Annotated in this window: 101 protein-coding genes, 2 tRNA genes and 4 pseudogenes; 51 read left to right on the forward strand and 56 right to left on the reverse strand. The window is 71.7% G+C overall.

All coding sequences use genetic code 11. The features are described from left to right. The 4 genes from IPL61_12665 to IPL61_12680 form a co-directional block, all read right to left on the reverse strand. On the reverse strand, positions 1-480 hold a 480-nt coding region (locus IPL61_12665; GenBank protein MBK9032151.1), incomplete at its 3' end, for a TIGR02646 family protein. Then, a complete protein-coding gene (locus IPL61_12670; protein ID MBK9032152.1) occupies positions 477-1,787 on the reverse strand; it encodes an AAA family ATPase in 1,311 nt (436 codons plus the stop codon). The genes IPL61_12665 and IPL61_12670, both read right to left, overlap by 4 nt. A 45-nt stretch (positions 1,788-1,832) precedes the next feature. Continuing rightward, positions 1,833-2,402 carry a Uma2 family endonuclease gene (locus tag IPL61_12675; GenBank protein MBK9032153.1) on the reverse strand — a complete coding sequence of 190 codons (570 nt, stop codon included), beginning with the start codon at positions 2,400-2,402 and terminating at the stop codon, positions 1,833-1,835. Positions 2,403-2,424: 22 nt separating this feature from the next. Then, a complete protein-coding gene (locus IPL61_12680) occupies positions 2,425-3,618 on the reverse strand; it encodes a hypothetical protein (protein ID MBK9032154.1) in 1,194 nt (397 codons plus the stop codon). Between the two features lie 140 nt (positions 3,619-3,758). Between IPL61_12680 and IPL61_12685 the strand changes: the two genes are divergently transcribed. The 4 genes from IPL61_12685 (at position 3,759) to IPL61_12700 (ending at position 6,018) form a co-directional block, all read left to right on the forward strand. Next, complete coding sequence (locus IPL61_12685) at positions 3,759-5,297, forward strand: alkaline phosphatase D family protein (GenBank protein MBK9032155.1); 1,539 nt, start codon at positions 3,759-3,761, stop codon at positions 5,295-5,297. Positions 5,298-5,354: 57 nt separating this feature from the next. Next, positions 5,355-5,426 (forward strand) — tRNA-Met (locus IPL61_12690). Between the two features lie 78 nt (positions 5,427-5,504). Beyond that, positions 5,505-5,575: transfer RNA gene (locus IPL61_12695), tRNA-Gln, on the forward strand. Positions 5,576-5,643: 68 nt separating this feature from the next. Beyond that, positions 5,644-6,018, forward strand: coding sequence for a hypothetical protein (locus tag IPL61_12700; protein MBK9032156.1), 375 nt, complete (start codon positions 5,644-5,646; stop codon positions 6,016-6,018). 279 nt (positions 6,019-6,297) lie between these two features. Here IPL61_12700 and IPL61_12705 read toward each other — a convergent pair whose 3' ends face one another. Together IPL61_12705 and IPL61_12710 are read right to left on the reverse strand one after the other, a co-directional pair. After that, positions 6,298-7,209 carry a hypothetical protein gene (locus IPL61_12705; protein MBK9032157.1) on the reverse strand — a complete coding sequence of 304 codons (912 nt, stop codon included), beginning with the start codon at positions 7,207-7,209 and terminating at the stop codon, positions 6,298-6,300. Further along, positions 7,131-7,778, reverse strand: coding sequence for a hypothetical protein (locus IPL61_12710; GenBank protein ID MBK9032158.1), 648 nt, complete (start codon positions 7,776-7,778; stop codon positions 7,131-7,133). Before IPL61_12710 ends, IPL61_12705 begins: the two co-directional genes overlap by 79 nt. Positions 7,779-7,816: 38 nt before the next feature. Between IPL61_12710 and IPL61_12715 the strand changes: the two genes are divergently transcribed. The 3 genes from IPL61_12715 to IPL61_12725 are packed head-to-tail and all read left to right on the forward strand — an operon-like array spanning position 7,817 to position 9,782. Further along, complete coding sequence (locus tag IPL61_12715) at positions 7,817-8,227, forward strand: hypothetical protein (protein ID MBK9032159.1); 411 nt, start codon at positions 7,817-7,819, stop codon at positions 8,225-8,227. Then, on the forward strand, positions 8,227-8,748 hold the full coding sequence (locus IPL61_12720) for an FHA domain-containing protein (GenBank protein ID MBK9032160.1): 522 nt from the start codon (positions 8,227-8,229) through the stop codon (positions 8,746-8,748). The genes IPL61_12715 and IPL61_12720 overlap by 1 nt, the downstream gene beginning before the upstream one ends. Beyond that, complete coding sequence (locus IPL61_12725; protein MBK9032161.1) at positions 8,745-9,782, forward strand: hypothetical protein; 1,038 nt, start codon at positions 8,745-8,747, stop codon at positions 9,780-9,782. The genes IPL61_12720 and IPL61_12725 overlap by 4 nt, the downstream gene beginning before the upstream one ends. Before the next feature lie 70 nt (positions 9,783-9,852). Here IPL61_12725 and IPL61_12730 read toward each other — a convergent pair whose 3' ends face one another. From IPL61_12730 to IPL61_12745, 4 genes are all read right to left on the reverse strand, one after another. Next, a complete protein-coding gene (locus IPL61_12730) occupies positions 9,853-10,410 on the reverse strand; it encodes a radical SAM protein (protein ID MBK9032162.1) in 558 nt (185 codons plus the stop codon). Beyond that, positions 10,407-12,236: a hypothetical protein gene (locus IPL61_12735; protein ID MBK9032163.1), complete on the reverse strand. Its 1,830-nt coding sequence runs from the start codon at positions 12,234-12,236 to the stop codon at positions 10,407-10,409. Before IPL61_12735 ends, IPL61_12730 begins: the two co-directional genes overlap by 4 nt. Continuing rightward, entirely contained in the window at positions 12,233-14,041 is a 1,809-nt protein-coding gene (locus IPL61_12740) for a peptidase U62 (protein ID MBK9032164.1), read from the reverse strand. The genes IPL61_12735 and IPL61_12740 overlap by 4 nt, the downstream gene beginning before the upstream one ends. A 245-nt stretch (positions 14,042-14,286) precedes the next feature. Beyond that, entirely contained in the window at positions 14,287-15,465 is a 1,179-nt protein-coding gene (locus IPL61_12745) for an Hsp70 family protein (GenBank protein ID MBK9032165.1), read from the reverse strand. Between the two features lie 78 nt (positions 15,466-15,543). On the opposite strand from IPL61_12745, the gene IPL61_12750 reads away from it, so the two are divergent. Then, on the forward strand, positions 15,544-16,314 hold the full coding sequence (locus IPL61_12750; GenBank protein MBK9032166.1) for a response regulator: 771 nt from the start codon (positions 15,544-15,546) through the stop codon (positions 16,312-16,314). 119 nt (positions 16,315-16,433) lie between these two features. Further along, positions 16,434-18,029 carry a PQQ-binding-like beta-propeller repeat protein gene (locus IPL61_12755; protein MBK9032167.1) on the forward strand — a complete coding sequence of 532 codons (1,596 nt, stop codon included), beginning with the start codon at positions 16,434-16,436 and terminating at the stop codon, positions 18,027-18,029. 57 nt (positions 18,030-18,086) lie between these two features. Here IPL61_12755 and IPL61_12760 read toward each other — a convergent pair whose 3' ends face one another. From IPL61_12760 to IPL61_12770, 3 genes are read right to left on the reverse strand one after another with little or no spacing between them, the layout of a single operon-like run. After that, the gene (locus tag IPL61_12760; GenBank protein MBK9032168.1) at positions 18,087-18,875 is read right to left on the reverse strand and encodes a response regulator; all 789 of its coding nucleotides are present in this window, start codon (positions 18,873-18,875) and stop codon (positions 18,087-18,089) included. Beyond that, the gene (locus tag IPL61_12765) at positions 18,763-20,031 is read right to left on the reverse strand and encodes a response regulator (protein MBK9032169.1); all 1,269 of its coding nucleotides are present in this window, start codon (positions 20,029-20,031) and stop codon (positions 18,763-18,765) included. The genes IPL61_12760 and IPL61_12765 overlap by 113 nt, the downstream gene beginning before the upstream one ends. Further along, a complete protein-coding gene (locus IPL61_12770; GenBank protein ID MBK9032170.1) occupies positions 20,028-21,080 on the reverse strand; it encodes a PAS domain S-box protein in 1,053 nt (350 codons plus the stop codon). Before IPL61_12770 ends, IPL61_12765 begins: the two co-directional genes overlap by 4 nt. A gap of 341 nt (positions 21,081-21,421) precedes the next feature. Between IPL61_12770 and IPL61_12775 the strand changes: the two genes are divergently transcribed. Then, positions 21,422-21,646 (forward strand): PQQ-binding-like beta-propeller repeat protein, encoded by a 225-nt coding sequence (locus tag IPL61_12775; GenBank protein MBK9032171.1) that lies wholly within the window; start codon positions 21,422-21,424, stop codon positions 21,644-21,646. Positions 21,647-21,695: 49 nt separating this feature from the next. On the opposite strand, the gene IPL61_12780 is transcribed toward IPL61_12775, so the two are convergent. Then, entirely contained in the window at positions 21,696-24,503 is a 2,808-nt protein-coding gene (locus IPL61_12780; GenBank protein MBK9032172.1) for an XRE family transcriptional regulator, read from the reverse strand. Then, complete coding sequence (locus IPL61_12785) at positions 24,500-25,741, reverse strand: helix-turn-helix domain-containing protein (protein ID MBK9032173.1); 1,242 nt, start codon at positions 25,739-25,741, stop codon at positions 24,500-24,502. Before IPL61_12785 ends, IPL61_12780 begins: the two co-directional genes overlap by 4 nt. Before the next feature lie 123 nt (positions 25,742-25,864). Between IPL61_12785 and IPL61_12790 the strand changes: the two genes are divergently transcribed. Next, positions 25,865-26,497 carry a type IV toxin-antitoxin system AbiEi family antitoxin domain-containing protein gene (locus IPL61_12790; protein ID MBK9032174.1) on the forward strand — a complete coding sequence of 211 codons (633 nt, stop codon included), beginning with the start codon at positions 25,865-25,867 and terminating at the stop codon, positions 26,495-26,497. Positions 26,498-26,531: 34 nt separating this feature from the next. Continuing rightward, complete coding sequence (locus tag IPL61_12795) at positions 26,532-27,467, forward strand: nucleotidyl transferase AbiEii/AbiGii toxin family protein (protein ID MBK9032175.1); 936 nt, start codon at positions 26,532-26,534, stop codon at positions 27,465-27,467. A gap of 42 nt (positions 27,468-27,509) precedes the next feature. On the opposite strand, the pseudogene IPL61_12800 reads toward IPL61_12795, so the two are convergent. After that, positions 27,510-29,490, reverse strand: a pseudogene (locus tag IPL61_12800) (aconitate hydratase). 113 nt (positions 29,491-29,603) lie between these two features. Here IPL61_12800 and IPL61_12805 point away from each other — a divergent pair. Continuing rightward, positions 29,604-30,422, forward strand: coding sequence for a hypothetical protein (locus IPL61_12805; GenBank protein ID MBK9032176.1), 819 nt, complete (start codon positions 29,604-29,606; stop codon positions 30,420-30,422). Between the two features lie 4 nt (positions 30,423-30,426). Here the strand turns inward: IPL61_12805 and IPL61_12810 are convergent, their stop codons facing one another. The 4 genes from IPL61_12810 to IPL61_12825 are packed head-to-tail and all read right to left on the reverse strand — an operon-like array spanning position 30,427 to position 33,763. Continuing rightward, positions 30,427-31,479: a phosphotransferase family protein gene (locus tag IPL61_12810; protein MBK9032177.1), complete on the reverse strand. Its 1,053-nt coding sequence runs from the start codon at positions 31,477-31,479 to the stop codon at positions 30,427-30,429. Beyond that, on the reverse strand, positions 31,476-32,678 hold the full coding sequence (locus IPL61_12815) for an acyl-CoA dehydrogenase family protein (GenBank protein ID MBK9032178.1): 1,203 nt from the start codon (positions 32,676-32,678) through the stop codon (positions 31,476-31,478). The genes IPL61_12810 and IPL61_12815 overlap by 4 nt, the downstream gene beginning before the upstream one ends. A 33-nt stretch (positions 32,679-32,711) precedes the next feature. Beyond that, a complete protein-coding gene (locus IPL61_12820; protein ID MBK9032179.1) occupies positions 32,712-33,425 on the reverse strand; it encodes a histidine phosphatase family protein in 714 nt (237 codons plus the stop codon). A gap of 35 nt (positions 33,426-33,460) precedes the next feature. Further along, positions 33,461-33,763, reverse strand: coding sequence for a hypothetical protein (locus IPL61_12825; GenBank protein MBK9032180.1), 303 nt, complete (start codon positions 33,761-33,763; stop codon positions 33,461-33,463). A 150-nt stretch (positions 33,764-33,913) separates the two neighbouring features. Between IPL61_12825 and IPL61_12830 the strand changes: the two genes are divergently transcribed. Continuing rightward, a complete protein-coding gene (locus tag IPL61_12830) occupies positions 33,914-34,201 on the forward strand; it encodes a hypothetical protein (protein MBK9032181.1) in 288 nt (95 codons plus the stop codon). 73 nt (positions 34,202-34,274) lie between these two features. Here the strand turns inward: IPL61_12830 and IPL61_12835 are convergent, their stop codons facing one another. Further along, entirely contained in the window at positions 34,275-35,264 is a 990-nt protein-coding gene (locus tag IPL61_12835) for an LLM class flavin-dependent oxidoreductase (protein ID MBK9032182.1), read from the reverse strand. Between the two features lie 124 nt (positions 35,265-35,388). On the opposite strand from IPL61_12835, the gene IPL61_12840 reads away from it, so the two are divergent. Then, entirely contained in the window at positions 35,389-36,264 is an 876-nt protein-coding gene (locus IPL61_12840; GenBank protein MBK9032183.1) for an NAD(P)H-binding protein, read from the forward strand. A 59-nt stretch (positions 36,265-36,323) separates the two neighbouring features. Then, the gene (locus IPL61_12845; protein ID MBK9032184.1) at positions 36,324-36,878 is read left to right on the forward strand and encodes a hypothetical protein; all 555 of its coding nucleotides are present in this window, start codon (positions 36,324-36,326) and stop codon (positions 36,876-36,878) included. A gap of 40 nt (positions 36,879-36,918) precedes the next feature. On the opposite strand, the gene IPL61_12850 is transcribed toward IPL61_12845, so the two are convergent. Together IPL61_12850 and IPL61_12855 are read right to left on the reverse strand one after the other, a co-directional pair. Continuing rightward, positions 36,919-37,395 carry an SRPBCC family protein gene (locus tag IPL61_12850; GenBank protein ID MBK9032185.1) on the reverse strand — a complete coding sequence of 159 codons (477 nt, stop codon included), beginning with the start codon at positions 37,393-37,395 and terminating at the stop codon, positions 36,919-36,921. Between the two features lie 372 nt (positions 37,396-37,767). After that, positions 37,768-37,986, reverse strand: coding sequence for a hypothetical protein (locus IPL61_12855; protein MBK9032186.1), 219 nt, complete (start codon positions 37,984-37,986; stop codon positions 37,768-37,770). A gap of 130 nt (positions 37,987-38,116) precedes the next feature. Between IPL61_12855 and IPL61_12860 the strand changes: the two genes are divergently transcribed. The 4 genes from IPL61_12860 to IPL61_12875 all read left to right on the forward strand — a co-directional run bounded on the left by IPL61_12860 (position 38,117) and on the right by IPL61_12875 (position 40,449). Then, positions 38,117-38,356: a hypothetical protein gene (locus IPL61_12860; protein MBK9032187.1), complete on the forward strand. Its 240-nt coding sequence runs from the start codon at positions 38,117-38,119 to the stop codon at positions 38,354-38,356. A gap of 19 nt (positions 38,357-38,375) precedes the next feature. Then, positions 38,376-39,026 (forward strand): hypothetical protein, encoded by a 651-nt coding sequence (locus tag IPL61_12865; GenBank protein MBK9032188.1) that lies wholly within the window; start codon positions 38,376-38,378, stop codon positions 39,024-39,026. Between the two features lie 136 nt (positions 39,027-39,162). Then, entirely contained in the window at positions 39,163-39,393 is a 231-nt protein-coding gene (locus IPL61_12870) for a hypothetical protein (protein ID MBK9032189.1), read from the forward strand. A 147-nt stretch (positions 39,394-39,540) separates the two neighbouring features. Beyond that, complete coding sequence (locus IPL61_12875; protein MBK9032190.1) at positions 39,541-40,449, forward strand: hypothetical protein; 909 nt, start codon at positions 39,541-39,543, stop codon at positions 40,447-40,449. 24 nt (positions 40,450-40,473) lie between these two features. Here IPL61_12875 and IPL61_12880 read toward each other — a convergent pair whose 3' ends face one another. Next, positions 40,474-41,181, reverse strand: a complete 708-nt coding sequence (locus IPL61_12880) for an ATP-grasp domain-containing protein (protein MBK9032191.1) — start codon at positions 41,179-41,181, stop codon at positions 40,474-40,476. A 186-nt stretch (positions 41,182-41,367) separates the two neighbouring features. Between IPL61_12880 and IPL61_12885 the strand changes: the two genes are divergently transcribed. The 8 genes from IPL61_12885 (at position 41,368) to IPL61_12920 (ending at position 50,134) form a co-directional block, all read left to right on the forward strand. Beyond that, complete coding sequence (locus IPL61_12885) at positions 41,368-41,991, forward strand: nicotinamide mononucleotide transporter (GenBank protein ID MBK9032192.1); 624 nt, start codon at positions 41,368-41,370, stop codon at positions 41,989-41,991. Continuing rightward, positions 41,988-43,067, forward strand: coding sequence for an AAA family ATPase (locus tag IPL61_12890; GenBank protein ID MBK9032193.1), 1,080 nt, complete (start codon positions 41,988-41,990; stop codon positions 43,065-43,067). Before IPL61_12885 ends, IPL61_12890 begins: the two co-directional genes overlap by 4 nt. Before the next feature lie 34 nt (positions 43,068-43,101). Continuing rightward, positions 43,102-44,676 carry an AAA family ATPase gene (locus IPL61_12895; protein MBK9032194.1) on the forward strand — a complete coding sequence of 525 codons (1,575 nt, stop codon included), beginning with the start codon at positions 43,102-43,104 and terminating at the stop codon, positions 44,674-44,676. Further along, the gene (locus tag IPL61_12900) at positions 44,646-45,647 is read left to right on the forward strand and encodes a hypothetical protein (GenBank protein ID MBK9032195.1); all 1,002 of its coding nucleotides are present in this window, start codon (positions 44,646-44,648) and stop codon (positions 45,645-45,647) included. Before IPL61_12895 ends, IPL61_12900 begins: the two co-directional genes overlap by 31 nt. Further along, the gene (locus tag IPL61_12905) at positions 45,644-47,407 is read left to right on the forward strand and encodes a VWA domain-containing protein (protein ID MBK9032196.1); all 1,764 of its coding nucleotides are present in this window, start codon (positions 45,644-45,646) and stop codon (positions 47,405-47,407) included. The genes IPL61_12900 and IPL61_12905 overlap by 4 nt, the downstream gene beginning before the upstream one ends. Beyond that, entirely contained in the window at positions 47,404-47,997 is a 594-nt protein-coding gene (locus IPL61_12910; protein MBK9032197.1) for a hypothetical protein, read from the forward strand. The genes IPL61_12905 and IPL61_12910 overlap by 4 nt, the downstream gene beginning before the upstream one ends. A gap of 3 nt (positions 47,998-48,000) precedes the next feature. Next, on the forward strand, positions 48,001-49,389 hold the full coding sequence (locus IPL61_12915; GenBank protein MBK9032198.1) for a phenylacetate--CoA ligase family protein: 1,389 nt from the start codon (positions 48,001-48,003) through the stop codon (positions 49,387-49,389). A gap of 148 nt (positions 49,390-49,537) precedes the next feature. Beyond that, complete coding sequence (locus IPL61_12920) at positions 49,538-50,134, forward strand: malonic semialdehyde reductase (protein ID MBK9032199.1); 597 nt, start codon at positions 49,538-49,540, stop codon at positions 50,132-50,134. A gap of 16 nt (positions 50,135-50,150) precedes the next feature. On the opposite strand, the gene IPL61_12925 is transcribed toward IPL61_12920, so the two are convergent. Beyond that, entirely contained in the window at positions 50,151-50,672 is a 522-nt protein-coding gene (locus tag IPL61_12925) for a hypothetical protein (GenBank protein MBK9032200.1), read from the reverse strand. A gap of 304 nt (positions 50,673-50,976) precedes the next feature. Between IPL61_12925 and IPL61_12930 the strand changes: the two genes are divergently transcribed. Next, positions 50,977-51,273 (forward strand): hypothetical protein, encoded by a 297-nt coding sequence (locus IPL61_12930; protein ID MBK9032201.1) that lies wholly within the window; start codon positions 50,977-50,979, stop codon positions 51,271-51,273. Between the two features lie 308 nt (positions 51,274-51,581). Here IPL61_12930 and IPL61_12935 read toward each other — a convergent pair whose 3' ends face one another. From IPL61_12935 to IPL61_12950, 4 genes are all read right to left on the reverse strand, one after another. Further along, positions 51,582-52,628, reverse strand: a complete 1,047-nt coding sequence (locus tag IPL61_12935; protein ID MBK9032202.1) for a prolyl oligopeptidase family serine peptidase — start codon at positions 52,626-52,628, stop codon at positions 51,582-51,584. A 329-nt stretch (positions 52,629-52,957) separates the two neighbouring features. Next, on the reverse strand, positions 52,958-53,353 hold the full coding sequence (locus IPL61_12940; protein MBK9032203.1) for a hypothetical protein: 396 nt from the start codon (positions 53,351-53,353) through the stop codon (positions 52,958-52,960). Positions 53,354-53,570: 217 nt separating this feature from the next. Continuing rightward, positions 53,571-54,317: a suppressor of fused domain protein gene (locus IPL61_12945; protein ID MBK9032204.1), complete on the reverse strand. Its 747-nt coding sequence runs from the start codon at positions 54,315-54,317 to the stop codon at positions 53,571-53,573. Between the two features lie 237 nt (positions 54,318-54,554). Beyond that, positions 54,555-54,875 carry a hypothetical protein gene (locus tag IPL61_12950; protein MBK9032205.1) on the reverse strand — a complete coding sequence of 107 codons (321 nt, stop codon included), beginning with the start codon at positions 54,873-54,875 and terminating at the stop codon, positions 54,555-54,557. An 81-nt stretch (positions 54,876-54,956) separates the two neighbouring features. On the opposite strand from IPL61_12950, the gene IPL61_12955 reads away from it, so the two are divergent. Then, entirely contained in the window at positions 54,957-55,385 is a 429-nt protein-coding gene (locus tag IPL61_12955; GenBank protein ID MBK9032206.1) for a hypothetical protein, read from the forward strand. 9 nt (positions 55,386-55,394) lie between these two features. Then, positions 55,395-55,829, forward strand: a complete 435-nt coding sequence (locus IPL61_12960) for a GFA family protein (GenBank protein MBK9032207.1) — start codon at positions 55,395-55,397, stop codon at positions 55,827-55,829. A 162-nt stretch (positions 55,830-55,991) separates the two neighbouring features. On the opposite strand, the gene IPL61_12965 is transcribed toward IPL61_12960, so the two are convergent. Then, complete coding sequence (locus IPL61_12965) at positions 55,992-56,399, reverse strand: VOC family protein (GenBank protein ID MBK9032208.1); 408 nt, start codon at positions 56,397-56,399, stop codon at positions 55,992-55,994. A 512-nt stretch (positions 56,400-56,911) separates the two neighbouring features. Between IPL61_12965 and IPL61_12970 the strand changes: the two genes are divergently transcribed. Beyond that, positions 56,912-59,470, forward strand: a complete 2,559-nt coding sequence (locus tag IPL61_12970) for a hypothetical protein (GenBank protein ID MBK9032209.1) — start codon at positions 56,912-56,914, stop codon at positions 59,468-59,470. A 333-nt stretch (positions 59,471-59,803) separates the two neighbouring features. Here IPL61_12970 and IPL61_12975 read toward each other — a convergent pair whose 3' ends face one another. Both IPL61_12975 and IPL61_12980 read right to left on the reverse strand, forming a co-directional pair. Further along, entirely contained in the window at positions 59,804-60,376 is a 573-nt protein-coding gene (locus IPL61_12975; protein ID MBK9032210.1) for a hypothetical protein, read from the reverse strand. Between the two features lie 808 nt (positions 60,377-61,184). Next, entirely contained in the window at positions 61,185-62,123 is a 939-nt protein-coding gene (locus IPL61_12980) for a matrixin family metalloprotease (protein ID MBK9032211.1), read from the reverse strand. Between the two features lie 500 nt (positions 62,124-62,623). Here IPL61_12980 and IPL61_12985 point away from each other — a divergent pair, with 500 nt between their 5' ends. Continuing rightward, a complete protein-coding gene (locus tag IPL61_12985; GenBank protein ID MBK9032212.1) occupies positions 62,624-63,820 on the forward strand; it encodes a trypsin-like serine protease in 1,197 nt (398 codons plus the stop codon). A 152-nt stretch (positions 63,821-63,972) separates the two neighbouring features. On the opposite strand, the gene IPL61_12990 is transcribed toward IPL61_12985, so the two are convergent. After that, positions 63,973-65,337 (reverse strand): hypothetical protein, encoded by a 1,365-nt coding sequence (locus tag IPL61_12990; GenBank protein ID MBK9032213.1) that lies wholly within the window; start codon positions 65,335-65,337, stop codon positions 63,973-63,975. A gap of 456 nt (positions 65,338-65,793) precedes the next feature. Here IPL61_12990 and IPL61_12995 point away from each other — a divergent pair, with 456 nt between their 5' ends. Next, positions 65,794-66,324 carry a hypothetical protein gene (locus IPL61_12995; GenBank protein MBK9032214.1) on the forward strand — a complete coding sequence of 177 codons (531 nt, stop codon included), beginning with the start codon at positions 65,794-65,796 and terminating at the stop codon, positions 66,322-66,324. A gap of 523 nt (positions 66,325-66,847) precedes the next feature. Here the strand turns inward: IPL61_12995 and IPL61_13000 are convergent. Next, the gene (locus IPL61_13000) at positions 66,848-67,633 is read right to left on the reverse strand and encodes a DUF4240 domain-containing protein (protein ID MBK9032215.1); all 786 of its coding nucleotides are present in this window, start codon (positions 67,631-67,633) and stop codon (positions 66,848-66,850) included. Positions 67,634-67,935: 302 nt separating this feature from the next. Here IPL61_13000 and IPL61_13005 point away from each other — a divergent pair, with 302 nt between their 5' ends. Next, the gene (locus IPL61_13005; protein MBK9032216.1) at positions 67,936-68,436 is read left to right on the forward strand and encodes a hypothetical protein; all 501 of its coding nucleotides are present in this window, start codon (positions 67,936-67,938) and stop codon (positions 68,434-68,436) included. Positions 68,437-68,761: 325 nt separating this feature from the next. Continuing rightward, entirely contained in the window at positions 68,762-69,979 is a 1,218-nt protein-coding gene (locus IPL61_13010) for an NAD-binding protein (protein MBK9032217.1), read from the forward strand. Between the two features lie 181 nt (positions 69,980-70,160). Here the strand turns inward: IPL61_13010 and IPL61_13015 are convergent, their stop codons facing one another. Next, complete coding sequence (locus tag IPL61_13015; GenBank protein MBK9032218.1) at positions 70,161-70,700, reverse strand: hypothetical protein; 540 nt, start codon at positions 70,698-70,700, stop codon at positions 70,161-70,163. 264 nt (positions 70,701-70,964) lie between these two features. Between IPL61_13015 and IPL61_13020 the strand changes: the two genes are divergently transcribed. Then, the gene (locus tag IPL61_13020; GenBank protein MBK9032219.1) at positions 70,965-71,609 is read left to right on the forward strand and encodes a hypothetical protein; all 645 of its coding nucleotides are present in this window, start codon (positions 70,965-70,967) and stop codon (positions 71,607-71,609) included. Positions 71,610-71,611: 2 nt separating this feature from the next. Here the strand turns inward: IPL61_13020 and IPL61_13025 are convergent, their stop codons facing one another. Beyond that, the gene (locus tag IPL61_13025) at positions 71,612-72,061 is read right to left on the reverse strand and encodes a thioredoxin family protein (GenBank protein MBK9032220.1); all 450 of its coding nucleotides are present in this window, start codon (positions 72,059-72,061) and stop codon (positions 71,612-71,614) included. 283 nt (positions 72,062-72,344) lie between these two features. On the opposite strand from IPL61_13025, the gene IPL61_13030 reads away from it, so the two are divergent. Then, positions 72,345-72,533: a hypothetical protein gene (locus IPL61_13030; GenBank protein MBK9032221.1), complete on the forward strand. Its 189-nt coding sequence runs from the start codon at positions 72,345-72,347 to the stop codon at positions 72,531-72,533. 403 nt (positions 72,534-72,936) lie between these two features. Here IPL61_13030 and IPL61_13035 read toward each other — a convergent pair whose 3' ends face one another. The 8 genes from IPL61_13035 to IPL61_13070 all read right to left on the reverse strand — a co-directional run bounded on the left by IPL61_13035 (position 72,937) and on the right by IPL61_13070 (position 86,195). Further along, positions 72,937-74,430: a hypothetical protein gene (locus tag IPL61_13035; GenBank protein ID MBK9032222.1), complete on the reverse strand. Its 1,494-nt coding sequence runs from the start codon at positions 74,428-74,430 to the stop codon at positions 72,937-72,939. Positions 74,431-75,064: 634 nt separating this feature from the next. Continuing rightward, positions 75,065-75,982 carry a hypothetical protein gene (locus IPL61_13040; GenBank protein MBK9032223.1) on the reverse strand — a complete coding sequence of 306 codons (918 nt, stop codon included), beginning with the start codon at positions 75,980-75,982 and terminating at the stop codon, positions 75,065-75,067. Positions 75,983-77,176: 1,194 nt separating this feature from the next. Continuing rightward, positions 77,177-78,181, reverse strand: coding sequence for a hypothetical protein (locus IPL61_13045; GenBank protein ID MBK9032224.1), 1,005 nt, complete (start codon positions 78,179-78,181; stop codon positions 77,177-77,179). A gap of 268 nt (positions 78,182-78,449) precedes the next feature. Further along, positions 78,450-78,875: a hypothetical protein gene (locus IPL61_13050; protein ID MBK9032225.1), complete on the reverse strand. Its 426-nt coding sequence runs from the start codon at positions 78,873-78,875 to the stop codon at positions 78,450-78,452. 270 nt (positions 78,876-79,145) lie between these two features. Further along, a complete protein-coding gene (locus IPL61_13055; protein ID MBK9032226.1) occupies positions 79,146-80,108 on the reverse strand; it encodes a hypothetical protein in 963 nt (320 codons plus the stop codon). Next, positions 80,105-82,930: a magnesium-translocating P-type ATPase gene (mgtA, locus tag IPL61_13060; protein MBK9032227.1), complete on the reverse strand. Its 2,826-nt coding sequence runs from the start codon at positions 82,928-82,930 to the stop codon at positions 80,105-80,107. Before mgtA ends, IPL61_13055 begins: the two co-directional genes overlap by 4 nt. 425 nt (positions 82,931-83,355) lie before the next feature. Further along, complete coding sequence (locus tag IPL61_13065) at positions 83,356-84,771, reverse strand: hypothetical protein (GenBank protein MBK9032228.1); 1,416 nt, start codon at positions 84,769-84,771, stop codon at positions 83,356-83,358. Between the two features lie 53 nt (positions 84,772-84,824). Next, the gene (locus IPL61_13070) at positions 84,825-86,195 is read right to left on the reverse strand and encodes a hypothetical protein (GenBank protein MBK9032229.1); all 1,371 of its coding nucleotides are present in this window, start codon (positions 86,193-86,195) and stop codon (positions 84,825-84,827) included. Positions 86,196-86,830: 635 nt separating this feature from the next. On the opposite strand from IPL61_13070, the gene IPL61_13075 reads away from it, so the two are divergent. Beyond that, positions 86,831-88,003, forward strand: coding sequence for a hypothetical protein (locus IPL61_13075; GenBank protein ID MBK9032230.1), 1,173 nt, complete (start codon positions 86,831-86,833; stop codon positions 88,001-88,003). 493 nt (positions 88,004-88,496) lie between these two features. After that, the gene (locus IPL61_13080; protein MBK9032231.1) at positions 88,497-89,504 is read left to right on the forward strand and encodes a hypothetical protein; all 1,008 of its coding nucleotides are present in this window, start codon (positions 88,497-88,499) and stop codon (positions 89,502-89,504) included. Here IPL61_13080 and IPL61_13085 read toward each other — a convergent pair. Beyond that, positions 89,455-89,766, reverse strand: coding sequence for a transposase zinc-binding domain-containing protein (locus tag IPL61_13085; protein ID MBK9032232.1), 312 nt, complete (start codon positions 89,764-89,766; stop codon positions 89,455-89,457). The genes IPL61_13080 and IPL61_13085 overlap by 50 nt on opposite strands. Before the next feature lie 353 nt (positions 89,767-90,119). On the opposite strand from IPL61_13085, the gene IPL61_13090 reads away from it, so the two are divergent. Continuing rightward, positions 90,120-91,628, forward strand: coding sequence for a PcfJ domain-containing protein (locus IPL61_13090; GenBank protein MBK9032233.1), 1,509 nt, complete (start codon positions 90,120-90,122; stop codon positions 91,626-91,628). Positions 91,629-92,090: 462 nt separating this feature from the next. Here IPL61_13090 and IPL61_13095 read toward each other — a convergent pair whose 3' ends face one another. The 3 genes from IPL61_13095 to IPL61_13105 all read right to left on the reverse strand — a co-directional run bounded on the left by IPL61_13095 (position 92,091) and on the right by IPL61_13105 (position 95,335). Beyond that, on the reverse strand, positions 92,091-94,136 hold the full coding sequence (locus IPL61_13095; protein ID MBK9032234.1) for a hypothetical protein: 2,046 nt from the start codon (positions 94,134-94,136) through the stop codon (positions 92,091-92,093). Between the two features lie 531 nt (positions 94,137-94,667). Then, complete coding sequence (locus IPL61_13100) at positions 94,668-95,066, reverse strand: retropepsin-like domain-containing protein (protein MBK9032235.1); 399 nt, start codon at positions 95,064-95,066, stop codon at positions 94,668-94,670. Further along, positions 95,063-95,335, reverse strand: coding sequence for a hypothetical protein (locus IPL61_13105; protein ID MBK9032236.1), 273 nt, complete (start codon positions 95,333-95,335; stop codon positions 95,063-95,065). Before IPL61_13105 ends, IPL61_13100 begins: the two co-directional genes overlap by 4 nt. A gap of 1,073 nt (positions 95,336-96,408) precedes the next feature. Between IPL61_13105 and IPL61_13110 the strand changes: the two genes are divergently transcribed. From IPL61_13110 to IPL61_13155, 10 genes and pseudogenes are all read left to right on the forward strand, one after another. Next, entirely contained in the window at positions 96,409-98,784 is a 2,376-nt protein-coding gene (locus tag IPL61_13110; protein MBK9032237.1) for a DUF4157 domain-containing protein, read from the forward strand. Continuing rightward, the gene (locus tag IPL61_13115) at positions 98,759-99,295 is read left to right on the forward strand and encodes a M15 family metallopeptidase (protein ID MBK9032238.1); all 537 of its coding nucleotides are present in this window, start codon (positions 98,759-98,761) and stop codon (positions 99,293-99,295) included. The genes IPL61_13110 and IPL61_13115 overlap by 26 nt, the downstream gene beginning before the upstream one ends. A 509-nt stretch (positions 99,296-99,804) precedes the next feature. Then, positions 99,805-100,242: a hypothetical protein gene (locus tag IPL61_13120; GenBank protein MBK9032239.1), complete on the forward strand. Its 438-nt coding sequence runs from the start codon at positions 99,805-99,807 to the stop codon at positions 100,240-100,242. A gap of 331 nt (positions 100,243-100,573) precedes the next feature. Next, positions 100,574-101,731, forward strand: a complete 1,158-nt coding sequence (locus IPL61_13125) for a transposase (protein MBK9032240.1) — start codon at positions 100,574-100,576, stop codon at positions 101,729-101,731. A 94-nt stretch (positions 101,732-101,825) separates the two neighbouring features. After that, positions 101,826-102,572, forward strand: coding sequence for an NYN domain-containing protein (locus tag IPL61_13130; protein ID MBK9032241.1), 747 nt, complete (start codon positions 101,826-101,828; stop codon positions 102,570-102,572). Between the two features lie 19 nt (positions 102,573-102,591). Continuing rightward, a complete protein-coding gene (locus tag IPL61_13135; protein MBK9032242.1) occupies positions 102,592-102,996 on the forward strand; it encodes a hypothetical protein in 405 nt (134 codons plus the stop codon). Between the two features lie 753 nt (positions 102,997-103,749). Further along, on the forward strand, positions 103,750-104,184 hold the full coding sequence (locus IPL61_13140; GenBank protein MBK9032243.1) for a ThiF family adenylyltransferase: 435 nt from the start codon (positions 103,750-103,752) through the stop codon (positions 104,182-104,184). 62 nt (positions 104,185-104,246) lie between these two features. After that, positions 104,247-104,669, forward strand: coding sequence for a hypothetical protein (locus IPL61_13145; GenBank protein ID MBK9032244.1), 423 nt, complete (start codon positions 104,247-104,249; stop codon positions 104,667-104,669). 326 nt (positions 104,670-104,995) lie between these two features. After that, positions 104,996-106,490, forward strand: a pseudogene (locus tag IPL61_13150) (ISKra4 family transposase). Between the two features lie 713 nt (positions 106,491-107,203). Beyond that, positions 107,204-107,731, forward strand: a complete 528-nt coding sequence (locus IPL61_13155; GenBank protein MBK9032245.1) for a hypothetical protein — start codon at positions 107,204-107,206, stop codon at positions 107,729-107,731. Between the two features lie 72 nt (positions 107,732-107,803). Here IPL61_13155 and IPL61_13160 read toward each other — a convergent pair whose 3' ends face one another. The 8 genes and pseudogenes from IPL61_13160 to IPL61_13195 all read right to left on the reverse strand — a co-directional run bounded on the left by IPL61_13160 (position 107,804) and on the right by IPL61_13195 (position 114,422). After that, positions 107,804-108,685 (reverse strand): hypothetical protein, encoded by an 882-nt coding sequence (locus tag IPL61_13160; GenBank protein ID MBK9032246.1) that lies wholly within the window; start codon positions 108,683-108,685, stop codon positions 107,804-107,806. A 17-nt stretch (positions 108,686-108,702) separates the two neighbouring features. Beyond that, a complete protein-coding gene (locus tag IPL61_13165; GenBank protein ID MBK9032247.1) occupies positions 108,703-108,942 on the reverse strand; it encodes a P-loop NTPase in 240 nt (79 codons plus the stop codon). A 1,343-nt stretch (positions 108,943-110,285) separates the two neighbouring features. Continuing rightward, positions 110,286-110,880, reverse strand: a pseudogene (locus IPL61_13170) (hypothetical protein). A 189-nt stretch (positions 110,881-111,069) separates the two neighbouring features. After that, the gene (locus IPL61_13175; protein ID MBK9032248.1) at positions 111,070-111,405 is read right to left on the reverse strand and encodes a hypothetical protein; all 336 of its coding nucleotides are present in this window, start codon (positions 111,403-111,405) and stop codon (positions 111,070-111,072) included. After that, complete coding sequence (locus tag IPL61_13180; protein ID MBK9032249.1) at positions 111,402-111,917, reverse strand: SCP2 sterol-binding domain-containing protein; 516 nt, start codon at positions 111,915-111,917, stop codon at positions 111,402-111,404. Before IPL61_13180 ends, IPL61_13175 begins: the two co-directional genes overlap by 4 nt. After that, positions 111,871-112,245: an SCP2 sterol-binding domain-containing protein gene (locus tag IPL61_13185; GenBank protein MBK9032250.1), complete on the reverse strand. Its 375-nt coding sequence runs from the start codon at positions 112,243-112,245 to the stop codon at positions 111,871-111,873. The genes IPL61_13180 and IPL61_13185 overlap by 47 nt, the downstream gene beginning before the upstream one ends. Then, on the reverse strand, positions 112,230-113,051 hold the full coding sequence (locus tag IPL61_13190; GenBank protein ID MBK9032251.1) for a hypothetical protein: 822 nt from the start codon (positions 113,049-113,051) through the stop codon (positions 112,230-112,232). The genes IPL61_13185 and IPL61_13190 overlap by 16 nt, the downstream gene beginning before the upstream one ends. A gap of 576 nt (positions 113,052-113,627) precedes the next feature. Next, positions 113,628-114,422: pseudogene (locus IPL61_13195) on the reverse strand (SDR family oxidoreductase). Positions 114,423-114,646: the final 224 nt, after the last annotated feature.

The raw sequence follows: 114,646 nt of genomic DNA on the forward strand, positions 1-114,646 counted from the left end.
CTCACAGTTGAGGTTGAGGAGGTTCAGGTCGTTTTCGACGGCGTCGTTGACGGGAAACGCATAGGCGGTCCCGTTGGCTTGGTAGCGAACGTAGTTCCGTGGGTCGGGGCCTCGACCCTCGACGGGGTGAAGATACAGTCGTTGCCGGTCGACGGGCTGGTCGCCGCGGCTGGTGTCGCAATGGCGCGACAGGCCATGGGCGCCGCCGCGCGTCTCCCCGCTGCAGGCGCCAACCAGATTGTCCCACGCGAGCTCCCCGGCCTTCCCCGCTTCACCGTCGCTCCGCGCCAGCCAATGATCGATCTTCATGTCGGTCGTGGGCCGGATCTGCCGCTGGCAGTAGGCACAGAGGTCGTGTTGATCCCGGACGAGAGCCTCTCGAACCGGCTGCTTCCCTGTGAAGCCACGCCAGTCGGCGCCAGGCGTCGCCGCGTGGGCTGCGAGCGCCTCGGGGCAGCGACCTTTCCGGTACCGGATCACGACGCGACAGGTGCGACGTGCTTGACGCCGCCTTCGGTGTCGAGGATCCACCGCGCGCGCACCATCGCGGCGTCATCCGGACCGAGCTGGGGTTTGAGGTCGTCGAACTTCCTGCGCGCGCCTGCGTAGTCCTCGACGTCGAGCAGGTGGAAAAGTTCGTCGAGTTCGCGCGCGGTCGCTTCGGGGCGGGCCGGGACGCCGAACACGTCTTCCAGCAGCTCGTTTGAGGCCCGGCCCTCGACGAACAGGTTGACGTCGACCAGCTGGTTGTTGTCGAACAGCCGAACCTGGCCGCGTTCGACCGTCGACACCACCTGCGGCGAGTGAGTCGTGGCTATGAACTGCATCCGGGGGAACGCCCGCCGCAGGCTGGGGATGACCGAGCGCTGCCACTTCGGATGCAGGTGCAGCTCGATCTCGTCGATGAGCACGATGCCGGCGGTCTCGCGGGCCGCGTCGACGCCGAACTGAGGGTTCAGGGTCGCCGCGCGTTGTGCGATGTCTGCGGCCATCGCGATCATGTTGCGGTAGCCGTCGCTGAGCATCGAGAACGACTCGACAGCGCCGCTGCGTTCGATCCGGATCTCCTTTTGTTTCAGGTCGAGCCAGAACCGGGTGACCCCATGGATGCAGTCGCACACGGCCCGCGTCACGGCAGCCATGCGAGGCTCGGCGAAGGTCGGGTCACGCTCCCGGGCTTCGAGTTCGATCAGCCGCTTATCGTACATCCACAACGTGAGCAGCTGCTCGGACGTGGCCATCTCGAGGCAGTCCGTGTAGCCATCGAAGCGCGTATTGAGGCCGAGACGCTCCTCCGTGATCTTCCGCTGGCGCCAGAGGCGACCGGTCCCGTAGCAGGTCAACAACGGCAGTGGGACCTCTTTCCCGTTCTGCACCAGTCCTTGTAGGAAGGACCCGAACGAACGTACGGCGGCCTCGCTTCCCCACGCCGTCCGCTGGTCGCGCCCGGCACGTGACCGCTCCCATTGCAGCGGTGAATCGAAGATGTCCAGCTGGCGCGGGTAACGGCTCACGTCCGCGACAGCTCTGACCTTGACCGGCCATTGGGTTTGAAGGTCGGGTACTCCACCGACTTCATGGACGACTCGCCGGGCGTGCGCGATGTCTATGCTCTGGTCGGGGCTCTGATCGACCGCGGCGAAATACGATCCGAGCGCGACCTTGATGGCTTCCAGCACGCCAGATTTGCCCGCCCCGTTGCCGACGACCAGCAGCGTCACGTGCTCGTCGAACGTGACGTCGAGCTGCTCGAAGCCGCGGAAGTTCTCGACGTGCAGGGACTTCAACCACATGGCCGTAGGCTCACTCTAGCGCAGCCGCCCCGCGCCTGCCTACCGCGCCCACAGGATCGCGAGGTCGAGCTCGATGGCGTCGAAGGGCTCGGCGCGCACGCGGTCGGTGGCGCTCGCGGTCAGGACGATGCGGTAGGTGTCGCCGTCGAGGCGCAGCACCTCGAGGGTCTGGGCCAGGCCGTCGACGAACCAGACGTGGCCGACGCGGTTGCGCGCGTAGGCCGCGAGCTTGCGGGTGCGGTCGAGGCGCGCGGTCGACGGCGAGAGCACCTCGCACACCCAGTCCGCGGCGAGCGTGAAGTAGGGCAGGTCGATCGGCACCTCGGGCATGCGCTCACGGCGCCAGCCCGCGACGTCGGGCACCAGCACGTCCTTGCCGAGGTGGAGCTCGGGCTCGAACAGGATCACCCAGCCGCCGGGGCCGCCGCGACCGCGCTTGAACGGCGGCCCCAGCTCCTCGGCGATCGCCGACGCCGCGAGCGCATGCACCGGGGCGGGGCGCGGCGACACGAACAGCTCGCCGTCGACGATCTCGCCGACGACGTGCTCGGGCAGCGCCAGCACGTCGGCGTAGGTCGCCTCGGGCACCGTGCGCGACATCGGGTTCATCGTAGCACCTGGCCCGTCGCGCCTACTTCGACTTCCGGCCCTTGGCCGGCTTGGCCGGCTTGGCCGGCTTGGCCGCGCTGCCGCCCTTGGCGCCCTTGGGCGGCGCCGTCTCGAACCCGGGCCGGCTGAACGTCGGCGCCAGCCGGGCGCCGGTGTCGGGCGCGCGCCAGGCCTGGCCCCAGAAGCCGGTGGCCTTGGTCGCGGCCGGGTCGACGTACGGATCGGGCGCGGTCTCGGGGACGATCACGTCGACCATCGCCTCGGACCCGGGCAGCTCGAGGCCGGCGCGCTGCTCGGGGTGGGGCGCGACCCGCCCGTCGGCGCCGACCTTGAACATGAACGTGCGCACGACCGTCCCCTTGGCCCGCAGGTCGCAGCTCCAGGCGCCCGGGTGATCGCCGAGGAGGACCAGGTCGCCAGCGTGGTGCATGTCCTCGTAGCCACGATCCAGGTCGGCGGCGGTGCCCCACTGCAACGAGGTGGTCGACAGCACCAGGCGGCCGACCTGCGGGACGCGCTGGTTGTCCTTGGGGTCGCGCCAGTCGGCCGCCTCGACGGCGGTGTCGTAGACCGCCGACAGTCGACCGTCGACGACGCGCTCGCCGTCGACGGCGCAGCGCAGCCCGGTCAGCTCGGTGGTCTTGCCGTTGGCGTAGCTGGCCCAGGTGTAGATCTCGAACACCCGCCCGCGATGATCGTCGCCTTGGTACGCGATCGCGCTGCCCAGCAGATCGAGCGGGATGAGCTGGTACCTGGCGAAGTGCAGGCGCTTGCCGTTGCGCTCATACCAGGTCCAGAAGCGTCCGACCTCGAGCGCGTGGGTCGACAGCGGGATCACGGTGTCGTCGGCGTCGACCACGTAGGTGAGCTCGGCGGTGAGGTCGCCGAACGCGTCGAGCTCCTGCTCGCCGTCGCAGTGGAACGGCGCCTGGTCACCGCGGCCGTCGATCTTGCACTCGATCGTGGTGAGCGCCTTGCCGCCCGCGCGCCAGGTCAGGTTGATGCGGTCGTTCCGGGCGATCGTGCCGACGACCAGGCCGTCGGCCTTGACCCGGTAGCGGGCCGTGATGCCCTTGTCGTTCTCGGTCCGGGCCTCGGCCAGGCGGAACTTCAGCTCCGCGGGGTCGTTGACCACGCGTGGCTCGGCGTGCGCGAGGCCCGCGCCGGCGGCGAGGGCGGAGAGGATGACGGTCGGGACGATGGTGGTACGCGGCATGGTTCCTCAGGGGTTCGTGTCGGGGGGCGGTCCGCGACGGACCACCCGGAGCTCGGCCGCCGGGGGCTTGGGCCGGCGTCGCGCCTGCTATCGGCCGCGCGCGGCCGCGGTTGCGTCCGATCTCGATATGCTCGCGGGCGATGGCGAACCCCAGTCGTCGCGACCTCCTGCGCGGATCTGCGGCCGCGGTCGCGCTGGCCGCGTGCCGGCGCTCGCCCCAGGTGCAGGTGCCGCGGATCGTGCTGCCGCGCGGGGTCTCGGCCGGCGACGTCGACGGCGCGGCCGCGGTGGTGTGGGCCCAGAGCGATCGCCTCGCGGAGCTGCTGGTCGAGTGGGACACGAGCGAGCGCTTCGCCAACCCGCGGCGCGTGCGCGGCCCGCGGGTCGACCCCGCCGGCGACCTGGCCGGCGTCGTCGAGCTGACCGGCCTCCCGCCGGGGCAGACGATCGTCTACCGGGTGGTGTTCGAGGACGGCCGCGACCGCAGCGCGCCGACGGTCGGCCGGTTCGTGACGCCGCCGGCGGCCGGCGCGACGTGGCGGTTCGCGTGGTCGGGCGACACCTGCGGCCAGGGCTACGGCCGCAACCCCGAGTTCGGCGGCCTGCGCATCTTCGAGGCGATCCGCGCGGCCGCGCCGCGGTTCTTCCTCAACTCCGGCGACCTGATCTACGGCGACAACCCGATCCCGCCGGAGATCGCGCTGCCCGGCGGGCGGCTCTGGCGCAACACCACCGACGAGATCCTGGCCCGGGTCGCCGAGTCGCTGGCCGACTTCCGCCACCGCTTCGCCTACAACCTCGACGACCTACACCTGCGCGCGCTCCTGGCCGAGTGCGCGGTGGTCGCGCAGTGGGACGATCACGAGACCCACAACAACTGGTACCCGGGCCAGGTCCTCGACGACGATCGCTACACCGAGCGCGACGCCTCGGTCCTGGCCGCGCGCGCGCGCCAGGCGCTGTTCGACTACACGCCGATCCGCCGCGGCCGGGCCGGCGCCGGCGCGCCGATCCAGCGGGTGCTGCGCTACGGCCCCGACGTCGATCTGGTCGTCGTCGATCTGCGCAGCTTCCGCACGCCCAACGACGCCAACGATCGCGCCGACGACGGCGCCGCGATGCTGGGCTCGGCCCAGGCCCGGTGGCTGGTCGACGCGCTCGCGACCTCGCGCGCCACCTGGAAGATCGTCGCCAGCGATCAGCCGCTGGGCGTGGTCATCCCCGACGGCGACGGCCCCAACCCCGACCAGGAGGGCTGGGGCCAGGGCGCGGGCCCGCCGCGGGGCCGCGAGCGCGAGCTAGCGTGGGTGCTGGGCGAGCTGCACCGGCGCGGCGTCGCCGACGTGGTGTGGCTGACCGCCGACGTCCACTACGCCGCGGCCCACCACTTCGATCCGGCCCGCGGCACCGCCGGCGCGTTCACGCCGTTCTGGGAGTTCATCGCCGGGCCGCTGCACGCCGGCACGTTCGGGCCCAACCCCCTCGATCCGACCTTCGGCCCCGAGGCGCGGTTCGTCTGGGCGCCGCCGGCGGGCACCGGCAACCTGGCGCCCTGGGACGGCCTCCAGAGCTTCGGCACCGTCGAGGTCGACGGCGGGTCGCGGGCGCTGACCGTCCGGCTCCACGGCCCCGGCGGCGAGGAGAAGTTCGCGGTGACGCTGCCCCCGACCCGGCGGTGACTTTGATCGGAAACCCCCTTGCGAGACGGGCCCCGACCGTCTAGTTTGCGCCCCGTTGGCGGGGTAGCTCAGGGGTAGAGCAGGGGTCTCATAAGCCCTTGGTCGGCAGTTCAAATCTGCCCCCCGCCACTACGGCCGGTCCCGGCCTGCGCGCGCCACCGGCGCGAGGTGAACGCGCGCGATCCGGATGCTAACGTCCGTTCCCACTCGGGGATCGTCTAATGGCAGGACAGCAGCCTTTGGAGCTGCTTATCAAGGTTCGAATCCTTGTCCCCGAACTGCCCGCGGCCCTGGCGCGCTTCGTGATCGCGGCCGCATCCTGGTACAGTGCGCTCCGGCGACGCCCATGAAACTCGACAAGACCTGCGCCCTGTTCTTCGGAACCAAGATCGACTCCAAGACCCGTGAGGCGCTGGCCCAGGCCAAGCCCGGCGACAAGAAGTACTTCGACGGCACATCCGAAGAGTTCTTGCGGATCATCGACACCGGCGAGGAGAAGTGGATCGGCAAGGTCGTCAAGGCCGGGCCGGTGGTGACCGAGGTCGACGACATCCAGCGCAACATCGTGTCGATCATGCGGCGCGTGGCGCCGGGCGCCCGGGTGGCGCCATCGGGCATCCGGATCTTCGTGCTCCAGGGCGCGACGGTGGGCGCGGCGATCATCGACGACGAGGGCGAGGACGTCGATCCGGCGTCGTCGGGCCCCTACATCACGTTATAGGCTGGGAGGAGCTTTCGAAAGCTCCTCCCCCGGCATGCGCCGGGGCCCCCTCCTGAAACGTCCGGAGCGTGCTGCGCGGGGGCGGGGAGACCACGGGAGCGGGAGCGGGGGGGCGGGGAGACCACGGGAGCGGGAGCGGGGGGACCACGTGAAGCGCCCAGCGCGGCGGAGACCACGTAGCACTGCGGACGGTGCGCGCGGGTGCGGCGCGCGGGGCGGGGAGCCTCCGGAGCGTGTGCGCGAGCGCGGCGGGCGCATGGGCCCGTCGGGGGAGGCCGGTCAGGCGTCGCTGTAGGCGAGGCCCCAGCGGATGCCGCGATCGCAGACGACGATCGTGGGGGCCTGCAGGCGGTGCGCGAGGCGCGCGAAGATGGCGGCGCCGGCGGCGATGACGTCGGCGCGGGGTGCCTCCATGCCGGGCAGCGCGCGGCGCTCGGCGGTCGTGGCGGCGAGCAGGCGCTCGCTCCAGGCGGCCAGCGCGGCTGGCGTCAGGTGGTGGCCGTGGACGCGATCGGGGTCGTAGCCGGGCAGCGCGAGGTCGAGCGCGGCCAGCGTGGTCGCGGTGCCAGCCGAGGCGCACAGCACCACGCCGCTCGGGAGCGACGGCGTGTCCCGCGCGAACGCCGCGTCGACGTCGGCGATCAGCGCGGCGATCTCGGCGGCGGTCGGCGGGTCGTGCGCGAGGTGGCGCTCGGTCAGGCGCACCGCGCCGATCGGCACGCTCACCGCCGACACCACCCGCGCGCCGTCGGTGACGATCACCTCGCTCGAGCCGCCGCCGACGTCGGCGACCACGAACGCCCGGTCGGCCAGCTCGGGCAGGCTGCGGGCCGCGGCCCGAAACGCCAGCTCGGCCTCGCGGGCGCCGGCGATCGTGGTGATCGGCGCGCCCAGGATGGCGGCGGCCGGTTCGACGAACGCGGCGGCGTTGGCGGCCTCGCGCAGCGCCTGCGTGGCGATGACGTCGAGCCGGTCGACGCCGTGCGCCGCGAGCGCGGCGGCGTACTCGCGACAGATCGTCAGCGAGCGCTCGATCGCGTCGGGGTGGAGCTGGCCGCTGGCGTCGAGCCCCTGGCCCAGCCGCCCGAACCGGCACCAGTCGAGCACCCGCGTCAGGCCGCCGGCGGCGCTGGGCTCGACGATGAGCAGCAGCAGGGTGTTGGTACCGATGTCGATGACGGCGCGACGCATCGCGGGGTTGTACAATGACCCCGCGATCCATGCGCGTCCCTCTGGTAGTGCTCACGGGCTTCCTCGGCGCCGGCAAGACCACGCTGGTCAACCGGGTGATCGCCGCGCGCGCGGCCGCGGGCGGCGGCGCCGGCAAGCTGGCGATCATCGTCAACGAGCTGGGCGCGATCGGCATCGACGCCGATCTGCTGCCGCGCGGCGCCGCGCGCCAGGTCGAGCTGCCGGGCGGCTGCGTCTGCTGCGTGCTGGCCGACGATCTCGATCGCACGATCCTCGAGATCCTCGACGGCAACCCCGAGGTCGACACGCTCTTGCTCGAGACCACCGGCGTGGCCGAGCCGGTGCCGATCGTCTGGACCCTCGAGCGGGCGCCGCTCGACGCCCGGGTCCGGGTCGCGGCGATCGTGACCGTCGTCGATCCGCTGTCGTGGCCGGCGGCGCGGGCGGCCTCGGCCACCGCCGAGATCCAGGTCGAGAGCGCCGACGTGGTGATCCTGTCCAAGCTCGACGCCGCCGCGCCGGCCGAGCTCGCCGTGGCCGAGGCGGCGGTGACGGCGCTGGCCCCGCACGCGCCGATCCTGGCGCTGCCGACCGCCGAGGCCGCGGCGTGGCTCCTGGCGACCTTGGCGGATCCGCCCGATCGGGCCGATCGGGCCGGCGCCCACGCCACGACGACCACGCGCACCACGCGCACGGTCCGGGCCACGACGTCGGCAGCGCCGCGCTGGCGATCGATCCCGCGGTCGAGGTCGATCTCGAGGCGTTCGAGGAGGCCGTGGCCGAGCTCCCGACCGCGTACTTCCGCGTCAAGGCGATCGTCTTCGGGCGCGACCTCCGGCGCGGGGACGCGGCGCCGGGCTGGGCGGTGGTCCATCGGGTCGGCGGGCGGGTGTCGAGCGAGCCGATCGCCGCTCCCGCCGGCGGCGCGCGCATCGTCGGGCTCGGGCGTGAGGTGGCCGAGGCGCCCCTGGCCGCGTGCGTGGCGGCGGCCGTGGTACGGTCACCGCGGGGCTCGTGATGACGCTCGACGAACGGCCACAGGCGACGACGTTGCACGAGCTCCTGCTCGAGGTGCGCGGCGGTTACGTGCTGCACCGGCCGATCCTCGTCGACGTGACCCCGGCCGACCCCAACGGCCCCGACACCACGATCGACCGGACCCTGACGATGCAGCTGCCGGCCAGCGGCGAGCCGACGCTGGCCGCCGAGCTGGCCGGGTGCCGGTTCGTGCTGATCGGCCCCAACACGCTCCACGCCGCCGCCGAGCCGCCGATCACGATCGGGCGCTCGCGCCGGTGCGGCGTGCGCGTCGACAACGAGTCGGTCAGCAAGGTCCACGGGGCCTTCGGCTTCGACGAGGCCCGCGGCTACGTCGTCGTCGACGAGCACTCGCGCAACGGCACCCGCGTCAACGGTCAGCCGCTGGCGCCGGGGACCGCGACCTCGGTCTACGCCGGCGCGCAGGTCAGCTTCGGCGACGCGACGTTCGTGTTCATCGATCCTCCGACCTTGCGCAAGCTGGCGCGCCTGGCGACATGAGGGCGGCGCTGCTCGCGATCGCGGCGGCGGCGGCGTGCACCCAGGATCCGATCGCGGTGGCCGTCCGCGGCGGCGCCGACCACAACCGCGCGGCGCTGCTCGCGGCCGCCCGCCAGTGTCGCACCGCCGGGAACAGCCCCGAGGCGTTCGCCGCGTTCGCGAAGAGCGTCCTGACCCTGCGGGTCGGGATGGACGAGACCGTCGCCGACGAGGCCGAGCTGCTGCTGCTCGCGCTCGCGCTCGACGCGGCCGCGCCGCTGCCGGGCGCGGCCACCGGCGCCGACGCGCCGATCCTCACCGTGTGGCCGATCGGCCTGGCGCCGCGCATCACCGCCCCGGTGCCCGGCTACCCGCTGTCCGACGCGTGGAGCGAGTACATGCCCGGCCCCGACGAGGACGCCGGGCGCTACGCGATGCGGCTGTGCGGGGCGCAGCTGGCGTCGACGTGCGGCTACATCGTGCCCGAGGGCCAGACGGCGGTGGTCGCGTCGGTCGCGATCGAGCGCTTCACCGATCGCGTCCGCGCCGCGGTCGCCAACTGCCTGAGCTGCGGCGGCGACGTCTGGCGCGAGCGCATCGCCGGGTGGGAGGGGCTCGATCGCGCCGCGGTCGCGTACATCGAGCCGGCCCGCCGCCGCGCCGCGGTCGCGCGGTGGCCCGTGGCCGGGCCCGGCGCCCGGGAGGCGCCCGAGGCGCCGACGCTCACGCTCGAGGACGACGGCGGGATCCTGGTCGACGACGAGTCGGTCGGGCCGACCGCGCTGGTGGCGTTCCTCGCGGCGACCCGGCGCGAGGCCCGCACCTCGACCCTGCGCGTCCACCTCGCGCCCAGCGCCGCGGTCGCGCGCTTGCGCGGCGCGCTCGACCAGGCCGCCGCCGCCGGCTTCGTCCGGGTCGCGCTGGTCGCCCGCGTGCCGCGGTACCCGTGGCAGCTCGTGGCCTACACGCTCGACGTCGGCGCGTCGCTGCCGGTCAAGGACGCCGATCCGATCCAGATCCTCGCGCGCGTGCTCGACGTGCGCGCCACGCGCTGAGCCGTCGCCGCCGGGCCGCCAGCGCAGGTCGCGGATCGTCGCCGCGCGCTCCGCCGTCGCCGCCGGGCCGTCAGCGCAGCGCGCGGATCGTCAGCGGCGCGACGCCGGTCAGCGCGATCGTGCCGTCGGCGGCGATCGTCACCTCGGCCTCGGGCGTGGCCTCGACCTCGGCCAGGGTGTGGCGCCCGGTCAGCAGGTGGATCGCCTGGTTGGCGGAGCCGCGCAGGCCGTGGCCGTGGCGCGCCTCGGCGCGGTAGCGGCCGTCGATCAGCACGTCGAGGTGCGCGAGCACCGCCGGCCCTAGCGCCTGCGCGGTCAGCTCGGCGCGGGCGTAGCCCGAGAACATCAGCGTCGACAGCCCGCGCCGGCGCGCCGCCAGCAACAGCTCGAGCGCGGCCGGCGCCTGCTGCATCGGCTCGCCGCCCGACAGCGTGAGGCCGTCGACGTCGGCCCGGCCGATCGCCGCCACCACCTCGGCCAGGTCGACGCCCGGTCCCGTGGCCGCGTGGGTGGCCGGGTTGAAGCAGCCCGCGCACCCGAGCGTGCAGCCCTGGAACCAGACGACCATGCGGGTGCCCGGCCCGTTGGCCCGGCTGCGCGCCAGGGTGTCGTGCAGGCGCGCGATCACTTGGCCGTCGGCGGCGGGACGGACGGGCGCCCGCGCAGGCCGAACTTCGACGGCACCACGTCGAGCTCCTTGAACAGCAGGTCGGGCGTCGCGACCGAGCTCTCGATCCCCGACGACGGCACGAAGCCCTCATCGACGCCGCCGATCTTGTGCTCGAGGTAGCTGTCGGTCGAGGCCAGGAAGTTGATCACCGTCGGGGTCTTGCCGACCGCGATCACGTCGCGCCACGCCTTGATCGGGATCTCGGCGAGCTGGACGCCGCGCACGAGCTCGCGCTTGCCGCCGGCGCTGACCTTGTAGGCCAGCGTCGCCGGCGGCGGCAGATCGGGGTTGGCGCTGGTGATGATCTGGATCAGCTCGCGCTTGGCCAGCTCGGTGGTGGCGGTCATCGCCGAGTCGTCGAACGCGGCGATCGCCAGGCCGTAGGGCACGCCCGCGGCCTTGGCCGCCGCGAGCAGCCGCGCGGTCAGCGCGGCCGGCGCGACGCCGCCCTTGGCGGTCACCGTCAGGTTGGTGGCGGTGCCGTGGAAGGCGCCGCCCGGGGCGACCCGCCGGGCGTGGCCGTTCGAGCGCTCCTTGGCGGTCGGCACCGTGCGCGCGGTCAGGAGCGCCGCGAGCGTGCCGTCCTTGACCACGACCACGCGCTCGGCCGGCACGCCCTCGTCGTCGATCGCGTAGCCGCCGATCACCGACACGCCGGCCGACGCCGCGGCCGTGGGATCGTCGGCGACCGACAGCGTCGGCGCCAGCACCCGGGCCCCGACCTTCTCGGCCAGCTCACCGCCGAGGCGCTTGGCCTCGGCCGGCGGCAGGCCCAGGGGCAGCGGCGTGCCGTCGAGGTGCGGCGCCAGCGACCACCGGACCACGCCCGCGGCGGCCGCGCCCTCGAACAGCACCGGGCCGCTGTAGTGGTCGAGCACCGGCGCGTCGATCAGCGCGCGCAGATCCGCGCTCATGCGCCTGGCCGCCATCGTCAGGTCGGCGTCGTTCGGCAGGTTGGCCGCGGTCGCGCCGTACCGCGACAGGTACTGCGCCACCTCCGCGCCGTCGGCGGCCTGGCCGGTCACGACCATCACCAGGCCCGAGGCTCGGCGCGTGTCGTGCGTGCTGGTGCCCTCGCTCGACAGGTACCAGCGCCGCTCGAGGTACGACGTGATGGCGACGCGCGAGTCCCGGATGTGCGGCTGGTCGCGGAACAGCGCCGACAGCCGCTCGGCCCGCGCGGTGATCGCGTCCTTGTCCTCGAGCGCCGGCACCTGCACCGGGTCCTCGCTGACCGTCGGCTTGACGTCGGACCACACCGGCGGCGTGGTCGTGCCGAGGCCGCCGGCGGTGCGCGCGTCGAGCTTGGCCCGGAGCTGCACCAGCGCCTCCTTGTAGGCCTGGTCGGTGACCAGCCACGCGGCGCGGCGGGCGATCCGCGGCGTCGCCTCGAGCGGCAGGTTGGTCGCGGCCGAGCCGTCGATGTTCTCCTCGCGCGCGATCACGAAGTTGCCGTTGTCGAGGCCGTCCCACTGGACCCGGACCCGGCACTCGATGTTGACGAAGTGACGGGCCTTGGCGTTGGTGACGAACCCGAGGCTCGCGACCGCGTCGTTGACCTCGACCTCGGTGACCTTGTAGCTGATGTGGAACGGCTTGGGCGCGTCGGGCAGGGCCAGCCGCGCCATCGCCCGGTCCATCTCCTCGGCGATCGCGTCGATGATGGCGGGCGTGACCGCGGTCGACGTGACCGCGGCCGGCGGCGGGGCCGGCGGGGCCGGCTTGGCGCTCGCGATCTGGGTCAGGCCCAGCAGCACGAGCGAGGACAGCGCGAGGCGGTTCATCGCACACCTCCCGCGCGGATCGACGGCGGTGGGTTGAGGACCGGGGGCCGATCGGCCGGGATGAACGACTTCTCGATCTCGAGCTTGTCGAGCAGCAGGCTCGGCGCCGAGGCCGACACCGGCACCCAGCCGCTCTCGGCGCCGCAGACGCCGTTGAAGGTCTCGACCTCGCGGCTCGCGGCGCGGATCGACTGCAGCGCCACCAGCGGCGTGCCGCCGATGTCGATGCCGCGCACCAGCTCGCGCCGGCCGTCGGGGTAGAGCCGGTACGCCATCACCGGGTTGACCTTGAACGCCTGGGGCGCGAACGCCGAGGTGTTGGTGAACCCGCCCGAGATGTCGGTGAAGACCATGCCGTAGGGCCGGCCCTGCTGCTTGACCTCGGCCAGGAGCATCTTCTCGAGATCGCCGCGCTCGACGGTCTTGTCGGCGGTGACGACCAGGTTGCCCTGGCGCGACACCGGATCGAACCCGGCCTGCTTGCGGCCGTGGCCGTTCGACCGCGGGCCGGCGGCGATCGGGTTGCGGCCCATCAGGAAGCCGACCAGCTTGCCGTCGTCGACCAGGTGGGTGAGCCGCGCGCGGACGCCCTCGTCGTCGAAGCGGTAGAAGCCGTTGAGCTGCAGGCCGTTGAGCGTGACCAGCGTCGGATCGTCGTAGACCGACAGCCAGCTCGGCATGATCTCCTTGCCGACCTGGGCCGAGAAGGTCTGGCCGCTGGTGTCGTCCTTCTGGCGGTGACCCTCGATGCGGTGGCCGAACACCTCGTGGAAGAACACGCCGGCGGCGCGGCCCTCGAGGATCGCCGGGCCGACGTAGGGATCGGCCAGCGGCGCCTCGTGCAGCGCGTCGAGGTCGGTGTTGACCGCGTCGATCATCTTGTCGAGCGCGGCGTCGTCGGGCAGGTCGGCGGGCGTGCGCCCGAACGCCTGCTCGAGCCGGTTCAGGTTGTCGCCGTCGTCGGCCTTGACGCCGACCGACACCGACAGCTGCGCGGTGGTCCACGCCATCTGGGTCTGGGTGCCGTCGCTGTTGACGAACCACGCGAGGTTCTGCGTGAACACCGCGCCGCAGCTGCCGCGGGTGGCGTGGCCGCGCAGGGCCCGCCCCGAGCAGCGCTTGAGCCGCGCGACCCAGGCGGCCTTGTCGAACGTCAGCGTCACCGGCGCGGCGATGTAGGTCTCGGCCGGCGCCGGCGAGAAGTCGGGCTCGGCCGCGCGCTTGCCGAGCGTGCGCTGGTCCTGGCGGACGTAGGCCAGGGCCAGCACCGCCTCGCGGTAGCGCCGATCGGTCTCGAGCCAGAGGTGGTTGGCGATCGCCTGGGGATCGCTCCCGAACGGGACGGTCGCGCGGCGGCGCAGCGGCTCGTTGAGGCCGTTGTCGTCGTTGGTGATCGCGCGGGTGTTGTCGAGCGCGGGCGTGCCGACGCGGATCTCGACGTCGAGCACGCGGTCGGTCTCGTCGCTGTCGCCGACCAGCGCGCCGCCCTCGGCGTCGAGCGAGACCACGCGCTGCTCGACGATCTGGTAGCCGAGGTAGTAGGCCGGATCGGTGGCCTTGGTCAGCGCGGTCATCCAGCGCTGGTTCTCGGCGACCATGATGTCGAGCACCGGCGACCGCGCCGAGGGCGTGTCGTCGCTCAGCGGCGCGTCGGTGGTGACGGCGATGTGGGTGGGGATGTCGGCGAGGGTGATCGGGGGATCGACGGGCGGGAGATCGACCGGCGGCCGCACGACCTTCTTGCCACCAGGGCCGCACGCGGCGAGGGCCGCGGCCAGGGCCCAGGCAGGGGCATGGCGATGCATATGCGGCAAGCGTAGGGGGCCACCCGCCTGCGGTCAAACCCGAGCGGCGCCACAGCCGGACGAGTTTCCGTGGCGGGTGCGCGCCGGCGCACGTCGTGGCGGGCGGCGGTTGACCGCGCGGCCGAGCCCCGTCGAGCCCTCGGCGACGCGCGCCGCCCGCCGCGTGGCCCACGAGGTGCGGGCGAGCCCGCGGGACCTGGACGTCCCCCCGCCAAGGCCTGGTGCGGGGACGACCCCTGTGCCGGTCAGCGCTTCGGGATCGCCGGCGACGACCGCCGCGCCGCGATCAACGACCCGTGGATCGCCGCGCCCAGGCACACCGCCTGCTCGGGCGGCACGCCCGCGTGGATCGGGACGCCGAAGAAGCGCTGCGCGGCGTCGCGGATGGCCGGCATCAGGGACGAGCCCCCGCACAGGTAGACGCCGGTGAGCTGATCGCCGGTCACGCCGGCCTTGCGCAGCGTCTGCGCGCACACGTCGAGCGTGCGGCGGATGATGGCGCCGGCCGCGCGGGCCAGGGTCGCGCTGTCGAGCGCCAGCTTGAGGTCGACCATGCCGTCGGTCGTGCGCAGCACCTCGGGCACGTGCAGCGTGGTCGACGGCGCGGTCGACAGGGCCCGCTTGGCCTCCTCGCACGCGAACCGGACCCGCTGGTACTCGACCACCTGGCGCCGCAGATCGACCTTGTGCTTGCGCCAGAACTGGTTGGCCGCGGCCTCGGCCAGCACCGAGTCGATGTCGTCGCCGCCCAGCCAGGCGTCGCCCAGGGCCGCCACCACCTGGAACCGCGAGCGCGACACGTCGACGATCGAGAAGTCGAAGGTGCCGCCGCCGAAGTCGTAGATGCCGATCAGGCCGCCGAAGCCAGCCACGTAGCGGTTGGCCAGGGCCGCGGCGTTGGGCTCGGCGATCAGGCCGACCACGTCGAGCCCCGCGAGGCGGGCGGCGGTCTCGACCGCACGGCAGCGGACCTCGTCGAAGCTGACCGGCACGGCCAGGACGACCTCGGTCACGGGTTCGCCCAGGTGCTGCTCGGCGATGGCCTTGGCCGCGGACAGCAGGTGGGCGCACAGCTGCGGGATCGCGTACTCCTCGCCGTCGATGTCGATCACGACGGTGCCGTCGTCGCCGGCGTGGCTGCCGTAGGGCGCCGCCCCGACGAAGGTCTGGACCTCGCGGTCGGTGAACTTGCGGCCCAGGAGGCGCTTGGGCGAGGCGATCGTCCGCGACGGATCGGTCGTGATCCGGGATCGGGCGACGGCCCCGACCACGACCTCGCGCGGGGTCGGGAACGACACCACCGATGGGAACGAGCGGGCGCCGTCGCCGGGGGTCAGGATCGTGACCTTGGTCCCCTGGGTCGCGGCGACCGACGTGTTGGTCGTGCCGAGGTCGATGCCGACGATGGTGGACTTCGAGCTCATGCGCAGGCGGCCCGTAAATGTACCAGCTTCGGCACCGAGTTCGCGACCCCGGCGAACGTCCAGCTATACTGCGGCGCCTTGGCCGACCGTCGCTCGATCATCGTCCTGCACCATGACGGGCAGCTGCTCGACCTGCTGACGCGGCTGTTCGAGGCGCGCGGCTACGCCGTGGCGCTCGCGGCGACGGTCGGGCAGGCCCTCACCCACCTCGGGAGCGACCGCGAGTTCGACGTGGTCGTCGCCGAGTGGGACAGCCACCGACCCGCAGGGGGTGAGGTCTACCGGTGGGTGATCGACCACCGCTTCGATCTGCGCGATCGGTTCGTGTTCCTGTCCGAGGACCCACCCGCCGAGCTCGACCGCCTGGTCGCCGGGCGCTGCCTGACCGTGCGCCCGCGCGAGACCGCGGAGATCGTCCGGGTCGTCGTCGCGACCGCGGCGCGCGCCCTGCACCAGTCCGAGCTCGAGGCCCGCGACTGGGGCGAGGGCGAGCGCCCGACGCTGCTCCTGGCCGACGACGATCCGATGCTGCTCGCGGCCATGGCCGATCTGCTGCGCGACGCCGGGTTCGCGGTCACCTCCGTCGACAGCGGCAAGGCGGCGATCGCCACGCTCGACCGCCACGAGTTCGACGCGATCCTGGTCGAGTGGGGCATGGCCAACGGCAGCGGCGCCCAGGTGTTCCAGTGGGTCGTGACGTTCCGGCCGTGGCTGGTCGAGCGCACCGCGTTCCTGATCGAGCGCGAGGCCGAGCGCGAGGCCACCGAGGCGCCGGGCCGGCCGGCGTTCTGGAAGAGCGCCGACGCCGGCGAGTTGATCGCCGCGCTGCGCACGCTCGCGGGCCGCTGACCGGCAACCGCGCCCGGGCGCGCGTGTCTCCCAGCCGGACCCGATCAGATCGTCGGCCGCGGTCACGCGTTGGACGTGACCGGGGCGGTGCGAGGAGCGCGCCCCCCCGAGGAGGACCCATGTTGCGCACGCGCTGGTTGGCCGTCGTCGGAGTGACTGTACTCGCTGGCTGTGGCGGTGGCCGGGCCCACCGCGGCGAGCTGACGCAGGTCGGCGACCCGCCCCCGACCAAGGCGGGCGCCGCGGGCGCCACGGACGCCGGGACCGGCGCGCCCCAGCCGCCGCCGGGCGACGACGTCGGCGCCGAGATGGACGCGATGACGACCGCGGCGTTCGCGCAGCCGGCCACGAGCTTCCGCCCCGGCCACGTCAGCAAGCGGGCGGCGCCGAAGGCGGCCAGGACCCGGTCGGGCTTCGAGATCCAGTTCCCGAGCCGGGCGACGATCACGACGCCGGCGGTCTACGACGGCCGGGTCTACGTCTCGGGCGGGTTCAAGTCCAAGGAGTTCTATGCGTTCGAGGCCACGAGCGGCAAGGCGGCGTGGGCGCTCGACCTCGACGACGACGGCCCGTCGACCGCGGCCTGCGCCGAGCGGACCTGCGTGATCAACACCGAGTCGTGCACGGTGTTCGCGCTCGACGCGCGCACCGGCGAGCAGCTGTGGGCGTGGTGGCTCGGCGACCCGCTGACCAGCTCGCCGACGATCGCCGGCGGCCTGGTCTTCACGTCGTACCCGGTCCAGGCGGTCGACGACGCCGCCAAGGAGCGGCCGCCCCACGCGACCCACGCGCTCGCCGCGTTCGAGCTGCGCACCGGCGCGCTGGTGTGGCAGCGCTGGCTCGACGCGGACGTCATGTCGTCGCCGGTCGCGGCCGGCGAGTTCCTGTACGTCTCGACCTTCAACGGCACGCTGATGAAGCTCGAGCCGGCCACCGGCAAGCTGCGCTACGCCGTGCGCGGCCAGGCGACCTCGGCGCCGGTCGTGCAATTCGTCGGCGGGCGCGAGTCGATGTTCTACACCTCGCGCGTCGACTTCGCCGACGACCCGCTCGAGGGTGCGCTGCGGGCGCCGGCCGAGATGATCATCCGCACCGACGACAACCACCCCAAGACCCGGTACACGACCGCGCAGAAGAAGGCCGACTACATCGACGCGGCCAAGCAGGCCGGCAGCACCTACGCCGACACCGGCAAGAGCCAGGACGCGCACAACGGCTTCTCGGGCGGCGCGCCGGCGTCGGCCAACGCCCCGGCCGCGGCCGCGATGATCGGCCAGGGCAGCGTGTCGACGATGCAGGCGTTCCAGGGCTCGCGCATCCTCAACCTCGGCGCGACCAACGTGAACACGATGGGCGACGAGGTGATCGCCACCAACGCCGAGAACGGCGAGCGCCTGTGGTCGGTCAAGCTCGAGGGCGACGTGACCAAGGACGGCGGCTTCCTCGGCACCGCGCCCGCCGCCGCCGGTGGCCGCGTGCTGGTCGCGACGCTCAAGGGCGAGGTGCTCGAGCTCGAGCCGGGCTCCGGCAAGGTCGCGCGCAAGCACGCCGTCGGCGCGCCGGTGCGGTCGCAGCCGGTCGCCGTCGACGGCTGGATCTACGTCGGCACCGAGGACGGCCGCCTGGTCGCGATCGACACCAAGGACCGGTCGCTGACCGGCTGGCCGATGTGGGGCGGCAACGCCGCGCGCACCGGGATCGCGACGGCGCCGTAGCGGGCCGCGCCGGGCCACCCACGACCGTCCGGGCCGCGCCACGCGAGGCCGCGTGCGTCAGGGCGTGAGCGGCTCCAGCTCGAGGAGCAGCGCCGCGATCCGGCGCCGCAGCGTCACGCGATCGAACGGCTTCTCGACGTGGCCGAGCGGCGCGGTATCCAGGAACTGCGCCGCCGCCTCGTTGGTCGCGCCGCCGGTCATGAACAGGACCCGTTGAGCCTGGTCGGGCCAGCGCTCGTTCAGGCTCCGGAGCAGGTCCATCCCGTTGACGTCGGGCATCGTGAGGTCGCACAGGATCAGCGGAAACCGCCGGCCCTGTTCGAACAGCGCGAGCGCCTCGCGACCGCCGCTCGCCATCACCAGCTCGTACGGTGGGCTGAGGAGCCGGGCCAGCGCGGCGCGGATCATCTCGTCGTCCTCGATGATCAGCAGCGTCGCGGCGCCGGACGTCGAGGCGCCGGGGCGCGGGGCGGCGGGCTCGGGCTCCGCCGCCTGAGGCGCGTCGGCCGCGTGCGTGGCGAGCTCCTCGCCCGCCGGCGGCAGGCCCACGCGGAAGGTGGTCCCGACCCCGAGCTCGCTCTCGACCTCGATGGTGCCGCCCATCGCGGTGACGATGCCGTGGCAGATCGCCAGCCCGAGGCCGGTGCCGAGGCCGGTCCGGCGCGCGGAGTAGAACGGGTCGAAGATCCGCCCGAGCTGACTCTCGGCCATGCCGCAGCCAGTGTCGCTGATCTCAGCGACGATCCGGCCGTCCGGATCGACCCGCGATCGGACCGTCACGCAGTTGCGCTCGGGCGCGCCGGGCTCGATCGCCTGGGCGGCGTTGGTCAGGAGGTTGACGAACACCTGACCGACGCGATGGCCGTCGCCTCGGATCGCCGGGGTCTCGTCCAGGGCCACCTCCAGGCGCGCCTGCTTCCGGACCTCGGGACCGACGACGGCGACCGCCCACTGGAGGGCGCCGCCCACGTCGGAGCGGACCGGGCCCACGAACGAGGGCGAGGTGAAGACGCGGAGCTCGGCGACGATCCGCCGGACCCGATCGGCGCCGTGATCGGCGTCGGCGAGGGCGGCGCTGGCGTCGTCGAGCCAGGACGCGTCGATGCGCCTGCGCGCGATGGTCGACCAGGGTCGCCCGCACGACCGCGATGTTGGTGCGAATGTACGCCAGCGGGTTGTTGATCTCGTGCGCGACCCCGGCGGCGAGCGTACCGAGCGCGGCCATCCGCCGGGCCAGCTCGAGCTGCTGCTGGAGCTTGCGTTCGGGCTCGACGTCGCGGAGCACCACCACCGCGCCGAGTTGGTGGCCATCGTCGTCGACGATCGGCGCCACCGCGTCGTTGACGAGCCGGACCTGCCCGTCACGCCCGGTCAGGGCGCCGTCGACGTGGGCGGCGGCGGCGGGCGGCCGCGGCTCCAGCGGGATCGGCTGGCCGCTGTCGGGCACGACCAGCTGGAACACCTCCGCGCACGGCCTGCCGATCGCGTCGGCCGCGCACCACCCGGTCAAGATCTCGGCGGCCCGGTTGAGCGACACCACGCGCCGGTCGGCGTCGATCGCGATCACGGCGTCGGCGATCGAGCGCAGCGTGGTCCCGTGCCAGCGCTCGCGCGTGCGCAGCTCGCGGTCGAGGGCGTGCTTGTGCAGGGCCAGCTCGACCGTGATCCGTAGCTCCTCAGCCTTGATCGGCTTGAGCAGGTACCCGTACGGGCTGGTGGCCTTGGCGCGGGTCACCGTGGCGCTGTCGCCGTAGGCGGTCAGGTAGACCACCGGCACGCCAAAGCGCCTGCGCAGCGCCGCGGCGGCGGTGATGCCGTCGTCGCGCCCGCGGATGCGGACGTCCATCAGCACCAGATCGGGGCGGTGACGCTCGGCGCACACGAGCGCGTCGTCGGCCGAGCCGGCGGTGGCCGGCACGCGGTAGCCGAGCCCGTTGAGGCTGCGCTGCAGGTCCTTGGCGACCAGGGCCTCGTCTTCCACTACGAGGATCGTCTCGTTCATGATCTTGCCTCGTCGAGCGGGATGGGGGCATTGAACCGGAACCGGTAGTCGACGCCACGCTCGCGCCGGACGTCGACCTCGGCGGCGAGCTGCTGGGCGATGGTGAAGACCAGGTCGAGGCCGAGGGTCTGGCACTGGTGGGGGTCGAGGTCGGGCGGGAGGCCGACGCCGTCGTCGCTGACCTCGAGTTCGACGAGGTCGCCAGCCTGGCGCGCGAGCCGGATGGTGATGACGCCGGGCCGGTTGTCGGGGAAGGCGTGCTTGAGGGCGTTGGTCACCAGCTCGTTGACCAGCAGCCCGCACGGGATGGCCTGATCGAGCGCCAGGCGGGTGGCGTCGGCCTCGAGGCGCCAGGTGACCGGGCCGTCGCTGATCGAGAGCGACTCGAAGAGCCCCTCCATCAGCGTGTGGACGTAGTCCGCGAAGTCGACGTGCGTGAGATCGGTCACCTGATAGAGGGTCTCGTGCATCAGCGCGATCGCGCGGACCCGGCCCTGACTGGCCATGAACATCGCCTGCACCAACGGGTCGGGGTGCTGCGCGGCCTGCAGGTTGAGCATGCTCGAGACGATCTGCAGGTTGTTCTTGATCCGGTGGTGGATCTCCTTGAGCAGCACCTCCTTCTCGCGCAACGAAGCTCGGATCTGGCGCTCGGCGGCCTTGCGGGCCGAGATGTCGACGACCGACGACAGCACGAAGCTGCCCTCGGGGATGGTCAGCGGATTGAGGCCGATCTCGATCGGCACCTCGCTGCCGTCCTTGCGGAGCCCGAACAGATCGCGGCCAGCGCCCATCGGCCGGGTCCGGGGATCGCGGGCGAAGGCGGCGCGGAAGTCGGGGTGGCGACCGCGGAACCGCGACGGGATCAACATCTCGATCGGCTGACCGATGAGCGCCTCGCGGTCGTAGCCGAAGAGCAACTCGACGTGACGATTGACCAGGGCGATCAGGCCGTGATCGTCGACCATGATCATGCCCGTCGGCGCCGCGTCGAGGACTCGGCGCGCGACCTCCGGGACCAGCTCGTCGAGCTGAGCGGACGATCTCATCTATCCAGTATTGTACGAGAACGTCGGATGTCACCGCAATTGTCACCAGGACGACCGTTGCGACGGAAAAATGCCACCAGGAGCGCGTGAGTCGTATCTCACGCACACCAGGGTCGGACCATCGACGCGGTCGCCGCCGACCGTGCGGGCCCGCCGACGGCAGCTCGCGGCGCCCGCTGACGACCTCCCAGGCGCCACAGGAGCTCGAGGCGCATGAAGTCGTTGGCGCCCCCGTGCTCGCGCGCGTCGCCGCGGAACATCGGCCGGGCGTCGCGAGGCCGGCGGAGCCCCAGGGCGAGGTGAGCCCTGGAGCAGTCCACGCGGGCGACCATGCCGGCCTGGTGCTCGACGATCTCGCCGGCGAGCAGCTGGCTGGGCGACCCGCTGAGCGCAAGCACGCCGTCGGCGCGGCGGCGCGGTCGCGGCCGGTCGCCGTCGACGGCTGGATCTACGTCGGCACCGAGGACGGCCGCCTGGTCGCGATCGACACCAAGGACCGGTCGCTGACCGGCTGGCCGATGTGGGGCGGCAACGCCGCGCGCACCGGGATCGCGACGGCGGAGTAGGCGGGATCGCAAGGAGCCGCGGCGCCCAGCGCCGCCTGACAGTAGCTAGTCACGACTCCCAGTCGAGACGTTCGGATTGCTCGTCGTGATGCGCGGCGTCTGCGGTGTACCGGGCGGCTAGGTCGTCGAGCACGCGCGCCGTCCGGCGGTGAGCTTTGCGGATCGCGTTGGCCCACGCCTGGTAGCGGGCCGCTTCCTCACGCTCGAGCTCGCCGCCGTCACGCAGTCCTCGTGTGGTGACGCCACGACGATTGCCCTTGCCCGTGACGAACCCTTGGCGCATCGACTCGCTGGGGAACAGCTCAAGCATCTCGCGGACCTCCTCGGCTGGCCAGTTGCCATCCTGCCCCATCCCGGCGGCCGACAGGACCTGGCCGATCTTCAGGTCGGCGATGTCAGCGCGGCCGACGTCGCCGGCGAGGCGCCGAGCCTCGAAGATCCACGCCTCCAGCCTGGCTTGGTCGATCGAGCCATCGTGGCGTGATCCCGGGATCCGGGCCCAGGAGTCGAGCAACCGGTACGCCTGCTCGGCCATCCGGGCGCGCTCGGGCGGCACCGACTCCGAGCGGTCGTCGGTCTCGGCACGGAACGCGACCTTCAAGAGATCAATGAAATGGCGCGGGTCCTCCGCGAGGACTCGTGGCAGCACAATAGGCGGCCGCTGCGAGTGCTCGAGCACCGACAGATAGCTCCACTCAAGGCCGAGCATCGTCGCGACAGGCACGTCATCACGGCCATCGAGCACCTTCATGATCTCGGCCACGTAGTGGACGAACATCGAATCGACAGCGACGGACTGTTTGACGGCCGCTTCGAGGACCTCGACCAGCACGGACGACGGCACACCTTTCTTCGCCCCGTGCGACGCGATGCGGAGCGCATCGTGGGCGCGGCTCGCGGCGGTGAGTTTCTGGATGGCGTACGAGACGTCGAGCGCGTCGCCACCCATCACGAACGCGCGAGTACCTCGCCAGTATGCATCCTCGACCATCGGTCCCATCGCCGTCGCAAGTTCCCAGGTCCACCGCTCGTGGGGGAGCGCCTGCAGGATCGTCTCGATGGCCGAGTCGTCCCACTCGTTGGTTCGCGCGGTGGCGATCAGCGCTTCGCACCACGCCCGCGGACGCCTGGACGCCGCCGAGATGATGAGGCCGTGTGCGACGCCGCGGACCAGCGCGTCCGAGTTCGGGACCGTCGCAGCCACGATCGCGTCTACCTCCTGGTCACCAAGATCCGCGTCGAACAGCGCCTTGCCCAGGTAGCCGGGCTGGGCTGTCTTCGGTGCCAAGGCCACCACGCCAGCGAGGCCACGCGTTCGGTAGAGCGTGCGGGCTGCGTCGATCCGCGCAGCGTCCGCGGCTTGTTCGCGGGCTTCCCATCCCGCGGGCGGATGAAGCAGGGGCGCATCGAGCGCGAATAGCCATGCGAGCTGATCGAGTTCGTCCGGCGGTGTCAGGCGCCGATAGATCGCTTCGAGATCACCGACCGTCCTTTCCGGCAATGCCCACTCGACCCCGGGAAACTCACGGTGGCGATGAATGGTCTTGCGGAGGTCGGTCCATAGCGCCAGTCGGTCGGTCGGAGCGACGAGCGTTGGCTCGACGGCATTCAGTGTGCGGACGGCGCGCTCGGCGTCGGGGAGCAGGTCCCCCAGGCGCTTGAGGAGTTCGTGCCATCGCGCGACGTTGGTCCCCGCGTCGTCGACCAGGCGACGGGAGATCTCGTTCGCGCTTCGCTGTACCAGCCGGTTCGTGACACGCTCGACCCGATCCGGATCTGGGACCACGTCGCGCCACCGTGGTCGGGCGGTCGGTGTCGCGAGCCCGTGCCCTGTCGGCAAGATCCCACGCAAGAGCCTCCATGAGGCGTCGCTTTCGCGGCCGCGAAGCACATCGAGGACCCGCAGTCGCTGATCGAGAGGCGCGTAGGTCTGCGGGTGCCAGAGCAAGAAGATCGAGCTCAGCGCCTCACCTGGCCGATTGCGGTGCCGACTCGAAGGCGCTGGATCGATACGATCGAGTCGCGCCAGCACCAGGCTAACGCGCTCGAGCCACTCTGGCGACCAGGCGAGCGCCTCCAGCGCCCACAGCAGGTCTGACAGGTACTCGGTCCCCGAAAGACCACCCGGATCGGCGCCGAACAGGACGCCGATCGGCGGCTTGTCTCGATCCAGGCTGTCTTCGATCGCCGACAGAAACGCTGCCGGCGACGCTTCGGCCAACAGTCGAAGGTCCCGCGCCAGCGACCACCAGCGGGGCGGGTTGGCGCCATCGAGGAGCTTGTTGACGATAGCATCGACACGGCGACCGGCATCCCCGGCAGCGGCGGCGCGGCCGCGCACCGCGAGCAAGATGAGCGTGTGACCGATGCCTCTGCGGAGCCAGCCCGACTGCGCCGGGACAACTCCCAGCACCGGCGCCATCCACCGCTCGTGGGCAGGGAGCGCGAAGCGCGGATCCTCGACGCTGTACACCGCGAGCGCGGCGTGCGCGAAGCGATCGAGGTCGCGATCACTCAGGTGCCGCGCGAGGTTCAGCCACGCGTCGAGTGGTGAGGCCACGCGCCACACCGTACCGACCTTTTGCAGCGGCTGGTCGAAGTGGCCACGGTATCGCTCGAGCTCGGCTTCGACCTCGTCGTACGTGTTCGTCCCGGCGAGCAGCGCGACGATGCTGCGATCACCTTCGCTCTCAGCGTCCCAGCCGCCGACCAGGAGCGCTGCGAGGAGTGACCGCGTCGGCGCTTCCGCCCATCGGGGAAGTCGCCCCGGGTTGCTGGGCATGAGCCGCCGCAGCACCGATAGGTTGCCCGCACAGTCGCGTGCAAGTGCGTCAGCGCGCGGCTGCTCGAGGTTCATCCCGCCGAGTGTGCGAGCGAGTTCCTCACGCGACGCGCGAGAATCCGCACGTCACCATCGGCGCGGGGGCGGTCATCGTAGGCTAGGAGCACGTGGTGACCCTTCGCGACCAATGTGCTCGCAAGCCCTGGCTCCGGGATCGTCAACGCGAACACCAGGGGTCCAGACACCGGCGCCAGGCGCCGCGCGGCTGCCGCGTCGTCGACCACCAAGCATCGGGCGATGTACATCTCCGCGAGGTCGGCGGGTAGTTCGCGGACTGCGGCGTAGAGGAAGGCGGTCACCTCTTCGGTGGTGGTCGCTTGCAGCGCCAAGACCGATGGCTCGCGGCGAAGCCACTTGAGCACCTCCATCGCGTCGTCGTCGCGATCGCACAGGACCAAGTCGGTCGACAGAGGTCGCTTGGTCGCCCGCGACCACTCCTGCCACGCGTCTTCGAGATCTCGAACCGCCGCGAGTTCGTCGTCGAGACGTTTCCCGAGCTGTCCAGCCAGCCAGCGAGCGACCGCGGGAGTCTGCTCGAGCCACTCGACGAGATCATCGGCGTCGTACGCCCGCACATCGCGCCACGTGCCTTCGGCGCGCCGCGCTCTGAGCCACTTGCTCTTGGCGCTCCAACGCCGTGGGGTGACGAAGACGTAGGTCGAGGTCGAGCGGTCGAGCGTGAGCGGATCAGCGGTCCGCTTCTCGAAGTCCTCGCTGGCCTTGGGGCCGACCTTCGCTTTGCAGCTCAGCTCCCAAGCGCCGGCGCCGGCGGGGACATACTCGCTGGCGTCGTTCGTGCGGGTGGTGCCATCCCACCCCGACTGCCGCGTGCTCTCGCCCGATGGGAAGTGTAGCTCGATCAGCGCTCCATGATGCGCGCGGATGAGCTTCGCGATCAGCGTCGGCAGCGTCGCCGCGGCAGGGTAGCTGCTAGCCCAGTCGTGCAGGTCCTGGGCGCTGAGCCAGCGGAGCGGTACTCCCTTGCGCGTTCGTCGGAGCGACGCCCGAGGAACGTCGGGGCCTGCGATCGCGCCGCTCGGCAGGAACTGGATCTGTGCCGCCTCCAGGGCACGACGGAGCGCCATGGCGTTGTTCGGCACCGGGGTTCGTTGGCCGCGCTCGAAGTCCGCCACCGTGGACACAGCCACCCCAGCCTCCTTGGCCAACTCCTTTTGCGACCAGGCAAGCAAAGCCCGCGCGGCGCGCACACTCGCTGCCGGCAGATCCTTCCCTCTTGACTCATCAATCGTCATACTAATAATATGACATGTTGTTTCCTATTCGTCGATGCGGAAACGACGGGTCCATTTTGCAGAATTATATGCATTAAGGAACACTTTCCGGGACGCTTCGGTCATATCAAATGAGTCATCTCGATGATTCAGAATTCTTCGTTGCTTTCCGATTCGCGCTGGGATATTTATGTGCAAAAGCGAACAATGCCCGCGCCGGGGTACCGCGTCAAGTTGCTTAACCTGCTGGAACAGCGGGGGATTGTTCGTGCACGTGACCTGACGGCTGCGGGGATCCCCCTAGTCTATCTACACCGGCTCACCGCCGCGGGGGAGGTCCTGCGACTGGGGCGAGGTCTTTATCAGCGCCCGGATCGAGCAGGCGAGCATGCGGCGCACGACCTAGCGGAGGCGGCGGTTCGGGTGCCGTCGGGCGTGATCAGCTTGATCAGCGCGCTGCGCTTCCACGACCTGACGACCGAGCTTCCTCGGGCCGTGTGGATGACCATCCCACAACGGACGCGAACCCCGCGCGCGGACGGCGTGCGGCTGGAGATCGTGCGCGCGTCGGGACGGGTGATGACTTCCGGGATCGAGAACGTCGAGATCGAGGGGTTCGCGTCCCGATCTACGGCGTCGCGAAGACTATCGCCGACTGCTTCAAACACCGCCGCCGTGTCGGCGAGGCGCTGGCGGTCGAGGCACTGCGCGACGCGCTGCGCCGGCGCAAGACCACGCCAGCCGAGGTCGCTGCCTTCGCCGAGATCGATCGCGTGACGCGCGTCGTCGGCCCGTACATTGAGAGGTTTCGATGACCAAGAAACCCGTGACCAACCTTGCCGCCTCCATCCGTAGTCGGTTGCTCGCGTTGTCGCGGCGGCGCAACGAGCCGTTTCAGTCGGTGCTCACTCGCTACGTCAACGAGCGTCTGCTGTATCGACTGAGCCGCCACCCGGTGACCGCCCAGTACGCGCTCAAGGGCGCGATGCTGCTGGCGACCTGGCCGGACTACGTCTACCGACCGACCCTCGACATCGACCTGCTGGGGCACGGTGATTCGTCGGTGACAGCGGTGCGGGATCTGTTCGCGTTCGTGATCGCGATCGACGCCGCAGAGGACGCGGTGAGCTTCGACCACTCGACCCTGCGGGTCGAACCGGTGCGAGAAGACGAGCGTTACGCGGGGCTCACCGTGCGCGTCGACGCGAGGCTCGATACGGCCAAGGTCCCCGTCCAGATCGACATCGGCTTCGGCGATCACGTCCATCCGCGGTTGCACGAGGCGGACTACCGCTTGCTCTTGCCCGAACTCCCCGCGGTCCGCCTTCGAATGTATCCGAAGGAGACCGTCGTCGCCGAGAAGTTCCAGGTGATGCTGGACCTGGCGACGGCGAACAGCCGGGTGAAGGACTACTACGACATCTGGGTAGCGACCCAGCACCTGGAGTTCGACCTGATCGAGACTACGATCGCAGTGCGAGGCACGCTCGCGCGACGGCGGACCCCGATCCCGGCCGGCGTTCCAGCGGCGTTGACCGACGCCTACGTTGCGATCGTCGCGCAGCGGGGCTGGTGGTCGAGCTTCCTTCGCGTGCGGCCGCCGAGGCACGCCCCGCCACCGTTTCCAGAGATCGTGGTGACGCTGCGGGCGTTCTTCGGGCAGTTGCTCGCGTCTCTCGACGCCGATCCAATTCCCTCCGCGACGTGGATGCCTGGTGGTCCGCGATGGATCGCGGAGCGCGAGTGATTTTGGCCCGAGGCGTGGGGAAGTCGGCCGCTGCGACGCCCGCTACTCGCGGGCGAACATGCCGGCCTGGTACTCGACGATCTCGCCGGCGACGGCCGAGGCGGCGACGGTCAGCGGCGAGGCGAGGTAGAGGCGGCCGGGGCCGCTGCGGCCCTTGTAGTTGCGGTTGATCGCCGAGACCGTGACCTGATCGCCGCGCTCCGACACGCCGGGGCCGCAGCCGATGCAGGCGCCGCAGCCGGGCTTGATGATCTCGACGCCGGTGCGGGCGAACAGGTCGAGGTAGCCCTGGGCCCGGGCGTAGTCCTCGACGTCCTTCGAGCCGAACTGGATGTAGAAGTGGACGCCGTCGGCGACGCGCTTGCCGGCGCGCTCGGCGTCGGCCATGACCTGGGCGTAGAAGTCGAGGTCGTCGCGCTTGCCGGCGGTGCACGAGCCGCCGTAGGCGATGTCGACCTTGACCTGGCCGAGCGTGGCGACCAGCGCGCCGTTCTTGGGATCCGACGCGACCCCGCGATCGGGATCGCCCGGCGTCGCGACCATCGGCGCGATCGTCGCCAGATCGACCACGTGGACGCCGCCGTCGTGGTGGGCGCCGGGATCCGGCGTCAGCACCTTGGCCGCGAGCGCGGCCCGATCGATCCCCGGCCGACGGGCGGCGATCCAGTCGAGCATGACGTCGTCGACCTCCATGATCGCGCCGCGGGCCGAGCACTCGGTGGCCATGTTGGCCAGCGTGGCGCGCTCGTCGGGCGACAGCGCGAACAGGCCGGCGCCGCCGAACTCCATGACCCGGTTGAGCGTGTCCTCGCGCTTGGCGTGGGTGGCGAGGATGTGGAGCATCACGTCCTTGGCGGTGACGCCCGGCGCCAGGCGGCCCACCAGCTCGAAGCGGATCGACTCCGGCACCGCGATCGGCGTGAAGCCCCAGTACGCCAGCGCCGCGTACTCGGTGGCGCCGACGCCCCACGCCAGCGCGCCCGAGGCGCCGCCCATGCAGGTGTGGCTGTCGGTCGCCTGGACGAAGTCGCCGGGGTCGATGAACTGCTCGCGCGCGATCTGGTGGCAGATGCCGGGGCGACACGCCGTCGACGGCGCCGTAGTTGCGGACGCCGGTCTTGGCCGCGAACGCCCGCTGCATCACGCGCAGCTCCTCGATCTTGTCGGAGAACTTGGCCATCGCGGCCACGCCGTCGGCGTAGATCAGGTGGTCCTCGAACACCGCGAACTTCGACGGGTCCTTGAGCCGGTAGTCGTCGCCGTACTCCTGGGCCAGGAACCAGTCGACCTGGGCGGTGGTGAACTCGTGCGAGTAGCCGGCGTCGACCCGGACCAGCACCGCGTCGCCGGGCTTGACGAACTCGCCCTGGCCCGGCACCAGCTTGGCCGCGAGCACCTGCTCGGTCAGGTTCATCGGGCGCGCGGTGGTGCCGGTCGGCGGCACCGCGATCTCGCCCTTGGCCAGCTTGGCCGAGAACGGCAGCAGGCCGCCGGCCTCGATGATCAGCGCGGTGATCGCGTCGTGGCCGTGGGTGAACTCGTCGAGCGCGACCGCCTCGCCGGCCTCGAGCCGCGCGATCAGCGCGTGGTCGCCCATGAGCTGGCCGATGTTGATGTTGTTGCGGGCGTGGATCGGCGCGAACGACGACGCGATCGCCAGCCGGCTGCCGCTCCAGACCTCGCACTGGGCCGCGGTCTCGCGCGAGCTGCCGACGCCCTTCTGGGCGCCGGCGACGATGACCTCGAAGCCGCCCTGGGCCAGGGCCTCGGCCGGCAGCAGGCGCTGGCCGCCGACGATCAGCCCGGCGTACGCGTTCCGGGCGATCGCGGCCGGGTCGTAGTCGAAGCACACCCAGGCCGGGGTCATCGCGTCGGTGTTGATGTCGTCGAGCAGCTCGTCGGGCCGCAGGTCGACCATGCGCAAGGTCAGCTCGCCGGCCAGCTGGCGGCGGATCCGCTCGGGGTCCTTGGTCAGGTAGAGGACGCGCTTGCCGGGGGTGAGCGAGAACGTACGCGACGGCATCTCGTCGGTGTTTACCACGCGCGGCGGGTCCGCGATCAAGCGCGGGGCGTCGACGCGGCGCGGCGCGGCGCGCGGCGCTTGCGTCGACCCGGCCACCGTGCGAACGATCGGCCATGACGACGACGACGCGGGGTTGGGTCGACGCAGCGATCGCCGTGACCGACTGCCGGCAGCGCGGGCCGATCTTCGACGTCGAGGGCGGCGCCTTCGACCGCGAGCGCTCGTACGACAACGTGCTGCTGCGCTTCGACGCGCGGGGCCAGCGCACCTGCGGCGCCGGCGGCTTCGAGCTGGCCAACGTCTACGCCGTCCTGGTGGATCCCGACGGCGCGGTGATCGTCCGCCGGAGCCACGACAGCTACCGCCAGAACGTGATCGGCGCGATCGTCACCTGGGCGCACGAGCTGCCCGACGAGCACCTCGCCCGCGCGGCGGCGCTGATCTACGAGGTCGAGACCCGGGTCGACCTGCGGCGCACGCTGCTCGCCGGCACGCTGGGCCCCGTCGATCTCGATCGCGAGGACCGCCAGCAGTGGAGCTACACCGCCACCGAGGCGCCGACCGATCCGCTGCTGCACGTGAGCCTGTCCCTGGCGTTCCGTCGGGGCGACATCGAGGTCAACGTGGTCGGCGAGACCGCGCTCACCCACGACGGCCACTCGACGAGCTTCGAGTTCGACGTGCTCGACGAGCACGGCCACGTGCTGGCCAGCCGCACGATGTCCCTGTCGATCCGCACCGCCGACGGCCTCGGCTTCGCCGACACCTCGATGCGGCTCGAGAAGCGCGTGCAGCGGGTGATGCGCGGGTTCGCGCTGCGCGGGCGCACCGAGGTGCGCGGCCTGACCCGGGTCGGGCCGTTCCGCATGGACGCGTGGCCCGGGCACCGCGCCGCGGCGCCCGGCCTCAGCGTGGTCAAGCCGCCGGGGTAGCGCGCTACAGCCGGCCGGCGTCGATCGTGCGCGCGGCCTGCTCGGCCAGCGCCTTCACGCCGTGGATGAAGATCGCGAACCGCGGGTCGGTGGTGAGGCCCTTGGCGAAGCGATAGTAGATCTGCTGCGCGACGACCGCGGTCTTGAACAGGCCGTAGGCGTAGTAGAAGACGGCGTCGGCGACCGGCCGGCCGCTGGCGGCGACGTAGCGCTCGACCACCTCGGCCCGGGTCATCATGCCGGGCAGGTGGGTCAGCCCGAACCGCAGCATGTGCATCGGCGCGGCGTCGGTGGCCTCGACCCAGTAGCCCAGCGACGTGCCCAGGTCCATCAGCGGATCGCCGACGGTGGCCATCTCCCAGTCGAGCACGCCGACGACGCGGGTCAGGTCGCGGTCGAAGATGATGTTGTCGAACTTCCAGTCGTTGTGGATCAGCGCCGGCGGGCCGTCGGCCGGCTGGTGCGCGGCCAGCCACGCCGCGACCTCGAGCACCACTGGTAGCTCGTCGGTCGCTGAGCCGCGGTAGCGCTCGGTCCAGCCCTCGACCTGGCGCCGGACGTAGCCGACCGGCTTGCCCAGCCCGCCCAGGCCCGCGGCCGCGAAGTCGACCGCGTGCAGCTCGGCGAGCGCGTCGAGCAACAGCTCGCACAGCCGCCGGGCGGTGGCCGGCTCGAGCGCCAGGTCGGGCGGCACGTCCTTGCGCAGGATCACGCCGTCCTTCTGCTCCATCAGGTAGAACGAGCAGCCCAGCACCGCCTCGTCGGTGCACAGCGCGATCGGCCGCGGCGCCTTGGCGTAGACCGGCGCCAGCGCCGACAGCACCGTGTGCTCGCGGCCCATGTCGTGGGCGCTCTTGACCTTCGAGCCGAACGGCGGCCGCCGCAGCACGTACGCGGCGCCGGCCCGGCGCACCAGGTAGGTGAGGTTCGAGTGGCCGCCCGGGTACTGCAGCACCTCGATCGGCGCGTGGCCGCCGAGCACCCCGTCGAGCCACGGCCCGAGCGTGGTCGGATCGAGCTCCTCGCCGGGCCGCGGCGGCCGCGGCCCGCTGCTCACGCGCCCCTCCGCCCGTACTTCTCGAGCAGGCGCTTGGCGACCACCATCTTGTGGACCTCGTCGGGGCCGTCGTAGATGCGCGCGCCGCGCTCGTGCACGTAGTAGTGGGCGAGCAGCGTGTCGCTGGTGACGCCGAGCGCGCCGTGGACCTGGATCGCGCGATCGATCAGCCGCATCATCACGTCGGCGACGAAGAACTTGATCAGCGACACCTGATCGCGCGCCGCCTGGAACCCTTGGTGCTCGATCGTCCAGGCCGCGTGCAGCGTCATCAGGCGCGCCGCGTCGACCTCGGCCCGGGCCTCGGCGATCCAGCCCTGGATGATCTGGCGCGTGGCCAGGGTCTTGTCGGGCGCGATCTTGCGGCTGACCGCGCGCGCGCACATGAGCTGGAACACGCGCTCGCAGATGCCGATCCAGCGCATGCAGTGATGGATCCGGCCGGGCCCGAGGCGCTCCTGCGCGATCAGGAAGCCGGCGCCCTGGGGCCCGAGCAGGTTGGCGCGCGGCACCCGGCAGGCGTGGTAGCGGACCTCGCCGTGGCTGGCCCAGCCGCCGCCGACGTCGCCCATGATCGGGATGTTGCGCACCAGCTCGAAGCCCGGCGTCGCGGTCGGGACGATGATCATCGACGCGCGGCCGTGGGGCGCGGCCTCGGGGTTGGTCACGGCCATGACGATCGCGAACGCGCTGCCGTCGGCGCCGGTCGTGAACCACTTGTGGCCCTCGACGACCCAGTCGTCGCCGTCGAGGGTCGCGGTGGTCGACAGCATCGTCGGGTTGGAGCCGGCGTTGTCGGGCTCGGTCATCGAGAAGCACGAGCGCAGCTCGCCCCGGGCCAGCGGCGCGAGCCACGCGGCCTTCTGCTCGGGCGAGCCCCACTTGTGCAGGACCTCGAGGTTGCCGGCGTCGGGCGCCTGGCAGCCGAACACGTAGTGGCCCAGCGGCGAGCGGCCCAGGCGCTCGGACACGAGCGCGTGGTCGACCAGCCCCAGGCCCATGCCGCCGACGTCCTTGGGGATCTGCGGGCCCCACAGCCCCGCGGCCTTGACCGCGGCGCGCAGCTCGTCGAGCACGTCGGCCGCGGCGACGAAGCCGCGCTCGAGCACGGTGGCCTCGGCCGGGATGACGCGCTCGACGAGGAGGCGCTCGACCTGGTCGAGGACGGGCACCAGGTGGGATGGGATCGCGAAGTCCATGGCGTGCTCCAGGGTGCGAGGGCGCAGGCGGCGCTAGCGAAACGTCTGCTGCGCGCGGTCGAGGTGATCGATCTGATTCCACGCCAGGACCGACAGCTCCCGGCGGTCGTCGCGCTGGCGCCACAGCAGCTCGCTGACCGAGGCGTTGCGGACCAGGCGCCACAGGTTGACGGTGGCGCGGGCGTCGAGCCCGAGCGCGAGCCGCGCGGCCACGCCGATCGGGCCGCCCGAGGTGACCGCGACCGCGACCTGGCCGTGGCGGCCGTGGCGGGCGATGATCGCGTCGACGCCGCGCTCGACCCGCGCGACGAACTGCGCGAAGGTCTCGAGCTCGCCGGTGTCGAGGGTGCCCTGGGTCCAGGCGTCGACCACCCGCCACAGCGCCCGGTCGGCGAGCGCGGGATCGACCTTGCCGCCGTCGATCAGCCCGCGCAGCGCCGGCTCGGCGGCCACGACCTGGGGCAGGCACCGGGCCAGCAGCTCGAACGCGGGGTACTCGGCCAGCTCGTCGAGGACGATCGGCGCCGGCAGCGCGTGGCCGGCGGCGGTCGCTGCGGCGACCAGGTGGGTGGCCGTGTCGCGCTGGCGCTGCATCGGGCCGGTGTAGATCGCCGCGATCTCGGTCGGCCGCGCCGCCCACGCCCGGCCCAGGGCCTCGGCCTGGGCCACCCCGGCCGGCGACAGGACGTCGTAGTTGCTGGCCCCGTAGGAGGCCTGGCCGTGCCGGACCAGTCGCAGCGTGCCCACCGGCGCACTCTACGCCGCCCGGCCCCCGCCCGCGATCACTCGCGCTTGAAGAGTCGCTCGACCCACGACCGCCGCGCCGCGCGCGTCGACAGCGCGTCGCGGGCCTCGACCAGCTTGGGGTCGAGGGTGATCGCCCGCCGCCACTCCTCGCGGGCGCGCTTGGGCTCGTTTGCCAGGGACGCCTCGTGACCCCGCGCCAGGGCTAAGAGCGCGCGATAGTGCGCGTTCTGCGGGTCGCGCGTGGCGAGCTCGCGGGCCACCGACTTGGCCTCGGTCCACTTCTGTAGCTGCATGAGGGTCCGGAGATGACTGAGCAGCGTCGCGGCGTCGTCGACCACCGGCGCTACCCCCGAGCCTTTGGGCGTCCGCATTCTCGCTCCGTTGAGAGGTCTTCTGAGCCTTAGTAGGGTGAGGGGTGCCGATGGTCGCAGGAAATCGACCTACGCCGTTTTCTTGGCTCCGGATGGGGCTGATCGTAGCGTGATCGGATGATCCGCCACTGGCTGCGCCGCCTGTTTCCCGACCGCCGTGCCGCTTCGATCCGGGAGGCGGTGTTCTTCGGCGCCCGCCTCGAGCTCGACGTCGTCGATGTCGACGGGGTCGCGCGCGACGTCGGGCCGGGTGGTCTGTTCTTTGCTACCTCGGCGCCGATCGCCGCGGGGGTCCGCGGTCAGCTCCGCCGCGATGGTAGCGCGCTCCGGATCCCGGTCCGCGTCACCGGCCATCGTCGGGCGGCGCCGGGGCGCCCGGCCGGCCTCGGCCTCGCGTTCGAGTAGCCGACCCGCGGCTGGCACGGTGCCCGTGCCAGCGCCCGGGGGGTTCACCGACGTGGGGTGATCGGCGACGTCCTCAGCGCATCGCCGCGGCGATCCGCGCCAGCGCGGCCTGGCGGGTCGACAGCGACGGCACCAGGGTCGACAGCATCAGCTCGTCGGCGCCGACCTCGGCGGCGAGCGCGCGCAGGCGCGGCCCGACGTGGGCCGGACCGCCGATCACCGCGCCGGCGAGGACCTCGTCGGCGATGGCCTGCTCGGCCGCCGTGAAGCGGTGCGCCTGCGCCGCCTCGATCGTCGCGATCGGCGCGCGCATGCCGGTGCGGGTCCGGACGATCGCGAGCCGGATCGGCGCGGCCAGCGCCTGGGCGTCGTCGTCGTCCTCTCCGCACACGCACGTCACGGCCAGCATCGCGTAGGGCGCGGCGAGCTCGGCGCTGGGCTCGAACTGCCGGCGATACAGCGCGATCGCCTCGGCCGCCTGGCGCATCGCGAAGTGGCCTGCGAACGCGTAGCGCATGCCGAGCTGCGCGGCGATCGCGGCGCCGGTCAGCGTCGAGCCCAGCATCCACAGCGCGCCGGCGCGCACGTCCGATGGCATCGCCGTGATCCCGCGGAACGGGTGGCGCTCGGGGAAGGAGCCGCGCTCGAACGCCAGCAGCTCGGCCAGCAGGTGGTTGACCTCCGGGTCGTCGGATCGTCGCAGCGCCGCCGCGGTGACCGGATCGGTGCCGGGCGCGCGGCCGAGGCCGAGATCGATCCGGCCCGGGAACAGCGCCTCGAGCGTCCGGAAGATCTCGATCACCCGCAGCGGCGTGTGGTTGGGGATCATGATGCCGCCGGCGCCGACGCGGATCCGGGTCGTGGTGGCGGCGATCGCGGCGATCAACACCTCGGGCGCCGAGGTCGCGATGCTGGCCATGTTGTGGTGCTCGGCCACCCAGTAGCGCGCGTAGCCGAGCTCCTCGGCGGTGCGGGCCAGCGCCACCGAGTCGCGCACCGCCTTGCTGGGCGCCACGCCCACGCCGACCGGCGACAGATCCAGGACCGACAGCGGGATCGACATCGCCGCCACCATGGCCCGCGGCGGGCGCCGCGTCGAGCGGCCCGCCGGTGTGGCGATCCTCGCGGCGCGCAGGATCGTGCGCGCGGCCGATTGGCACCGCGGGCGACCGGCGCCACGCTAGGCCATGTCCGAACCTGCGTTGCTGGTCACCGGCGCCTCCGGCCACCTGGGGCGTCGCGTGCTCGAGATCCTGCTCGACGTGCCCGGCGAGCGCACGCTGATCGCCGCCACCCGCACGCCGGCCCGGCTGGCCGACCTGGCCGCGCGTGGCGTCGACGTGCGCGCGGCCGACTTCGACGACGCGGCCGGCCTCGACGCCGCGTTCGCCGGGGTCGGGCGCGCGCTGCTGATCAGCACCGACGCCGTCGATCCGCCCGGCCGCCGCGCCGCCCAGCACGCCGCCGCGGTGCGCGCGCTCGGTCAGGCCGGCGCCCAGCACGTGGTCTACACCTCGGCGGTCGACGCGCCGACCGCGGGCGACGTCACCGCCGACCACCGGGCCACCGAGACCGCCCTGCAGGCCTCCGACCTCGACTTCACGGTCCTGCGCAACAACCTGTACGCCGAGCTCGTGCTCGGCGCGCTGCCCGCTGCGGTCGCGACCGGCGAGCTGGTCGACGCCCGCGGCGACGGCGCGGTGGCGTGGATCAGCCGCGACGACTGCGCCCGGGTCGCGGCCGCGATGCTGCTCGAGGCCGGGCTCGGCCGGCGCCTCGTGCAGGTCGCCGGGCCGGTCGCGTACACCAGCCGCGACGTCGCCGCGCTGATCGCCGAGGTGAGCGGCCGGCCGGTGGCGCACCGCGCGGTCACGCTCGATGAGCGCGTCGCCGGCCTGATCGCGGTCGGCGTGCCCGCACCGGCGGCGCGGACCTACGCCGCCTTCGACGCCGCGATCGCGGCCGGCGAGCTCGCGCGGACCTCGACCGCGGTCGAGCGGCTGACCGGCACGCCGGCCCGTCCGCTGCGCGAGGTCCTCGCGGCGCACCTGCCGCCAGCGTAGGCGATCGGGACCACGTCGTCGGCACCGCGCCAGGCCGCGATGGTAGATCGATCGCCACCATGCGCACCGCCCTCGCCCTGACGCTCGCCCTCGTGCTCGCCCCCGCGTGCGCGGCGCGCTCCACGCCGGCCGCCGCCCCGCCGCCGGCCGCCGCCCCGACGTCGGCCGCCGCCCCGACGTCGGCCGCCGCCCCGACGTCGGCCGCCGCCCCCGCGGCCGGCTACGACGAGGCCCTGGCCCAGCGGCTCGGCGCGGACGAGCTGGGCATGAAGGCGTACGTCATCGCGTTCCTCAAGCCGGGGCCGAACCGGGACCAGCCGCCCGACGAGGCCAAGGCGCTCATGACGGCGCACCTGGCCAACATCGAGCGGATGGCCAACGAGGGCGCGCTGGTGCTGGCCGGGCCGTTCCTCGACGACGGCGCCTACGCCGGCATCTACGTGTTCGCGGTCACGACCGTCGAGGAGGCCGCGGCGCTGACCGCGACCGATCCGGCGATCAAGGCCGGCCGCCTCGAGATGGAGCTGCACCCGTGGTACGGCTCGGCGGCGCTCGGCGAGCTGACGGCGCTCCACCGCCGGATCCAGCGCCGGCGCATCACCGACCCGCGATAGCGTGCGACCGCGTCGCCGCGGGCGCGCCCGAGCGCCAGGCTCAGGGCGCGGTCGTCGCGACGGTCGCCGCGCTGGCGCGCCCGGCCTCGAGCACGCGCTTGAGCGACCCGAGCGCCATGCGCATCTGGCGGCGCGCGGTCCGCCAGACCACCGGCATGAGGCCCTTGAGCAGGCCGTGCGCGTGCAGCTCGATGCGGACGTCGAGCCGGCAGCCGTCCGGGACCGGCGTGATCGCCCACTCGACGCGCGTGTCGGCGAGGTCACCATCGAGCGCCACGTCGACCCAGCGCCGCCGGGCCTCGTCCATCGCGACGATCTCGATGGTGAACCGCTCCTGGGCGATCGGCGTGCGCCGCAGCTTGTGGACGCGGGTGCCGACCACCGCCGGGCCGGGCGGCTCGGACCGCGCCTCGAGCACGAAGTCTTCCCACGCCGCCTGGTTGTCGTACACGCGCAGGTAGCCGAACACCTCATCGGCGGGCCGACGGATGATCACGCTGCCGCTCGTTTCGCGCATGTCGGTCGCGCCAGCATACCCGAGCGCGATCCGGTTCGGGGCGCGCCGCGCCGGGACGTGTCGACCACGCGCCGCCGCGCCGCTCGGGCCGTCGGCCGATCCCGCGCCTGATAGCAAATGGTTATCAAAGTCATCGCGGATGACCGATATCAGTAGTCAGTGCGACCGTGCAGCATGTCGGGTAGAGCTGTCCGCGGCCGCTGGGCGGCGGTCTACGCCCAGTCCGACGGCAAGGAGCGCTTCGTCCGCGACTTCGTCAAGGCCTGGGCCAAGGTGACCAACCTCGATCGCTTCGACCTGCGCCGCTGACCGCGGCGGGTCAGTACAGCGGCTCGAGCTGGTCGGCCATGGGCTGGCCAGCTTCGTCGACGATCAGATCGTCGCGCCGCGTCGACGCCCGGCCGGCAGCGCGGCCTCGGCGGGCGTGAGGGCGGTGGTGGTGTCGGTGCCGAACCGTGCGTCGAAGCCGCTGTCGGCGGCGCGGGCCGCGGCGTCGGTCGAGTAGGCGAGCAGGCGGCTGGCGATGCGGCGCGGGCCGATCGCGCCCCACGAGTATGCGACGAGCGACCACAGGTGACGGAGGTGACGCATGGGCATGGTGGGCTCCTTCGATCCTCACCGTGCGGCCAGCGGGCGTCGCCTCGCCGCGGCGTGGGCGTGAGGCGCGCGTGAGCCCGCGGGGGCGCGGGCCCCATCGCCGCCGCCGCGGTATCATCGCCGCATGCGCCTCGCCCTCGTGATCGCCGCGCTGCTCGTGGCCGCGCCGCTGGCCGCCGATCCGCACCCGATGTCCAGCCGCGCGACGCCCGCGCCGACCACCGACGCGCAGGTGGCGATGACCGCTGAGACGCTGGCGATCGCCATCGACCAGCGCGCCGCGTCGGTCAAGGCCACCGTGACGCTGGCCAACCAGGGGCCCCGCGGCCAGGCTCCTGGTCGGGTTCCCGTGCGCGGTCGGTGACGACGCCGGCGCCATCGACGTGCCGTGCAAGATCCCGCTGACCGTGACCGTCGGCGGCAAGCGGGTGAAGGTGACCAAGCGGAAGACCAGCGCGACCGTGCGGCACTGGACCTGGCCGATCAAGCTGGCCGCGGGCGCCTCGGTCGACGTGGTCGTCAGCTACCGCGCGCCGCTGGTGAACGACCGCTACCGTGTGCCGGCCTACGGCATGGGCCTGTTCACCTACCGCCTGACCACCGGGGCGCGCTGGGCCGGACCGATCGGCACGCTGCGCATCACCGTCGATCACATGCACGACGCGCTCCTGTTCGTCGCGCCTGCTGGCGGGACGCGGACGCCGGGGCGCATCACCTGGCAGCTCGACGGGGTCGAGCCGACCGAGGAGGTCATCCTGATCCCGCACCCGATGGCCGGCAACCGGCTCGCGCAGCAGCTGGGGGGCAAGACCGCCGCCGAGGCCGGGGCGCGCATCGCGGCCGGCGACTACGCGCGGGCCGACGTCGAGGCGGCGATCGCCGCGCTGCGCGACAGCGACCGCGAGCTCGACGACTGGCTGCCGACCATCACCTCGGTCGCCGGCCTCGCGACGCCGCCCAAGGACCGCGCGCGCGCGACGATCGCCGCGTCGATCGCGGTGCTCGAGCAGCTGGCCGCCGGCGCGAAGCGGTAGCGCGCGGAGCGCGGGCCGCGGCGGGCCGCGGTCCGACGCCTCGGCGGCGCCTGGGCGAGGCGCTCCCGGCACCGCGAGCGGCCGCGCGTCAGGCCCGGCGCGGACCGCGCGGCGCCGACGCGATATGCTGCCGGCGATGTCGACGCGCCCGATCGCTCTCGTCGCGCTCGCGCTGGGCGGCCTCGGGTGCGACGCGCCGACCGGCGCGCCCCCGGACGCGCCGTGCGCGCCGACGCCGCCGACCGCGCGCGGGTTCTACGGCGTCCACGAGAGCTGCGGCGCGTGGACGCTGGTGACGCCCGACGGCGCGCCGTTCAGGAGCGTGGGCGTGAACTCGGCGACGCCGTACGGCACGCGCACCAGGTGACCGGCGCCTACGCCTACCGCGACGCCGTGCTCGCGCGCTGCGGCAGCGACGCGGCCTGGGGCAGGCGACCGGCGCCGCCTGCGCGGCTGGGCTTCAACACCGCCGGCGGCTGGAGCCACGGGCGCGCTGCTCGCCGACGATCTGGCGGTGACCGCGGTCTTGTACCTGAGCGGCAGCGACTGGCAGACCGGGACCATCGTCGACTGGTTCGCGCCGGCCTGGGAGGCCTCCGTCCAGGCGCGCGTCGACGAGGTCGTGACGCCGTGGCTCCACGATCCGCGCGTGCTCGGCTGGTTCCTCGACAACGAGATGAAGTGGGGCCCCGACTGGCGCGGCGCGGACTCGCTGCTGGCGCGCTACCTCGCGATGGACGCCGCGGCGCCGGGCAAGGCCGCGGCGGTCGACGCGCTGCTCGAGGTCGCGCCGGACGCCGGGCCGCGCGACGAACTGCTCGGCCGGACGGTCTGGCCGACGGTGCCCGAGGCCGCGGTCACGCGCTTCCTCGAGCGCGCCGCCGAGCGGTACTTCGCGACCGCGACCGCGATCGTGCGGGCCAAGGACCCCGACCACCTGATCCTGGGCAACCGCGACGTCTCGGTGATGACCCGCGCCGAGGTGTGGCAGGCCGCCGCGCGTCACGTCGACGTGCTCTCGGTCAACTACTACACGTACCAGGACGGCATCGCCGGGCTGGCGCTGTCGCTGTCGCACGGGGTCGATCCGACCGGCTGGCTGCGCGCGCAGCACGAGCTCACCGGCAAGCCGCTGCTCATCAGCGAGTTCGGCTTCCGCGCGGCGGACGCCGGGCTCCCCAACTCGCAGCCGCCGGTGTACCCGACGCTCGCGACCCAGGCCGACCGGGCCGACGCCTACGACGCCTACGTCAGCGGCGCCCGCGGCGCGCCGTGGATCGTCGGCACGCACTGGTTCGAGTACACCGATCAGCCGGCCGCGGGACGCTTCGACGGCGAGAACAACAACTGGGGCATCGTCGACGAGGCCGACGACCCGTACCCGGCGCTGGTCGAGCGCATGACCGCGGTCAACGCCCGCTGACCGGCGGCCATGGACGATCGCCGCTCACGGCGCGAACGCGGCCCGCGCGATGCAGCCGGCGGCGGCGACGGGATCGCAGCCGTTGAGGCCGGCGCCCCACGCTGCGTTGGCCTCGACTACCACCCAGCCGCGATCGGTCGTGTCGCCCACGTCGATCACGCAGGTCGCGGGCACGGCCGGGTCGCCGGCGACCTCGAGCGCCAGCGCGGTCGCCGCGGCCAGGTCGCCGGCGCCCTCGTAGCAGGCGATCGTGGTGACCGCGCCGTCACACACCCAGGCGCGGGCCTCGGCCGTGAACGTCACCACGTCGGACACGAGCACCGCCTCGGCGCCGTCGAGGCCGTGCGCCGCCGCGGCCAGGTCGTCGGCCGACCGGTAGACCCGCGACCGGAACAGCTTCGGCACGACCGACTTGACGAAGCACGGGTACGACAGCGTCGGCGCCGCCGCGATCGGGCACAGCCGCACCGCGCGGCCCAGGAGCCGGCGCGGCAGGCGGACCAGCAGATCGTCGGGTGGGGACACCAGCGTCAGGCCCAGCCGCTGCGCGACGACGTGCGCGAACGCCTCGGCGCCGTACACCCGCGCGCGGGCGATCGGCTCGACCCGCCAGAACTGCGCGACGCGCTCGACCGCGCCGCCGGCCGCGCTCCACGCCGCCGCGACCGCGTCGCGTTCCGGATCGGCGCGGTCGCTGAGCACAAGGGTCAGGCCGTGCAGGTCGAGCGACACCGTCGGAGTCTAGATCATGCTTGCGCGCCCGGTTCCAGGATAGCTGGGCATGGCGCGGGTGCATCAACCGGCATCGACGGCTTGAGTCCGGGGCGCACCCGCGTCGTAGGACCGCGCGGCCCTCGCCGTGGGCCCGCGCGGCGGCGTATCCTCCGCGCGTGCATCGCCGCGGGCCGCGAGCCTGACATGGAGGAGCTCCTGCGCTGGCTCGACAGCGCGGCCGTGGTGATCGCCGGGGCGCCGGTCTCCTGGGCCGAGGTGCTCGGCGACGTGTCGGGGCTGGCGTGCGTCGCGCTGGTCGCGCGGCAGCACGTGTGGAACTGGCCGCTGGGGCTCATCAACAACGTGTTCTGGGCGCTCTTGTTCTGGCGCGCCAAGCTCTACAGCGACAGCTCGCTGCAGGGGATCTTCTTCGCGCTCGGGTGCTACGGGTGGTGGCGGTGGCGCCCGGGCGCCGCGGGCGCGGTGCTGCGGGTGCGCCGCACCCAGGCCCGCGAGTGGGGCCTGCTCGCCGCCGGGGTGGCGGTCGCGACCGCGGCGCTGTCGATCTGGCTGGCGCACGCCACCGACTCGCCGGCGCCGCTGGCCGACGCCAGCGTGCTCACGCTCAGCCTGGCCGCGACCTGGGGCCAGGCCGAGAAGCTCGTCGAGTCGTGGTGGATCTGGATCACGGTCGACGTGATCAGCGTGCCGCTCTACATCAGCCGCGGGCTGTACCCGACCGCCGCGGTCTACGTGATCTTCGGCGCGCTGTGCGTGGTCGGCCTGCGGGCCTGGGCCCGCGCGCTCGCCGCCCAGGCCCGGGCATGAGCGCGCGCCACGGCCTGGTGATCGGCAAGTTCTACCCGCCGCACGCCGGGCACCACCACCTGGTCCGGACGGCGGCGGCCGGCGCGGCGCGCGTGACGGTCGTGGTCATGGCCGCGACCGTCGAGAGCCTGGCGCTCGCCGACCGGGTCGCGTGGCTGCGCGAGGTCCACGCCGCCGACGCCAACGTCACGGTCGTCGGAATTCGCGATGACCACCCGGTCGACTACACCAGCGACGCGATCTGGCGCGCCCACGTCGAGCTGATGCTGGCCGCGGCGCGGACCGTGACCGAGACGCCGGTCGACGCGGTCTTCACCTCCGAGCCGTACGGCGACGAGCTGGCGCGGCGGCTGGGGGCGCGGCACGTCGCGGTCGATCCGCCGCGCGCCGCGCACCCGGTGTCGGGCACGCAGGTCCGCGCCGATCCGGTCGCGCACTGGGACGCGCTCGCCCCGTGCGTGCGCGGGCACCTGGCGTGGCGGGTGGTGCTGGTCGGCGCCGAGTCCACCGGCAAGACCACGCTGGCCGAAGCGCTGGCCGAGCGCCTGCGCGCCCGCGGCGGCGCCTTCGCGGCGGCGGCGTGGGTGCCCGAGGTCGGGCGCGAGGTCACCGCGCACAAGCTCGCCGCGCTCGGCCCAGACGCGGCGATGGCGGCGCTGGCCTGGGACACCGCCGACTTCGTCGACATCGCCCGCGCCCAGGCCGCGCGCGAGGCCGCGCTGGCCCGGGCCAGCGCGCCGGTGCTCGTCTGCGACACCGACGCGTTCGCGACCGGCGTCTGGCACGAGCGCTACCGGGGCGCGCCGGCCGACGCCGTCGACGCGCTGGGCGCGGCGGCGCCGTACCACCTGTACCTCGCGACCCACCACGACGACGTGCCGTTCGCGCAGGACGGGCTGCGCGACGGCGAGCACGTGCGCGCGTGGATGACCGCGCGCTTCGCCGAGCGCCTGACCGCGACCGGCCGGCGCTGGCAGTGGCTGCGCGGCGATCGCGCGGCGCGCGAGGGCGCGGCCCTGGCGGCGATCGACCGGCTGCTGGCGGCCGGCTGGGCCTTCGCCGCGCCGCTCGGGTGAGGTCGAGGGCGGGACGCGATACCCTGGTGGCACGATGAAGCAGCGCCACGCGCAGGTGAGCCAGGCCCCGACCAACCCCCGGGCCGCGGGCGCCCCGGCGCGCTTCGACGTGGCCGACCTGTACCGCGGGCCGCTCGGGGACGTCGACCCGCGCCCGCCCGAGGCGGTGCCCGTCGACGAGAAGGTGCGGCAGGCGTACTTCTGGATCGTCAACCACGCGATCATCAGCCCGTTCTACGATCTCGAGTTCGTCGACGCGCCGCCGGCGACCTTCCGCCTCGGCGAGCAGCAGACCACCCTGGTCCTGCCGACCGCGCAGAGCTACTCGAGCTACGTGCTCCTGCCGCTGCTCAACCTCGCGGTCCGGCGCCGGTGCCTGCTGGTCGGCGGCCCCGGTCGGGGCAAGACGGTGATCGCGACCTTGCTCGGCCTGCTGGCCGGCTACAGCCCGCGCGAGATGAAGCAGGGGATCCAGCACGGGCAGCCGCAGATGACGATCGCCGACCTGCTCGGCAACCCGCTGCCGTCGAGCCTGGTCAGCGCGACGACGATGGACGACGTCAAGATCGCCTGGCGCAAGTGGCTGGGGATGCGCGTCAAGATCATCGACGAGTACAACCGCATCCCGACCCGCACGCAGTCGGCGCTGCTGACCGTGATGGGCGACGAGTACGCCGAGCTCTACGACCAGATCTACGAGTGCCCGCCGGCCGCCTGGTACCTGACCGCCAACGACGACGCCGGCGGCGGCACCTACCAGGTGATCGAGGCGCTGCGCGACCGCATCGACGTGGTGGTCAAGGCGCTGCACTTCAACACGCGGTTCTTCGGCGAGCTGCTCGATCGGGTCGAGTCGGGGCAGCGCCCCGAGGACCTGGTGCCTCCGGAGATCGTCTTCACGCCGGCCGAGCTCGATCGCATGGAGCGCGAGATCCGCGCGGTCCACCTGCCGGCGCCGCTGCTCCGGCGGATGGAGTTCTTCGCCGCGCAGTTCGAGTTCCTCGAGCCGGCCGGCCGCACGCTCGAGTACCAGACCAAGGACACGCTCAAGGTCGCGGCGGTGCCGTTCGAGACCGTCGCCGCCCGCGGCGGCGTCGACGATCTGGGCGCCCAGACCAAGAACGGCCTGTCGGTGCGCGCGCTGACCACGTGCCTGATCTTCGCCAAGGCGCTGGCGTGGTTCCGTGGCGGCCGCGAGGTCGGCTTCGACGACGTCCGCCAGATCTTGCCGTTCGTGCTCCACGACAAGCTGGTCCAGCACCGCGACGCGGCGTTCTTCGAGGCGGCCGAGCACGCCCCCTACCGCGCCGACCTGGTCGGGTGGATCCGGGTGCTGTTCGATCGCGCGTGCCAGGAGTACGACCGGCTCGGCCGCGATCAGGCCGACCCGGTCGGCGCGGCGCTCGCGACGTTCGACGTCGGCCTCGAGGGCCTCGACGAGCCCACGGTCGACGAGCGCCTGGCCGGGCTCGAGCGCCAGCTGCGCGAGATCGAGCAGGGCGGCAAGCTCTACGGCCACCTGTTCGACGACGTGCTCGCGCTGAAGTACCTGCACCAGCGCTACACCAACTACCGCGCGTGGCTCCGCGCCCGCGGCGCGGCGACGTGACCGCCGCCGCGGCGGCGCTGCTCGCGACCTGGCGCGACGAGCTCAACGCGCGGTTCGCGCGCGCCGCGGGCGACGTGGCGCCGGGCGCGGTGCTGGCCTACATGGCCCGGACCGTCGTGCCCATCCTCGACGCGTGGCACGGCGAGCCGCCGGCGCCGGTGCTGCTGGCGCTGTTCGACCTCGGGCTCACCGGCCTGCGGGCGGGGCTGCTGGTCGAGGCCGACCCGAGCCGGTTCGAGCAGGTGCTGCGCGCGCGGATGCCGGCGCTCGGGCCGCACGTGGCGCGGGAGCCCGGCGTGGTGCTGCGGGCGCTCGGCAACGGCTACCTGAACCTCGTGCGGGCGCGCGGCCCGGAGGTGGCCGCGGCGTGGCTTGAGGCGCTGGCCGCCGGCGCGGCGCGCTGCGCCGATCGCGCGGCGCTGCTCGATCTCGGCGTCGTGCTCGGCTGGCGGGCCGGGCTGGCCGAGGCCCGCGACGCCGCGCTCGAGCGGGTCGGCGGCCTCGAGCCGACGCTGGTCGCCGCGTTGTTCGGCGCCGCCGCGCTCGACCCCGACCCCGCGCGGCGCTTCTGCCAGCCGGGCGCCGCCGGCCGGCTCGGCCCGCTGGCGCTGATCGCCACCGTCGGCGGCTTCGTCGGCTTCGGCGGGCCGTTCCGGCGGCCGCCGCGGCCGCGGGTGGTCGCGGACCGGCTGGTCTGCACCGACGGCGACGCCACGCTCGAGGTGTGCGCCGACGTGTTCGGCGCGCGGCTGTGCCCCGCGGGCTGGGCCCACGTCGAGGCCCAGACGTCGACCGACGTCGGTGGCGCCGCGGTCGACGCCGCCGGCGCGGTGCGGGCGCTGGGCGTGAAGGTGACGCTGGCCGAGGCGCGCGGCGCGGGCGCGGCGGCCGCGTGCGCGGGCGTGGTCGCGGTCACGCTCGTCGACAGCCACCAGGTGCTGGTGCTCGGCCGCCGTGAGATCGGCGCGTGAGCCGCGCCGCGCTCGATCTCGCGGCCGCGCGGTTCGCCGATGCCTGGCCCGACGCGCGGGTCGCGTTCAGCCCCTACACCCGCCTGGCCGCGCCGATCCTGTGCCGCACCAAGGCCGACGAGCGCCGCGAGGGCCTCGAGGGCTCGTTCGCGATGATCCGGATGCGCGATCAGCGCATCGTGATCAGCCTGGCGCAGGTCGTCGAGCTGGCCCTGGCCGAGCACGCCCACGCGATCCTCGCGCACGAGGTCGGGCACTACGTCCACGCGCCGGGCACGCTGCGCGAGCACGTGCTCCTGCACGACCGGATCCGGCGGACGCTGCCGGCCGAGCTCGCCAGCCACGCCGGGCTGGTCGCGAACCTGTACACCGATCTGTTGCTCAACGATCGGCTGCAGCGGAGCCGCACCGCCGACATCGCCGCGGTCTACGTCGCGCTGCGCCGGCCCGAGGCCAGCGAGCTGTGGACCGTCTACATGCGGGCCTACGAGCGGCTGTGGGCGCTCGCGGCGGGCACGCTGACCGACGCCGGGGACGTCGCGATCGAGGCCGACGCCGAGCTGATCGCGCGCATCGTGCGCAGCTTCCGGGATCGCTGGCTCGAGGGCGCGCCGTCGTTCGCGCTGCTGATCGCGCCGTACCTCGAGCGCCTGCCGACCGATCGCCTCGGGCTGGCGCCGTGGATGGACACGGCGGCGACGTCGGTCGGCGAGCTGATCCCCGACGGGCTCATCGACGACGACTTCGATCCCGCCGACGTCAAGCACCCCGCGATCGACCCGGCGCTGGGCGACGACGCCGACGACGGCGGCGCCGACGAGCCGGCGCCGCCGCAGCGGTTTCCGCCGGGCCGGTCGGCGGGCAGCGACGGTCGGCCCGATCGCCGCAAGGTCGCGCGCGGGCCCGAGGCGTGGCTCGACCTGATGCGCGCGGTCGGCGTCCGGCGCACGCCGCGCGAGCTGGTCGGCCGCTACTACCGCGAGCTGGCGATGCCGCACGTGCCGCCGTTCCCGGCGCAACGGCTGGCCCGGGCCGGCGACCCGCTGCCCGAGGGCCTCGACCCGTGGGAGGCCGGCGGCGCGCTCGAGGCGATCGACTGGTTCGAGACCCTCGCCCGCAGCCCGGTGGTGGTGCCGGGCGTGACGACGGTGCAGCGGGCGTTCGGGGTGACCGAGGGCGGCGAGCCCGAGCGCCGCGTTCCCGACCTCTACGTCGGCATCGACTGCTCGGGCTCGATGGGCAACCCCGCCAAGCAGCTCGCGTACCCGGTGGTCGCGGGCGTCGTGCTCACCTTGTCCGCGCTGCGCGCCGGCGCCCGGGTGATGGCGTGCCTGTCCGGCGAGTGGCACGGGCAGGGCAACTTCACCGAGACCGCGGGCTTCGTCCGCGACGAGGGCGCCGTGCTCGGCGTCCTCACCGACTACCTCGGCACCGGCTGCTCGTTCGGGCTGCCCCGGCTGATCAAGACCTTCGTCGAGGCGCCCGCGCCGACGCGCCCCGTGCACGTGCTGGTCGTGAGCGACTCCGATCTGTTCGGCGAGATCGACGGCACCGCCGACGGGTGGGCGCTGGCGGCGCGCGCGGTCGAGCGGGCCGGCGGCGGCGCCAGCGCGGTGCTGCGCCTCGCCAACGCCCCGTACTACGAGCCGCACCTGGCGCGGCTGCGCGACGCCGGCTTCACGCCGTACCTGGTCGCGAGCGAGCCGGAGCTGGTGGCCTTTGCGCGCGCGTTCGCGCGGCGTACCTTCGGGAGGCCGTGACCGTGAGCGCGAACATCGAGCGCCTGACCGACCGCCTGGCGCGGGCGCCGCAGGTGTTCCGCGACCGCCGCGCGGTGCAGCTCGACGCCGTGGTCGCGGATCTGTTCCGCGATCGCGCGACCCGGCGGCTCGCGCTCGACGAGGTCGCGCGGTTCCAGGCCGACGGCGTGACCGGGGCGCGGGCGCGTCACCTCGAGCTGGTGCTGGTCGCGAGCTGGCTGCTCCACGACCCGGCGTTCGGCGACGCGCCGGCCGAGGCGCTCCTGGCGCTGCTCGCCAGCCGGCTGGCCGAGCTCGCCAGCGCGGTGGTGCCGCGGCTGTTCGTCGAGGACGCCGAGCGGCGCGAGGAGCTGGTGCGGACCTGCCTGGCGGCGCTCGCGCGCGTCCCCGAGGGCGAGACCGCGACCGTGGCCGAGGATCGCCTGGCGGTGCTCGACTCGGTGCGCCGCCGGGCGCTGCTCCGCGACGCGCGCGCGCGCGAGGGTGTCCGCGAGGCCGAGCGCCAGGCGCGGAAGGCCGAGCTCGAGCGCCTGCGTCAGCAGGAAGAAGAAGAGCGTCGCCAGGCCGCCCGGACGACCCATGAGGACTGAGCGATGACCAGGATCCCCGACGCCTGGCGCGCGCGCGCGCCGGCGATGACCGAGCGTGCCTGGGCCGGCCTGGCGCGGGTGCTCGAGCACGCGGACGCGCCGCGCTACAACCGCACGCTCGGCGACCGGGTCGGGGCCGAGGAGCTGGCGGCGCTCGACGCGTGCCGGACCGCGCTGACCACCGGCGCGCGCGAGGCCGCGGCGGCGCCGTCGGCGGCGATCGTCGAGTTCGTCGAGGCGCTGCGGCCGCGGCTGTTCTTGCTCGACGATCTCCCGGTCGGCTTCGACGTCGCGCGCGACTTCGAGGCGCTGCCGACCACCGATCGCGACGCCCTGGCCCATCGGCTCGAGGATCTGGTCCCGCGCGATCTGCCGATCGACGACGCCATCGTCTACTCGACCTCGGCCACCACCGGGCACGCGGTGATCATCCCCAGCCACCCGACCGCGATGGTGCAGAACCTCGCGCACCTCGAGCGCGTGATCCACCTCCACGGCGTCGCCTTCGCGCCGCAACCCGGCGAGCCGCTCGCGGTCAACGCGTCGATGCAGCGCCAGACCTACGTCTTCGCCACGACGATGAGCGGCTGGGCCGGCGCGGTGTTCGCCAAGCTCAACCTCGCGCCCCACGACTGGGGCGGCGGCGCCGCGTCGCGCGATCGGTTCCTGCGCGACTTCGCGCCGCGGCTGGTCGCGTCCGAGCCGGTCACGCTGGCCGAGGCGCTGCGGCGCGAGCTGCCGCTGCGCCCGTCCGTCGTGATCTCGAGCGCGGTGAGCCTGCGGCCCGAGCTCGCCGACGCGCTCCGCGCCGCGTGGGGCACGACGGTCATCGATCTGTACTCGACCACCGAGACCGGCCCCGTCGCCGCGTGCGTGCCCGGCGTCCCGGGTCACGTCGTGCTGCTGCCGGATCTGTTCGTCGAGGTGCTCGGCCCAACCGGCGAGCGCCTGCCCGACGGCGCCCGTGGCGAGCTGACCCTCACCGGCGGGCGCAACCGCTACCTGCCGCTGGTGCGCTACCGGACCGGCGACTACGGCCGGCTCGCGACGGTGACGCTGGCCGACGGTCGCCCGGCGCGCACGATCCTCGACCTCGAGGGCCGCGCCCCGGTCGGCTTCCGCGCCACCGACGGCGGTCGGGTCACCTCGGTCGACGTCGCGCGGCGGATCCGCCCGCTGGCGCCGTTCGTCCAGCACGCGCTGCACCAGCGCGCCGACGGCTCGGTCGAGCTCCGGCTGCGCCCGCTGCCGGGCGTGCCGATCCCGCGCGAGGACTTCGAGCACACGCTGCGCGACCTGTTCGGCCGCGACGCCCAGGTCGAGGTCGTGATCGATCCGGCGCTCGGTGCCGGCGGCGGCAAGGTCGTCGCCTGGCGGCGCGACGGCGACTAGCCAGCGCTGCGCGCGCGCGGGCCCGCGGCGCCCGACGACGCGCACGCAGGGGTCGTCGCGCATCGGGCGATGGCCGTCGCGCCATCGGTGCGCATGGCGCTGGACGGCGGCCTTCGCCCCACGCTCGGCGTGCGCTACAAGGTCACCCATGCGAAGCCCGCTCTCCGACGACGCCCTCGCCCAGCTGTTCCTGTCCGCGCGCACCCACAACGTGTGGCAGGCGCGCCCGGTGGAGGACGGCCAGCTCCAGCGCATCTACGAGCTGGCGCGGATGGCGCCGACGGCGGCGAACTCGCAGCCGCTGCGGGTGGTGTTCGTGAAGAGCCCCGAGGCCAAGGCGCGGCTCCGGCCGGCGCTGAGCGCGGGCAACGTGGACAAGACGATGGCCGCGCCGGTCACGGCGATCGTGGCGTTCGACACCGCGTTCCACGAGCACATGGGCACGCTGTTCCCACACAACCCGGGCACGGGCGCGGCGATGACCGCGATGGCCGAGCCCGCGCGCACGACCTTCCTGTACCGGAACGGCTCGCTGCAAGGCGCCTACCTCATGCTGGCGGCGCGCGCGCTGGGGCTCGACTGCGGCCCGATGAGCGGCTTCGACGCGGCCAAGGTGGACGCCGCGTTCTTCGCCGACGGGCGCTGGCGCTCGAACTTCCTGTGCAACCTCGGCTACGGCGACGACGCCAAGGTGCACCCGCGGGCGCCGCGCCTCGACTTCGCCGACGCCTGTCGGATCGAGTAGCGCGCGCCGAGCCGGGCTACGCGGCGCGCGTCGACGGCGGCGCGGCACGCCTTGACCGCCGCACCGCCCGCGCGCGCGCGAGGCGGCGACTGATCCGGACTGCGCGCAGCACCGGGGCGAGCTCCACGACGCTGATCACGATCTGCACGGCCACCGCGCCCGCCAGGAAGGCGAACAGATCACGCAGCCCGCGCAAGTCGTCGAAGTCGTCGTAGACCAGGTGTGGGTGTGGGACGGTGACCGCGGCGACGTACGTCGCGAGCGCCAGCATGACGAGGTCGCGGACCGCCCGGACCCACACCCGCCCGCGCACGCAGGCGAGCAGCGCCAGCGCCACGATCGCCCACAGCGGCCCCGGGCCGAGCTCGTCCTCGAGCGTGTGGATCGACCCACCCCCGGGCGGGTAGTGATGCGCCTCGGCGAAGATCAGCGCCGCGACGAGCGCGAGGAAGACGACGATCGCGCTCACCAGCCACCCGCCCTGGGTGCTGGTGACCCGCCAGCGCCACAGCGATCGGTCGACGACGTCGCGGTCCACGGCCACTCAACGCGCGGTGCCCGCGCGGTATTCGCCGCGCGGGCCTGGGCCCCGGCGTCCGGGCCGCCGCGCGTCGGCCAGGAAGAACGTCTGTGCGCGCGGCTGGCTGATACGCTCTGGCCATGAAGGTGCTCGCGATGTGCATGCTGCTGGCCGGGCTCGCGTGTGGCACCGACGACGGCGACGATTGGCTCAGCGGGTTCGGGCTGGAGAGCGCGCGCACGCCCGCGTGGCTGGCGGACACCCCGGCGCGCCGGTGCCGGGTGTGCCGGTGCACATTCACCGGGTCACCCACCTCGATGAGGTGCGCGCCATCATCGGAGAGATGTCGACGCGCTTCCGGGTGCCCACGAACTACCTCTCCTCGTTCAAGGTCTTCGTCGTCTCCTGTGATGAGCCGGCGACGTGCCGTCTGGCGAGCGGACCGCGGCAAGGGGCCACCGAGCGGGTCGTGGTCACGCTCGGGCCCCCGGCCGACATCGCGCCCGGGCCGGCGCTGCCGGTGGCCGCGACCGTGCTGTTGATGTCCGTGTTCGCGCAGAGCACCCGACTCGAGCTGATCTCGCCGGCGGGCGCGGTCCTCGGCGCGACCGGGCTCTGAGCTCCGGCGGGTTGGTCGCGAGACCTTCCCCGTCGGGGGCAAGCCCCCCGCGACGAGGAGGGCCATGCGCGACCACGTCGCGCGACTCGCCGCGCAGGGGATCGAGGCCATCGAGGACTGATCTGCCCCGCCGGGGCGCGGCCGCTCCGACGTCGTTCGTGGTGGTCGACCAAGGCGAGCGACCAGCGCACCCACGACCGGTCGCATCGTCGCGATCACCGAGGACAGCGAGGCCGAGCCCCTCTGCATGGGCACGCGTCGAGGTCGCCGGGCCACCCGCACCGGCGCCAGGCGCGGTGGCGCCGAGGTCAGCGCGCGACGTCGGCCGCGATCGCGGCGGCGTCGATGCGGAGCTCCGGGCGCGGGCCGCGATCCGCGAGGATCGCGCGCGCGATGTGCCGGCTCGCCGGCTGGAGGACGCTGAAGTGATCTGCGCCCGGCACCGTGGTGAACGAGACCGCCCGGCTCGCGGTGCGGGCGAGATCCGGGAACGCGGCGACGTTGCCGTGCTCGCCCTCGATGACGAACGTCGGTGTCACGATCCCGTTCATCCACGCCATCGGCGCGCGGGGAACGACCTCGTCCTCGCTCGCGTGGGACGGCAGGCACCCGTCGGCCCCGTAGTCGCGAGGATCGGCGACCGGTCCGAACGCGAACACCGCGCGGAACCGCGCGGTGCTCGCCGCCGCCAGCAGGGCGAGGGTCCCACCAGTCGAGTGCCCGCCCAGGTAGATGCGGCTCGGGTCGACGTCGGGCCGCTGCGCGATGTGGTCGGCCGCCGCGAGGATGTCGTCGACCTCGCCCAGGAAGCACTCGGGGCGACCGGGGTTGTCGTTGGCGCCGCGCAACGACGGCCGCATCAAGACGATGCCCGGCGGCCGCAGCATCGTCGCCGACTGATCGTCGTCGGCAGCACCTTGGGTCCAGGCGTTGGCGTCGATGCCCCAGTTGAATCCGCCCGCGATCCAGACCACGGCGGGGCGGCGCGCACCCTCGACCACGGGCGTCTCGTACGCCACCAGCGAGTCGCTGCCGCGCTGATAGTACGTCTTGATGAAGACCCCAGCCGGTGGCTCCGGCGCCGGGCTCTGCTCGGCGTCGCCGAAGATCTGCGTCCTCAACGCGGCGCGCACCGGCACCAGCGGGAAGCTCGCGACGGCGCTCGCGCGGGGCGCGCCACGATCGACCTCGGGCGCTCGATCGTTCGAAGCGCGTCCACATCCCATCGCCACGAGCGCGCAGAGCCAGATCCGCTTCACCATCAGCTGACTACCACGAGGCCGTCGGATCCGGGCCAGCGGCCCACGTTCACGACCACCCGTTCCGATCGGCTGCGAACACGAAGGAGCACCCATTCCGACCGGCTGCGGCCAGGAAGGAGCACCCGTTCCGATCGGCTGCGGCCAGGAAGGAGGAGCCAGGAAGGAGCCAGGAAGGAGCCAGGAAGGAGCCAGGAAGGAGCCAGGAAGGAGCCAGGAAGGAGCCAGGAAGGAGCCAGGAAGGAGCCAGGAAGGAGCCAGGAAGGAGCGCGACGGCCACGCCACCGGCGCCCCAGTCTTCGACCCGTTCCGCTCGGCTGCGGCCAGGAAGGCTGGATCGCGCTCAGTGTCCGTGGGGCGCCCGCGCCGAGTTCCTGGCCTCCGGCCGGCTGCGACCGCCGCGACCCGAGCCGACGGCCGGGATCTCACTGGCGGACCCGGGCGCGCGGGAGGTCGGGGATCGCCGCGAGGCTCGCGCGGGCGCGCGCCCACGCGCGGAGCGCGCGCCCGCAGCCGCCCAGCGCCAGGCACGCGCCGAGCGCGGCGGCCCCGAGGAACCGACCCTGGACCCGTGCTCCGGCTCGGCCGCTGGCGCTCCCTTCGGCGCAGCACGTGAGCACGACCCCGGCCAGGATCACCGCGACGAGGAGCCACAGCGCCAACCACCAGCGCGCCATCCGGGCCGTGCGCTCGAGCGCCCGCCTCGACTCGTCGGCCGTCGCGTCGAGCGACGCGCCGCAGCTGCAGCGACTGACGTAGGATTCGTTGAGGCTGCGGCACAGCAGGCATCGTCGGGGCGCCGCCATCGAGTTCCGGTTCATGGCCTGGTATCGACCGGTTCGCGCCGCGGTTGCGTGGCGCCAGCCTCGACCGCGTTTCGCCAGCCTCGACCGCGTTTCGGCGGCCTCGACCGGCCTTGGCCATCGCGAGCGCATCCTCCCCGACGCGTCGCTCGGTGAGCGGCGCCAGGCAGCTCGCGGCGCGATGACGCTGGCCCTCGAGGTCTCGACGGGCGGGGCGAGCTCGGTGCGGGCGCGTTCAGAACAGCCCGAACAGCTTCCGGCGCGTCACCGGCCGGCGGTCCAGCGTCAGGACCTCGGTCGCGCCGACGCGGTCGAAGCCGTCGAGGATCGCGTCCGTCCCCTGGTCCAGCTTCAGCGCCATCTCCTCGGCGTACAGCGCGTGCAGCGCGAACACGTGCACCGCTCGCCCGTCGCGTAGCGTCACCTGCAGCTCCTCCGCGGGCAGCCCGATCGGCGGCAGGAGCAGCCACCCGCACAGCGCGGTCCCGGGCGCGAACGGCTCGGCCGGATCGCCGTTCGGGATCGTGTGCCCGTAGCCGAGCCAGGTCTCGTACGTGTGGGGCATCCGGGCGAGCTGCTTGAGCCAGCCGACCGGCCAGTACCAGCGCTCCAGATCGTCCGGCGGCGGGGTCACCGACAGCACGTCGAGGCGCCACGACGCCGGCAGCGAGATCATGAGCTCGGCGTACGTCAGCTCCTCCGCGCCCGGCGGCGCCGCCATGGGCAGGTCGCTCATCCCCGTCGTGAACAGCGTCCAGCAGTCGCGCTCCGCGTGAGGCGGGATGACGTGCACATCGAGGTGCACCATGTCGGACATGACCTCGTGGAACACCGTGGCCGCCTCGCCGAAGTGCCGCTCGAAGTAGCGCACGATCTCCTCGGCGCCCGCGCTCTCGGCGGGCGGCTGCCACGCGCGCTCGCGCGCCTGGTGGCGCAGGATCGCGTTTCCGCTCCGAGAGACCTCGTCGTCGCGCTTCGCCATCGCGGCAGCATCGCCCGTCGACCCGCACGCCCGTCGCCGCGACACGCCCGCTCGCGCTGATCTGCGGGCTCCGATCCCCGCTCCGACCGGCTGCGTCCGGAAAGCGGACGACGGTCCCACCGTCAGCGCCGCCGCGCCGATCGGCTGCGCCCGGGGGAGGACCCACGAAGAGGGCCTCGAGCCGATCCGGGAAGCCGGCGACGGTCACACCGCCTGCGCCCCGGCTCTCGACGGAGGTCAGTCAGCGTCGGTCGACGGCGGCGAGCTCGGCGGCGAGCTCGGCGGCGAACTCGGCGGCGGCGGCGGGCCGCCGGGCATGCCGGGGACCGGGTCCGGCGGCGCCTTCTCGCGCTCCGCCTCGGCCTGGCGGCGCGCGTCCCGGGCGTCGCGCTGGTCCTCGAACCCTTGGTTGACCTGGTAGCGGTCGGCGTCGCTGCTGCTGGCCGGCGGCGCCAGCGACGGCGACCGCGGGGTGGTCGCCGTCGGAGTCTGCCGGAGCTGCTGCTGGCTCGGCCCCGCGCACGCGGCCACGAGGAGACAGAAGAGTGCGGTCCTCATGGGGGCACTGTACCGCCGATCGGCGGCTCGTCAGGTCGATCCCACCGGCGCGCCGCGGCGCGTCGTCGAGCAGAAGGGCCGGTGCGCTACCCCGGCGAGACCGCGCCGACCGCGCGCGGCGTGCTCGACCTGCTCGGACCGGTACCGTACTACCTGGGTCCGGCCGGGCCGCTGTCGAACGCGCAGTTCGTCGCGACCTGGTCGCCCGGCCCGCGTCGGTTCCAGTCGTGCGGCCGCTACAGCGACGGTCGCACCAGCGCGAACGCCAAGATCGAGGTCTACGACCGCGACGTGAAGGTCCGCGATCGCTTCACCGGTGCGGTCGTCGCCACCCGGCACTTCGCGGCGCAGGCGCAGTGTGCGCGCTCGTTCTCGTCCGACACCGACCTCGGCCGAGCGCCGGCTCCCCGACGCGTGGCTCACGCTCGCGCCGACGGCGGGGCCTCGAGCGGCGCCTGGCGATCGCCGGCGAGGCCGCCGCACGGACGCTGCCCCGGAGTTCTGCGCTAGCCTCGCCGCATGAGCGAAGCCAGCGATGACGGCCCAGCGAGACTCCTGTCCGGCGCCTGTCACTGCGGGCGTGCGTCCTGGACGCTGGCCGGCGATCCGGGATCGGTCACGGTGTGCAACTGCACGCTGTGTCGCCGCAACGGCGCCTTGTGGGCCTACGACTACGACGGCGAGCGCATCCACGTGCACGGCCACACGACGAGCTACATCAGAGCCGACCTGTCCGAGCCTGGCCTGGAGACGATGTTCTGCCCGACGTGCGCGTGCGTCGTGGCGTGGCGCGGACTCTCGCTCGAAGGCGATGGCCGCCGGCGCTGCGCGGTCAACGTACGACTGGCGCCGCCGGATGAGGTCGCCGGGTTGTTGATCGATCGATTCGACGGCCTGGTCAACTTCGAGGACCTGCCGCGCGACGGCCGATGCGTCCGCGACTACCTGTTCTAGATGGAAGGACCGACGCAGCCGGCGTGCGGTCGCCCGACGGCCTGCCGCCGCGCGTCACCGTCGACCCGTCCGGGGGCGGCGTCAACTTTGACAACCTGTCGGGACGTGATGAGCCGCGAGTTCGCGGTGCTGGTCGAGTCAAGGTTGAGACGGTTGAGACCGTCACCCGCTCGCCGACGGCCGGGGTCCGAGCAGGTCCCAGCGATTGCCGGCGACGTCACGAAACACGACGACGCGGCCGTACGGCTCATCGCGCGGGACGGTCACGATCTCCGCGCCGGCCTGGCGGAGCCGCGCGAGGGTCGCCTCGAAGGCCTCGACCCGCAGGAAGAACCCGACGCGGCCGGCGTGCTGGCGTCCGACGACCTGCCGCTGCTCCTCCCCGTCGGCCCGCGCGAGCAGGAGGCCGGTCTGCGCTCCGGGCGGCCGCACCACCACCCACCGCTTGTCCCGGCCGTCGTTGGTCGTGGCGGGCACGTCCTCCACCAGCGTGAACCCCAGGGCGTCGACGAAGAATGCGATCGCCGGGTCGTACTCGTCCACGACCACGGTCGCGAGCTCGATCATCATGTCGCCCAGCATGCCGGGCGGAGGCCGCGTCCGCAGCGCGTCGTGCCGCAGATCGCGCCGGCGGTCGGCGACCGGCGCACCGTACCGACGCGCGATCTTGAGCGTCGCGCGCCGATCGCATCCGACCAGCCGGGCGCCCCAGGGTGCGGGCCGCGCGGCCCCGGCGAGTCGCTCGGCCGAGGATTGAGCGCCGCAGTCGCCGTCGCTGGATGACGCGAATCTCTCGCTCATCAAATCGCCGTGTGGGGGAGGTGCTGAGATCGCGCTGAGACGAACAATGGCGGCCGCCACGGTAGAGATGGCCGTGCGTCACGCCGCGCGGCGCCTCGCCGGCCGCGACGCCCTGTTTGGTCGCGCTCGTCGTCATGGCTTCGCCTCCCCGTCGCCGCCCTGTCATTCGCCGATCTGTCGCCAGGCCACCGAGGCGCAGCGTCCGCCGCGACCCAGCGCATCAGTCTTCACCTCAGGTCTATCGGCGTCGATTCGGTCACCGCCCTCCACCAAGGACTCAAATGCGCAGCACGCTCCGCCCGCTCCTCCGCCCCGCGCTCATCGGCGCGGCCGCACTCGCTCTCTCCATGATCGGCTGTCAGTTCGATGACCCGCCGAGCCCCGTCGACACCTCGGCCGCCCAGGCCCGGCCGCTCGAGGCCGGCGTGACCGTCGGCGTCTCCAGGGCGATGCTGTCCGTGAACGAGACCCTCTCGCCGGACGCGTACGCGGGCCTCCTCACGGAGCTGCGCGAGCGGGGCGTGCATCCGCTCGTCGGGTTGCCCGGAAACCTGATCATCACCGAAGGACTCCCGGCCGGGTTCTCCCCCGCGACGCTGCGCGTCCCCACGAGCGTCCACCGTCGCGGCAGCGATCAGCGCTGGTACCCCGCGCCCGCCACCGCCTCCGACGCCCACCTCCAGCCCCAGGCGTCTGTCCACGACTCGCCCGAGCTCGAGGCGATCGGCGCAGACGCCCTCGCCGTCATGCTCGAGCGCATCTCCGTGCAGCCCCCACGCGCGCAGAGCGTGGCGCTCGCCGCGGCGGTGCTCGACGACGAGTGGGTGACACGGCCCGAGGCCGACCGCCCCGTGGAGATGGAGCCGGCGCCGCCCCAGGAGACCGCGGACCAGATCGCCCTGGAGCGCGAGGACGCGATCCGCCGCGCCGCGGATGGCAGCCAGGACGCCGACCAGGAGATCGCCTTCGCGGACCTGCGCCTCGCCACCATCACCAGCGATCCGGTCTCGCCCGACGGCCACCGCGCCCCGCTGATCCAGGGCGCCAAGTCCGCGCACAACACGATCGCCATCAGCGTCTTCTTCCCCGAGAGCACCGGCGTCGGCAACGAGGACTGGGACGCCGCCGCCCTCGCGCACATGAAGACCATGATCGCGCTTGGCTTCGCGAGCGTCGCGAGCGTCGCGCCCGACCACGCCCACCTCTACTTCCACCTCCAGTTCATCGACGACAGCCGCGCGTGGATCTCCCATGAGCCCACCAGCGGCGTGAACGAGTCTGTGTGGATCAATGAGCTGCTCGGCACGATGGGCACCCCGTTCAACTTCCTCGGCCATCAGGTCCGCAACCAGGCCTTCGAGGAGGGCGTGGCGCGGGGGTTGGGCGCGGACCACGCCACGAGCCTCTTCGTCGTCCGCGACCAGCGGGCTCCCTTCGAGGATGTGAATAGTCGCACCGCCACAGCGGCGCCGCACGCCTTCTTCAATGGCTACCTCGTGATTAATGACAATGTGCGGTATCAATCACATGAAGACTATTATGCGATTCATGAGTGGCTGCACACCGTCAATGCGGACGATCAGGTTAATCGCGCCGGCAACCTCAGCTGGCCGTGCAAGCACAGTGGATCGGTGGGTCATGAGCGAGTCAGGCGTCAGGGGGTGCCGGTGGACTTCACCAACGCCAATCATGACGTCTGCTACAACCACGCCAGCGTGCAGGGTTCGATCATGAAGGGCAATGACTTCGTCGAGCGCCTGCTCGGCGCGTACCCGTTCGGCCCGTACGGCTGGACCCAGCGTCGCCCGATCATCGACTGGTACAGCCGGGCCGCGATCGGCTGGGGCAACAGCGCCCAGCTCGTCGCGCAGGTCGGCTCGACCCCGTCCGCGCCTGGGTTCCCTCCGCAGGGGTTCTCGCCCGCGCCCGTCTTCGGCATCCAAGGGAGCAATAGCGCCGGGCCCAGCCCGTTCCCCCAGAACGCGGTCTTTCGCTACATCCCCACGCTGGAGCCCATCGAGATCACGCGTCCCGTCTGCCTCGCCGAGGCTGGCGCGCCCCAGAACCTCTGGGTCGCAGATGGAATGCAGGCGTCGGTCACCTGTCTGGCCCTCCGGACCGTGACGCTGCCCGTCCAGTTCTGGAGTGATCGGAGCGAGGTTGAGATCACCAGCATCACAGGAAACGACGAGGGCCAGGTACACTACGCGTCTATCGACTACGCACCCGCGCCGCAGCCTCCGCCAGACCCCGCCTGCTCGGCGTGGCCCTACTGGCACGACGGCTACGCGCACGTCGCGCAGACCACCGCGCTCGGCTGCTTCGCCCGCGCGATCCCGGAGGATCGCACGCCCTTCACCTACGGCAGCAGCTACTTCCTCACGAAGGAGAAGTACTGCGACCAGGGTGGCTTCGACGGCGCCAACTGCCTGCTCCACTACGCACCGGCGAACACCCACGGGTCCTTCTCGATCTCCACCAACAACCACGCGTACTGGTACCAGCCCAACAACAGCGTCTGCGCGATCGGCACCTATGTCCAGCCGATCGGCTTCGGCGGCGCGATCTGCCACGTGATGAGCGCGCCGCCCGGCACGAGTCTCTTCGTGTGGTCGGGCACCCTCTACTCGACCCCATTGAAGCGGTGCAGCCCCAGCGAGGTCGACGGCGGGACCCACTGCTACTGGGGACGGCACCCGGCACCACGACGCCCCTCGTCGTCGGCCGCGCGTTCTACTACCTCCCCTGAGCGACCAGCCTCGGCCCGGTCCTACCATCGCGCGTTGCAGGCGATCGGAACGCGGGGGGCTCCGCGTCCTGGACCTCCTTGCGCTTCGTGATGCCATCGCGCGTGACGATGCGGTCGTAGCCGCGCGTGCCTGCCGATGCCGACCGGACGAGCCGTCGGGCCGTCGCGCCCGGACGCTGTCACGTTGACACCGTCCCCATCCGTGGCCCTGTTCCACCCGCGTTCTTGGTCGATGCGCGGCGCTTGGCCCGCAGCGCCTGACGCGGCGGCCGTCGCCGGAGCGGGCTTCGTGCCTGGACAAGCGACGCGGTGTCTGGTCGGTGCGGTCAACACCGCGGCCGCCGACGCGCTCAAGACCGGCGTCGGCCTCGACGCGCGCGCCGTCCAACACCATCGTCGCCGCGCGGCCGATCGCCACGATGGGTTAGGCGCCGGCAGCGCGGGCTCGGGCGACGAGCTCGGCTTCGAGCACCTGGTCGCCCGGGATCATCGGGATCGGCTCACGCCACCGGTCGCGGCTTCGAAAGAAGTCCCTGACCTCGGCTGGAGGGGCGACGTACCTCAACCGCCGGTACGCGGCGCCGTCGCTCGGCGCGGCGAACGTGCGCACCAGCACCTCCGCCTCCTCGGACGGGCAGATGCACACGTCGGCGACGCGCCGCAGGAGCCTCCGTGGCGCGAGGCGGTCGCGGAAGAGCACGAGCTGGTCGGTCGGTGGCAAGGCGACTGGTATCGCGTCGGTCCAGACAGCGGCTGTCTGAACCCGGCCATCCAGCGCGAGATAGCTGATCGCGGGCACGAAGACGTCCTCCCCGAGCCGCGCCTGGAGGTCCTTGCGCTCGAGGTTCCACCGCCAGACGCGCTCGATCGTCGCGGCGGGGAGTGTGTAGACAAGCTCCGGCGCATCTCGCCCTGTCGCGGAGATGCGCAGCGCGAGGTCGTTTCCCTCGCGCCAGCCACGCAGGAACCCTGCTCGCGAGTATGGCCCGCTTCCCATGCCCGAGATCTGCGGGTCTTCGACCTCGAATGAGAAGCGGGGGGAGGGGGGGGGGGGCGGGGGCAGGGGCCGGGGGGGGCCGCGGGGCGCCCGGGCCGGGGGGCGGGGGGGGGGGGCGGGGGGGGGGGGGAGGGCGGGGGGTGGGGGGGGGGGGGCGGGGGGGGGGGGGCAGGGGGGGGGGGGGGGCCGGGGGGGGGGAGGGGGCCGGCGGGGGGGGGCGGGGGCCGGGGGGCCCGGGGGCCAAGAGGAGGAAGACAGGAGGGGAACCACCCGCCGGCGCGGCCGGGGGGGGGCGCCCGGGGGGGGGGGGCCGGGGGGGGGGGGGGGTGCTCGACGAGCGCGTCGAGCTCGGTGGCCGCCTCGACGGCGAAGCAGCCGGGGCGAAGATAGTTGACGTTGAACGCCAAGCCCGAATGCTCGACCCAGTCCGGGTGCGATGGCAGGTCGAAGACGAAGTAGACGCCCGTGTCCTCGTTGCGGTAGATCGCCTGCGCTTCCTCGATCGAGTAGTGGGGGCGGCGCTCGAACCACGCGGTGAGCTCACTCGTTGACGGCAGCGGACACGCGGCGCGTGGACGGAAATAGAGGTCGTAGCTCATCTGATCTCGACCGAGCATATTGCCGATCGATCTCCCGAGCCAGTCAGCCGGAGGCGACGCGCCTCTCCGCATCGGGACGGAGCGGCGCGCCTGGCGGGCCGCCGGAAGCGCCCGTCCGAGGGGCAGTCGAGGCCGTGCGCCGGGGGCCGTGCGCCGGGGGCGGATCTGGTCGCGACCCGAAACGTTGTCAAAATTGACACCGTCCCTTCTTAGCGCGGCGGCGGACACACGCGCGCGAGCGCGGTCGCGTCGTCGGCCGACGTCTCCGGTCCGTAGGCCGGGCCGCCGTACATGATCGCGTCGGCCGCCGCGACGTGGTTCATCCCGAGGCTGTGCCCGAGCTCGTGCGCGAGGACCGCGGGCAGGCGCGCCCAGCCACGGAACATGTAGATCTCGATGCGGAGCTTCGTCACCCGCGTGCCGCTGGCCTCGCGGCGCGTCCTGCCGGCGAGCAGGTGGGGGTAGTCGGCGGGGTCGGCCTGGCGGCCGCGCGAGTTGATGAAGAACGCCAGCGCCTCGAGCCGCGGCAGCATCCCGTCGACCCGGGCCTGCTCGGCGCGCAGGCGCTGCTTCTCGGCATCGAGCTCGCGCTTGACGTCGGGCGGCGCGCCCCCTTGCTGGTTCCAGGTTGCCACGCTCGCCTCGTACGCACGGCGGCGCTCCTCGTAGGCGAAGAGCGCGCGGTCGCGCTCCGCGCGGAGCTCGGTGTGACGGCGACGAACCTCGACGATCGGGTCGCGGCCTTCGATCCGCTCGACCATCATCTCTTGCCGTTCGTCGAAGACGAAGTCGATCTTGAACGCCGAGCGGGGGCTGTAGCGGAACAGCGGCCGGCCGGCGAGGCGCGCCCACGACGCCGCCGCGGTGGCGATCGCCCTGAGCGCCTGCTTCCGGCCCAGGCCGAACCGTGGATCCAGCGCGCCCAGCGCGTACTCGATCGGCGCGTCGCACCCGACGATCGCCAGCGCCTTCCCGCCAGCCCCGTAGCCGAAGGTGTCCGGGCGCAGCTGGGCCTCGTCGACGATCGGCTCGGGCAGGTCCCGCTCGCGGGGCGCGCCGGCCAGGATGCTGGCACCGGCGCGTGCGCCGCACCCCGGCAGCGCCGCGATGAGGCCCACGCACGAGACCAGGAGCGCCGAGGTTCGCACGGTGACGAGCGTACCCGCGCGGGGCCGGAGACGCGTGCTCGTGCCGGGTGGCAGCGACGGCGGCCCGAACGCCGGGTCGCAGCCCGAACGCCGGGTTGCGGCCCGGGTGGCAGCGACGGCAGCCCGAACGCCGGGTCGCAGCCCGAACGCCGGGTTGCAGCCGATCGGAACCGAACGCCGGGTTGCCGCCGATCGGAACGGAGGTGCACCGCAGCCGGCGACGTCGCCCGGCGGACACGACCACGGCCCGTCCGCCGGCCCTGGGGCCGTTGCCAGCCGCCCGGCGCCGCGGTTGCGGCGCGCGCTCCTCGACACCCGCCGGCCACTGCCTGGCCGCCGGCCGCCGCCCGTCGCCGCGGGGCCCACCCCAGGGCATCGTCGACGATGTCCGCCGATCGCCCCCGCCGTGGACGGCGGCGAGGTGGAGGGTGCGCGGCGATGCCAACGAGGGTTAGCCGGGCGGCGGTGCGCTGTCGACGGCGCTGCCCGAAGCTCCGGGGATGAAGTTCTCTGGCTTGTGCCTCGTGTTGATCTCCGGGCTGACCGCGGCGCCGGCCCTGGCCGGCCCCACCCAGCAGGCCCCGATCGTCGGCGGCACCTCGACCTCGGTGGGCCAGTACCCGACGACCGTCGCCATCGAGCTCGGCGGCGGCCTGTGCACCGGGACGCTGCTCACCAAGGACTGGATCCTCACCGCCGCCCACTGCGTCGACCCGGCGGTGCTGGGCGTGTCGCAGGCGCAGATCACCGCGAGCACCCGGGTCCACTTCGACACCGTCAACCTCCGGACCACGCCCGGCATCGTCGTGACCGCGAGCGAGACCATCAAGCACCCGCAGTTCAACGTGAACAACCTCGGCATGCGCGACATCGGCCTGATCCGCTTGTCGACGCCGGTGACCGACCGCGTCCCGGTGCCGATCAACCTGGTCGCCGGCCGCGCGCCGGTCGGCATCGGGGTGACCATGGTCGGCTACGGCGTGACCAGCCGGCAGGCGACGCAGTCGGCCGGCGTCGAGCGGGTCGTCGAGCAGACCTCGGTGAGCTGCGCCTTCGGCGGCCAATCTGACACCGACCTGCTGTGCTTCAACCAGACCAACGGCAAGGGCAAGTGCGAGGGCGACTCGGGCGGCCCGTCGTTCGCGACCATCGCCGGTCAGCAGGTCCAGATCGGCGTGACCTCGTTCGGCGACCAGAACTGCGCCCAGTTTGGCGCCGACACCCGCACCGACGCCGAGACGGCCTTCCTGCTCGAGCACGTGCCGGAGCTCCAGTGCGGCGCCGACGGCGTGTGCGCCGCGAGCTGTGGCCAGGGCGCGCTGCCGGCCGATCCGGACTGCGGCTGCGATGCCGACCACCCGTGCGGCGAGGGCCACACGTGCTTCGTGGACGTCTGCATCGTCGACCCGTTCGCCGCCGGCGGTGTCGGCAGCGCCTGCACCTCCGCCGACGAGTGTGAGTCCGGCACCTGCGCGACGACGTCGTCGGAGCAGCTGTGCACGTTCGCGTGCAGCCCGGGCGCGGCCGATGCGTGCCCCGACGGGTTCACGTGTCGCGACGTCGCCGGCGGTGACGGCGTGTGCTGGCCCGCCGACGACGGCGGCTGCTGCAGCACCGGTGGCCGCGGGCCCGGGGCCTCGCTGATCGGCGTGGCCCTGGTCGCGCTGGGCCTGGGCCGCCGCCGTCGCCGCCGCTGAGGACGGCACGCCCGGCGCGTCCGCGGGGTGGCGCGTCCGCGGGGTGGCAGCGGATCGGATAAGGGAGCACGCACCGGCCACCGCGCCCGCGATCGCGTCGCTCACGCCCGACCGGGGCGACGTCTCGGACGCGCAGCGTGCCGACGCCGACATCACTCCACGCGGATCGTGACGGCCGGCAGCGACGTCATGGGCACCTCGGCGATCACGTCGTACGGGAAGCCCGTCTTCGCGTAGTCCACCTCCCGACATTGGCCGCCGATCATCTGATAGATCGAATCGACATGCTGCTGGACCTCGACGAGACGTCGCAGCGGCGGAGGGTGGCGGGCGTCGCAGACGACGTCGTCGACGAACGCGACCCGGCGAGCGCCGTAGGTGCGGCTCATGATCAGGGGCCCTGCCAGGACTGTGCACGCCGCATCGCCGAACGGCTCGAGCGACGTGCCCAAGGGTACGTTGGTCGGTACGCAGCGCCACGGCGCCGTGTCGGGCGCGCCGGCCTCGGCGGTCGGTCGGCACGCGGTCCCCGTCGCCCGTTCGAACAGCCCCGCCGGCATCAGCGCGTCGCCGTGGACGTCGCTGGTGAATCGGGCCTGCACCGCGCCAGCGCCGCGCTCGAACACCGACAGCGGCGGAAACGCGTTCGCGTCGGCCCGGGCGCCCGGCCGCCGCGTGCTGTAGACGCCGAGATAGGCGCACGTCTCTCCGTCTCGCCAGTAGACGACGTCGAAGTGGTGCTCGCCGGGTAGGTACACGTGACCGTCCGCCGCGACCAGGACCTCGGGCTCCCGACAGCCGGCGATCGGAGGTGCGGGGACGGTACAGTCCGAGTCGCCGAAGAGGTCATCCCTGACCACGGCCGCGACCACGCATCGCCAGCCGCCCCCATCGAGGAAGTCGACCGGCTTGCACGTATCATCACCGCGGTTGGCGAGCTCGAGCACCTGCTGCGCGCCGTCTTCGGCGACCGCGACGCGGGCGGTGATGCCGCCGGGGCGCTCGACCTCGATCACGTCGGCGGCCACGAACTCCTCATTGCTGTGCCAGGGTCCGATCTCGAAGGTCGGCCATTCGTCAGGGTACGCCTCACAGGCGAACCCGGTGTCGACGTAGATGGGCGTCACGCCGCGCGACGCCCCGACCTGTGCGACGGAAGACGCGACGTGGTGGCACCCGTCGGTGGGCGGCTGCTCGACCATGAACGCTGGCGCGGGACAGCTGACGTCTCGGGCGGATACGACGACAAACTGAGAGCAGCTGTCGTCGCCCCACCCGAGATCGCCGGCGTCGGTCGGCAGGCACCGCATCGTGCGGTCGGTCATCTGCTCGAAGGCGCAGTCGACGCCGAGCGCCGTGTCGTACCAGCCGAAGAACTGCACCGCACCACCGCCGGCGTCGGCGACCTTGGCCCGCAGGCGGGTCCCGTTGTGCCATGCCGCGGGCACCCACGGCGGCCCCTGGTTGTCGCCACAACCGGCGAGTCCACCCAGCACGATGAATCCAAGGACGGACACCCTACGCCACATACGTCAGACTCCTATCGCGCCATCGACGCGGCTGCAAGATCGACGCACGACGCACCGTCCCGTTGCCCCGTGGCCGCCCCGATTCCGGGTGGCAGTCGGTCGGATCGGCGGGAAGGGGCGACGTCGCCGGGCGGGCACGGAAGGCATCGTGGAACTTCATCGTGGTCGGCGTGCGTATCGGCCGGCCGGACGGATGGTTGCGTCCGGAGCACTAGATCGAACTAGATCCCCGACCAGGCGAGCCCAGAGCCCCGATGGCCGAGTGGCCGTCCGCCGGGTGGCCGTCCGCCGGGTGGCCCCGTACGCCGGGTGGCAGCCGATCGGCGGAAGGATTTCCACAGGCGTCCGTCGACGCGTCGACAGCTCCATCGACACGTCGACGCGTGCGTGTGATGATGAGCCATGGGGAACGCTGGGTCGCGCTGGGTAGCACACATCTCTGCCATGGTCGCCCTGGCCACGATGCTCGGTGGCTGCCGGCCGAACCTCTCCACCGAGCGAGGCCGGTACGGCTTCCTCGAGAGCCACATCTACGACGCGCTCGCCACGAAGCTCGGCTGTACGACAGCGCGCGTGTCCTTCGTCATGACCGAGCAACGAAATGGAGCCCGGTACGACAACTACCGTGCCGAAGGATGTGGGCAGACGAGCGACCTGGTAACGCACGTCAGTCAGGAGGGGGGGCTGGTCATCTGGGCGATCTCGGTGCCGCCTTCGAAGGACGCGTTCGTCTCTGCCGCTGAACAGCAGATGCAGGTCGTGGCGAGGTTCGAACTTGCCTGCGAAGCGGTCGACGTCGTCTCGCTGAACGGTGTCATCGATGCGATGCGAACGAGCTACCGCGCCACGCTTGGTGCGCGGGGGTGCCAGCGCCAGGCGTCGTACGACGTGCTCTGCGGCGACAACGGCTTCGTCGACGGCGCCCGCGACATTGTCTGCACTCGAGTCGCTGGGCCGGGGAGCTCGACGCCATGACACACCGTCTGCGGCCTCGCGGGCGGCGTGATCTCGCACCTCGGCATGGGAGCCACGGTGCGCTGTGACCACGCGGTGGGTGCGGTGCGTGCGCCCGTCACCATCCTGCTCGTGGTCGCCGCGGTCGCCTGCGCGGCACACGCAACGCAGGGAGCCTGCGCAGCGCCGCGTGCGGAGCGACGGCCAGCGAGACCACGGGCACGCTCGAGGTCCACGCCATGCGTCGCGGCGGCAAGCCCGCGGTCGGGGCGTCGGTAGTGATGCTCGGTGGTGGCTCCGACCGATTCCAGCGCCGCATCTGAACGTTCATCGGCGTGGATCGATGACCAGCTCGGCACGCGGGCGGGCCTGCCCGCGGATCCGCGCCCTCCGATCGACAGCGACCACCAGCCCGGGGCGTACCGTCCGCCAGCTAGCCGCCGATCGGATGACGGGGCCGACCTGTCCGCCGCGGTGGCAGCCGATCGAATGAAGGGCGCTGGGAGAGAAGCCGTCGCCGAGCTGACGCCGGCCCTCGACCCGGTCATCCGCTCCGCGCGGGGCGGCGGTTGCCGGGCGGAACCGCGGCGCTGGTCGCGCGTCCCGGCCGGGTCGCCGCGGTCGGCTTCCAGCCGGCGCGGTTGCTGAAGGACTCCTTCGACAGGGGCGGCGCGTGGTCGTACTCGTCCCCGGTCTTCTTCGCGTAGGCGTCGGCGGCGACGTACAGGAGCGACTCGAACTCCAGCCCCTGCGGCGCGGTGTGCGGATCGGCGAGCACCCGGTCGTAGAACGCGCGTCCGTTGGCGACGATGACGCACCGGGTGTACAGGAAGTCGTCGGCCGAGATGTAGGCGTCGCCGTCGTCGGGATCGAGCTCGCCGCGGTAGACCCCGCGCGCGACGGCGCGCGTGTCGAGCGCGAACAGCTTGGCCGCGAGCAGATCGTCGAAGGCGTAGATGTCGTCGACGGTCATCGCCGCCAGCGCCCGCACCGCGTGGCGCAGCACCGCGTCGTCATCCCCGGTGCGCTTCCAGTCGAACGTCGCGATCAGCGCCCAGAACACCGCCTCGGTCATCGGGCCGGTCGGTGGCGGCGCTGCTGGTGGTGGTCGGCGGCGAGCGCCGGCCTTGACCGTGGTGTAGCCCTTGGCGAGCTTCGCGCGCACCAGCGCGGCGGCCGCCGCCCGCGCCGCCGCCGGGGTCGCGAACACCTTGGTCTGCCGCTTCCCGACGGTGTCGATGCGCCCCCACCAGACGCGCAGCTCGCGGCCGACGACCGCGCATTCCCAGAACTTGCGCGACGTCCCGGCCGTGCACTCGAGGCGCTCCACGCCGAGCAGTGTCGCCGCGGCGCGCGTCACTCGCAAGCGGTCCGGACGCAGGTGACGGCCTCGGTCGAGTTCATTGGCTCCGACGACCAGCGCAGCGGCGACCGGCGCCGGGGCGGTGACGCTCCAGCGATCTCCTGACCCCGGGGCGCGGCCGATCGGAAACCGGGCCCCGATCGGCCTGCGTTCCCATCGTCGGGTGGGCCCATCGTCGGAAAGCTCCCTCGTTCCGATCGGCTGCCACGCGGAGGGTGGGCGAGCCGGCGCTCGGCCGCCGCGCGGCCGGCTGGTCTATGCTTCGACGCATGATCAGCGCACGTGTCACCAAGCTGAAGAAGCGACTCGACCGCCTGGCGGCGAAGGCGGAGGGATGTCCCGCGGCCTCGGACCCACGCGCGCGAAAGGTGTTCGACGCGGCGCTGGCGAACTTCGTCAGTGGTGGCGATGCCCTCCTCGACAAGGCCACGAAGTACCTCTGGAAGTACTACCGCGCAACGATCGCCGCGTTCGACGACGCCGAGCTCGACGACTACGAGATCCCGCGCCTGGCGCGCGACACCGATATCTGGAAACACGTCGCGATCTCCCGGCCGCCGTCCTTCGAGCTCGGCCGACGGTCGAAGTACGAGCCAGGCATCTCGTACTTCTCGTTCGAAGGAGAGGTGAGCTGGGAACCCGAGCACGGGCTCCAGCTGGTGTTCGAACACGGTCGCCGTGTCTGCAAGGTTGGCCCCTATGACGGCCACCACACCCAAGCCCACGCCTATGACGATCTGTCGCTGTTGCGGGTGGTGTTCAAGGACTGAGTGATCGTTGTTGACGGCATCCAGACCCCCGTCGCGCTCGCGCTCCGACGGCTGAGGTCGAACGGCGGAACCGTTGGCGCAGCGTGTCGCCGACAGCGGGTTGCCATGCGTGTCGGTGGCGCGATTGCCCGCCCGCCTGCGACAAGACCGCGTTCATGTGGCCTATGTTCGGCCTGCTTCAGGAACGCCTTCTCCTTCTTGGCCCGAGGCATACCCAGTGCGGCAAAGGGGGGGGGCCCGTCCTGCAGTTGACGCCGGCGCGCCGGCGAGCCGTCAGGCGCCACTGCCACAGCCGAACAGCAGCGCGATGTTGTATATTTCGGACATGGAAGGCTTGGCAGAGACGGCTCGAAAACGCAGCTCGCGCTTGGGGCTAGCCGTGCTGGCGATGCTAGTCGCGGCGGTCTCGAGCCTCGCGTTCACGCGTGTTGAGTTGACAAGCGGGCAAACCCTCTCCGTGCCAGAGGCCGCATACGCATCCCTGCAGCTGTTTACATTGAACAATGGCGCGTGCCCTCGCAGCGGAACCGGCTGGGCGGCAATCCTCTGGGCTTGCTACTTTATCGCGCCGCTTGTTAGCGCGTCTACACTCGTCAGTTTTGGAGCCCAAGTATGGAGCGATATTCGGGGCCCCGCGCACCGTGCGGGGCAGCTGCGCGGACACACGGTCGTGGCTGGGTATGGCAAGTACACCGAAGCGCTGCTGGCGAACTTGGCTCGCGAGAAAGCGCGGAAGGTGGTAATCATTGACTCCAACGGGAAGCTTGCGAGTCCACATCATCCGGAGCACCGTGAATGGCCGGTTCTTCGCGGTGACTTCGGGAGCGAGGGCGTCCTACGTGCCGCCGGCATCAGCGTCGCCGACGAGGTCTACGCCGCGTCGGATCAGAGCTTCCGCAACCTCGCCGCGTGCCAGCAGGCGGTGGCGGTACGACCCGGTATCCGTTCGTACGCGCTAGTTGCTGATCCAGACCTCTGGGACGGCCTGGGTGACACGGTGACAGACCTCGGCATCGAACCGATCAATCCCTACGCGGTCGCAGCGCGAAACTGGGACTTCGATGGCCCCGTGCTAGTGCTTGCAGGATTCGGCGGGTTCGGACGCGCGATCGTTCTGGAGCACGGGCGCGGCGCGACTCGACGGCTCAAGCGCGTCGTGTTGATCGATCGCGATGCCGATCGGAAGTGCCGGCATCTCCTGAAGACCTACGGGCGCGACGACATCGCGGAGCTCGTGCCCATCAAGGGGGATATCTACGACCCAGCGGTCTTTGAGCAGGCGCTCACCCTCGCGAACGTTCCTGAGCCAATGGTCATGCTCGCGACCGGCGACGATGAGAGCAACGTCGAGATGGCGCTGGTCTTACGGCATCGCTGGAACATCAGCGCGACCGTCATCGTCCGCCTCGGCACGCAGAGCGCCGGCATGACGGAACTGGCCAAACGGGCTGGGTTCCGTTGCGTGGCGCTGCAGAACCTCATCAAGACTTCCGACCTGCAAGGCGCACGCACGCCGCCTGCCGAGATCGACCGTGGACCGTGAGAAGCCATAGCGGCCTCGCTGCGACACGCGTGGAGCGGTCAGCATAGGTAGGGCCGCTGAACAAGTGAACTCGGAGCGCCCGGTAAGTAGTTGTCGCTCATCAAGTTGGTCGACGTGGGCTGTCAGGGCGGGCTAGCGCGAGGTGTTCCTATCGTGGTCATTCGCTTTCGCCATCTCAAGCTCAAGCTCCGTTGTACGGCTTGAACCCAACGTAGCCCTTGCCGGGCGAGCCATCGTTGGACGCGGCGACGCGCTCGAGCTCGTCGCGTTGATCTGTGAGAAACGCGATCTCGCGGTCGAGCCGGCGGCGCTTCGCGGGATCGGCGCCCCCGCCGCGCTCGGCCAGACGCGATGCGATCACCGCCCGCAGCGCCGGCAACGTCATCTGCGCCTCCCACGATCGTGTCCCCGGCTTCATGTGCGCCGGCGTCGGCGATAGCTTGAGCGCGATCGCGATCGCCGCGATCAGCGCGCCGACCAGCGCGAGGAGCGCGAACAGCACTGAGCGCGTCGCCAGGTACACGCCGATCGCGACGAGGATCGGGAGCCCGAACAGCATGAACACGCGCAAAATGATCACGGCCGGTGAGGGTCGGGCGTGCGCGCGCGCGCGATCGAGCAGATCCTCGGTCCTGCCCTTGAGCGCCTCGAGGCGAGCGATCAGCTCTTCCTTCGAGGGCGGAGGTCCTTCATCGGTGCGGTCGTCGTTGGCGGCGGGCATGCCCGAGTCTACGACTCCCGCGGCGCCTACGGCATCGGCGGAAGGGCCGAGCAGCGGAAGAGCTCACCCGAGCGGAAGGAGGCCGCCGATCGGAAGAGGGCACGACCGTCGTCTTGATACCAGCGCGACCCCCGGAGGGGATGAGACCGATGCGACCCGGAGCCCGGTCCGACGTTCCGATCGGCTGCCAGTCGGCGATGGGGCCACGCGCAGATGGGGGTACCCGAACGCGACGCCACCCGAGACGGGGTACGCTGGCGCGGCATGGGGCGAGACGATTGGTACCGGCGCACGACCTGGTCCGCAACCGACCGGGCTGAGTTCTACGCTCGCCTGAATCGGTCGCGCACCTTGGAGGCCAAGGCGCAGTACCTGTGCATCCAGGCCGGGCACTTGCAAGAGACCGGTGACTGCGACCGAATCGCGGCGGCCGTCGAGCTGCTCGACGATCTTGTCGCGAGGTTTCCCTGCACATTCCAGCTCACCATGGCGCATCTCCAGCGGGCCGAGTGCCTGGACGCGCTCGATCGCGTCGGGGAGGCGATCGAGAGCTTCCGCGCAGCCGTGGCCGCGCGGCGGGCGTTGCCGAACGTCTGTACGCGCGTGGCCCTCGTGTTCGGAATGTTCTGCATCCGCCGCGAGCTCGTCGAGTTGCTCCCCGAGGCCGAAGCCTACGTGGTCGAGTTCGATGACGAGTCGCCATTCCCCCGCGACGTGTTCGAAGCCAACGCCGTGTTCGCCATCGCCCGAGCGCAGCGCGGCGACACGCCGGGTGCCCGTGCCGCCGCCGTGGGCGCCCTCGCGGCCGCGCGGCTGACGACGTCGGGGCTCCCCGCGCATTCCACGCTGGGGCTCGTGGACGACGTCGAGCCGAAGCTGCTCGCTCAGCTCGAGCGCCTGGCGGGCTGAGATCAGGCCGGGCGCGACTTCGCGACCTCGTCGCCCGCCGGCGCGACCGCGGCTGGCTTTCGCCCGACCAGGCGAGCCCAGAAGCCCTGACCCCGCGCCCGCGACAGCAGCCAATCCACCTTCGCGGCGAGCCGGCGGGCGTCGAGGGCGCCGACCACGACGTCGAGCACCTCGCCGTCGTGCACCAGCACCATCGTCGGGATGGAGCTGATGTTGAACGCGGCCGCCAGCTGCGGGTGCGCCTCGGTGTTCACCTTGTAGAAGCGCACCGCGGGCTCGTCCCCCGTGTGCTGCGCGGCGACCGCCTCGAAGTGCGGGGCGAGCGCGCGGCAGGGGGCGCACCACGGCGCCCAGAAGTCGATCACGCCGGTCCCGCCGCCCGGGCTCATCAGGCGCTCCACCGCCGCGCGGCTCGTGAGGTCGGTGTACGGCTTGGTCGTGGTTCGCGTCATGAACGTGAGAGCCGGCGCACGGCCGAAGGGTTCGCGCCATCGTCCGCGCTGGTCGCGGCCGTCGGCGCTGCCCGTGGCCGCGCGGCTGGCGTTCCCGCCGCCGCCGGGCGTTCCCAGCGGCCTGCGGGGGCGCTCGGCGTACGATTCGTGCACAGGTGTCGGGCGCGCAGGCAGCTGCGCTGGCCAGCCCGGGCTCCCACGAACCCGGTCGACGCCAACGAACTCAGGTGCCTGCCGGCGTCGCCTGGGCCGGCACGGGCGCTGCAACGTCGGTCGCAGGACGATGACGACGCGAGCGCGAGCGGCCGAGATCGCCGATGCCGACGTGACGTGGCGCGACCGCGTCGAGCTGCTCGTCACGGAGCCGAACGGCGCGTCGAGCCGCGTGCTGTGCATCCCCTTCGAAGGCGAGGACACCGCGGCGGCTGCTGCACCGCCGACGCGCCACGAAGACCCGTCCCGGGGCCTGTAGTTCGCCCCGTCCGCCGGGTGGCAGCCGATCGGCGGAAGGGGGCCCGACGCCCTCATCGGGCCTTCCGCTCCGGGGTGAGGGTGGCGCCGATCGTCAGCGCCGAGACCGTGATGTCGTCCTGGCGGTCGATCGTGATCATCCCCGTTCCGAGCGCCTGCCACCCGGAGGAGGGCCGCCGGTTGCCACCCGGAGGAGGGGCCCGCGCGCCGGCTGCCGTTCCGATCGCTGCCACCCAGAGGGGGCGCGGTGGAGGCGCGCCGGGGCGGGCCGCGCCGGCCAGGCGCCGGGGCACGGCGCCCAGGGTGGCGACCGGCAGGGTGAGATCGGGCGGCGACGCCGCCGAGACGACGACCGCGGCCCCGCGCGCGCGCTGGGCGCGCCGGGTGCCCGCCACAACGGCCGGTCAGTTGTTCGGCAGCGCGTATCCGAGCAAGCCCACCGTCTGGTAGCCCTCGCAGGCCGGAGCGGTCGAGACCATGTGGTCGAGGCCGCCGGCGAAGACACAGGCGTAGAGCGGGACGGTGCCCGCGACCTGCGAGGTGTAGATCCACCCGACGGGGCCCATGGGCTGATCGCCGGCGCAGCTCTGGTCGCGGGTCAGCAGGTTGTGCGCGCCCCGGGCGCACTCGAACAGCATCACCGTGCCGGGCTGGCGCTCGCGGTGGAGCTTCCACCCGGCGCCCTCCGCGCTGAAGCCGGAGGGCAACATCCGCGAGGAGGCCCAGTGCCCGTCGCCGAACTTGTAGCCGCGCGTGAGGATCGTGTAGGGCAGATCCTCGAAGCCGCAGTCGTAGGTGCCCGGCTTGTTCATCCTCGCCCAGCGGGACCAGGACGGCTTGAAGGTGTTGTTCGCGCGCACCAGGCCCATGGCCGCGCCGTTCTCGAGCGCGCCGAAGTCCTTGTAGCGGTAGAGGATGAAGCTCGTGATGTTCGGCGTCCCCAGGACGTTCCGGTGCGCCGTGCACAGGCCGGTGTCCTGGAGGGCCTCGCTCGAGCCGGCGCCCGAGTTGATCCCCTGCTCGGTGAGCTGGACCTCCCACGCGTGTGGCCGCGTCGGGAACCTGGCCATCAGGTGACCGACGATCACGCCGACGTTGCCGAACGTCACCTGGGGCAGATCGGTCGGATCGAAGGACGGCAGCGACCAGCCCTTCGGGTACGGGTGCAAGGCCACCTGCCACTGCCGGGCGCCCGCGCGCGCCGCGAAGCCGTCGATGAACTCCTCGGCGCCGATCAGCGGCCAGCTGGTGGTCAGGTTGGTCAGGCTGCTGGCGAAGTTCTGATCGAAGGGGACGAACACCTTCGCCTCCGACTGATGCGACTTGATGAGGTCGTAGGCGGCGTTGAAGTTGTCCGCGTAGCGCTGGATCCAGGCGTTCTTGTCGCAGGGGGTGATGCCGCCGCCGGCCACGTTCTGGCCGCAGCCCACGTCGAACCAGATGTTGTGGTTGACCTCGTTGTGGATGATGAAGTCGGCGATGCGCCCGTTCGCGCCGCCGTCGTATCGGCTCGCGAGCATCCCGGCGAAGCGCGCGAAGTCGGCGGCCTCCCGCGGCGCGCAGAAGTTCTGGAACCACGGGTCCGCCGTGTACGGCGAGCAGCCGGCGACGCGCGCCCAGGTCGGCACGCCCCAGATCGCCGCGGAGACGAGCACGCCCCGGTTCGTCCAGTCCTTGATCGCGCGGTCCGTGGCCTGGTCGATGCGGAAGCAGAAGCCGTCGTACTGCTGGTAGCCGCTGGCGCACGGGGCGGGGGCTCGGTTCGCCTCCCAGACGTACCAGGGCAGGTCCAGCTTGATCCGGAGCGTCCTGTGCCCCGCGAGGGTCGCGGGATCCCCGTCGTCGGGCGTGATGCCCTTGATGGCGTACGCGTCCAGCACCGGATACGCCGGTCCGATGACGACCCCGGCATCCAGCGGGACGTCCGCGTCCGGAGGAACGCTCGCGTCCGGGGGAACGTTCGCGTCCGGGACGACGCCGGTGTCCCCGCCAACCCCGGCGTCGATGACCTGGGCGTCAGCGCCCGGGTCGTCGCCGCCATCTCGGGCAGTGTTCGATTGGCCGGTCGAGCAGCCGAGGCCGCTGGCCAGGGTCGCGAGTGGAGCCAGCACGGCGATGAAGTGGCGCATGGGATCCTCGTGATGCGATGTCAGCTGGGCCGTGGTCACAGGGACGTCGAGCGGGCGCGCGGCGCTCGGCGCCGCCGGATGACGGCGCCAGGCGCATCGCCGGGCGGCCTCCGACCGTCGGGTCGGCGCTCGGCGTCGTGCTCGGCGTCCTCGCGGCGCCGAGCGGACCGGTGACGCTCGCGCTGCACCCGCGCGCGCGGCGTCGTCCCTGGTCCCCCGGCGTGTGCACGGTGGGCACGATAGTCGAGGGGGGCCGGCGCGCTTCTTACGTCGTCTTTTCTGGCGGCGGGAGCGCGGCGACCTCGACGCACGCGGCGACACCTCGATCAGCCGCCGCCCGATGACCGGCGCCTCTCCCTCCGGGTGGCAGCGGTGGCAGCGGTGCCTCGGTCGGGGCAGTCGGTCACCACGCGGATCGCCTGATGATCGCTCCCTCGCTCATGGCTTCCCACGTCGGCGGGTCCATCGCCGACAGCTCGGCGTACGTGGTGAGCGGGTGGAAGTCGAACTCGTCCGCCAGCGTCGTGCCCGCCAACCCGACGTCCCCCGAGATCAGCAGCTCGCCGCGGGCGTCGAAGTGGCTCGCGTCCAGCTTGGAGGTGCACAGCTCGAGCTCGACGGCCCCCGGCGCCAGGCGGTACAGCCCTGACGCCCCGCACCCGACCCAGAGGATGTCGCGGTGCTTGGCCACCCGGTACAGCGTCCGGTCGAACGGGCCGCGTCGGGCCCACCCGTGGACGGAGCCCTCGAGGAGGTAGCGCGAGCCGGGGCCGCACGCGTACATCTCGTCGTCGCTCACCACGCACACCGAGGCCAGCGCGGCGTTCACCGGCGACGCGACCCGGCGCCAGCGCCCGTTCTCGAGGAAGAAGATCGCGCCCTCGAGGCCGACCCCGACGATCAGGTCGGGGCGCACGCCGTGCATCTCGAGGATGGGCACCTCCGGCGCCGCGACGGCGTTCCACCGACCGCGGGCGTCCCGGAGGAAGACGGCGGCGTCGCGCCCGCCCGGCGCGAAGCCCCACGCGTAGACCAGCCCCGCGCCGTCGAGGCCCCAGACCCCCGCGAGCGTGCCCTCCACCTCCTGCAGGGTCCACTTCGCGTCGGGGGTCAGCCGTGAATAGATCACGCCCCCCTCGTGCACCACGTGCAGCTCTCCCGAGGCGCCGCGCCAGATCCCTGCGAAGCGCCCTGGGGTGGGGAGCTCGATCTGCATCCCCGACCCCTGCACCTCGCACACGTGCGACTCGCCGGTCTCGATCCCGAACGGCGCGCCGGCCTGCCACCGCAGCCCGATGCACGCGGCTCCGTCGAAGGTCAATCCGCTGACTTGCCCATAGGCGTGTTCGAATCTGTCTGTCAACGTCGTCTCCCGTTCATCGCGTGCCGCTCGGGCGTGGGGGCATGGGGTGAGCTTGGTCGTGTGCCGGCTGCGACTCAATCAGTCGGACATCCCATCCGCCATACGGGTTCAAGCCCGCCGGACGCGTGCGCGCGCCCCCAACTCACCATGACGGTGCGGTTGCGAGTTCTTCCCCTCCAAACGACGTGAACAGGTGTGTGCCAGGCTGCAGCCCGCCTGCGTCCGGCCACCCGCCGGGTGGCCGCCGATCCCACCCGCCGGGTCGCGTGCCGGAGCTCGCGAGCGTGCCCGAGCGCGAGGCGGTGTACGAGACGAGCGAGGCGGAGGGGTGCGGCTGCTGATCGGGCGGGGCCGGTGCCCCGCCGGACGGTCGCACGGTCAGGTGGGCGTGGAGACGTCGTCCCTGTTGCGCGTCGCGCGCCTGTGGGCGCTCGGGTTCGAAGTGCAGAACGAGATCGTGCACGCCCACGAGCTCCCGACGGGCTGCTCGGCCTGCGCTTCCTCGATCGCCTCGACTACACCATCCGGTCGCACCGCGACGAGGTCGAGGCACGGCTCGCGATGGCCTGATCTGGCGCCCTCGACGCGACGCAGCCGCGGGCGCGACTAGCCGATCCCCGGGCCAGGCGCCCAGCGTGGGCGCGCGGGCCAAAGCGCGAGCCCCAATGCCGGGTGGCAGCCGATCGGAGCAGGGCACCAACGACGCTCGACGACGGCGAGGCAGCGCTGGTCGAGCGCTGAGCGCGCCGCCTCGCGGCTATTGCCCGGACTTCGAGCGGCGCCGCTTGAGAAGCCTGGCGGCGGCTTGCTTGCGCAGCTTCGCGAGCGTCTTCTGCTCGGGCGTGGGGTCGTTGGGTACGGCGGGTTTGCGTTTGCTCATGGGGCCGCACCGTACCCGATCTCGTGGTCGTCCTCCCCGATTCTCGGCGGTGATGTTCGGCGCCCGAGCCATTTCGGGCCGGCAACGTCGGCGGCCCCCAATCCCGGGTGGCAGGTTCCGGTCGGTCGTGACTCAACTTCCCGGTTCCGGTCGGTCGTGACTCATTCCCGGGGCGCGACTCAATCTTCCGGGTCGAAGGGCCTGGAGCGGCGGAATCTGTCAACCGCGGCCGTGACGGCCCCCGCGGAGACGGCCTCTCGGAGCGTCGTCGATCACGGCGCGTGCAGGTTGCGGCAGGCGTCGAGGCGCGGCGTGACGTCGTGGCCCTTGGCGTCGAGCTTGTAGTTGGCCAGGTCCTTCGGGAACCAGTCGAGGTTGCACGAGTAGAGGTGCCCGCCGAAGCGCTGGATCGCCTTGAAGTAGTGGGCCCCGACGTCGCCGCGGTACGAGCTGCGGTACAGGATCCAGATCCCCGCGGCGAGCTGGCCGCGCTCGCGGACTTCGCTGGTGAACGTGCCGTCGGCCGAGGTCGCGTCGCGCTCGAGCTTGGCCACCGCTGCGTCGTAGCCGGCCTCGCCAGGTTCGATCCACAGGTGGACCCCCGGGAGGTCGATGTCGTGCGTCGGGGCGAGCCCGGCCGGCACCGTCATGCACAGCCCGAGGTCGGGCTGGTACCAGCGGCCCTGGCACTCGGCGGCGGTGGCCGCGGGGGTGATGCTCTTGCACGCGTCGGTCAGCGGGGTCACGTCACGCCCGGCGTCGTCGATCGCCGGCTTGCCCTTGACGTTGCCGACCGACCACAGCACCTCGCACTGGACGGTGTGGTCGCGCAGCCGGACGACCGCCCGGATCCGCGCCGAGCCCATGGTCCCGTGGTAGGTGTCGCCCCAGCGCATCCACTTGCCATCGGGTAGATCGCCCTGATCGATCGCGCGCCGGCCCTGGTGCTCGTCGGGCGTCCCGGCCTCCTCGACCATGGCCGCGACCCACTCGTCATAGCGGGCCGCGGTCGTGGCCTGGAGCGAGATCCTGGGGGCTGCGGGCGTGGTGTCCGCGAGCATCAGCCGGAGCGTGGCCGGGCCGGTCGCCGTGGTGCAGAAGGCCGGGTCGACGTGGGCCCACTGGCCGGCGCACGGGGCCGGCGGCGCGGCGTCGATCGCCAGCGGCGCGGCGTCGACGGCGACCGACGCGGTGGTCGCGGTCGCGCCGGGTGGTGGCGCCGCGCGTTTGCAGCCGACCAGCGCGATCAGGACGACCCACAGCAGCGCAGTCCGCATGAAGCGATCCTACGAGTCCCCGCGTCGGCGCGCGGCGCTTGTCCTGCGGCACCTGGTCGCGCTGTTCCTCGACTTCGTGCACAGAAACGTCTCACCCCGTGGCGGTCGGGCTCGCGGCGCTTTCGGGGAGGACCGAGGATTCTGCGGCGCGATTCGCGCGGGAGCACCGGGATAGCGTGTCCCGGTCGGTTGCGACTCAAGCAGGGGGCGACTCAAGCAGGTGGCGACTCATGCAGGGGACGCCGCTGCCGGCGCGGGGGGGGCGCGATCAGCGCTCGATCACGCGGGCCGCCGGCAGCTCGGCCGGGCGCGCGGCGGTCCGCGCCAGGAACTCGTCGAGCCCGGGCGCGTCGATCCGCACCAGGCCATCGCCGCCGCAGAGCTCGAGCGTGCGGCCCGACACCCGGTGGGCGGTGGCGTCGGGCGCGGCCGCGAGCGCCCGGGCCCGGGCCAGCCCGGCGCTGATCGCGTGGGCGTGCAGGCACGCGTTCAGGCCGACCATCGTCGAGGCCAGCAGCGGCAGCGCGACGAACGCGCTCACGGCCAGGATCAAGAACAGCGCCAGGCCGCCGGTCGCGAGGGTCAGCGCGCCGGTCAGCACCACCCCGCGCCGGGCCGCGCGGTGCCGGCGGCGCAGGAACGGGGCGACCGAGGGGACGGCCAGCTCGGTCGTGTCGTCGCGCGCAGCCCGCACTCTAGATCGTTAGCATGGTCGCGACCACGGGGCGGGCCGGACGCGCGGGCCTGCGATCACGTTGACCTGGTCTGCGGCCGCCGTCCGCACCCGTCCGGGATCCGGACAGGGCCGGACAGAGCGTCCGACATCCGGACAGCGCCGGCCGGTGGACGGACACCGGGTGGTGACCGGGCCGCGACCGCCGCACGCCGCCAGTCGCGGCGACCGCGCGGGTTGCGCAGGGGCTCGCGCACGCGCGCTGTCGGCGGAGGGTGGGCGAGCCCGCGGTCAGTACGTCGTGACGGTCTTCATCGTGAGCGTGCCGGAGACCTTGGCGCCCATGACGCCCTCGACCGGCCCGGTGCCGCCGATCTCGAGCAGGTGGCCGGTGGCCGTGTCGGCGCGGGCGGCCCCGGTCACCGTCATCGACATCGACCCATTCGGGTTCTTGATGGCCATCTTCATCGTCATGTCGAACCGCGCCACGCCAGCTTCGACCGCGACCAGCGTCAGCTCCATCTGCTCGAGCGACTTCTTCTCGTCGGACTTGGGGTTCTGGCGGGCGTTGACCTTGGCCAGCTCGTCGGGCGTGAACGCCACCTTCTCGCCGACCTTCCAGACCTTGCTGGCGATGATCTCGTCCATCGGATCCGGCGTCCCGAGCTCCTCTTCCTTGTCGACGACCTTGGCGAGCTCCTCGGCGGGCGGCGCCGATCCGTCCTCCAGCGTGGCCTTCACGTCGTCGCCCTCGCGCCAGACCACGTAGGTCTTGCCCGCGATCGGCGACGGCTTGTCCTTCGACCGGCCGCCCATCGTCTGGGTCTCGGTCTCGGCGGTGTAGGTGATCTTGATCTTGGTCTTGGTCCCGCCGTCGACGGCGAGCACCTCGAACGTCTCCTCGCTGTGCTTCGCCATCTGCATCTCGACCGTCTTGCCGGGGCCGGCCTCGATCGTGAGCGTCATCTTCATGTCCTCGGCCTTGGTCTCCTTGTCGCCGACCTTCTGCACGCCGAGCGGGAGCCTCAGCCCGTCCGCGGGCGCCTCGGTCGGCGCGGCGGACCCCGACGCGACCGCGCTGCCCGCGCCCGCCGCGACGGCCGAGCCCGCGCCCGGCGCGACCGCGGAGCCCGCGCCCGACGCGGTCGCCGTGCCCGCGGCCGGCGCCGATCCCGCGCCGGCCGCGTCCTCCTTCTTCTTGCAGCCGGTGGCGGCGAGGATGAGCGTGAGGGCGAACGCGTGGGCGAGCTTCATGGCGCGGTTGTACCAGACCGGCTCCGGCTGCGGCCGCTTCCCAGCCAGGGCTTCGCACCGGCGCGGCTGGATCGGGTGTGTCGGACGGTCGCGACGCACGCTCCGGGGGCGACTCGATCTCGGGTTGCGACTCGATCTCGGCGGCACCTGGCTCGCTCGCGGTCGCGGGGAGACGGCCGTCGCGCCTTCACCGCGCAGGGCCGCTGGGGCACCACCTCTTGGTTGGACTCTGAGTGGTTGCGACTCCAGGTCGGCGCGGCGCACCGAGCGTGCCGGGTCACGCCCGCGGGGGTGAGCCCGCGCCCGCGGCGTTTGAGCAGCTCGGCGGCGCCGACGTACGCGACCGTGACGCCGAGCAGCGACGCCAGCAGGAGCGGCGGCGGCGCGACGAAGCCCAGAATGGTGGCGCCCGGCACGAACGGGATGGCGCAGGTGATCGGGATCAGCGCCAGCGTCGACCACAGCAGCACCCGCCCCGGCCGGCTCCGGTAGAGCGGACGGTGGGTCCGCACCACCAGCGCGATCACCAGCTCGGTCAGGAGCGACTCGATGAACCAGCCGGTGCGGAACAGCGCCGGGCCGGCGGCGAAGCCGTACCACAAGAGGCCGAACGTGAACGCGTCGAACAGCGAGCTCAGCGCGCCGAACCGGATCATGAAGCTGAGGATGAAGCCCATGTGCCAGCGGCGCGGCTGCGCCACCAGCTCGGGATCCACCGCGTCGTCGGCCAGGCCGATCGCCGGGATGTCCGACAGCAGGTTGTTGAGCAGGATCTGTCCGGCCAGCATCGGCAAGAACGGCAACAGCAGCGATGCCGCCGCCATGCTGATCATGTTGCCGAGGTTGGCGCTCATGGTGGTCAGCACGTACTTGAGCGTGTTGGCGAACGTGCGGCGCCCGGCCTCGACCCCGCGGCGGATCACGTCGAGGTCGGGCTCGAGCAGCACGAAGTCGGCGGCCGCTCGCGCCACGTCGACCGCCCCCTCCACCGACAGGCTGGTGTCGGCGGCGTGCATCGCCGGCGCGTCGTTGATGCCGTCGCCGAGGAACCCGACCACGTGGCCGGCGCGGCGCAGCGCGGCGATCACTCGCAGCTTCTGGTTGGGGTCGACCTCGGCGAACAGGTCGGCCTGATCGACCGCGCGGGTCAGCCCGTCCTGGTCGAGCGCGGCCACGTCGTGGCCGGTGAGCAGGCGGGCGGCGTCGAGCCCGACCGCGCCGGCGACGTGGTGGGTCACCAGCGCGCTGTCGCCGCTGATGATCTTCACCTTCACGCCGAGGCCGACCAGGGCCGCGATCGCCGCGGCGGCGCCGGCCTTGGGACGATCGGTGAAGGTCAGGAAGCCCGCGAAGGTCAGCTCGGCCTCGGTGGCTCGGTCGATCGGCGTGCCCGCCGGGAGGTCACGGGTGGCGACGCCGATGACCCGGGTGCCGGCGGCGGCCCAGGCCTGGTAGCGGCCGCGCAGCGCGACCCGGGCGGCATCGTCGAGCGGCGCGCCGTCGGCGCCGCGCGCGCAGCACGCCAGCACCGACTCGAACGCCCCCTTGCAGATCAAGCGCACGCCGGCGGCGGTCGCGACCACCACGCTCAGGCGCTTGCGGGCGAAGTCGTAGGGGAGCTCGGTGACCTTGGCCGGCTGCGCCGCCGCGCCGCCGCGCGCGATGATGGCCGCGTCGAGCGGGTTGGTGAAGCCGGCCTGCAAGGACGCGTTGGTGAAGGCCAGCGCCTGGACCTCCGGCGACGGCGCGCCGCCCGGCTCGAACGCCCCAGCCAGGGCCACGTCGCCCTCGGTCAGCGTGCCGGTCTTGTCGGTGCACAGCACGTCCATGCTGCCGAGGTTCTCGATCGCCTCGAGCCGCCGGACCAGCACGCCGTGCTTGGCCATCAGCTGCGCGCCGCGCGCCAGGTTGATGCTGACGATCGCTGGCAACAGCTCGGGGCTCAGGCCCACCGCCAACGCGATCGCGAACAGGAGCGTCGCGATCGGCGGCCGGCCCAGGATGACGTTGATCGCGAACACCGCCAGCGCGACGACCAGCATCGTCGTGGTGAGCAGGTAGCCGAAGTGCCGCAGCGAGCGCTGGAACTCGGTCTCGGGCCGGGCCTCGGTCAGGCGGTGGGCGATGGCGCCGAGCTCGGACGCGCTGCCGGTGGCCACCACCAGCCCGGTCGCCGAGCCGCTGCGCACGTCGCAGCCGCGGTAGACCGCGCTGGCGCGGTCGGCCAGGCGGGCGTCGGTCGCCACCGCTGTCGGGCGCTTCTCGGCGGGGAAGCTCTCGCCGGTGAGCGCGGCCTCGTTGACGAAGCAGTCGCTGGCGCTGATGACGCGCAGGTCCGCGGGCACGATGCTGCCGGCGGACAGCGCGACCAGATCCCCGGGCACCAGCGCCTGGGTCGGCACCGGGGTCGGCCTTCCGTCGCGGATCGCGGTGGTGTGCAGCTGGACCCGGGCGCTCAGCACCTCGGCCGAGCGCTCCGCGGCGTACTCGCGGGCATAGCCGAACGCGGTGGAGGCGGCGAAGATCACCGTGACGATCGCCGCGTCGACCCACGCCGCGGTGGCCAGCGATGCGGCGGCGGCGAACACCAGCAGCAACAGCAGCGGGTTGTGGACCTGTCGCCACAGCACCGCCCGCTGCGTGACTGCGGCCTTCGCCTGCAGCGTGTTGGCCCCCCACCGCCGCAGCCGCAGCTCGGCCTCGGCGGTGGTCAGGCCGGCGCCGTCGGTGTCGAGCTGGCGCGCCACCTCGGCGACCTCGAGCGCCCACCACGGCACGGTGAGCGGCGGCGCCCGGCGTGGCGGAGGCGCGCGCAGCGACATGGCCGGCGAGGCGCGGTGCACGTCCGCGAGCGAAGCATCGATCGTGCCGGCGCCGAGATAGCGTCGGCCGCGGCGCCTGCGCAGGAGGTGCGCGTTCCCCTGTGCGCGGGCGCTCGCCCGCGCGGTTTGCGCGTGGCGTGAGCGTTGCAACCGGGTTGAGCATCCGCAGGCGCTGGCGAACCTGGCTGGTGCTCGGGCTGGTGCTGGCCGCGATCGCGGGGGATCTCGTCTACGCGCGGCCCACCGCCGCCGGCGCGCCACCGCCGCCGCGCGCACCGACGTCGCGCGCCTGTACCCGCCCGGCAGCCTCGCTCGCCCCGGCTGGTACATCCCCGCGCCCGCGCGCTTCCATCCACCCTGGCTGACCGGCGGCGACGACGCCGACGAGCCTGGTCGACGCTCCCCGAGGCGGCGCCGCCGGCGCCTCACGGGTTCGGCAGCATCGTCTCGACGTTGGCGAAGCCGTTGATGATGCCGCGGGGGCGGCCCGCGCCGACCTCGCCGGCGCCCGTGCGATTGCGCCCGTCGAGCACGATCGTCGGCACCTTGCCCTCGAGCTTGCACCAGTCGGGGTACTTGAACGCGTCGTAGTTGGGGTTGTTCCAGCGGGCCATGACCTCGGCGTAGAAGCGCTCGGGCTCGAACACGATCAGCGGCACGGTGCGCGCCTTCACCGGCCTGTGCGTCTGCCAGGTCTTGCTGAACTCGCCCTCGTCGTCCTTGGCCTGCTTGTCCCAGAGCGGCCCGTACATCCCGCCCGACCAGTTCTTCCACAGGTCGTCGCTCCACGAGATGCCGGTGCTGTAGCAGGCGTCACCGCCGTGCGTGGCGCACGACACCGCGCCCGGCACGTAGCGCCCGGGGTTCTGCAGGTTGAACCAGCCGTTGTGCGCGGGGAGGCTGTACGGCAGGCGCGCGGTGCCGATCTGCACGCGCTCGGTGACGCGCGTCGCGGTGTTCTTGTAGTTGAGGCCAGTCGCGTAGAACGCGCCCGCGAACCCGACCGACGCGCAGCCGCCGCCGTCGTACTTCGCGTGGGTGTCCATCACCCACGGCGCGCGGTGCACCGCGTAGCGCGTCGCGCCGCCGGTGCGCACGTAGTCGTCACGCCACGAGATGATCGCGCGGCACTGCGCCTCGGTGATGCGGATGGTCGCGCGCACGAAGCGGTGGCGCACCGCCGGCGCGAGATCGCGCACCGCGGTCTTCACGTCGCCCATGCCCTTCAGGTACCAGATCTTGCCGGGCAGCTTGTCGACGTCGGGATCCGTCGTGTACGTGCCGCCGACGAGCTCCTCCTGCAGCTTGACCGCCGACTCCCAGTCGGCCTTGGCCTCGGCGTCGGTGTAGAGCTTGCCGTCGTCGTTGGTGTGGAACAGGTAGCTCGGGCCCTGCTTGTACACCGACCAGAACTGGCCGGCCTCCTTGCCGTTGGCGCCGGTCTGGCTGATGTAGATGGGCTCGTCGGTGCCGCACCGCACCTTGAGCAGCACGTGGCCGATCGAGTGCGAGCGATCGAGGCCCGCCGACGCGGCCGCGGTGCCGAGCGTGGTGACGAACAGCGTGAACGGGCTCTGCCAGTTGATCGGGTAGGGCGCCGGCATCGTGCCGATGCTCACGTAGGAGCCGGCCTCCTTCTCGGGATCGGTGCACTTCGGCGGTGGGCACACCGGCGGCTGCGTCGTCGGCGGCTGCGTCGTCGGCGGCTGCGTCGTCGGCGGCTGGGTCGTCGGCGGCATGCCCGAGCCGCCCATCATCGACCGGGAGGTGGTGCCGCCGTCTGCGGGCGTACAGCTCGCGAGGGCGAGCGAGAGACTGGCGATGACGAGCGTGAGGCGCATGGCGGTTCCTCCAGCGGAAGTCGGACGGGGCGAGGGCGCGCGGTGGTCGGGGCTCATGACGCCCCCAGCTCGAGCAGCGCGCGGATGAGCGCCTGCTCCTCGGGAGTGCAGTCGCAGAAGCACGTCAGGCCGTCGGGCGCGGTCACGGGCGTGCACGCCTCGTACGCGCTCGGGTCGCAGACCAGCTCGCACATCGTCGGCGGTCGCGTGACGCACACGCTGGCGGCGCAGGTCTGGCCGGGCGCGCAGCCGCCGTCGTCGAGGCAGCCGGGCGCGTCGATCACGCACAGGCCCGCGGCGCAGGTCTGGCCGGGCGCGCAGCCGCCGTCGTCGAGGCAGCCGGGCGCGTCGATCACGCACAGGCCCGCGGCGCAGGTCTGGCCGGGCGCGCAGCCGCCGTCGTCGAGGCAGCCGGGCGCGTCGATCACGCACAGGCCCGCGGCGCAGGTCTGGCCGGGCGCGCAGCCGCCGTCGTCGAGGCAGCCGGCCGGCGGCTCGACGCAGACCCCCTGGTCGCAGACCTCGCCGGGCCCGCACGGGGCGCACGGCTCGTCGACCACGCAGGTGCCCTCCTCGCAGCGCGCGCCGTCGCAGTCGAGGTCGGTCGCGCACGGCGGCGCCGGCTGCGCGCACGTGTCGACCGCGCACTCCTCGCCCAGCGGGCAGTCGCTGTCGTCGATGCAGCCGTCAATGACGACGCAGATCCCGGCCGCCTCGTCGCAGCGGCCGACCGCGCAGTCGTCGTCGCCGGCGCAGGGTAGCTCGGTCGTGCACGCGTGGTCCACGCACTGCGCGCCGACCGCGCACTCGGCGTCGGCCTCGCACCCGTCGGGATCGGTGCACGCGCCGATCTGGGCGGGGCACCCGGCGTCGTCGCAGGTCGTCGGATCGACGCTCGACAGCTCCGCGCAGTGGCCGCTCGGACAATCGGCGTCGTGCTCGCACAGGATCGTATCGTCGACGCAGGTGCCCTCGTCGCACACCGTGCCCTCGGGGCAGTCCGCGCCGTCGACGCAGACGTCGGGCGCGCACAGCGGCTCGTCGCCGTCGCCCGCGACGCAGTGGAACCCGGTCGGGCACTCGTCGCACGGCGGCTGGACGCACGCGCCGGCCTCGTCGCAGATCAGCGGCGCGGCGCAGTCGTCGTCGCCGTCGCAGTCGGGCACGTCGATGCACACGCCGCCGACGCACGCCGAGCCCGCGAGGCAGTCGCCGTCGTCGGCGCACGTGGGCGCCACGCACACCGGCGCGCCGGTCTCGTCGTACCGCAGCTCGTAACCGTCCGGGCAGCCGCACGCGTCAGCGCCCTCGCCGGAGCCGGAGCCCGCGCCGGAGCCTTCGAGGTTCGCGCTCGTCGTGTCGAGGGAGGAGCTTTGACATGCGGCGCTCGCGACCAGCGCCGCACACAGGAGTGATCTCACCATCGTGACCTCCGGTTGGTGGGCGCGCCGCGGATCGCGTCGCGCACGCCGAGCACCTCAGCAAGCGCCGGTCCAAGACGCAGGTCGGCGGCTTTCGCGTGGTTGTGTCGAAGACGCTGCAGGCCGCGCCCCGCGGTGCGGTGCGGACCCCGCAGGCCGGAACACGCGGCGGTTCGGCGGCCCGGGCCGGCGATCGCGCACATCCGAGGGATACGCGCGCTCATCGTCGTGAGGCTGATCGCCGGCGCTGCCGCCGCCCTGGCGCATAAGGCGCATCGGCGCGGTCTTGGTCGCTGGCGGGTTCGGCGGCGAGTTCCGGGTGGTGCCGAGGGAGCGCCTCGGGCGGGCGGGAACGTGAGGGTGGGTACCGACGTCGGGCGGCAGCCGAGGGTCGGGGCGCGCCGGGGCCATCCACGGGCTGGCGCACGTCGGGGGAGGACGGCGCGGACCGGGCTACGCCGGGGCGTAGACGTCGAGGTCGGGGGCGGGGCGCAGCCGCCGGACCAGAAGGGAACTGCTGAACGCCATCTTCCGATCGCCTGCGACCCGGAGCCAGCGTTCATCGACCACGTCCAGCGCTGCGCCGGCGCCTGAGCCGGCTGGCAGCGCGCCGTCGCATCGCGTACCATCGCGCGCGCATGCGATGCACCGGTGGGCGCGGCGCCGCCCTCATCGTCCTCGGCCTGACCCTCACCTCGTCGACCGCGCGTGCGGATAGGCTCGACGTCGCGCTCCCCGCGGGCTGGAGCGTGACCCACGGCGACGGGGTCGATCTCCTTCGGCTCCGGCGCGGCGCCACTGACGTCGGCGCTTCCCTCTACGTCGGCGTGTTCGCCTGCTGGCAGCCGCTCGTCGTCACCCCGGACCAGGTCACCGCGTGGGAGCCGACCTGGCTGCCAGCTGGTTGGCTGGGCGCGCGCCTCGGCGGCGACGTCGCGGCGGCGTGCTGGAAGGTGCCGACCGGGCGGCGCGTCGTGGTCAAGCTCCTGGCGTCGCAGGCCGACGCCGCGTCGTCCGACATCGTCGCGCTCCTCGACGCGCTCAAGGCGGCTGCCAGCGCGCCGGCCACCGACGACGGCGACGACGACGACGACGACGACGACGACGACGTTGACGACGTTGACGACAGCGACGTGGACGGCGACACCGACCCCGCGACCGACACCCCGCCCGCGATCGCGACCGACGCCGCGATCGCCCCCGCGACCACCGGCGACACCGTGGCCGACGTCACGACGGTCACCGACACCGCGCCCATCCCCGCGCCCACCCCGCACGCTGCGCGCAAGCCGCTCCTGCCCGTGCCGCTGCGCGTCGGGCTCGCCACCGTGGGGACCGACGCCGCGCGCGGCTGGGGCGTGCGGGTCGGCGCGCGCCTGGTGCGCGCCCTCGACTTCCAGGAGTCCACCAGCGCCGCGCTGGTCGGCGAGGTCGGCTGGGACGATCAGACCGGGATCGCGCACGACGTCCACGTCGAGCTCTCGCTCGGCGTCGGTGCCGGCTTGTCGTTGGTCGGCGCCGGCGGTCACGACGCGTGGGGTGACGGCACCAGCGCGGAGGTGCGCGGCGCCTGGTACGGCGGCGTCGGCGCGCGCTGGCGTAGCCAGTCCGTCCGTCCGTTCATGATCGAGCTCGCGCGGCTGTGGCGCGGCGCCGACGCGCCGGTCGCGGGCGCCGCCGACCAGGGCGCCGAGTGGCGGTTCAGCGGCGGCGTCGCGATGTGGCGCCGCACCCTGCGCGGCGTCTCCGTCGAGCTCCGCGATGTCGGAGCCACCACCACGATCGTCGTGGGTGCCGTGCTGGCGCTCTAGCGTCTCGCGGACGCCGCCGCGCAACGGCGCTCGCGACCGAGGTCATGAGGGCATACGTCGGGCGCGGGGGTAGCCCGACGCTGCACTTCGAACTCGAGCGCGACGCGCGCTGGTACGACGTGCACGACGTCGAGCGCGACCTCGTCGAGTACATCGACGGCTTCTACAACACGAGGAGACGCCATTCGCACAAGCGCTACGTCAGTCCTGTTGACTTCAGAGCGCCGCCTCCGTCAACTGGAAATTGCGGCGTAGTCGCGGTGTCCACGAAAGCGGATCAAGCTCAACCTGCGAGCTGTCGGCCGTGCGATGTCTCGGACGGTTGGGACTCACTCTCTGGGGACTCACGCTCTGGGCCTCACGCTCTGGGCCGATCGACTGGCTGATCGCGCGGTGGCGGCGGTGGCGGGCGCGCCCTGAGACTCGTGACCGGACGCACCCGGGGGCGCGGATGGTGATCGCGCGGCGAGACGCGCGGGTACGATGCAGACATATGAAGCCTATCGCCTGGACTGCGGTGCTGATCGCGATCGCGGCGACGACGATCGCCGATGTCCGGAAGGCGGACGCGTGCTCGTCGTCGTGCTGGCCGGGGACCTTCGTCCCCACCGAGGGCGCGACGGTGCCGGCCAACGTGCCGGCGCTGGTCTGGGGGCCGACCCTCGTCAACGGCGGGCCCGACATCACGTACGTCACGCTCACCCGCGACGACGGCGTCGGGAACCCAGTCGTGGTCCCGTTCACCGCGACCCAGGATCCGGCGGGCTACTTCCTGCTGGTGCCGTCGGAGCCGCTGGTGGTTGGGGCGACCTACACGCTGGTCGACGACAGCCCGTGCGACATCTTCCCGACGCCGCGCGCGACGTTCACGGTCGGGCCGTCGGCGCCGCTACCGACCCGGCTGGGCACCTTGACCGCGGCGGTCGAGGCGCAGGCGCAGCGCACGCTGGCAACCGCGTCGGGCTCGTGCAGCGTCGAGGCGATCGTCGCGGGCGTGGAGATCGCGGTGGTCTTCGACGCCGAGGCGGCGCCGTGGCGCGACGTGCTGCACTTCGAGACCCGCGTCGACGGCAACCCGTGGCACCCGCAGGGCAACATCCTCCTCGCGCCGGCGCCGGGCGCGAGCTGGGTCGGCCGCGGCGTCGATCGGATCTACGCGGTGTGCCAGAACCTCGACAACTTCGGCTTCCCGTCGCTCGACCTGCCCCAGGGCGGCCACGAGGTGGAGATGCGCGCGACGATGCCGGGCACCTCGCTCGCGTTGTCGGCGGGCCCGGTGCCGGCGTTCCTGGCGTGCGCGCCGCTGCTCGACGCCGGCCACAGCGACGGCGACGCCCAGCTGGGCCCCGATGCCGGCTCGAGCGTGATCGACGGCGACGGCGGCTGCGGCTGCGGCTCGTCGGGCGGCGGCTCGGCGTCGTGGCTCGGCCTCGCGCTCGCCGCGCTGCTGTTCAGAACGCCCCGCGCACGCCGAGGGCGGGCAGGAACGGCAGCTCGGTGATGCACGCGGTCCACCAGGTGGGCGGCGGCGTCGGCCATGCGCCGACCGGGGCACGACGGGCACACCGCCCGACCTTGCAGGGGAACGCGAGCAGGCGATCGCAGCCGCAGTCGCCGCAGCGGACCCGCACGGAGCCATGGGCGAGGACGCCGCAGGTCAGGTAGGTGCGCAGCTCGCGCTCGACGTGGCGCGGGACGCCGAAGCCGTGGGCGCTGCGCGCGCGGGCGCCGGCGAGGAATCCCTCGAGGTGGTCTCGCACCACCGCGCGCAGCACCGTCGCCTCCGGCCGCCGCCGCTCGGACGCTGTCGTCCCGCTCGCCGCGACCACCACCCGGCGCGCAGCACGCGGCGGGCCGGGCGCTCGGTCGAGAACGTGTTCCGCGCGTCGCCCGTCTGAGCGTCGGGGCGCATGTGGCCGCATCGCCTGGTGGAGGCAGGTGCCCGGGGCCGTGGTCGTTCTGGCAGCGGTGGCAGCCGATCGGAGGAGGGGCCTCTGGCAGCGGTGGCAGCCGATCGGAGGAGGGGCCGATGCCGCGACGCCGCCGCGACCGCGCTCGCGCGAGGAGGTCGATGAATCGAGGTTGACCGGTTGGCGGGTGCGCGATACCGAGTGGCATGGACCGGGTCGTGAACCAGCATCGACGCCTCGGGCTCGACGAGCCGGGGCGGCGGTACCTGCGACGTCACGACGACCTCGCGGCGCGAGAGTTCGACGAGGCGCTCCGATCGGCGGAGGAGCCGGCGGCGTGGACGTGCGACTGCGATCAGTGCGCGTACGTCCTGTCGCCAGCCGACTTCATCCTGCACAGCGCGGCGGCCAGCCTGGCGGGCTTCGAGCGTCCGGGCTTCGCGCGCCTGCGGCACGGCCCCGCGCCCGTGGCCGACAGCGCGCCATCACCGAGCGCGGGGGACCTGGCCAGCGTGATGCTGGCCCACCTGCGGGCGGTCGTGATCGACGGTCTCGACGTCACGTTGGACGCCAGCGCCCTCGGCCAGGCGGCGCGTTCCGGGCTGCGGCTGGCCGCGCGTGACACGCCGGCGCTCGCAGCGTGGTGCGCGGCGCGGCCGGGGGCGGTGGCGATGCTGCTGGCCCTGGCGCCGTTCTGGATCCGCTCGCTCGATGGCTGGGCCCCGCCCGCCGACGCCGATGGCGAGGACGTCGGGCTGGCGGTCATGAAGCACCTCTTGGTGCGCTACCCTGTGCCGGTCCCGCTGTACGCGCCGTGGCGAGGGACCTCGCCACCCCCGTTCAAGTGGGCCGTGTGGCTGGTGGTCCTCGGGCAGGGCGGCAGCCTGCACGACGCGGCGCGGGTGTTCGGCTGGCGGGTCGCACGCGCGCTCACCGGCTGGCTGGCGCAGGCGCCGGTCGAGCTTGGCCCGGTCGAAGCGGTGATGTGGGCCGAATTGCGGCGCCTGCGCGTCGGCGAGCCGGTCGTGCGCCGCCTCGGCACGCACCCCGCCTATCTCCTCGATCCGACCGACGATGGCGAGGGCGCGCTGCACGACCCGTTCGGCGACGACCGGGCGCCGCTCGCGCCAGCGAGCCAAGCAGCCCAGCGGCGGTTCTGGGACGAGACCGTGGCCTGGCTCCAGCGCCACGGCGCGGCGTTGACCGACGACGACACGGTTGCCGTGCTCGACTGGGCGATGCACTGCCACATCGAGGGCGCGCGCCCGGGCGGCGTGCCCTTTCGCTGGCGCGGCCGGACTGCGGCCAGCGTCCTGGCTGACGCGCGCTCGTACCATCAGCGGGTCACCGCTGGCCGGGGCTGGGCCAACGGCGCGGCGATCGCGTGGGCCCGCCATCGCGACGACTGGGCGCACGAGGACGTCGATGGTCGCTGGCTGGTCCGGGAGCTGTGCAGCGGGGACGCGCTGGCCGAGGAGTCGCAAGCGCTCCTGCACTGCGTGTTCGGCTACGCGTACCGGTGCGTCCAGGGGTTGTCCCAGATCTACTCGGTGGCGCACGACGACGAGCGCACGCTCACCATCGAACTCGACGCAGGCGGCGACGTCGTCCAGGTCCGTGGCCGCGCCAACCGAGCGCCCACCGAGCGCGAGCTGCAGATCGTCGCACGGTGGCGGAGCGCAGCGCCGGGCGTCGCTTCGGCGCGCGCCCGATAGTGCGGGTCCGCGCTCGAGCGTGCGACCTGATGCATCGCGCGCGCGCCAGAATCGGGGAGGACCATTGCGGGGCCGCGGGGCCCCGGCTCCGATGCTCCAGCCCCAGATTCCGATCGCTGCCCCAGATTGCGATCGGCTGGCTCACCGGATGGCAGCCGATCGGAGCAGGGCAGCCGATCGACGTAGCAGGGATTCCGCGACGCGATTCGTCGTGCGCTCACCGTGTAGTGTCCCCCCAAAGTCAAGACACTCGCGCACCCGGGATTCGGGCAGTGCGGGCAGGCGAGTGACGGGGTCGTGGTCGACGGATGTGGCTCCTCGGGGGCGAGGCCGCATCCGCAGCGGGCGGATCCGCGATGCCGCGTGGCAGCCGCTGCGACCCGGGTGCTGCCACCCGGATCGGATCCACCGTCGAGCAGCTCGTCATCCATGCGCCGCTGCACTGCACGCGGCGTGCCGGCCTCAGTACATGAACTCGATGATCGCGATGTCGCCGTTGCTGAGGATGTCACCCGGGATCGGCGCCAGGCCGCGGCCCTGGAACGCGGTGCGACCGTGCGACACCGAGTTGAGGTCGTCCGACCCGCCGCGGCTCAGGTGGCCGTCGTCGTACCAGGCGTAGATGACGTCGTCGTTGTTGATGTCGACGCCGCGGACGTCCGACATCGTGTACGACGGGTGCGGCACCGAGGTGTACAGCCCGTGCACCGCCGACAGGTTGTCGGAGTGGCCGATCGACGCCTGCCCGGTCGTGTACCAGGCGTAGACGTTGCCGTTGTTGGCGATGCCGACGTCGACGATCGCCATCGGCGACAGCGGCGAGGTGAACACGGAGGGCGCGGTGTAAGCGTCCAGGTCCTCGGTGGTGCCCTCGGAGACCGTGCCGTTGGCGTAGAACGTGTAGACGTGATCGTTCGACGCGATCGCGATGCCGACGATCGACGCCGGCGTGTAGAAGTAGTAGAAGTAGGGCTGGGTCGGGTCGAAGCGCGGCGGCGGCAGGGTGAACGCGTAGCGCGAGCGATGGGCCTCGAGGGTTGTGCTGCTGCCCGACGTCACCGAGCCGTTGCTCCACCAAGTGTAGACGTGATCGTTGGCGGCGATCGCCGACGCGACGATCTTGATGGCACCCTCGGCCTCGCCGTAGGGCGGGTGGCGCAGCAGGGTCGGGCTCTCGTTCTTCGAGAACTGGTGCGAGCTGTAATGCATGATCGAGTACGGGTCGTAGTCGCCGTACTCGAACGAGCCGGTGCAGTGCTTGTCGAAGTTGTGGACCTTGTCGTCCTTGATGTTGCCCCAGAAGACGCGCACGTAGTCGTCGCGGTCGCACCGGGTCTGCTCGTGGTGCAGCCCGAGCGCGTGGCCGATCTCGTGGACGGCCGCGGAGCGGTCGCAGTGGCCGGGCACCTCGTACCGGTAGGGATCGAGGTTGGCGTCGAGGTCCCGCGACGAGCCGGCGGTGACGCGCTGGTCGCTGTACCAGGTGTAGACCCAGTCCGCCGACGAGATCGCCATGCCGCGCACGTTGGCGCCCTGGTAGTCGCCGGCGTGGGTCACCGACTGGCCGCTGGCGCCGAGCGCGGCCGCCGTCCCGACGGTGCGCCAGGTCGAGCCGGACGTGTGGTACCAGGCGTACACGGCCCCGGCCTGGTTGAAGTCGATGCCGACCACCTTCCAGCTCTCGTAGTTGGCCAGCCCGCCGGGCAGGGTGAACGCCGCCGACGGCAGCTCGGCGCCGAGGGCGCTCGAGGTGCCGATGCTGTACGTGCGATCGCGGTACCAGGTGTAGACGTCCTGCGTGCTCGGCTCGATGCCGATGTCGAGGATGTCGGCGGCGGTCTTGCCGGGCGGCAGGGTGTAGGCGTACTGCGCGGTCAGCGCCTCGAGCGCGCCCGAGGTGCCGACCGTGACCATGCCGTCGTCGTACCAGGTGTAGACCTTGTCCTGGTCGTTGATGGCCATGCCGACGATCTGGTCGGCCGACTTCCCGGTCGACAGCCGGATGTACTGCTCGCCGCCCTTGCGGCCGAGGTCGGCGAGGCAGGCGTCGTTGTGGTTCCTGAAGCGGATGTGGTCGACGTAGTCGGGGAGGCCGTTGACCTCGACGAGCTGGATGCTGGTGGTCTTGTCGTTCCACTCCTGGACCGCCTCGTAGACCCGGTCCTTCTGCGGCAGGTCGGAGGCGACCTCGAAGGGCACGTACCCGTTGGACCAGCGGTTGGTGTTGAAGAGGCCGGGGTTGAGGCCGATGCCGCGCAGCTCGCTCTGGGCGCACAGCGCGTCGAGCTCGTCCTCGCGACCGAGGACGATGTCGCCCTCGAAGACGAGGAGGCCGTCCTCGATGACGACGCTGGGCGGCAGCTCGCAGGCGGCGCGGCGGTCGACGGGGACCTCGCCGGCGTCGAGGCCTGCGACGTCGCCTGGGTCAGGTGGTGCGACGCAGGCGCCGGTGAGCGCGAGGGAGAGGGACAGGAGGTGGGGGACGCGGCGTGAGATCGGACGGGTCATGGGGTTCCTTGATCGGGTTCGCAGCGGTAGTGACCGGACCGAGCGAGGCGTTACCGGGCGGTTCGCGGGCGTGCGGGACCGTGCGCGCCCGTTCACGCACGCCGGACGCACGGGTTAGCATCGGGCGTGGCCGACGACCGCGTGACGATCGACGTCACCCCTTCGTCGAGCTTCGTCGAGCTGCAGCCGATCGGAGGAGGGGGGCCGATCGGAGCAGGGCCGATCGGCGCAGGGGGGGCCGGCGGAGTAGGGCCGCCGGCCGCCCCGTCTGGCGCGACGCAACCGGCGGCGCGCCTGGCCGATACCCGGGCCAGGCGCCAGGGTGGGCGCGGGCCAGGAGCGAGCGATGGCGCATCGGCAGCGGTGGTACGTGACGCAGGTGGTGTTCGAGGTGACGATCCGGACGCTCTTTTGAGATGAGACCGCACCGGCCATTCCGATCGGCTGCCGGCCACTCCGATCGGCTGTCGCCGCTGCCACCCCGGAGGAGGCTGCGACCGGTGGCCGCCGATCGGATCGAGGTCGATCGGCTTAGACGAGCGACGCGCGGAACACGTTCTCGACCGAGCGGATCTCGTAGTTGAGTCGATCCAGGAACGTCAGGCCGACGAGTCCGTCGATCCCGTAGCCTTCCGCCAGATCGAAGACATGAACGCGGAAGCGCTCATGGGCGAAGCCGAGCGCGGCAAAGCGAGCGACGCGCAGGGTGTAGCCCTGCTCATCCCCGATCGCTGACCTCACACGCGTGACCTGCGCACCGTCGCGTACCGTGTAGCCGAGCGCGTCAACCACCCAGGGGTTGATGACGGTCTCCGTCGATCCGGTGTCGAGCGCGAGGGCGACTTCGACGTCACCGCTGGGCCCACGGACGCTCGCCTCGACCACGATCAGCCCGTGCGCGCGGCTGATCCGCGTCTCGATCGTCGTCATCGCCGCGAGCGAATCACGCCGGTATAGAGATGCCGGACGCTGGCGTGCTGCTCGCGGAACGGCCGCAGCGCCCGCAGCACCTCCCATGGGGACGCACCGTGGCTGACGACGCGAGCGCCGCGCACGTCGTACGGCGCATCGCTGCCCTTGTCGACGTCGACGAGGCCGACCCACTGGTCGGGAAAGGCGGCGCAGATCTCCGTCCAGCTCATCGGCAGGGCGGCCGCCGCGTCGGCGGCAACAGCGACGCTCGCTGGAGTTGTCAGCATCGCCGAAGCATCGCGCAGGTGGTCGCCGTGTCAAGTTTCGACTCCCCGTCCTCCGGGTGGCAGCCCGTCCTCCGGGTGGCAGCCCGTCCTCCAGGTGGCAGCCCGTCCTCCGGGTGGCCGACCGCCCCGCTGAGCCTGGGCCGACGCAACCGCCGGCGCTCCTGGCCGATACCCGGGCCAAGCGCCCAGGGTGGGCGCACGGGCCACGAGCGAGCGATGGCGCATCGGCAGCGGTGGTACGTGACGCAGGTGGTCTTCGAGGTGACGATCCGGACGCTGGGCGGGAAGTTCTGGCTGCGGCCGGACGCGGCGTGCAAGGCGGCCGGCGACCATCGCCCGTCGGTGATCAGGATGAGAGCCACACCCCTTGCACTGGGGCCGCGCCGGCGCTGAGCGCCGGGCCGCGATGCCGGGTGGTAGCCGATCGCGATGCCGGGTGGCGGCCGATCGGAGCCGGCCGATCGGAGCCGCGATGCCAGGTGGCCGATGCCGGGTGGCGCCGATGCCGGGTGGCAGCCGATCGGCGCAGGGGGCAGCCGCGATGCGCGACGAAGACCAGCACGGCCCTCGGCAAGAACCGTGCACGACGGGCCGCGCTCGACGAGCGCAGCGCCGAGATCGCCGCACGCCGCGGCCGGCTGGAGTCGCAGCGCACCATCCGGCAACTCGACACCACCCAGGACACGATCCTCACCGCCACCAAACTCACCGCACTCCAGCTCATCTCGTTCGTGCTCCGCGAGTACCTGCCGACGATGCCGATGACGCCGGCGACGTTCGCTCGGGTAGCTCGCACGCGCGACGTACTCCCACTCGGCCTCGCACAGTGGCCGCCAATCCGCGTGCAGGGGGGCCGTCTCCCATATGACGCCGCCCACACAAGAACGCCGGCACGCGCACCTCGTGGACCGGGCGTGCGGTCTTCGCGATGGCGTGCACCTCGCGCCGCAACGTCGCCTCCCAGCCCGGTGCGTTGAGCGGTTGCGCCCCTCGATTGCGGAGGAGGGGCTGCCACCCGGAGGAGGGGCGGCAAAGCCTGGCATCGCGCGGGCCTCGGGAGAAGCGCGCAGTCCGTGTCACAGATTCGCCGGTCGCGTCTCTACTTCTGCATGGAGCTCGATCGCTGGCGTGGCTCAGAGTCGGAGCAGGACGGTGAGCTGCACGAGACCCTGGCGCCGGTGGGCAAGCGCAGCCTCACGTCGCGGCTGGGCGCGCCGTCGCTGGTGCTGCGCGTCGAGGACGTGACGGTCGCGCGCGCGCTGGGCGAGGCGATCCGCGGCGGGCGCGGGCCGATCCAGCGCGACGCCGAGCCGGGGCGCGACGGCAACGGTGTGGCGGCGAACGCCGAGGCGGCCGTCGAGCGCGCGGCGTCGGGGAGCGGCGAGCCGCTGCGCGCCGATCTGCGCGAGCGCTTCGAGGCGTCGCTCGGCGCCGATCTGTCGGCCGTGCGCGTGCACCGCGGCGCGGCGTCGGCGGAGGCGAGCCACGCGGTCGGCGCCAAGGCCTACACCGTCGGCAACGACATCCACTTCTCGGAAGGTCGCTACCAGCCGGACGATCCGTTCGGCTTGCACCTGCTCGCGCACGAGGTCGCTCACACGGTGCAGCAGTCGGGTGGCGCCGTGGCGCGCCAGCACAAGCTCGAGGTCTCGACGCCGGCCGACGCGCTCGAGGGCGAGGCCGATCGCGCGGCCGATGCGATGGTCCGCGGCGCGCGGGCGACGGTGAGTGGCGGCGGCGCGCAGCTCGCGCGCGAGAAGGGCGACGGCGAGAAGGGTGAGAAGGTCGACGAGAAGGGCCCGTGGACGGCGCCGACCGCGGACACCGTGCCGCACGAGTCGGTCGATCCGCGCGTCCGCAAGGAGAAGCCGGCGTCTGCCGACAAGGTGTGGAACCCACCGCCGCCGGTGGGGTGGCACTACTTCCCGAACGGCAAGACGCCCCCGGTTGCAGGCGTGCAACTGTGCACCGCGCAGAAGACCAGGCCGCTGGGGACGTTCATCCAGGTGCTCATCGACGGCCAGCTGTGGGCGGTGCGCACCGAGTGGCACAACTTTACGACCAAGTTCGACGCGGACAAGAAGCCCTACAACGTGCCGGGCGTGTACCAAGGCGCCAACCTGATGCAGCTCGACCAGCAGCCGGCCGAGCTGCCCAAGGGCCCCGACCTGGGCAAGAAGGGCGCGCCGGCGCCGGCGCCAAAGAGCCAGAACAAGCTCGAGGTGTCGGGTCCCGTCGACGCGAGCGAGGTCGAGGCCGATCGCGCGGCCGACGCGATGGTGCGCGGCGCGCGCGCGGTCGTGAGCGGCGGCGGCGCGCACCTCGCGCGTGACTACGGCGGCGTCGACCCGGACGCCGGGCCGGCCGAGAAGAAGGTGGAGGGCGTGCGCTACGCCAGGGCGGACGGGACCAAGGTCTACGATCGCGCCGGCAAGAAGCAGACCGAGGTCGAGACGCTGTCGATGGGCGCGGAGGTGAAGCTCCTCACCGAGGGCGGCGGCTACTACAAGTGCACCACGCTAGTGGGCAACACCGGCTACGTGACGACCGGCAGCGTCTCGGAGACGCGGCCGGAGAAGAAGGAGGAGAAGAAGGAGAAGAAGGAGGAGAAGAATGAGGAGAAGGCGCCGGACAAGGCCGACGACAAGGCCGCGACGCCGGACAAGGTCGACAAGAACGGGCCGTGGACGCCGCCCAAGCCGACCCGCTATCCCGACGAGTCGATCGATCCGCGCGTGCCGACCAAGGAGCCGGCATCGCCGAAGGACGTCTGGAATCCGTCGCCGCCGGTCGGCTACGAGTACATCCCGACCGACAAGTCGCCGCCGGGCAGCCACGACCTCGCGACGAAGTCGTTGAGCAAGCCAGTCGGCACGTTCATCCAGACCATCCTCAACGGGAAGCTGGTCGGCGTCCGCACCGAGTACCACGCCGGCAACCTCGTGAAGGAGGGCGACAAGTGGGTGGTGAAGAACGTCGTGAAGAAGGGCGTGTCGTTGATGATGGCGACCGAGCAGCCCAAGGATCTGCCCAAGACCGCCGATGGTGACAAGAAGGCGGATCCGGGCGCGACCAGGCGCCAGAACAAGCTCGAGGTGTCGGGGCCGGTCGACGCCAGCGAGCTCGAGGCCGATCGCGCCGCCGACGCGATGGTGCGCGGGCAGCGCGCGCCGATCGCCAGCGCGCCGACCTTTGCTCGCGCGCGACTACGACGGCATGAACCCCGACGCGGGCCCGCCCGAGACCAAGCGCGAGCCCGCGGTCAAGGCGTACATCAACGCCGACGGCACGGAGCTGCTCGACCGCGTCGGCCAGCGCTCGAAGGCGATCGCCACGCTCACCAAGGACGTCGAGATCACGATCACCCACGACGCCGGCAGCTACTACAAGTGCACCACGTCGGCGGCGAAGGAACCGGGCTACGTGCTGCGCAGCCGCGTCGATCTTGAGAAGAAGGCCGCGCCCGCCGACAAGGACAAGGAGGCGTCGAAGGACGGCGCCAAGGCGCCCGGCACCGCTCCGCTCAAGCGCCCCAACGGGCTCCAGGAGATCATCGAGGTGTTCGGCAAGCCGGGCACGAACCTCGGAATGCACGAGATCAAGTGCGGCAAGGGGGGCAAGCCCAAGCAGGTCTATTGCCACAACAAGATCGCGCCGCTGCTCAAGGCCGTGTTCGACAACATCGTCGCCGACGGCAAGGGCGAGCACATCCACTACTTCGACGGCTGCTACAACGAGCGCGACAAGGTCGGCGGCCAGGGTAAGAGTGTGCACGGGTGGGGCATCGCCTGCGACGTCAACCCCGAGGGCAACGGCCGCGTGCCGTCGGACACGCCGGCCGACAAGGTGCCGGTGTCCGAGAGCCAGAAGATCATCGCGCCATACTTCGAGGCCCAGGGCTTCGTGTGGGGCAAGGTGTTTGGCGACTCGATGCACTTCCAGTACTGCACGGGCTACTAGGAAGCCCCCCGCGGCCTACGCCCGCGCTCCGATCGGGCGCCGTTCCGATCGGCTGCCACCCGGCGGAGGGGAGGAGGGGGCCCCGCGTGCCGATCGTCTGCCACCCGGAGACGGGCCGTTCGGTCCCCTGCGCCTTCGACCCTCGTTCGATCGACAGCCACCCGGAGGGGTGGCCGGGCGGGGCGATGTCCTGCAAGCTGATGGTGATGAAGGGACCGTGTCGAGGTTTCGTGCGAGGACTCGCGTCGTGGTCCTGGATCGTCGCTGCGCTCGCCGCCACGGCCACCGTGTCCGCTCAGCCACCACCGCCTAGCGACCGTGCGCAAGCTGCGCCGTGGCATGGCGAGCTGCTTGACGTCGGAAAGGGGTGGTGGTGCACGCCGTCGAGGCTGTCGTGCGTTCGCGACGCGGCCGAGTGTCAGCGCGGGGCGCCTGCGACCCCGTGCACAGCCCAGCGCTGGGCGTGGGCGTTCTCCCACTTCGACTGGGGCAGCGACAGTGACCTGAAGATGTGGAAGGCAATGGTCTTCCGCACCCGTGAAGCCTGCCAGGCGACACAGCAATCTGCCCTCGGCGACACCGGTGCGGTCACGAGCGTGTCGCCGTGCACTCGCGTCGGCGACCGCGCGAGGCTGCCGCGCGACGGGTTGCCCGCGGGCCGCGGATGGTGGTGCTTTCGCTACGTTCATCCGGTCGGTGGGGCCGATGGGTCACGGTGCCAGCGGACCAGTGAATCCTGCGAGAACGAGATCATTCGGTTGAGCGCCGAAATGGTGCGCCCCACGCTGGCCCCGATCACGCGCAGCCAAGCCTGCCATCGGGTGCGCCGCGCCTGGGCCCACAGGTTGACCAGCCCCAGCGATCCCGATCCAGTATTCGAAATCTTCGACAACGACGACGAGTGTCGCGCGAGCGCCCTTGGCGACTCGTGTCGACTGGTCAAGTAGGCACCCGTTCCTGCCTCCCGGCCTCCCGATCGGCTGCCTCCATCCGATCGGTCGCCACCGGGAAGACGGGGCCCCGCGCGGGCCGACGGCGCGGAGCGGGTCGATGCCACCGACGGTCGTGGTCGCGCCCGGGGGGCCGAGCGCCGGACCTCGGGTGGCAGCCGATCGGAAGGCTTCGGACCTCGGGTGGCAGCCGATCGGAAGGCTTCGGCCTCGGCGAGTTCCGGTAGCGCCCGTCACCGGGGCGCCGCCTCGCCGTGCGGAAACCGCGGCGCGGGCCGGCCGATACCCGGGCCAGGCGCCCAGGGTGGGCGCAGGCCAGGAGCGAGCGATGGCGCATCGGCAGCGGTGGTACGTGACGCAGGTGGTCTTCGAGGTGACGATCCGGACGCTGGGCGGGAAGTTCTGGCTGCGGCCGGACGCGGCGTGCAAGGCGATCATCGAGGGCGTGTTCGGCAAGGCGCTGCAGCACTACGACGGCATCCAGCTGCACGCCTATGACGCCGAATCGAATCATGTCCACTACCTCGCGTCGGCGACCGACCCGGCCCAGATCCCGCTGTTCCTGGACTTCGTGCACGGCAACATCGCGCGCCAGATCAACGCCCTGCGCCGCCGGCGCGGGACGTTCTGGAGCCGGCGCGGCGCGGTGATCGCGGTGCTCGACCCCAAGGCCCAGGTCGCGCGCCTGCGCTACCTGCTGGCGCAGGGCCCGGCGCCCGGCCTGGTGTGTTCGCCGACGCAGTGGCCGGGCGCCAGCTCGACGCGCGCTGCTCGACGATTTGCACGTGCGGGCCACGTACGTCTCGCTCGACAAGCAGCGCCGCAACGCCGCGCTGTCCGATCCGCGCCCGGTCGCCGAGCTCGCCGAGGACGTCTCCTTCGACCTGACGCCGCTGCCGGCGTGGGCGGACCTGACGCCGGCCGCTCGCCGCGCCAAGGTCGCCGCGCTGATCGACGACATCGAGAACCAGCACAAGGGCAAGAGCTTCCTGGGCGCCCGCGCGATCCGGACCCAGAACCCGCACCGCGCGCCGAAGAAGTCCAAGCGCTCGCCGATGCCGCGCTGCCACGCCAGCACGGCCGCCGGCTACCGCCGCTACACCGCCGCGTACCGCGACTTCCGCACCACCTACCTGCGCGCCGCCGATCGTCTGCGCCACGATCCCGCCGCCTCGCGGACCGAGATCCAGCGCCTCTACCCGCCCGGCAGCCTGGCCCGTCCCGGCTGGTACATCCCGACACCCGCGAACTTCCAGCTGCCCTGGCACGTCGGCGCTTCCGACGCCGACAAATTCGCCGTCGCCACCTGACGGCCGCCGCCTGCTCCCCTCGCGCCGACGCGCCACGTCCACCCGCTTTCGCCCATCATCGCCTGTTCGTTCGGGACCTCACCCCGCGGCGGTCAGGCCGGCGGAGCTTTCGGTCCGACGTAGCAAGGATTCCGCGACGCGATCCGTCGTGCGTTCACCCGTGCAGGGTGTCCTGAGAGTCTCTTGAGTGGTTGCGACCCTCGATTGGTTGACGTGTATGGGAATGGCGCGTACCTTAGGCGGGTCAGAACCTCGCGGAGGGTCAGCGCAATGGAGCGGGTTGTTGTCTTCCTTGACTTCGCGAACATCGACCGGGCTGCCGGGGACCGCGGCTTGCGCGTCGACTACCAAGATCTGCTCGAGTACGTTTCCGACGGGCGCTTCCTCGTCGATGCTCACTGCTACGTCCCAATTGATCCCCGCAACGAACACCGACTCGACGCGCTGATCGAGCGGCTGTGGCAGTACCGCTACATCGTCAACACCAAGCGTGGGACGATTGCCGCAGATTCCTACAAGTGCAACTTCGATGTAGAGATCACTATCGATGTTCTGCGCGTGGCGTATGCCGTCAAGCCCGACATCATTGTGCTCGCAAGCGGAGACGTCGACTTCGTGCCCTTGGTCCAAGAACTTCGTCGTTTGGGGATTCGGGTCGAAGTGGCTTCGTTCGAAGCGGCAGCAGCCCGCGAGATCATCCTGAAGTGTTCGGGATTCATCAGCCTCGACTATTACTTGAAGGAGCGTGCCGAGCCCGAGCCTGGGCCGGCATCGTCTGCGCATGGAGCAGAACACGCACCTGCCGACGGACAGTCTGATCCGCGCCAACAGGTCGCCGAGGGTGTTGATGTGGGCCCGCAGACCCGGCCCGACTATTCCTGCGCCAGACTAGCCCTAGTGCTGCGATCGCGGAGATGCCGCCACAAGCCCTTGGCGACGGGGAGGTTAGCGAATGCCCACAGTCATCATCAACGGTCGACGTGTCACCATACCTGGATCCGGGGTCGAGGGCCGTGACATCATTGACCGCGTAAACGTGCGCGACGGACGGCGGCCCGTCCTTCAGCGCGGGATTGAAGCAGAAACGATCGACCCCACGAAGACGTACGACGAAGACGAGTTGCGAGATAAGCGTGGCAATCCGGTCAAGGTGACGACCATCCCAGACCGGACCAAGGGTAGCTTTTGGGGGCCTCGGTCACTGCAATCCAAGCGGATCATCGCCGAACAAGTGTACGACATTGCGCAGCACCTCTTCAAGTCTGGTGTCGAATTCGATGAGGAAGATGCGAACTGGCTGAAGATTCCCAGATACGTGCTGCCGCCAAAATGGCACTGCATCGCGCAAGCATCGCCGTTGATGGTCGTGTTTCCAACGGAGTATCCGGGAACTCCCCCCGATTGGATTCTACCTGCAGGCATCGCTTCCGGGCGCGCCTGACGGGCACATGTTCCCGAGAGTCTACCATGAGGCGGCCCAGGAGCCGCTGGATCACGGTTGGCAGTGGTATTGCGTGTATGTGAACCCGGGAAGTTGGCAGCCCGCTCCGGTTCACCAGTCGGGGGATTGGAAACGTGGGGATAGTGTCTGGAGCTACTTCATGCTCATCAAAGAGGCGCTTTCGACGGAAGACTAGCGCTGTGGCGAGAGGTGGCAAGATGCGAAGGCAGCGCAAGAGTCGATCGCAAGACCCAAGACGTGGAGCGGTTGCCCAGGACGCGAGCCGGGTGTGGATGCCGGCATGCTCGATCCGATTTCAACACGGGCAACTGCGTGTTCTCCGGGAACGACTCTTAGAGGATCTCTCTCGCGAGCACTTCGCGGTGCTTCTTGCAAAGCAGGAGATGATCGGCGGCCTCGTCTTTCTGAACGTGCATGATATTGCCTTCCTCGCTCCAAATGACTACGTCCAGCAGTCGTTGGGCAGGTGTCCCCGAAGAAGACGGCGATCTATAGGGTGCTACAGGAGGTCACAGCGCGCTTCGATGTCGATGCCATCATAGACGTCCATACGCACCCATTCGCCCGTAGTTCCGTCGCGTTCTCCGATACCGACGACGCTGACGAGATCGAGTTCTGTGACTTTCTAGCCTCGCGATTCGATCTTCACTACGCCAGCATCGTCTTTTCTCGACAGGAGTACTCTGCCCGCCGTTGGATCCGAACACAGGAAGGTCGGTGTCGGAGCCAGCCTTGATCCGCACGCAGACTCTGCAAGAACAGATCCCGGCCTCACAAGCGCGGCCGCCGCGCGGCGAGAGTCTCGACGATACATCTGCGGCCTTTGTCCGAGGCGCCGCTGTCGTGGGTCTGGAAGTCTTGCGCGCGATCGCAAGCGATCAGGTTGTGAGCGTTGTCGGAGTTGGCGGACTCGGCTCGATTGTAGCCGAACACCTCATCCATATGGGCTTTCATAAAATCAACTTGATCGACCCCGATGTCGTTGAGCTTTCCAACTTGAATCGTCTCGTTGGAGCCACGCATGAGTCGGCTTTGCATGGAGCGCCCAAGGTTGCTGTCGTCGCTGATCATTTGCTCCGAATCAATCACGCGCGACGGTTCGGCCGATTCAATGTGGCGTTGAAAAGTCCGAGGCCGAGGAGGCTATTGCGCTTTCAAATTGGCTGATTATCGCGACCGACAGTCATTCCAGTCGATTTGTTGCACAGCGGATTTCATTTCGCTACTTTGTGCCGTTCGTTTCGGTCGGTGTCAACATCACGGTTGATAATGAGGTCGTCCGCGATGTTAGTGGCGAAGTGATCGCCGTGCGCATGGGTGATCGATTCTGTCTTCAGTGCTTGCGCCGCATCGATCCGCTCAAGGTCGCTCGCGAGACGCACTATGACACCCGAGTGCGAGACTCATTGGTTGAGCGTGGCTACGTCTCTGGTACGCAGGTCAATGAGCCCGCTGTAAAGACGTTGAACGCCATGGTTGCGACCCTCGCCGTGGAGGTTCTCCTCAACCAGTACACCGGGCGCCAGGATATTGGCCCTGTCGTTGTGTATGAGGATAATCGCGCGAAGGCGATCTACGAAGACCGTGAGAGCGTCGAGGCCCGTGCGAAGGAGTGCTTCACGTGCGGCATTGGCATGCGCGACTATTCATAGCTGTAGACGAGCGCACATCCGCCGACGGTGCCGCTGAGGTTGGATCCAGAACAGGAGGATGATATGGCCACGGTCCAGTGCGAGGCCTCGGGTTGCAGAAACACCGACAGGTCAGGGAAGATCTTCTACCACAGTGCGCGACCTGCTGCCGTCGCTGGTGGTGTTCGGAGCATGGATCAGGCGGCAAAGTGCGCCCATGTGGTAAGGGCTACATGCATCGCTAAAGGGTGCGGATCTTCTGCGACGGCAGAAAGCTGATCGATTCCGGCAACGGTTGTCGGACGGGCTGTCCGGATCGATCGCGGGCGGGTAGCGTCGCCGGCCTGATGCCGAAGAGCAACGCCGCGCGGATCGCCACCGACAGCCCCTTCTGCGAAGCTCGGCGGAGCATGAAGAAGCTGGAAGACGACCTGCTGAGCCCGGAGGCGATGCACGCGTCGCTGAGCGAGATCGAGCGGATGATGCGAACGCAGGGGCGGGAGATGATGCGCGCGATGATGCAGGCGCACTTCGACGGGCGCTCGGAGCGCGAGTTGCCGGTCGCGGTGCGGGGCGAGGATGGGATCGCCGTGAGGCGGCGCGACGGGGGCGGCGCACCGTGATGACCGAGTTCGGCGAGGTCGAGCTCGAGCGCACCCTGTACCAGGCGCCCGGCGTGACCGGGCGCGCGCCGCTCGACGCCGCGATGGACCTGCCGGCGGAGAAGTACTCGCACGAGGTGCGCCGGGTGGTCGCCGAGGAGAGCGCGCGGTCGTCGTTCGACGAGGTGGTGGCGGCGATCCAGAAGTACAGCGGCGCCAAGGTGCCGAAGCGACAGACCGAGGAGCTGGCGGTCCGCGCGGCGCGTGACTTCGACGAGTTCTACCGAGCTCGGCTGTGCGCGCCCGAGGACACCGACCACCTGCTGGTCCTGAGCTTCGACGGGAAGGGCATCGCGATGCGCCACGACAGCCTGCGGGCGGCGACCCGCCAGGCCGCCGAGGCGACGCCGCGGCGCCTGCACACGCCTCACCAAGGGCGAGAAGCCGAACCGCAAGCGGATGGCCGAGGTCGCGGCGGTGTACACGATCGCGCCGTGGCCGCGCGTGGTCGCCGACGTGCTGCACGGCGCGCACGCGAAGCGCACCGACCGGCCGCGCCCGATCCACAAGCGGGTGTGGGCCAGCGTCGAGCACGGCGCGCAGCAGGTGAATCGACGACGCGTCGCCGAGGCGCGCCGCCGCGATCCCGAGCAGCGCCGCCGCTGGGTCGTGCCTCGTCGACGGCAGCCCGATCAGCTGCGGCGCATCAAGCGCGCGCGCGCGCGGCCGGCGTCGCGATCACCATCGTGCTCGATCTGGTCCACGTCCTCGAGTACCTGTGGCGCGCCGCCCACGCCTTCCATCCCGGCGACCACGCCGACGATCAGGTCGCGGCCGAGCGCTGGGTCGAGTGCCGCCTGCTCCGCCCTGCTCGCCGGCCGCAGCGGCGGCGAGATCGCCAAGAGCCTGCGCCTGATGCTCACGACCCACACCCTCGACGCCAGGCGACGCGCGCCGTCGAGCGCGCCGCCAGCTACCTCGTCAGGCACACGCGCTTCCTCCACTACGACCGCGCGATCGACGCCGGGCTGCCGATCGCCACCGGCGTGATCGGCGAGGGCGCGTGCCGCCACCTCGTCCAGGATCGCATGGCCGCACCGGCGCGCGGCGGTCGCTGGCCGGCGCCGAGGCCGTCCTGCGGCTGCGCGCGCTGCGCGCCAGTGGCGACTTCGACGACTACTGGCACTTTCACCTCGCGAAGGAGCACGAGCGCAACCACCAGTCACGCCATGCCGACGGCGACGTCCCTCGCGGCGCTGCCCCCGCTGCCGCCGCGCCGCCCCACCTCTCCTCGTCGAGGGATCCGAATTGCCCCCGTCGACGACCGCTCCAGAAGAGCCGCACCCATCGGAATTGCTCCCGTCGACGACCGCTCCGGAAGAGCGCACCCTTCAGAGTTGACCCTGACGCGTCATCTTGAGCCCCATTCGATAGATGTCCGGGACTCTGAATCTGATGGGGTCGGTGTCAGTTCCCATACACTGACAACAAGCCAACTTCTCTTCCGAGCGCGACCGACTCCCTAACGTCATCGAGTTCTACGGCGCGGACCGGAGTCCTCCCAGCTTGGGTGAGCTTGGCTTGCAGTGACTCAAGTTCAACAAATTCCTCGAGGAGTGCCCAATGGCTTGCTCGGACACCTGGTCGAGAGATTCCATTAGGCGGGGGGCGAAGTAACCGATCTGTCATATGCCGTGGCGGCCGGGGAGTGCGTCTTTCCTCATTCTACAGCGTGCTGAAAGAGCTGCAGGAGAAATCTCGGACTGTGATCGTTGTTGGCGTCCGCAAGGGCGATTCCATACCCAATTAGATGTATAGGCAGTGTTGCCACCCTTCATGCGCTCGCCGACGAGCGCTCCCCCAGACGCGATAGGTGGCTTCATTGTTCCCTGGGCTGTTCTCGGCTGGAGCTTTGACATCGGAGGCCTGGAGTGCGCGCTTGAAGGACCGTGATTGAAGGGCCTGTCGCAGTGCAATCTTGAGGTAGTCTGCCTGGGTGTCCCAGGCGAGACGAACCGATTTGCCGAACAGGTGGCTCTTGTTCTCAAATCGGAGCTTTCGCCAGATGTCGTCGCGAAGCAGAATCTTAAAGCGCAGATTGATGAGGCGATCGGAGCGGTCGGTGAGGAGGGTGAGTGGTCCTTCGACTGCCCGCGCCCGGCGCTCGCGCTCGACTTGCGTGCCTCCAAGCCAGTGTCCAATCCGTCGACCACCAGCAGGTATGTCTTTGCGACGAGTTTGTCCATCTCTTGGAGCCATACGCCAGCGATCAGTGATCCATTGGGGACGTCGAGGATGGCTTGGATGGCATCCAGTAGTTCCATTTCCGGATCCGATGGGCGTAAGCGGTACACGGACCGCGAGACGGCGGCAGGCCGGGCTCGAGGTTGCGTCGAAGAAGTTCCTGCGGCATGCGATGCACACGTGCCTGAATTCGCGCCACTCGAACTTGCCGGTAGCGAGCATGTGCGGCGCTTCTGAATCCGTCGGCTGTCGGGTGCCACTGTTCCTTGAGCTTCGCTGGCGCGAGAATCGAGATCGCATAGTGGCGCTTCAAGGAGCATGCGGAAGATCGCGGTCTTGCCTGTGCCTTTGCGCCCGATGACGAGTGGGTGTGGTAGGTAGGAGCGCCTTCGTGACGAGGTCAGTCTCGACGAACGTGTCGACCAGGTTGCTCTTGTTCCGTTCTTCGGCAGTGCCGCCGGGAAAATGAAGCTCGGAGAGTATTGCCGCCTTCAGCGCCGGGATGCTGGAGTCAGTCGACTCGGCCTCATCGGGCGACGGGATGAAGCGCTGAATCCAGTCCGCGATAGGCTCGTATGGCTTCCAAGTGTCGCGGTCATCGAAGACGGTGTCGGATGCTGCGAGGGACTCCTGGTACGGAACGAAGTGCACAAGCTCGGATTCGTCCCAGTGGCTGGGCCGCGCCGAGGCGGCGCCTAGCCATCGGTGTATCCACTCGGCGGCTCTGTGTTGATAGCGCTGTACGACCTCTGGTGTCTTACTGGCGGGGATCGGTGAAACAATGAACCTTGGCTCGGGCGCAAAAGACCGTGCTGGGGTGCTTCTTCTGGTTCGAGATGAGAGTAGGGCGCTTACGAGCGCCGCGGTGCCCTTCTCGGATTGAGGGTGCGGGAAGAATGCAATGCACGCTATGTCGGCGAGATCGAACAGTAGCGGGCCGCTCAGTCGTGTGATACCGGTTCGTGAATCGAGCAGGACCGTGTCTGGCAGGAACGGGAGGCTTGTTCCTAGTAGGTCGATCAGCGTTCGCAGCGGGTTGTTGTCTTCACGGTACCAGGCTTCAGGGTCGATGAGGCTAAGTTGACGAGCGTAGTTTGCCGAAGGCATGCCTGCTGGAAGGCAGTAGAGTTCCACGTCTTCAGATACGCGAATGAGATGTCGCGAGATGTCGGGAATGTCGTCCTGCTCCATGTCGAGAAGTAGGCGGACTACGCCCTGGTGGCCGTGACCTCATCTTCTCGGCCAAATAGCGCCGCGAGACCAGGTGCCTCGAGATCGAGGTCAACGCACACAACGCGCTTGCCACGCGAGGCGAGAATGTGTGCCGTGTAGGCGAGGGCGGTGGAGCGGCCGACGCCGCCGCGGAGAGAGTAGAACGTTGCGACAATCGGTAGGGCGAGGTCGTCGTCCAATTCGGATGGAAACGTAGCTCGAGCCAGGGGCGCCATATTCGCTCGCGCGAGCGACTCGGGCCAGAGGGGTAACTGCTCCGTTGAAGACACCGCCGGCAGAGAGCCAGCCCAGTCGCGCTCGGCGCGGGTCAGCGCGTCGAACGCCTGAATGGTCTCGGCCGCAACATGTTTGAGCGCGAGCGATCGTCGTTGGTCAGGCGGGAGCGATGCGAAGTCGCCGGAGACCACGATGACGCGCCAGCCAAGATACGGATCTTCCTGACGCGCACCTCGTCCGGAACGATGTTTGCCTCCGCGAGCGCGGATTGGATGAGTTGTTTCACAGCGTCGGCGTTCATCGGTGTCGGCCTCGTCTCGCGCGTGTCTGAAGCCAGCCGGCTAGCTCTTGTGCTCCGGCAAGCAAATCGCTTGTGGGGATATGTGAAACGATGGACGTGGACGTCTCGTACCGGATATCCGTCGACCACTGCTCAATGAAGAAGCTTTGCCCGATTGGAATTGTGAAGGTCGCTTAGTCGGAAGCCGGCGGCCTCCCATAGGCCTCTTAAGTTGTGGCCAGCTTGGCCGCTGGTGGGGAATGGCTGCTTGAGCGCTCTGAGGACGGCCTTGAGGCTGCACTCCAGTGCATATCCGATAAGGTACACTTGCCCGAGCGAACTCGGTCGTGATTGATGGATCGCGAGCGCGTCCGTGGCGCGCTCGTTCGCGACGGCCCGCCACTCGTCTGAAGTGTTTGGGCCGGGGAGTCGCCGTAGGCCGGCGGGCTTGGCTGTGGGCACGGGCACTGCTTGCTTGGGGCCGGCGAGAAAGTGCGACCAGGCCCATGTCGGGTGGTCGCCCTTGGCAGCACGCGACTCGACGAGTCTGCCGAGGATGGCACACCGCTCCAGATTGGTTGGGCCATGAATGCCGCGACTTTTGAGGTCTCGGGGAGTGACGCCAAGAACAAGGAGGGCGTCAGCGTGCAGACTGGCTATGAAGCTCGAGCGTGGCCAACTGCGCTTCCCGTCCCAAGCGACGGCGGGTGTAGGTGAGATCATCACATATCTCGATGAGAGACGAGGAGGACGTGAACGTGATCATGCCAGCGCTCAATCTTGCGCCCAAGCGGTTCGACATCCAAACGTGGGGCGGCCCTAGACGTGTTCTCCCCTGGCTCAGTGATCGCGGGGTAGCGATCACGCTGACCTGGGCAATCGCCGCCGTCCGCCGGCCGATCCGACGGGGATGCGCATAGGCGGTTGGTCGCTGGAGACGAGTTCAGGCTCGTGCCCGGGGGACACCGCTCGGGCAGGCGGGAAAGCGTGTGCGCGCGTACAGACTTTGAGCGAGCGGCGGACGGGGGCGTGGGCGTCGCCGTCGCAGCGGCAGGCTGGAGGTCAGTCCTGTCGATACATCGTCACCACGCACGCCCCGCCGAGGCCGAGATTGTGCTGCAGGGCCACCTTTCGCGCCCTCCACCTGCCGCTCCCCGGCCGTCCCGCGCAGGTGCCACACCAGCTCGGTGCACTGCGCCAGCCCGGTCGCGCCCAGCGGGTGCCCCTTGCTGAGCAAGCCACCGCTTGGATTGGTCACGAACTTCCCGCCGTACGTATTCTGGCCGTCCCAGATGAACTGCTCGGCGCCGCCCTCCTCACAGAGGCCCAACGCCTCATACGTCAGCAGCTCGTTCGCGGTGAAGCAGTCGTGCAGCTCGACGACCTGGATGTCCTCGGGCCCGATGCCGGTCTTCTCGTACACCTGCGCCGCGGCGTTCTTGGTTGCAGGCGTCGTAGCCGATCATCTGATCATCGACTTCTCCTCGAACGAGGACGGGTAGTCGGTGGTCATGACCTGGCCGGCGATGTAGACGGGGTTCGAGATGTTGTGCTTGCGGGCGAAGTCGTCGCTGCACAGCACCGCCGCCGCCGCGCCGCAGGTCGGCGGGCAGCACTGGTAGCGGGTCAGCGGATCGAAGACCTCGGGCGAGGCCATCACCTCCTCCACCGACAGCACGTTCTTGAACAGGGCGTACGGGTTCTTTTGACGCGTGCTGCCGCGCCTTCGCCGAGATCTCGCGAACGTCCCGCGCCTGGTCCCTACTCTCCAGCGGTACCGCGTCCCGCGCCGCCGAACATCTGCGCGGCCGGCGGGGCCTGAAGCTGAGCTCCCGCAGCTCGCTCATCAGGTTTGGCGTGCTTGTCGAGCGGGTTGCGTGACGTGGGTCCACTTTGGCCGCGAGCGCGCCCTTCTCCATCTGCTCGAAGCCGAGGAGCAGTTGTTGTTGACGTTGAAGACCGGGATGCCGGTCAGCCCGATCTCGTAGACGGCGCGCTGGCCGCAGGTCGAGTCGCCGAACACGTAGCCGGCGTAGGCCTGCTGGATCTCGCCGAACGGGACGCCGGCGTCCTCGAGGGCGGTCCGCCCGGCCTTCGAGGCCATGACGTTGTACTCCTCGGACTCGCCGGGCTTGGCGAACGGGACCATGCCGACGCCGATGACGTTCACTTTGCGGGTCATGTGATGCTCCTTGTTCGATCGGGTCGGGTGGTTGGGATCAGGCCCTTGAGCAGGCCGATGCGGTGGGCGACCGAGACGTCGCCGTCGATGCGGATCTTGCCGTGCTGGTAGAGGCCGTGGACATCCCCCGCCGCCAGGCCCGCCAGGTCCTCGTCCTTGAGCGTGAGCGTGGTCTTGGCCGTGCCGAAATCGGCCGGCGACACCGCGGCGCCCTCGACGGTCCACTCGGACGCCGGGTCGAGCAGCTTGAACAGCACGATCGCGCCCAGCTCCTTGGCCAGCTCGGGCTTCTCGGCCAGGCGCTTGCCCGGCGCGGCGAAGAACGCCGGCGCCTTCGCCGTCGGGCCCGCTGTTGCCGCCGCCGCGGCCTTTGCCGGGACCGGGTGCCCGCGGCGCGGCGCCTTGATCGCCGCCCGCTTGGCCTGCTCGATCCATTCTGCAGGAAGCTGAGCTTCTGCGACGCCATCACGTTGCCGCTGATCTTTCAGCTTGCCGGTGGTGAAGAGCTTCACTCGGGTCCGACTTGCCGGTCGTCATGTCGATGAAGTCGGCCTCGCTGATCTCGAGCGTGCAGTCGGCGGCGCCGGCGCCCGGTGACCGCGCCCTTGCCGGCTTGAGGTCGACGACCCAGGCCGAGTCCGGGTTCGTCACCTTGAACAGGTAGCTCGCGTCGATCTTGCCGACCAGGTCGGGGGTTGCGCTCGACGGTCGCGGATCGCGATGAACACGTCCCAGGTCGTCGTCACCATGTCGCCCGCCGGCGCGCCTCCGCTTACCGGCTGAAGCGCCGCCGCCGCCGCGCCACCGCCCGCGCCCACGCGCTTTCATCTCCGGCAGCACCAGGTCCGGCGTGATCTTTCTTCTAGAAGCCGAGCTTCTGCGACGCCATCACGTCGCCGGAGAGCCCGAGCTTGCCGCTCGAGAACAGCTTCATCCGGTCGGTTCGGCTGCGGCCATGGCATGAAGTCGGCGTCACTGAGCTCAAGCGTGCACTTGGGCGCGGTGCCGGCGCCGGGCGACCGAGCCGGGCGGGGTGCCCAGGTCGATTGGTCCAGACGCTGTCGGGGGCCGACAGTTTGAACTGGAAGACGGCTCACCTTCTCGGCGACGTCGGCGTTCGCCTTCACGAAGCCGTTCATCGCGCTGGAAGATGTCGGTCGAGATCGGCATCGCGCCTGCGCCCGGCGCGCCGCCCCGCGGCCGCGGCCTTTGAGCTTCGGGCCGCCGGCTTCGATCTCCTTCCAGAACTCCACCGCGGCGTTCGAGATGACGACCTCGTTGCGCTCCTTGACCTTGGTCTGAAGAGGATCTCTGATCGCCGTCCTTCCACATCTCGGTGACCAGCGTGTCGCCGGGCAGCACGGTCTGGCGAACGCACGCGGATCGACTTCATGAAGTCGGTTGCGCTCGGGCGCGAAACCCAGCGATGACGTGCCGCCGGCATAGCGGAACGAGCACAGGCCGTGGAGGATCGGCTTGTCGAAGCCGAAGGCCTTGGCCATGCCCGGGTCGGCGTGCAGCGGGTTCCAGTCGCCGCTGAGGCGGTACAGGAGGGCCTGGCACCGGCAGCTGCTCCTCGATGACCTTGTCGGGGCGCGGTCGGGGGACGTTGACGTCGGCCGACGGGCCGCGGTCGCCCGCTCCAGCCGCCGGCGCCGCGGACGAGCGTGGTGATCTCGGTTGCGACCAGCGGGTTGCCGGCTCTTTCGTCGTACGTGACGATCCCCTGACGACCAGCGCGTTCTTGCCCTTGTCGAAGATGTCCTTCACGCGGCCGCGGTGCGTGAGCTTGCCGCGCGTGGCAGCGGGCGCTTGAGCTCGGTGACCGGTCGCCGTGGAGGACGCGGTCCAGGCTGAACTCGAGGCCCGGCGCGCGGCCGTCCTCGGCCGAGCTGGAGGATGACGTTGATCGCCGATGACGGCGTAGGTCGGGAGGGCCTTCATGCCCTTGCCGTGGATCTCGTAGGACCAGCCGGAGGTCCCTGTCGTCGCCGGGGTCGGCGGCGCGATCGCCGAGCGCGTAGATCGCCAGGTCGCGCTCGTCGTAGCTCGATCGCTCGGGAACTTGTGTAGCCGAGCGCGACGTCGACGTCGATGAACCGGTTGCCGCCCTGACGGGCCGGCCCGAGAGTTGGCCATGATCGGCTGCATCGACTCGGCGACGGAGGCGAGCCCGGTCGTGGTCGAAGAACGTGATGTCCGTCCAGGCGGCGTCGACGGCCTCAAGCGTGATCGGGCGGCCGAGGCGGAAGGTCTCTGCCCCTGCTCGAGCGCTCCCAGCGGAGCTTGGCGTATGAAGCCGCCGCCGACCTCGAACAGGCCGCCGTTCTCCTCGGAGCGACTCGTGGCACAGGCGCGCGACGAGGGGCGACACGAACTCGGGCTTGAGCGTCGATCGGGTTCGCCGGGCAGGACGGTCTCGGTCATGCGCGAGCCGGCGATCGGCGCGATGGTGCTGACCAGGACGTTCGCTTCTGGCCCTCGAGCGCGAGGGTCTGGGCGAAGCCGGGATGCCGAGTTGGCCATCGAGTAGTTGGCCTGGCCGAAGCTGCCGTAGATGCCGGCGGCCGACGCGGTTCATGACGATGCGGCCGTAGCCCTGGTCCCGCATGAGGCCCCAGACCGCGGCGGTGCACTTGTAGGCGCTGAAGACGTGCACCTGGTAGATGAGGTCCCAGTCGGCCGGGGTCATCTTGCCGAACGAGACGTCGCGGAGGATGCCGGCGTTGTTGATGAGGATGTCGACCTTGCCGAAGGCGTCGACCGCGGTCTGGACGATCGCGTCGCCGAACTCGACCGAGTCGTAGTTGGCGACCGCGGTGCCGCCGGCGGCCTTGATCTCGTCGACGACCTTGTCGGCGGCCGAGCTCGACTTGCCCTCGCCGGTGAAGCTGAGCCGCCGAGATCGTTGACCACGACCTGCGCCGCGCGACGCCAGGAGCAGCGTGCGAGCGCCCGAGGCCGCCGGCGCCGGTGACGATCGCGACCTTGCCATCGAACCGCAGTTCCTTGCTCATCGTTCTTCTCCCGTGCGTTGTCGGTGGTGCGCGTCGGCGGCGCGCCGCGGCCGCGGCGACGATCGCCGAAACATGCGCTGCCAGTGACTGACCAGCCGCGTCGGCGCGGCCTCGCCAGCCGTGCAGGCACGCGGTGGTGGCGGCGCCGATCATCACGCAGCGTGAGGTCGAGCGCGACCGCGTAGCCGAGCCCGGCGGCGAGCGCCGGGCCGAGCATGACGCCG

This window comes from Myxococcales bacterium (assembly GCA_016717005.1).
GTDB lineage: Bacteria > Myxococcota_A > Polyangia > Haliangiales > Haliangiaceae > UBA2376.

What these genes read in the sequence shown, in the direction of transcription:
- IPL61_13015 (MBK9032218.1), bottom strand. Translation starts at nt 70,700, where the DNA reads ATGCCCGCCGCCAACGACGACCGCACCGATGAAGGACCTCCGCCCTCG.
- IPL61_13030 (MBK9032221.1), top strand. Translation starts at nt 72,345, where the DNA reads ATGACGACGCGAGCGCGAGCGGCCGAGATCGCCGATGCCGACGTGACG.
- IPL61_13005 (MBK9032216.1), top strand. Translation starts at nt 67,936, where the DNA reads ATGATCAGCGCACGTGTCACCAAGCTGAAGAAGCGACTCGACCGCCTG.
- IPL61_12890 (MBK9032193.1), top strand. Translation starts at nt 41,988, where the DNA reads ATGAGCGCGCGCCACGGCCTGGTGATCGGCAAGTTCTACCCGCCGCAC.
- IPL61_12915 (MBK9032198.1), top strand. Translation starts at nt 48,001, where the DNA reads ATGACCAGGATCCCCGACGCCTGGCGCGCGCGCGCGCCGGCGATGACC.
- IPL61_12870 (MBK9032189.1), top strand. Translation starts at nt 39,163, where the DNA reads ATGTCGACGCGCCCGATCGCTCTCGTCGCGCTCGCGCTGGGCGGCCTC.
- IPL61_12845 (MBK9032184.1), top strand. Translation starts at nt 36,324, where the DNA reads ATGCGCACCGCCCTCGCCCTGACGCTCGCCCTCGTGCTCGCCCCCGCG.
- IPL61_12675 (MBK9032153.1), bottom strand. Translation starts at nt 2,402, where the DNA reads ATGAACCCGATGTCGCGCACGGTGCCCGAGGCGACCTACGCCGACGTG.
- IPL61_12985 (MBK9032212.1), top strand. Translation starts at nt 62,624, where the DNA reads ATGAAGTTCTCTGGCTTGTGCCTCGTGTTGATCTCCGGGCTGACCGCG.
- IPL61_13100 (MBK9032235.1), bottom strand. Translation starts at nt 95,066, where the DNA reads ATGACGACGATCGAGACGCGGATCAGCCGCGCGCACGGGCTGATCGTG.
- IPL61_12745 (MBK9032165.1), bottom strand. Translation starts at nt 15,465, where the DNA reads ATGAGCTCGAAGTCCACCATCGTCGGCATCGACCTCGGCACGACCAAC.
- IPL61_13160 (MBK9032246.1), bottom strand. Translation starts at nt 108,685, where the DNA reads ATGGAGCAGGACGACATTCCCGACATCTCGCGACATCTCATTCGCGTA.
- IPL61_12935 (MBK9032202.1), bottom strand. Translation starts at nt 52,628, where the DNA reads ATGGGTGCTCCTTCGTGTTCGCAGCCGATCGGAACGGGTGGTCGTGAA.
- IPL61_13130 (MBK9032241.1), top strand. Translation starts at nt 101,826, where the DNA reads ATGGAGCGGGTTGTTGTCTTCCTTGACTTCGCGAACATCGACCGGGCT.
- IPL61_12885 (MBK9032192.1), top strand. Translation starts at nt 41,368, where the DNA reads ATGGAGGAGCTCCTGCGCTGGCTCGACAGCGCGGCCGTGGTGATCGCC.
- IPL61_13025 (MBK9032220.1), bottom strand. Translation starts at nt 72,061, where the DNA reads ATGACGCGAACCACGACCAAGCCGTACACCGACCTCACGAGCCGCGCG.
- IPL61_12720 (MBK9032160.1), top strand. Translation starts at nt 8,227, where the DNA reads ATGACGCTCGACGAACGGCCACAGGCGACGACGTTGCACGAGCTCCTG.
- IPL61_13055 (MBK9032226.1), bottom strand. Translation starts at nt 80,108, where the DNA reads ATGAAGCTCGCCCACGCGTTCGCCCTCACGCTCATCCTCGCCGCCACC.
- IPL61_12835 (MBK9032182.1), bottom strand. Translation starts at nt 35,264, where the DNA reads ATGTCGATCCCGCTGTCGGTCCTGGATCTGTCGCCGGTCGGCGTGGGC.
- IPL61_13080 (MBK9032231.1), top strand. Translation starts at nt 88,497, where the DNA reads ATGAAGCCTATCGCCTGGACTGCGGTGCTGATCGCGATCGCGGCGACG.
- IPL61_12860 (MBK9032187.1), top strand. Translation starts at nt 38,117, where the DNA reads ATGCGCCTCGCCCTCGTGATCGCCGCGCTGCTCGTGGCCGCGCCGCTG.
- IPL61_12725 (MBK9032161.1), top strand. Translation starts at nt 8,745, where the DNA reads ATGAGGGCGGCGCTGCTCGCGATCGCGGCGGCGGCGGCGTGCACCCAG.
- IPL61_12705 (MBK9032157.1), bottom strand. Translation starts at nt 7,209, where the DNA reads ATGCGTCGCGCCGTCATCGACATCGGTACCAACACCCTGCTGCTGCTC.
- IPL61_12850 (MBK9032185.1), bottom strand. Translation starts at nt 37,395, where the DNA reads ATGCGCGAAACGAGCGGCAGCGTGATCATCCGTCGGCCCGCCGATGAG.
- IPL61_12680 (MBK9032154.1), bottom strand. Translation starts at nt 3,618, where the DNA reads ATGCCGCGTACCACCATCGTCCCGACCGTCATCCTCTCCGCCCTCGCC.
- IPL61_12740 (MBK9032164.1), bottom strand. Translation starts at nt 14,041, where the DNA reads ATGCATCGCCATGCCCCTGCCTGGGCCCTGGCCGCGGCCCTCGCCGCG.
- IPL61_12960 (MBK9032207.1), top strand. Translation starts at nt 55,395, where the DNA reads ATGAGCGAAGCCAGCGATGACGGCCCAGCGAGACTCCTGTCCGGCGCC.
- IPL61_12995 (MBK9032214.1), top strand. Translation starts at nt 65,794, where the DNA reads ATGGTCGCCCTGGCCACGATGCTCGGTGGCTGCCGGCCGAACCTCTCC.
- IPL61_12970 (MBK9032209.1), top strand. Translation starts at nt 56,912, where the DNA reads ATGCGCAGCACGCTCCGCCCGCTCCTCCGCCCCGCGCTCATCGGCGCG.
- IPL61_12735 (MBK9032163.1), bottom strand. Translation starts at nt 12,236, where the DNA reads ATGAACCGCCTCGCGCTGTCCTCGCTCGTGCTGCTGGGCCTGACCCAG.
- IPL61_13175 (MBK9032248.1), bottom strand. Translation starts at nt 111,405, where the DNA reads ATGACCCGCAAAGTGAACGTCATCGGCGTCGGCATGGTCCCGTTCGCC.
- IPL61_12805 (MBK9032176.1), top strand. Translation starts at nt 29,604, where the DNA reads ATGACGACGACGACGCGGGGTTGGGTCGACGCAGCGATCGCCGTGACC.
- IPL61_13165 (MBK9032247.1), bottom strand. Translation starts at nt 108,942, where the DNA reads ATGGCGCCCCTGGCTCGAGCTACGTTTCCATCCGAATTGGACGACGAC.
- IPL61_12945 (MBK9032204.1), bottom strand. Translation starts at nt 54,317, where the DNA reads ATGGCGAAGCGCGACGACGAGGTCTCTCGGAGCGGAAACGCGATCCTG.
- IPL61_12840 (MBK9032183.1), top strand. Translation starts at nt 35,389, where the DNA reads ATGTCCGAACCTGCGTTGCTGGTCACCGGCGCCTCCGGCCACCTGGGG.
- IPL61_12795 (MBK9032175.1), top strand. Translation starts at nt 26,532, where the DNA reads ATGACCAAGAAACCCGTGACCAACCTTGCCGCCTCCATCCGTAGTCGG.
- IPL61_13045 (MBK9032224.1), bottom strand. Translation starts at nt 78,181, where the DNA reads ATGCGGACTGCGCTGCTGTGGGTCGTCCTGATCGCGCTGGTCGGCTGC.
- IPL61_12790 (MBK9032174.1), top strand. Translation starts at nt 25,865, where the DNA reads ATGATTCAGAATTCTTCGTTGCTTTCCGATTCGCGCTGGGATATTTAT.
- IPL61_12965 (MBK9032208.1), bottom strand. Translation starts at nt 56,399, where the DNA reads ATGATGATCGAGCTCGCGACCGTGGTCGTGGACGAGTACGACCCGGCG.
- IPL61_13070 (MBK9032229.1), bottom strand. Translation starts at nt 86,195, where the DNA reads ATGGTGAGATCACTCCTGTGTGCGGCGCTGGTCGCGAGCGCCGCATGT.
- IPL61_13120 (MBK9032239.1), top strand. Translation starts at nt 99,805, where the DNA reads ATGTGGAAGGCAATGGTCTTCCGCACCCGTGAAGCCTGCCAGGCGACA.
- IPL61_12950 (MBK9032205.1), bottom strand. Translation starts at nt 54,875, where the DNA reads ATGAGGACCGCACTCTTCTGTCTCCTCGTGGCCGCGTGCGCGGGGCCG.
- IPL61_13075 (MBK9032230.1), top strand. Translation starts at nt 86,831, where the DNA reads ATGCGATGCACCGGTGGGCGCGGCGCCGCCCTCATCGTCCTCGGCCTG.
- IPL61_12755 (MBK9032167.1), top strand. Translation starts at nt 16,434, where the DNA reads ATGTTGCGCACGCGCTGGTTGGCCGTCGTCGGAGTGACTGTACTCGCT.
- IPL61_12940 (MBK9032203.1), bottom strand. Translation starts at nt 53,353, where the DNA reads ATGAACCGGAACTCGATGGCGGCGCCCCGACGATGCCTGCTGTGCCGC.
- IPL61_12700 (MBK9032156.1), top strand. Translation starts at nt 5,644, where the DNA reads ATGAAACTCGACAAGACCTGCGCCCTGTTCTTCGGAACCAAGATCGAC.
- IPL61_13020 (MBK9032219.1), top strand. Translation starts at nt 70,965, where the DNA reads ATGGGGCGAGACGATTGGTACCGGCGCACGACCTGGTCCGCAACCGAC.
- IPL61_13065 (MBK9032228.1), bottom strand. Translation starts at nt 84,771, where the DNA reads ATGCGCCTCACGCTCGTCATCGCCAGTCTCTCGCTCGCCCTCGCGAGC.
- IPL61_12815 (MBK9032178.1), bottom strand. Translation starts at nt 32,678, where the DNA reads ATGGACTTCGCGATCCCATCCCACCTGGTGCCCGTCCTCGACCAGGTC.
- IPL61_12920 (MBK9032199.1), top strand. Translation starts at nt 49,538, where the DNA reads ATGCGAAGCCCGCTCTCCGACGACGCCCTCGCCCAGCTGTTCCTGTCC.
- IPL61_12780 (MBK9032172.1), bottom strand. Translation starts at nt 24,503, where the DNA reads ATGAACCTCGAGCAGCCGCGCGCTGACGCACTTGCACGCGACTGTGCG.
- IPL61_13125 (MBK9032240.1), top strand. Translation starts at nt 100,574, where the DNA reads ATGGCGCATCGGCAGCGGTGGTACGTGACGCAGGTGGTCTTCGAGGTG.
- IPL61_12975 (MBK9032210.1), bottom strand. Translation starts at nt 60,376, where the DNA reads ATGGGAAGCGGGCCATACTCGCGAGCAGGGTTCCTGCGTGGCTGGCGC.
- IPL61_13090 (MBK9032233.1), top strand. Translation starts at nt 90,120, where the DNA reads ATGGACCGGGTCGTGAACCAGCATCGACGCCTCGGGCTCGACGAGCCG.
- IPL61_13095 (MBK9032234.1), bottom strand. Translation starts at nt 94,136, where the DNA reads ATGACCCGTCCGATCTCACGCCGCGTCCCCCACCTCCTGTCCCTCTCC.
- IPL61_12785 (MBK9032173.1), bottom strand. Translation starts at nt 25,741, where the DNA reads ATGACGATTGATGAGTCAAGAGGGAAGGATCTGCCGGCAGCGAGTGTG.
- IPL61_12685 (MBK9032155.1), top strand. Translation starts at nt 3,759, where the DNA reads ATGGCGAACCCCAGTCGTCGCGACCTCCTGCGCGGATCTGCGGCCGCG.
- IPL61_12855 (MBK9032186.1), bottom strand. Translation starts at nt 37,986, where the DNA reads ATGCGTCACCTCCGTCACCTGTGGTCGCTCGTCGCATACTCGTGGGGC.
- IPL61_12895 (MBK9032194.1), top strand. Translation starts at nt 43,102, where the DNA reads ATGAAGCAGCGCCACGCGCAGGTGAGCCAGGCCCCGACCAACCCCCGG.
- IPL61_13105 (MBK9032236.1), bottom strand. Translation starts at nt 95,335, where the DNA reads ATGCTGACAACTCCAGCGAGCGTCGCTGTTGCCGCCGACGCGGCGGCC.
- IPL61_12830 (MBK9032181.1), top strand. Translation starts at nt 33,914, where the DNA reads ATGATCCGCCACTGGCTGCGCCGCCTGTTTCCCGACCGCCGTGCCGCT.
- IPL61_12765 (MBK9032169.1), bottom strand. Translation starts at nt 20,031, where the DNA reads ATGAACGAGACGATCCTCGTAGTGGAAGACGAGGCCCTGGTCGCCAAG.
- IPL61_13010 (MBK9032217.1), top strand. Translation starts at nt 68,762, where the DNA reads ATGGAAGGCTTGGCAGAGACGGCTCGAAAACGCAGCTCGCGCTTGGGG.
- IPL61_12770 (MBK9032170.1), bottom strand. Translation starts at nt 21,080, where the DNA reads ATGAGATCGTCCGCTCAGCTCGACGAGCTGGTCCCGGAGGTCGCGCGC.
- mgtA (MBK9032227.1), bottom strand. Translation starts at nt 82,930, where the DNA reads ATGTCGCTGCGCGCGCCTCCGCCACGCCGGGCGCCGCCGCTCACCGTG.